This window comes from Pseudoalteromonas sp. MBR-15, from assembly GCF_053628915.1.
On record NZ_JBRJHH010000001.1, the window covers coordinates 173,015 to 288,357 of the forward strand.

Annotated in this window: 97 protein-coding genes (2 of these 97 running past the window's edge); 61 read left to right on the forward strand and 36 right to left on the reverse strand. The window is 41.3% G+C overall.

Annotated elements, in window-relative coordinates:
* The 3 genes from ACSSVW_RS00680 to ACSSVW_RS00690 form a co-directional block, all read right to left on the reverse strand.
* A protein-coding gene (locus ACSSVW_RS00680) for an AMP-binding protein (RefSeq protein WP_454178619.1) crosses the window boundary here: on the reverse strand, nt 1–1,324 show its 5' portion. It extends 212 nt beyond the left edge of the window; the window shows 1,324 of its 1,536 coding nt (coding positions 1–1,324); it begins with the start codon at nt 1,322–1,324; the stop codon falls past the left edge of the window.
* Nucleotides 1,308–2,144: an SDR family NAD(P)-dependent oxidoreductase gene (locus ACSSVW_RS00685; RefSeq protein WP_454178620.1), complete on the reverse strand. Its 837-nt coding sequence runs from the start codon at nt 2,142–2,144 to the stop codon at nt 1,308–1,310. The genes ACSSVW_RS00680 and ACSSVW_RS00685 overlap by 17 nt, the downstream gene beginning before the upstream one ends.
* An 81-nt stretch (nt 2,145–2,225) precedes the next feature.
* Nucleotides 2,226–3,260 (reverse strand): AraC family transcriptional regulator, encoded by a 1,035-nt coding sequence (locus ACSSVW_RS00690; protein WP_304633987.1) that lies wholly within the window; start codon nt 3,258–3,260, stop codon nt 2,226–2,228.
* 150 nt (nt 3,261–3,410) lie between these two features.
* On the opposite strand from ACSSVW_RS00690, the gene ACSSVW_RS00695 reads away from it, so the two are divergent.
* From ACSSVW_RS00695 to ahpF, 4 genes are all read left to right on the forward strand, one after another.
* The gene (locus tag ACSSVW_RS00695) at nt 3,411–4,412 is read left to right on the forward strand and encodes an NAD-dependent epimerase/dehydratase family protein (RefSeq protein ID WP_454178621.1); all 1,002 of its coding nucleotides are present in this window, start codon (nt 3,411–3,413) and stop codon (nt 4,410–4,412) included.
* Between the two features lie 42 nt (nt 4,413–4,454).
* Nucleotides 4,455–4,958, forward strand: a complete 504-nt coding sequence (locus tag ACSSVW_RS00700) for a 2,4'-dihydroxyacetophenone dioxygenase family protein (protein WP_454178622.1) — start codon at nt 4,455–4,457, stop codon at nt 4,956–4,958.
* A 206-nt stretch (nt 4,959–5,164) separates the two neighbouring features.
* Nucleotides 5,165–5,734 carry an alkyl hydroperoxide reductase subunit C gene (gene ahpC / locus ACSSVW_RS00705; protein ID WP_036972239.1) on the forward strand — a complete coding sequence of 190 codons (570 nt, stop codon included), beginning with the start codon at nt 5,165–5,167 and terminating at the stop codon, nt 5,732–5,734.
* 166 nt (nt 5,735–5,900) lie between these two features.
* Nucleotides 5,901–7,481 carry an alkyl hydroperoxide reductase subunit F gene (ahpF, locus tag ACSSVW_RS00710; RefSeq protein WP_454178623.1) on the forward strand — a complete coding sequence of 527 codons (1,581 nt, stop codon included), beginning with the start codon at nt 5,901–5,903 and terminating at the stop codon, nt 7,479–7,481.
* A 95-nt stretch (nt 7,482–7,576) separates the two neighbouring features.
* Here the strand turns inward: ahpF and ACSSVW_RS00715 are convergent, their stop codons facing one another.
* The 10 genes from ACSSVW_RS00715 to ACSSVW_RS00760 form a co-directional block, all read right to left on the reverse strand.
* Nucleotides 7,577–8,047: a DM13 domain-containing protein gene (locus ACSSVW_RS00715; RefSeq protein WP_454178624.1), complete on the reverse strand. Its 471-nt coding sequence runs from the start codon at nt 8,045–8,047 to the stop codon at nt 7,577–7,579.
* Nucleotides 8,044–8,838 (reverse strand): hypothetical protein, encoded by a 795-nt coding sequence (locus ACSSVW_RS00720; RefSeq protein ID WP_454178625.1) that lies wholly within the window; start codon nt 8,836–8,838, stop codon nt 8,044–8,046. Before ACSSVW_RS00720 ends, ACSSVW_RS00715 begins: the two co-directional genes overlap by 4 nt.
* A 54-nt stretch (nt 8,839–8,892) precedes the next feature.
* Nucleotides 8,893–10,518, reverse strand: a complete 1,626-nt coding sequence (locus ACSSVW_RS00725) for a methyl-accepting chemotaxis protein (RefSeq protein ID WP_065978983.1) — start codon at nt 10,516–10,518, stop codon at nt 8,893–8,895.
* Between the two features lie 252 nt (nt 10,519–10,770).
* Complete coding sequence (locus ACSSVW_RS00730) at nt 10,771–12,969, reverse strand: carbohydrate-binding family V/XII (RefSeq protein ID WP_454178626.1); 2,199 nt, start codon at nt 12,967–12,969, stop codon at nt 10,771–10,773.
* Nucleotides 12,970–13,057: 88 nt separating this feature from the next.
* Nucleotides 13,058–13,894: a patatin-like phospholipase family protein gene (locus ACSSVW_RS00735; RefSeq protein WP_454178627.1), complete on the reverse strand. Its 837-nt coding sequence runs from the start codon at nt 13,892–13,894 to the stop codon at nt 13,058–13,060.
* 83 nt (nt 13,895–13,977) lie between these two features.
* The gene (locus ACSSVW_RS00740; protein ID WP_036972229.1) at nt 13,978–14,430 is read right to left on the reverse strand and encodes an NfeD family protein; all 453 of its coding nucleotides are present in this window, start codon (nt 14,428–14,430) and stop codon (nt 13,978–13,980) included.
* A gap of 8 nt (nt 14,431–14,438) precedes the next feature.
* Nucleotides 14,439–15,392, reverse strand: coding sequence for an SPFH domain-containing protein (locus tag ACSSVW_RS00745; RefSeq protein ID WP_065978986.1), 954 nt, complete (start codon nt 15,390–15,392; stop codon nt 14,439–14,441).
* A 137-nt stretch (nt 15,393–15,529) separates the two neighbouring features.
* Nucleotides 15,530–16,417, reverse strand: a complete 888-nt coding sequence (locus tag ACSSVW_RS00750; RefSeq protein ID WP_421420231.1) for a bile acid:sodium symporter family protein — start codon at nt 16,415–16,417, stop codon at nt 15,530–15,532.
* A gap of 9 nt (nt 16,418–16,426) precedes the next feature.
* Nucleotides 16,427–17,182 carry a class II aldolase/adducin family protein gene (locus ACSSVW_RS00755; protein WP_244887014.1) on the reverse strand — a complete coding sequence of 252 codons (756 nt, stop codon included), beginning with the start codon at nt 17,180–17,182 and terminating at the stop codon, nt 16,427–16,429.
* A gap of 3 nt (nt 17,183–17,185) precedes the next feature.
* Nucleotides 17,186–17,506 (reverse strand): Mpo1-like protein, encoded by a 321-nt coding sequence (locus tag ACSSVW_RS00760; RefSeq protein WP_421420235.1) that lies wholly within the window; start codon nt 17,504–17,506, stop codon nt 17,186–17,188.
* Between the two features lie 98 nt (nt 17,507–17,604).
* Here ACSSVW_RS00760 and ACSSVW_RS00765 point away from each other — a divergent pair, with 98 nt between their 5' ends.
* The gene (locus ACSSVW_RS00765; protein WP_143474465.1) at nt 17,605–18,564 is read left to right on the forward strand and encodes an AraC family transcriptional regulator; all 960 of its coding nucleotides are present in this window, start codon (nt 17,605–17,607) and stop codon (nt 18,562–18,564) included.
* A 45-nt stretch (nt 18,565–18,609) separates the two neighbouring features.
* Here ACSSVW_RS00765 and ACSSVW_RS00770 read toward each other — a convergent pair whose 3' ends face one another.
* Nucleotides 18,610–20,055, reverse strand: coding sequence for a diguanylate cyclase domain-containing protein (locus tag ACSSVW_RS00770; RefSeq protein WP_454178628.1), 1,446 nt, complete (start codon nt 20,053–20,055; stop codon nt 18,610–18,612).
* 212 nt (nt 20,056–20,267) lie between these two features.
* On the opposite strand from ACSSVW_RS00770, the gene ACSSVW_RS00775 reads away from it, so the two are divergent.
* Nucleotides 20,268–21,179 carry a cation diffusion facilitator family transporter gene (locus ACSSVW_RS00775; RefSeq protein ID WP_036972213.1) on the forward strand — a complete coding sequence of 304 codons (912 nt, stop codon included), beginning with the start codon at nt 20,268–20,270 and terminating at the stop codon, nt 21,177–21,179.
* 376 nt (nt 21,180–21,555) lie between these two features.
* Here the strand turns inward: ACSSVW_RS00775 and ACSSVW_RS00780 are convergent, their stop codons facing one another.
* A complete protein-coding gene (locus tag ACSSVW_RS00780; RefSeq protein WP_454178629.1) occupies nt 21,556–26,091 on the reverse strand; it encodes an EAL domain-containing protein in 4,536 nt (1,511 codons plus the stop codon).
* A gap of 170 nt (nt 26,092–26,261) precedes the next feature.
* On the opposite strand from ACSSVW_RS00780, the gene ACSSVW_RS00785 reads away from it, so the two are divergent.
* The 5 genes from ACSSVW_RS00785 to ACSSVW_RS00805 all read left to right on the forward strand — a co-directional run bounded on the left by ACSSVW_RS00785 (nt 26,262) and on the right by ACSSVW_RS00805 (nt 29,876).
* Nucleotides 26,262–26,816: a hydrolase gene (locus ACSSVW_RS00785; protein ID WP_454178630.1), complete on the forward strand. Its 555-nt coding sequence runs from the start codon at nt 26,262–26,264 to the stop codon at nt 26,814–26,816.
* Nucleotides 26,817–26,893: 77 nt separating this feature from the next.
* Complete coding sequence (locus ACSSVW_RS00790; RefSeq protein WP_454178631.1) at nt 26,894–28,360, forward strand: methyl-accepting chemotaxis protein; 1,467 nt, start codon at nt 26,894–26,896, stop codon at nt 28,358–28,360.
* Nucleotides 28,344–28,880 (forward strand): DUF6436 domain-containing protein, encoded by a 537-nt coding sequence (locus tag ACSSVW_RS00795; RefSeq protein WP_182396488.1) that lies wholly within the window; start codon nt 28,344–28,346, stop codon nt 28,878–28,880. Before ACSSVW_RS00790 ends, ACSSVW_RS00795 begins: the two co-directional genes overlap by 17 nt.
* A gap of 236 nt (nt 28,881–29,116) precedes the next feature.
* On the forward strand, nt 29,117–29,533 hold the full coding sequence (locus ACSSVW_RS00800) for a DUF6973 domain-containing protein (RefSeq protein WP_454178632.1): 417 nt from the start codon (nt 29,117–29,119) through the stop codon (nt 29,531–29,533).
* Nucleotides 29,534–29,546: 13 nt separating this feature from the next.
* Nucleotides 29,547–29,876, forward strand: a complete 330-nt coding sequence (locus ACSSVW_RS00805; protein ID WP_421420248.1) for a hypothetical protein — start codon at nt 29,547–29,549, stop codon at nt 29,874–29,876.
* Nucleotides 29,877–30,486: 610 nt separating this feature from the next.
* On the opposite strand, the gene ACSSVW_RS00810 is transcribed toward ACSSVW_RS00805, so the two are convergent.
* On the reverse strand, nt 30,487–32,763 hold the full coding sequence (locus tag ACSSVW_RS00810; RefSeq protein ID WP_454178633.1) for a CHRD domain-containing protein: 2,277 nt from the start codon (nt 32,761–32,763) through the stop codon (nt 30,487–30,489).
* A 459-nt stretch (nt 32,764–33,222) separates the two neighbouring features.
* On the opposite strand from ACSSVW_RS00810, the gene ACSSVW_RS00815 reads away from it, so the two are divergent.
* The 6 genes from ACSSVW_RS00815 to ACSSVW_RS00840 all read left to right on the forward strand — a co-directional run bounded on the left by ACSSVW_RS00815 (nt 33,223) and on the right by ACSSVW_RS00840 (nt 41,418).
* Entirely contained in the window at nt 33,223–33,417 is a 195-nt protein-coding gene (locus tag ACSSVW_RS00815; protein ID WP_036972167.1) for a (2Fe-2S)-binding protein, read from the forward strand.
* A gap of 322 nt (nt 33,418–33,739) precedes the next feature.
* On the forward strand, nt 33,740–35,281 hold the full coding sequence (locus ACSSVW_RS00820; RefSeq protein ID WP_180311678.1) for a phospholipase D family protein: 1,542 nt from the start codon (nt 33,740–33,742) through the stop codon (nt 35,279–35,281).
* 242 nt (nt 35,282–35,523) lie between these two features.
* On the forward strand, nt 35,524–37,779 hold the full coding sequence (locus ACSSVW_RS00825; RefSeq protein WP_036972165.1) for an acyl-CoA dehydrogenase: 2,256 nt from the start codon (nt 35,524–35,526) through the stop codon (nt 37,777–37,779).
* A gap of 402 nt (nt 37,780–38,181) precedes the next feature.
* On the forward strand, nt 38,182–39,693 hold the full coding sequence (locus ACSSVW_RS00830; protein WP_454178634.1) for a Fic family protein: 1,512 nt from the start codon (nt 38,182–38,184) through the stop codon (nt 39,691–39,693).
* A gap of 266 nt (nt 39,694–39,959) precedes the next feature.
* Complete coding sequence (locus tag ACSSVW_RS00835; protein ID WP_454178635.1) at nt 39,960–40,715, forward strand: hypothetical protein; 756 nt, start codon at nt 39,960–39,962, stop codon at nt 40,713–40,715.
* A gap of 55 nt (nt 40,716–40,770) precedes the next feature.
* Nucleotides 40,771–41,418: a hypothetical protein gene (locus ACSSVW_RS00840; RefSeq protein ID WP_454178636.1), complete on the forward strand. Its 648-nt coding sequence runs from the start codon at nt 40,771–40,773 to the stop codon at nt 41,416–41,418.
* Nucleotides 41,419–41,592: 174 nt separating this feature from the next.
* Here ACSSVW_RS00840 and ACSSVW_RS00845 read toward each other — a convergent pair whose 3' ends face one another.
* A complete protein-coding gene (locus tag ACSSVW_RS00845; RefSeq protein ID WP_454178637.1) occupies nt 41,593–41,871 on the reverse strand; it encodes a hypothetical protein in 279 nt (92 codons plus the stop codon).
* A gap of 258 nt (nt 41,872–42,129) precedes the next feature.
* Between ACSSVW_RS00845 and ACSSVW_RS00850 the strand changes: the two genes are divergently transcribed.
* Together ACSSVW_RS00850 and ACSSVW_RS00855 are read left to right on the forward strand one after the other, a co-directional pair.
* Nucleotides 42,130–43,080: a phosphotransferase gene (locus tag ACSSVW_RS00850; protein ID WP_454178638.1), complete on the forward strand. Its 951-nt coding sequence runs from the start codon at nt 42,130–42,132 to the stop codon at nt 43,078–43,080.
* Nucleotides 43,080–44,051: a Gfo/Idh/MocA family protein gene (locus ACSSVW_RS00855; protein WP_454178639.1), complete on the forward strand. Its 972-nt coding sequence runs from the start codon at nt 43,080–43,082 to the stop codon at nt 44,049–44,051. Before ACSSVW_RS00850 ends, ACSSVW_RS00855 begins: the two co-directional genes overlap by 1 nt.
* Here ACSSVW_RS00855 and ACSSVW_RS00860 read toward each other — a convergent pair.
* Entirely contained in the window at nt 44,048–44,863 is an 816-nt protein-coding gene (locus ACSSVW_RS00860; RefSeq protein WP_454178640.1) for a hypothetical protein, read from the reverse strand. The genes ACSSVW_RS00855 and ACSSVW_RS00860 overlap by 4 nt on opposite strands.
* Nucleotides 44,864–45,062: 199 nt before the next feature.
* Here ACSSVW_RS00860 and upp point away from each other — a divergent pair, with 199 nt between their 5' ends.
* The 5 genes from upp to ACSSVW_RS00885 all read left to right on the forward strand — a co-directional run bounded on the left by upp (nt 45,063) and on the right by ACSSVW_RS00885 (nt 51,816).
* Nucleotides 45,063–45,692: a uracil phosphoribosyltransferase gene (upp, locus tag ACSSVW_RS00865; RefSeq protein WP_036972148.1), complete on the forward strand. Its 630-nt coding sequence runs from the start codon at nt 45,063–45,065 to the stop codon at nt 45,690–45,692.
* 9 nt (nt 45,693–45,701) lie between these two features.
* A complete protein-coding gene (locus ACSSVW_RS00870) occupies nt 45,702–46,940 on the forward strand; it encodes a uracil-xanthine permease family protein (protein WP_118844835.1) in 1,239 nt (412 codons plus the stop codon).
* A gap of 138 nt (nt 46,941–47,078) precedes the next feature.
* On the forward strand, nt 47,079–48,821 hold the full coding sequence (locus ACSSVW_RS00875) for an HAD-IIB family hydrolase (protein WP_454178641.1): 1,743 nt from the start codon (nt 47,079–47,081) through the stop codon (nt 48,819–48,821).
* Complete coding sequence (locus ACSSVW_RS00880) at nt 48,814–50,034, forward strand: glycosyltransferase family protein (RefSeq protein WP_036972141.1); 1,221 nt, start codon at nt 48,814–48,816, stop codon at nt 50,032–50,034. The genes ACSSVW_RS00875 and ACSSVW_RS00880 overlap by 8 nt, the downstream gene beginning before the upstream one ends.
* Before the next feature lie 12 nt (nt 50,035–50,046).
* Entirely contained in the window at nt 50,047–51,816 is a 1,770-nt protein-coding gene (locus ACSSVW_RS00885; protein WP_454178642.1) for an alpha-amylase family glycosyl hydrolase, read from the forward strand.
* Between the two features lie 27 nt (nt 51,817–51,843).
* Here the strand turns inward: ACSSVW_RS00885 and ACSSVW_RS00890 are convergent, their stop codons facing one another.
* Both ACSSVW_RS00890 and ACSSVW_RS00895 read right to left on the reverse strand, forming a co-directional pair.
* Nucleotides 51,844–52,887 (reverse strand): ABC transporter substrate-binding protein, encoded by a 1,044-nt coding sequence (locus ACSSVW_RS00890; RefSeq protein WP_454178643.1) that lies wholly within the window; start codon nt 52,885–52,887, stop codon nt 51,844–51,846.
* A gap of 162 nt (nt 52,888–53,049) precedes the next feature.
* Entirely contained in the window at nt 53,050–55,896 is a 2,847-nt protein-coding gene (locus ACSSVW_RS00895; RefSeq protein WP_180311673.1) for a TonB-dependent receptor plug domain-containing protein, read from the reverse strand.
* Between the two features lie 304 nt (nt 55,897–56,200).
* Between ACSSVW_RS00895 and ACSSVW_RS00900 the strand changes: the two genes are divergently transcribed.
* A complete protein-coding gene (locus tag ACSSVW_RS00900; RefSeq protein WP_454178644.1) occupies nt 56,201–56,587 on the forward strand; it encodes a cytochrome b562 in 387 nt (128 codons plus the stop codon).
* 21 nt (nt 56,588–56,608) lie between these two features.
* On the opposite strand, the gene ykgO is transcribed toward ACSSVW_RS00900, so the two are convergent.
* A complete protein-coding gene (ykgO, locus tag ACSSVW_RS00905) occupies nt 56,609–56,743 on the reverse strand; it encodes a type B 50S ribosomal protein L36 (protein WP_065979009.1) in 135 nt (44 codons plus the stop codon).
* 20 nt (nt 56,744–56,763) lie between these two features.
* Nucleotides 56,764–57,015, reverse strand: a complete 252-nt coding sequence (locus tag ACSSVW_RS00910; RefSeq protein ID WP_036972134.1) for a type B 50S ribosomal protein L31 — start codon at nt 57,013–57,015, stop codon at nt 56,764–56,766.
* Nucleotides 57,016–57,273: 258 nt separating this feature from the next.
* Between ACSSVW_RS00910 and ACSSVW_RS00915 the strand changes: the two genes are divergently transcribed.
* Together ACSSVW_RS00915 and dkgB are read left to right on the forward strand one after the other, a co-directional pair.
* The gene (locus tag ACSSVW_RS00915; protein WP_206770714.1) at nt 57,274–57,498 is read left to right on the forward strand and encodes a hypothetical protein; all 225 of its coding nucleotides are present in this window, start codon (nt 57,274–57,276) and stop codon (nt 57,496–57,498) included.
* A 325-nt stretch (nt 57,499–57,823) separates the two neighbouring features.
* The gene (gene dkgB, locus ACSSVW_RS00920) at nt 57,824–58,639 is read left to right on the forward strand and encodes a 2,5-didehydrogluconate reductase DkgB (protein ID WP_421420284.1); all 816 of its coding nucleotides are present in this window, start codon (nt 57,824–57,826) and stop codon (nt 58,637–58,639) included.
* A gap of 45 nt (nt 58,640–58,684) precedes the next feature.
* Here dkgB and ACSSVW_RS00925 read toward each other — a convergent pair whose 3' ends face one another.
* Both ACSSVW_RS00925 and ACSSVW_RS00930 read right to left on the reverse strand, forming a co-directional pair.
* Nucleotides 58,685–62,464 carry a S8 family serine peptidase gene (locus ACSSVW_RS00925; protein WP_454178645.1) on the reverse strand — a complete coding sequence of 1,260 codons (3,780 nt, stop codon included), beginning with the start codon at nt 62,462–62,464 and terminating at the stop codon, nt 58,685–58,687.
* A 244-nt stretch (nt 62,465–62,708) separates the two neighbouring features.
* Complete coding sequence (locus tag ACSSVW_RS00930; RefSeq protein ID WP_036972129.1) at nt 62,709–63,362, reverse strand: DUF6058 family natural product biosynthesis protein; 654 nt, start codon at nt 63,360–63,362, stop codon at nt 62,709–62,711.
* Between the two features lie 159 nt (nt 63,363–63,521).
* Here ACSSVW_RS00930 and dapA point away from each other — a divergent pair, with 159 nt between their 5' ends.
* From dapA to ACSSVW_RS01050, 24 genes are all read left to right on the forward strand, one after another.
* A complete protein-coding gene (dapA, locus tag ACSSVW_RS00935) occupies nt 63,522–64,436 on the forward strand; it encodes a 4-hydroxy-tetrahydrodipicolinate synthase (protein WP_074988758.1) in 915 nt (304 codons plus the stop codon).
* 106 nt (nt 64,437–64,542) lie between these two features.
* Nucleotides 64,543–65,256: a beta-ketoacyl synthase chain length factor gene (locus tag ACSSVW_RS00940; protein WP_074988759.1), complete on the forward strand. Its 714-nt coding sequence runs from the start codon at nt 64,543–64,545 to the stop codon at nt 65,254–65,256.
* Nucleotides 65,246–66,031: a lysophospholipid acyltransferase family protein gene (locus tag ACSSVW_RS00945; protein WP_036972125.1), complete on the forward strand. Its 786-nt coding sequence runs from the start codon at nt 65,246–65,248 to the stop codon at nt 66,029–66,031. Before ACSSVW_RS00940 ends, ACSSVW_RS00945 begins: the two co-directional genes overlap by 11 nt.
* Entirely contained in the window at nt 66,028–66,285 is a 258-nt protein-coding gene (locus ACSSVW_RS00950; protein ID WP_036972123.1) for a phosphopantetheine-binding protein, read from the forward strand. Before ACSSVW_RS00945 ends, ACSSVW_RS00950 begins: the two co-directional genes overlap by 4 nt.
* Before the next feature lie 25 nt (nt 66,286–66,310).
* The gene (locus ACSSVW_RS00955; RefSeq protein ID WP_454178646.1) at nt 66,311–66,556 is read left to right on the forward strand and encodes an acyl carrier protein; all 246 of its coding nucleotides are present in this window, start codon (nt 66,311–66,313) and stop codon (nt 66,554–66,556) included.
* A 17-nt stretch (nt 66,557–66,573) separates the two neighbouring features.
* Nucleotides 66,574–67,140: a hypothetical protein gene (locus tag ACSSVW_RS00960; RefSeq protein ID WP_454178647.1), complete on the forward strand. Its 567-nt coding sequence runs from the start codon at nt 66,574–66,576 to the stop codon at nt 67,138–67,140.
* Nucleotides 67,127–68,485, forward strand: a complete 1,359-nt coding sequence (locus tag ACSSVW_RS00965; protein ID WP_454178648.1) for an AMP-binding protein — start codon at nt 67,127–67,129, stop codon at nt 68,483–68,485. The genes ACSSVW_RS00960 and ACSSVW_RS00965 overlap by 14 nt, the downstream gene beginning before the upstream one ends.
* On the forward strand, nt 68,469–68,822 hold the full coding sequence (locus ACSSVW_RS00970) for an ApeI family dehydratase (protein WP_051501863.1): 354 nt from the start codon (nt 68,469–68,471) through the stop codon (nt 68,820–68,822). The genes ACSSVW_RS00965 and ACSSVW_RS00970 overlap by 17 nt, the downstream gene beginning before the upstream one ends.
* Nucleotides 68,823–68,825: 3 nt before the next feature.
* On the forward strand, nt 68,826–69,563 hold the full coding sequence (locus ACSSVW_RS00975) for a glycosyltransferase family 2 protein (protein ID WP_454178649.1): 738 nt from the start codon (nt 68,826–68,828) through the stop codon (nt 69,561–69,563).
* A complete protein-coding gene (locus tag ACSSVW_RS00980; protein WP_454178806.1) occupies nt 69,563–70,531 on the forward strand; it encodes an acyltransferase in 969 nt (322 codons plus the stop codon). The genes ACSSVW_RS00975 and ACSSVW_RS00980 overlap by 1 nt, the downstream gene beginning before the upstream one ends.
* A gap of 1 nt (nt 70,532) precedes the next feature.
* Nucleotides 70,533–72,077, forward strand: a complete 1,545-nt coding sequence (locus ACSSVW_RS00985) for an HAL/PAL/TAL family ammonia-lyase (protein WP_036972108.1) — start codon at nt 70,533–70,535, stop codon at nt 72,075–72,077.
* A complete protein-coding gene (locus ACSSVW_RS00990) occupies nt 72,070–72,495 on the forward strand; it encodes an acyl-CoA thioesterase (RefSeq protein ID WP_036972107.1) in 426 nt (141 codons plus the stop codon). Before ACSSVW_RS00985 ends, ACSSVW_RS00990 begins: the two co-directional genes overlap by 8 nt.
* Complete coding sequence (locus ACSSVW_RS00995; RefSeq protein WP_074988763.1) at nt 72,495–73,016, forward strand: outer membrane lipoprotein carrier protein LolA; 522 nt, start codon at nt 72,495–72,497, stop codon at nt 73,014–73,016. The genes ACSSVW_RS00990 and ACSSVW_RS00995 overlap by 1 nt, the downstream gene beginning before the upstream one ends.
* Complete coding sequence (locus tag ACSSVW_RS01000) at nt 73,013–75,232, forward strand: transporter (RefSeq protein ID WP_454178650.1); 2,220 nt, start codon at nt 73,013–73,015, stop codon at nt 75,230–75,232. The genes ACSSVW_RS00995 and ACSSVW_RS01000 overlap by 4 nt, the downstream gene beginning before the upstream one ends.
* A 3-nt stretch (nt 75,233–75,235) precedes the next feature.
* Nucleotides 75,236–76,477 carry an NAD(P)/FAD-dependent oxidoreductase gene (locus ACSSVW_RS01005; RefSeq protein ID WP_454178651.1) on the forward strand — a complete coding sequence of 414 codons (1,242 nt, stop codon included), beginning with the start codon at nt 75,236–75,238 and terminating at the stop codon, nt 76,475–76,477.
* Nucleotides 76,465–77,016, forward strand: a complete 552-nt coding sequence (locus tag ACSSVW_RS01010) for a DUF3261 domain-containing protein (protein ID WP_454178652.1) — start codon at nt 76,465–76,467, stop codon at nt 77,014–77,016. The genes ACSSVW_RS01005 and ACSSVW_RS01010 overlap by 13 nt, the downstream gene beginning before the upstream one ends.
* A 2-nt stretch (nt 77,017–77,018) precedes the next feature.
* Nucleotides 77,019–78,176: a beta-ketoacyl-ACP synthase gene (locus tag ACSSVW_RS01015; protein ID WP_454178653.1), complete on the forward strand. Its 1,158-nt coding sequence runs from the start codon at nt 77,019–77,021 to the stop codon at nt 78,174–78,176.
* On the forward strand, nt 78,169–78,624 hold the full coding sequence (locus ACSSVW_RS01020) for an ApeP family dehydratase (RefSeq protein ID WP_230236596.1): 456 nt from the start codon (nt 78,169–78,171) through the stop codon (nt 78,622–78,624). Before ACSSVW_RS01015 ends, ACSSVW_RS01020 begins: the two co-directional genes overlap by 8 nt.
* Nucleotides 78,621–79,346, forward strand: coding sequence for a 3-oxoacyl-ACP reductase FabG (gene fabG, locus ACSSVW_RS01025; protein ID WP_065979018.1), 726 nt, complete (start codon nt 78,621–78,623; stop codon nt 79,344–79,346). Before ACSSVW_RS01020 ends, fabG begins: the two co-directional genes overlap by 4 nt.
* Complete coding sequence (locus ACSSVW_RS01030) at nt 79,346–80,572, forward strand: beta-ketoacyl-ACP synthase (RefSeq protein ID WP_065979019.1); 1,227 nt, start codon at nt 79,346–79,348, stop codon at nt 80,570–80,572. The genes fabG and ACSSVW_RS01030 overlap by 1 nt, the downstream gene beginning before the upstream one ends.
* A complete protein-coding gene (locus tag ACSSVW_RS01035; RefSeq protein ID WP_454178654.1) occupies nt 80,569–81,375 on the forward strand; it encodes a MipA/OmpV family protein in 807 nt (268 codons plus the stop codon). Before ACSSVW_RS01030 ends, ACSSVW_RS01035 begins: the two co-directional genes overlap by 4 nt.
* 138 nt (nt 81,376–81,513) lie before the next feature.
* Nucleotides 81,514–82,815 (forward strand): DEAD/DEAH box helicase, encoded by a 1,302-nt coding sequence (locus ACSSVW_RS01040; RefSeq protein WP_036972099.1) that lies wholly within the window; start codon nt 81,514–81,516, stop codon nt 82,813–82,815.
* 196 nt (nt 82,816–83,011) lie between these two features.
* Nucleotides 83,012–85,264, forward strand: coding sequence for a DUF5916 domain-containing protein (locus ACSSVW_RS01045; RefSeq protein WP_454178807.1), 2,253 nt, complete (start codon nt 83,012–83,014; stop codon nt 85,262–85,264).
* A 24-nt stretch (nt 85,265–85,288) separates the two neighbouring features.
* A complete protein-coding gene (locus tag ACSSVW_RS01050; protein WP_036972093.1) occupies nt 85,289–85,795 on the forward strand; it encodes an Sbal_3080 family lipoprotein in 507 nt (168 codons plus the stop codon).
* Nucleotides 85,796–85,809: 14 nt separating this feature from the next.
* Here the strand turns inward: ACSSVW_RS01050 and ACSSVW_RS01055 are convergent, their stop codons facing one another.
* From ACSSVW_RS01055 to ACSSVW_RS01075, 5 genes are all read right to left on the reverse strand, one after another.
* The gene (locus ACSSVW_RS01055; RefSeq protein ID WP_036972091.1) at nt 85,810–86,328 is read right to left on the reverse strand and encodes a protein tyrosine phosphatase family protein; all 519 of its coding nucleotides are present in this window, start codon (nt 86,326–86,328) and stop codon (nt 85,810–85,812) included.
* Nucleotides 86,329–86,564: 236 nt separating this feature from the next.
* Complete coding sequence (locus ACSSVW_RS01060; protein ID WP_083422876.1) at nt 86,565–87,530, reverse strand: Solitary outer membrane autotransporter beta-barrel domain; 966 nt, start codon at nt 87,528–87,530, stop codon at nt 86,565–86,567.
* Nucleotides 87,531–87,643: 113 nt separating this feature from the next.
* Complete coding sequence (locus tag ACSSVW_RS01065) at nt 87,644–89,239, reverse strand: AbgT family transporter (protein ID WP_036972087.1); 1,596 nt, start codon at nt 89,237–89,239, stop codon at nt 87,644–87,646.
* 81 nt (nt 89,240–89,320) lie between these two features.
* Nucleotides 89,321–89,617, reverse strand: a complete 297-nt coding sequence (locus tag ACSSVW_RS01070; protein WP_421420294.1) for a hypothetical protein — start codon at nt 89,615–89,617, stop codon at nt 89,321–89,323.
* Between the two features lie 7 nt (nt 89,618–89,624).
* Nucleotides 89,625–89,885: a DUF3081 domain-containing protein gene (locus ACSSVW_RS01075; protein WP_036972083.1), complete on the reverse strand. Its 261-nt coding sequence runs from the start codon at nt 89,883–89,885 to the stop codon at nt 89,625–89,627.
* A gap of 193 nt (nt 89,886–90,078) precedes the next feature.
* Here ACSSVW_RS01075 and ACSSVW_RS01080 point away from each other — a divergent pair, with 193 nt between their 5' ends.
* The 3 genes from ACSSVW_RS01080 to ACSSVW_RS01090 all read left to right on the forward strand — a co-directional run bounded on the left by ACSSVW_RS01080 (nt 90,079) and on the right by ACSSVW_RS01090 (nt 95,555).
* A complete protein-coding gene (locus ACSSVW_RS01080; RefSeq protein ID WP_304634015.1) occupies nt 90,079–90,939 on the forward strand; it encodes a redoxin domain-containing protein in 861 nt (286 codons plus the stop codon).
* Between the two features lie 78 nt (nt 90,940–91,017).
* On the forward strand, nt 91,018–92,298 hold the full coding sequence (locus ACSSVW_RS01085) for a flavohemoglobin expression-modulating QEGLA motif protein (RefSeq protein WP_036972081.1): 1,281 nt from the start codon (nt 91,018–91,020) through the stop codon (nt 92,296–92,298).
* Between the two features lie 275 nt (nt 92,299–92,573).
* On the forward strand, nt 92,574–95,555 hold the full coding sequence (locus ACSSVW_RS01090) for a TonB-dependent receptor (RefSeq protein ID WP_036972078.1): 2,982 nt from the start codon (nt 92,574–92,576) through the stop codon (nt 95,553–95,555).
* Between the two features lie 139 nt (nt 95,556–95,694).
* Here the strand turns inward: ACSSVW_RS01090 and ACSSVW_RS01095 are convergent, their stop codons facing one another.
* The 5 genes from ACSSVW_RS01095 to ACSSVW_RS01115 form a co-directional block, all read right to left on the reverse strand.
* Nucleotides 95,695–96,918: a type III PLP-dependent enzyme gene (locus ACSSVW_RS01095; protein ID WP_036972076.1), complete on the reverse strand. Its 1,224-nt coding sequence runs from the start codon at nt 96,916–96,918 to the stop codon at nt 95,695–95,697.
* Nucleotides 96,919–97,297: 379 nt separating this feature from the next.
* Nucleotides 97,298–98,101, reverse strand: a complete 804-nt coding sequence (locus tag ACSSVW_RS01100; RefSeq protein ID WP_118844849.1) for a DUF1338 domain-containing protein — start codon at nt 98,099–98,101, stop codon at nt 97,298–97,300.
* Between the two features lie 40 nt (nt 98,102–98,141).
* Entirely contained in the window at nt 98,142–99,614 is a 1,473-nt protein-coding gene (gene astD, locus ACSSVW_RS01105; protein ID WP_454178808.1) for a succinylglutamate-semialdehyde dehydrogenase, read from the reverse strand.
* A gap of 27 nt (nt 99,615–99,641) precedes the next feature.
* Complete coding sequence (gene astA / locus ACSSVW_RS01110) at nt 99,642–100,676, reverse strand: arginine N-succinyltransferase (protein ID WP_454178655.1); 1,035 nt, start codon at nt 100,674–100,676, stop codon at nt 99,642–99,644.
* Nucleotides 100,677–100,723: 47 nt separating this feature from the next.
* Nucleotides 100,724–101,929, reverse strand: a complete 1,206-nt coding sequence (locus tag ACSSVW_RS01115; protein ID WP_065979022.1) for an aspartate aminotransferase family protein — start codon at nt 101,927–101,929, stop codon at nt 100,724–100,726.
* A 204-nt stretch (nt 101,930–102,133) separates the two neighbouring features.
* On the opposite strand from ACSSVW_RS01115, the gene ACSSVW_RS01120 reads away from it, so the two are divergent.
* Nucleotides 102,134–102,562 carry an Lrp/AsnC family transcriptional regulator gene (locus ACSSVW_RS01120; protein WP_036972068.1) on the forward strand — a complete coding sequence of 143 codons (429 nt, stop codon included), beginning with the start codon at nt 102,134–102,136 and terminating at the stop codon, nt 102,560–102,562.
* A 27-nt stretch (nt 102,563–102,589) separates the two neighbouring features.
* Here ACSSVW_RS01120 and ACSSVW_RS01125 read toward each other — a convergent pair whose 3' ends face one another.
* Nucleotides 102,590–103,504, reverse strand: a complete 915-nt coding sequence (locus ACSSVW_RS01125; protein WP_036972067.1) for a hypothetical protein — start codon at nt 103,502–103,504, stop codon at nt 102,590–102,592.
* A 49-nt stretch (nt 103,505–103,553) separates the two neighbouring features.
* On the reverse strand, nt 103,554–105,467 hold the full coding sequence (locus ACSSVW_RS01130; RefSeq protein WP_065979024.1) for a putative bifunctional diguanylate cyclase/phosphodiesterase: 1,914 nt from the start codon (nt 105,465–105,467) through the stop codon (nt 103,554–103,556).
* A 533-nt stretch (nt 105,468–106,000) separates the two neighbouring features.
* Here ACSSVW_RS01130 and ACSSVW_RS01135 point away from each other — a divergent pair.
* The 6 genes in view from ACSSVW_RS01135 to glgC are tightly spaced (at most 18 nt apart) and all read left to right on the forward strand, a layout consistent with a single transcriptional unit that may run on beyond the window.
* Nucleotides 106,001–106,300, forward strand: a complete 300-nt coding sequence (locus ACSSVW_RS01135; protein ID WP_036972063.1) for an isoamylase early set domain-containing protein — start codon at nt 106,001–106,003, stop codon at nt 106,298–106,300.
* An 8-nt stretch (nt 106,301–106,308) separates the two neighbouring features.
* On the forward strand, nt 106,309–108,285 hold the full coding sequence (malQ, locus tag ACSSVW_RS01140) for a 4-alpha-glucanotransferase (protein WP_454178656.1): 1,977 nt from the start codon (nt 106,309–106,311) through the stop codon (nt 108,283–108,285).
* Nucleotides 108,286–110,523: a 1,4-alpha-glucan branching protein GlgB gene (glgB, locus tag ACSSVW_RS01145; protein ID WP_454178657.1), complete on the forward strand. Its 2,238-nt coding sequence runs from the start codon at nt 108,286–108,288 to the stop codon at nt 110,521–110,523.
* Entirely contained in the window at nt 110,513–112,570 is a 2,058-nt protein-coding gene (glgX, locus tag ACSSVW_RS01150) for a glycogen debranching protein GlgX (protein ID WP_065979027.1), read from the forward strand. The genes glgB and glgX overlap by 11 nt, the downstream gene beginning before the upstream one ends.
* Nucleotides 112,563–115,085, forward strand: coding sequence for a glycogen/starch/alpha-glucan phosphorylase (locus ACSSVW_RS01155; RefSeq protein ID WP_454178658.1), 2,523 nt, complete (start codon nt 112,563–112,565; stop codon nt 115,083–115,085). Before glgX ends, ACSSVW_RS01155 begins: the two co-directional genes overlap by 8 nt.
* 18 nt (nt 115,086–115,103) lie before the next feature.
* Nucleotides 115,104–115,343: the start of a glucose-1-phosphate adenylyltransferase gene (gene glgC / locus ACSSVW_RS01160; RefSeq protein WP_036972054.1), read on the forward strand. Its footprint extends 1,062 nt past the window's final position; 240 of the gene's 1,302 nt are visible here — the first part of the coding sequence; its start codon is at nt 115,104–115,106; its stop codon lies off the right edge, out of view.

A 115,343-nucleotide genomic window follows, 5' to 3' on the forward strand; every position in this document is an offset into this window, starting at 1 on the left:
AAATGGCTGGATGCTGACAAAGTACGTTTTCAACCTCGTTAGGGTAGACATTAAATCCAGAGACAATAATCATGTCTTTCAAACGGTCGACTATTTTGTAATTACCACTTGGCAGTTGTAATCCCACGTCACCGGTTTTGAAAAAACCACGTTTCATACACTTATCTGTTTCATCTTGGCGTTGCCAATAGCCCATCATAACTTGTGGGCCTTTCACAACAATTTCACCTGATTGACCTTCAGCCACAGGCTGATCGTTTTCATCCCAAATCTCTACAACGGTATTAGACAATGGACGGCCGATACTGCCGATTTCTTCTTTCTTGAAGTCATTTAAGGTCGCAACGGGTGATGTTTCTGACAGTCCATACCCTTCGGTAATTGTGCAGCCAGTGACCTTCATCCATGCATCTGCAGCAGCATGGGTCAGCGCAGCTCCTCCGGAAACGGTCATTTTTAATTGTGAAAAATCAAGCGCTTTAAAGCCTGGATGCATACATAAACCAATAAATAGCGTATTAATTCCTGAAAAGTAATTAATGGTGTAAGGCTCAACTTGTTTAACTAAAGCATCTAAATCACGAGGGTTCGGGATCAGTACGTTAAACTGACCCATCGCGAATAAGCCAATCATATTTACGGTGAATGCGTAGATATGATAGAGCGGCAACGGGCAAATTCCCGTTTCTTGGCCTGGCTGCATGATCTCAGCAAAACGCTCATTCATTTGTTCAGCGTTGGCTAAAATATTACCGTGACTAAGCATGGCTGCTTTGGCAACCCCAGTGGTTCCACCTGTGTATTGAAGTACCGCTATATCATCGCGGTTTGCGTTGTGTACTTTAAGGGGTGCTAGTTGTTCACCTTGCTCAATAAGCTCAGGGAGAGAGAGTTGTGTGCCTTTGACTGCTGGTAAGCCAACCGCTGCGGTCACTATGACGGTATTAATGGATGTTTGGTCAATGATAGTCGTGAGTTTATCTGCTAAGCCGTCGAGGATCACAATCGCTTTAACGCCCGCATCATTGAATTGGTGCAGCATTTCTCTTGCTGTGTAAAGTGGGTTAGTGTTTACAACAATTAAACCAGCGCGAAGAGCTGCATAGGTAACGACAGGGTAGTCGACAATATTGGGTAACTGAATCGCAATACGGTCACCTACTTGCAGGCCGCTGTGTTGTTGAAACCATTGTGCCAAATAGCGAGATTGCTGCTCTACATCACTAAAAGTTAATGTTTTACCTGCACTGTTGTAGGCCGGTAAGTCAGCATAAGTTTGACAGGTATGGTCAATTAGCTGTGTGAGATTATCGTGTGTGTTCATTCGGACTCCTTAGCATATTGTTCTTATTAGAGTGTTTGATGATGCGCTTCATTACAGGGGCCATCATCCAAGAAGGTAAATAACGGCTTAAGCTATAAGATAGTCTAGATTGAAAGCCGAGTATCACCATAAATTTTTGCTTATCTAATCCACGCATCAGTCTGGTGACGCGACGGTCTTGTGTTAAGTAACGACTTACTTTATTGATGATTTGAGTGTTTGTGTGTGCACAGTTGTGTTGGTCACATTCACTTAAATAGGGGGTCTCTGGTGCATAAATTACACTGACTTTAATGCCATCCGGTTTTAATTCTTGACGTTGTGTTTTGGCAAAGTTCAAGATTACATCGTCAGCAATACGTTGATCTTGCACGTATTCAAAAGGGGTCATGGGGGCATGTGAAGTGATAAGTGCAAGGTGGCTATTCATGGTGAGGTACTGACGAATTACGGCGCTAAAGTTAAGAATGCGAATGATATTAGCTTGTAGGCTACAATGATTGTTAGTGTCAGAGTGCTTTGCTAAAGACTCGATATTCCTAGTGCTGGTAGTACTGGGGCAGTATATCGCAACCTCAGGCTCACCGATGGCCACGACCGCATTGTTAACTTGAACAGCCAACGTTTGCGTATCGGCCATATCAACAGCAAAAAATTCAATGTATTGAGAATCATCGCTCAGTTTTCTAAGCGCATGTTTACTTTGCTGGCTAAAGCGTATATCAAATAATGCGACATCATCACCACGCTTTATGTATTGTTTAGCAAGTTCAAAGCCTAAACCACTATTTGCACCCGTAATAAACACCCTTCTTATCATAGCACGACCGCTTATCAGTGAAGTTAGCGAATCAATATATATAAATTGTTAACGCAATAATTAGCTTTTAGCGACCTATTTTTAACTTTTTACGCCATTATGCAGTAATGACTTACGGTAGTCTTTCGGAGGTACGCCATACCAACGCTTAAATGCGCGGGTAAATTCACTGTAGTTTGAAAAGCTTAAAATATCTGAAATATTCGACAAGCTTAAACTTGATTCTGTTAAGTACTGGTGCGCAAGATTACAGCGTATGTCATCAACAAGCTCACGAAAGGTTGTCCCTTGCTGAGTTAAGTGCCTTTGCAGGCTGCGGGAACTCATAGACAGTTTTTCAGCAATTAAGTTAACGCCAAATTGTTCGTGTAATAAATACTGTTTTATTAACACTTCAACGTGATCAGAAATATTTTCTCTTTTTGAGTCATTAAGATGACCAAGTTGTTGGCTCAAAATTGAAAATAGTTGTTTATCAGAGTTCTTGATGGGCAGCTTTAGGTATTTTCTGTCAAAGATTAGCGCGGTGTGCGGGCAATTGAACACAGGCACTTGCCCGAGTGCTTGACGATAAACACTGGTATTCGTATTGGCGCTGTGAGGGAGCTCGAGGCGGTGTAACTTTATCTGATCATCCGTAAGCTGTTTAAGTAAGTTAACGCCAACACTTAATGCTAAATCGGCTCCATGATACACACTGACCTTCAGTTTGCTGCGTACTAAAAACGACAGTTTCACGTAATCTTGGCCGATTTCGAGCAAAAGATCGGCGCTATTTTGATGGACATGATAATACTTAGTTAAGTTTTTTAGTGCCATTTCTAAGCTGTCACAGTTACCCATTAAATATCCAACCGAGCCGAGTATGTTCAAACTCTGCCAGCGACCAAGTTCTAACCCAAAATAAGGAAGCTCGAGCTCTTTTGCTGTGATTTCTAGCAGTTCGATTAATTGCTGATACTGAATGAAGTTGTTGGGCTCTTGTAATTGTTTTCTGTCTAACCCAACGCGCGATAATAGTGCATCAGGGTTAATGAGCTTGCTTTCAATTATTTCGATGTATCCATGTAGAGCCGATACTCTAATTAGGTCAGGTGTGTGCGGTGAACGGGGCATAATGTGCTCTTTTTTAGTGCGCTGGCGTAAAAAGTAAAAAAAATTGCGTGAAAAGTAAAGTAAATACAGCGATTAAAGTTTAACAATGTATTAACGATGATGGTCTACTATTTAAAATTAGGCTATTAACAGTGCTTATAGGAATACGCAATGAATTACACAAAAGTCTTTATAAGTGGCGGTAATGGTTTTATTGGCCGCAAACTTGCGCAGTATTTTAAAGATAGAGGCGTACAAGTATGCGGTGTTGACTTGATGCCGTGTGATGAATTTAACATTGTGTCGGGTAATTTAAGTGAGCCAGCGAGCTTTAGTCACTTGATTAAAGACTGCGATTTAGTCATTCACACTGCGGCCATTGTGTCTAATGCATTGAGTTACAAGCAAACATGGCAAGCAAACGTCGGCTGGACAAAAAATTTACTTGATGCCGCAGTACATGCTGGCACGGTGATGCGCTTTATTCATATTTCTTCAACGGCCGTGTACGGCAGCGATTGGCAAACAGCGATAAGCGAAGATGCACCATTACTCCCTGATGGGCGTGCTTATAACGATTCTAAAATGATGAGTGAACACTTATCTTTAAGTTATCACGCTAGTAAAAAGTTGAATGTAACAATTATTCGACCTGGCGATGTCTATGGTCCAGGGTCAAAACCATGGATAGCTTACCCCTTGCAAGAAATTGCAAAAGGAACCTTTATGGTGCCACAGGGTATGTTTGGGCCAGTTTATATTGATGACCTCGTTAAAGGAATTTATTTAAGTGCGATGAGTGAGCAGGCTAGCGGCGAAATTTTTAATTTGTCAGGGCATGAACAAGTAACAAATCAAACATATTTTAACTATTTAGCGCAGGCACAGGGTCAACAGCACGTGAAAGTTGTTAATTTAAAGCTGGCATTGAAACTGACCGGCTTCATTGAGTGGTGTTATCACTTAGTTGGTAAAACGACAGATATTAACCCGTCGACAATGCGCATGCTTAGCCGTAAAAGTGCCGCTTATAGTAATGAAAAAGCAGAACGTTTATTAGGGTATAAACCTGAATTTAGTTTGCAGCATGGTATGCAGAGCTCACTGCATTGGGCATTTGAGCAAGGACTTTGCAAAGCGGCTCCAGAACAGCCTGCTGTCAAAGTTAACTGAACAATTAACAACATTTAAAGCAAGTGAAAAGAGGACACACACATGGCATTACCAGATATTATCAATCATCAAGACTTTCTATTAACGATTCATACCAATGATGAAAAACTTATAAAAAATGCATTACCGGGTGTTCATATTTACCCATTGATGCTTGATTCTGAAAACGGGGTATGGGTATTACGCGTTTTATTTGAACCCGGTACAGTATTACCAAAGCATTTTCACACTGGTGTTGTACATTTATATACTTTGTCTGGTAGCTGGCATTACACAGAGTACCCAGATGATGTGCAAAAAGCGGGTAGCTATTTATTTGAACCAGGTGGTTCTATTCACCAATTCCAAGTGCCTGAAGAAAACACCGAAGTTACTGATACGTTCATGGTGGTTATGGGCTCAAACATTAATTTTGATCCCGATGGTAACTACATGAACATTATGGATGCAGGCTGGATTGAACAAGTCATGTTAGCGGCTGCAAAAGAACAAGGTTTTGAACCTAAATATATTAAACCAAAGAATTTGTACGGTTTTAATAAGTAATTTCGTTCCCACGAAAAGAAGCCCTCATTCATGTAAGTGATTGAGGGCTTTATTCTTTTTAAAGAATTTAGGTTTGCAATCTAAAAAATCAATCAATTTAATCTAAACAATCAATTTTATTTTGATTGCTCAGACCTCTATTGTATTAATCAAGCAGACGCAAGGCTGCGTTAATTAAACTTTTAAATACATCAATGAGGAAAACTATGAGCACTTCATTAATCAACACAAAATTACAACCATTCAATGCAACAGCTTACCACAACGGTGAGTTTGTAGAGCTAACAGAAAAAGATGTGCTAGGTAAATGGTCTATCTTCTTCTTCTACCCAGCAGATTTTACGTTTGTATGCCCAACAGAGTTAGGTGACGTTGCAGACTACTACGCACAACTTCAAGAAATGGGCGTAGAGGTTTACTCAGTATCAACAGACACTCACTTTACTCACAAAGCATGGCACGATACATCTGACACGATTAGTAAAATCAAATTCCCAATGATCGGTGACCCAACAGGTCGCATTACACGCAATTTCGGTGTGATGATCGAAGATGAAGGTCTTGCTCTTCGCGGTACATTTGTAATGAACCCTGAAGGTGAAATCAAAGTGATCGAAACTCATGACTTAGGTATCGGCCGCAGTGCAAAAGAGTTAGTACGTAAAGTACAAGCTGCACAATACATCGCGAACCACGACGGTGAAGTGTGCCCTGCATCATGGCAGCCAGGTGAAGAAACATTGGCTCCTTCACTAGACTTAGTTGGCAAAATCTAAATTGCGACTGCACGTAAGTGCTTAAGCGAAGCCACGCTTCGCTTAAGCGAGCAATACGAATTTAATTGCCCATCACAACTCACACACATTAAGCACATTAGCGGGTGGTGGGCAGTTAATCCTGTCATTTTTCGAGATTATTTATTCTGAACTCAAGGGCTAAGCCATGTTAGATACAAATATCAAAAACCAATTAGCAAGCCACTTTGCTTCTATTACCAGCCCTGTTGAGCTGCTTATCGCCTTGGATGACAGCAATAAATCAACAGAACTTAAAAACTTAGCGACAGATTTAGCATCGTTAAGCGACAAATTTTCGGTGCGAGACAACCCAGACCAAGGCGTACGTCGTCCTTCAATGGTGGTGTCTTCACCTGTAAACAATACGCAAATCATTTTTGCCGGTGTGCCAATGGGCCACGAATTTACTAGCTTGGTTCTTGCATTACTGCACTCAGGTGGCCACCCAAGCAAAGCGTCAGACGCTGAAATTGAACAAATTAAATCATTAACTGGCCCGCTTAATTTCGAAGTATATATTTCATTAAGCTGTCAGACGTGTCCGCAAGTAGTACAAGCACTTAACTTAATGGCGGCGCACAATCAGAACATAACAGCCACAATGATTGATGGTGCTTTGTTCCAAGATGAAGTGAACGAGCGCAATATTCTGGCGGTACCGGCTGTTTATTTAAATGGTGAATTGTTCAGCCAAGGTGCTGTGAACTTAACCGACATTTTAAATAAAGTAGACACCAAAGCTGCAGCACGACAGGCTGATGCGCTGAACGACAAAGCGTTATTCGATGTATTAGTTGTAGGGGGCGGCCCAGCGGGGGCTTCTGCGGCTATTTACTCAGCGCGTAAAGGTTTAAACACCGGAGTGGTCGCAGAGCGATTTGGTGGTCAGGTTGCAGACACATTAGCCATTGAGAACTTTATCTCTGTAAAAGCAACTGAAGGCCCTAAGTTAGTTGCGCAACTTGAAGAACACGTTAAAGAATACGGTGTTGATGTGATGCAAAACCAACGTGCTGCTTCATTAACTAAACAGGATAACTATCAAATTACCTTAGAAAATGGTGCGGTATTAAATGCCAAATCGGTTGTATTGGCAACGGGTGCCCGCTGGCGTGAAATGAATGTGCCGGGCGAGAAAGAGTATCGAGGCCATGGTGTTGCATACTGCCCGCATTGCGACGGCCCGTTATTTAAAGGCAAAGCAGTCGCAGTGATCGGGGGGGGTAACTCAGGCATTGAAGCAGCTATTGACCTTGCTAACATCGTTGAGCATGTCACCGTGCTTGAATTTGCTGACACTTTACGCGCCGATGAGGTACTTATTCGTAAAGCGAAAAGCTTAAGTAACATCACAATCATTAAAAACGCGCAAACAACCGAAGTTGTCGGCGATGGCAAGCGTGTAACAGGTTTAAGCTACATTGATCGTGTCTCTGGCGATGAAAAGTCACTTTCACTGGCTGGCATTTTCGTTCAAATCGGTTTAGTACCAAACACTGAGTGGTTAAAAGACTCAGATGTGTCATTGACTCGCTTTGGTGAAATTGAAATCGACAGTAAAGGGGCGACTTCTTTACCTGGTGTGTATGCTGCGGGTGATGCCACGACAACACCGTTTAAACAAATCATTATTGCCATGGGCAGTGGTGCAACGGCAAGTCTAGGTGCATTTGATTATTTAATCCGCCACAGTGATGAGGCTCAACACACTGAAAATGCAGCTTAAATGGATAAATAAAGACTCTTGATTAGGCAGCTCAACACCCATAGCTGCCGCTTTAAAGCCGCCCTCTCCAAAGGCGGCTTTGTTTTGCATACTATTTATTGATAGCGCGCTGCGGTAATGAACTCATTAAAGCTTTCGCACCAAATAATGACGGTGTTGTATTCGCTAATATTTACGCCTTGCGGAACACGTATTTTAAAGCCATTAAATGAGCGTACTTCGGCTATTCGTTGCATTGTGCCTTTATAGGAAAGGAAGTCTTTTTCGTTATCAATAAATTGGTGAGATAAATACAGTTGATAATCAGGCCCAGGGGTAAGTTTACCTTGCATAGAGATTGCGTCATTACTTAAATACACCATCCCATCACCATAATGCAGGCTGTCAGAGCCTTTTAGATCAGTTTTAAACTCACCCTTAAACAAAGCACGATTAGCATGCTGTTGTAATGTGGTGATAGCGGGGGCTGGTGTCGCCGTAAGAATAGGTAAGGTATAAATACCCACCATAAAGCCTGCAATAAACACCGCAATAAAACTAAGCAAGAGAATGAGCTTTTTAATCATTGTAGTGCCGTTTTTTCAAGTGTAATGGTAAGGCGTTGTTTGAGTTTAAGCCTTTTTTCGACGTCGCCAAAATAGTGCAAATAAATACGCTCTAATTCACCTGAACGCTGAAGTTTTTGCATTCCTTGCTCGAGTAAATCCGCGATATGTTGGTTTTCTTTACTTAAATAAAAGTAGTAATTGCTGGGATATTGCAGCATGAGAGAGGGTTCAATGATCAAATGAAATTGCTTTAGTTTGATAAGTTCAGATTCTATAGCCAACACCGAACGCGGGAAGTAATCGCCCAAACCTGTTTCTAGCGCCTTGATCATGCCTAAATAGTCCAGATCCCCATTAACAGTTAAGCCGTTGTTTTTCATAACAGTGTAATCGTACCAACTCTGTTGTTGTAATCCGATTAACTGTTTTAGAGTGCCTAGGTTATTCACTTTGTGAAAAGTCGCTTCATCGCCTTCACGAATAATTAGCAGACGCTTTCCATGCAAGCCTTTGTACAAGGGAATAGTTGTTCTAACCAAAGAGTCAGGTATTTCGCCAGGGAGCGATAGCCACGCTAATGTAACGGCTTTATTATGAGTCAACTGCTCTACTATTCGTTTATCATTCATAGGCTTAACGTTGTAAAGTAGGGTGGCATCTACTTTCATTACTGCAAAGCTCTTTTCTAGAACATCATGAATATACTCATTTTTTTGAACTAAAGGGTAATCGGGCCGAGCAAGTTTTATAACAAGCTGCTCATCTGCATAATTTGCAAAACTAACCATGACACATAGTATAAAAGACACACGCCTTAGGGTATTCATCTGTGTATTTCTCTATTAAGTGCACTGTGTTTACGTTTACACTTTAAAAACATGTACCTGCTGTTGTAATCGAGAAGCAAGCGATGCAAGCTCTTGGCTCGCTTGAGCATTTTGTTGTGAGCTTTCGCTGACCAGTGAAATACTGCTACTAAATTCATTAATATTACAACTGAGTTCATTAGCAACGGTCGTTTGTTCATCCGTTGCAGTAGATACTTGATTGTTCATATCGGCGATTTGTGCCATTTCTTGTGTTATTTCAATTAGCAACTGCGATGACCGTTCAGCAAATTCAACACTTTGCTTGGCGCTTTCATCGGCATTGCCCATTGCTGTAACTGCTTGCTGTGCCATTGATTGCAGTTTACTAATCATTTCATTAATACTGGCTGTCGCTTTTTGTGTATTGTGCGCCAGTTGCCTCACTTCATCGGCAACGACCGCAAAGCCACGCCCTGATTCGCCAGCGCGTGCCGCCTCAATTGCTGCATTTAATGCCAGTAAGTTTGTTTGTTCAGCAACACCTTGGATCATCATCACCACTTGGTTTATGTCGGTCGATTGGGTATTAAGTTCATTGATTAGCTGCGTATTTGCATTAACGATATGTGACAAACGATTGATTGAATCAATGTTTTCTTGAACTGATTGCTGCCCCATTTTTGCTGTTTTGTCGGTGTGTGAGGCTTTTTCTGAAGTAGCAAGTGCGTTAGCTGCTACTTGCTCAATCGCACTACTCATTTGCGTAATTGCTGTTGCTATCATTGCAGATTGGTGCTCTTGTTCCGTGGCTGTACTGGCGACTTGATCACTAATTGAATTCATCTCTTCGGCCGCCGAAGACAGAGTGAGTGTTGCACTTGTTACGTCATTCACTAGCGTATGAATACGTTCCATCATGGCATTAAAATGGCTGGCTGCTTGGGCTATTTCATCGTTACCATGGGTTTTCGCTCTGAGCGTTAAATCTGCATTTTTAGAAATTGAGCCAATGGTTCCACTCAATGAAAGTAATGGATTATGAATCGAGCGATAAATCATAAAAGCGACAATTAGCAAAATAATGATGAGAATGATGACGGAGGCCGTCATGGCAATGCTGACTTTTTCAAAGCTTTTGTCTGCCGTGTTTTTAAACTTATAAGCCTCTGATAGTTGTAATTCAATTAACCCTTGATAACTCTCGCTAAGGGGATCGAATACAGCGTAGAGTCTTTTCACAAACTGATCGTCTGGAATTGACTTCAATTGATTATTTTTAACCGCAGTGAGAAGCGTATCGAGTTCTGATTTAACATTGTCTAAGTTCTTTTCAACATTGTTGACTAAGCGTTGCTCTTCGCTGGTGAGTTTAGTGCTTAAGTAGCTCTGCCATTTACTGTCTGCTAAGGATTCGGCTTCGTTTACAGACTGAAGAAATGCTGTTTTAGAAATTTGTTCTGCTCGGTATTTATGAAATAAATCGACAATACTTACGGCGTAATTGTCCGATACTGTTTTTATTTGTTCTAGCGGCACAACGCGATCGTCATACAAGCTGTCGATACCTTTTACCATGCTATGCATCATGGATATGGTAAAAATAGACGTGATCACAAAAATCGACACGGGTAACAGCGCTAACACAGCGAGTCGAGAACGAACAGAGTAGTTATTTAACATGATAAAATGAACTTTTATAGTGGCTTAGTACTAAAGCTAATAAGAGAAACGTATTTAAGCAAGTTTTTGCAATAGTTTATAGTTATCTTTTGCTTGAATTTGTGCAAATAGTTGATTTACATCATTGTGTGTAACGTTACACACAAACGCTTGAGTCTATAACAGTTAATTTCTCTGTGAGTGTAATTATTAAGTTTTAAATAATAATGAAGCCCGAATATTAAATCAGGCTTCATTTTAAAGAGGGTATTATTAGTGACCTCGGTTGGGCATTTGTCGTGGCATTTGTTTAGGTAAATTACGACGCATTTGTTGCCTTTGCATGCCAAGTTGGCGAGCACGGTTAGCTTGATTTAGCTGTTGCATGCGATTTGTTTGCTGAGTATGTGATTGCTGGCGCTGCTGTAAAGTGTGTTTAGCTTTACTCTTATCAATGGTTTGCAATTTATTCTGCACATGTTGTCGGTCAGTATTTTGTATGCGGTCTTTAATCTGCTGTTGTTTATCGCTAGGTACATCTTGCCACTTATCTGAAACACGTTGTTGCCACTTTCCGTCGTCATGTTTTAGTACATTCCCATTTCGATCGGCAAATATATTGTTCGCTTTATCGCGCTGGCTGATGGCTGTTTTTAAATCGCGCTTTACCTGCGTTTTTGAGGCTAGGCGTGTTTTTATTTGACTGCGTTTATAAATATTATGAAGCGGACGTTTGTTGTTAAGGTTATTTAATTTATTGCCAATATTAACGCTATTGCCAATGTTTATATCACCAGTATTAATAACTACGGGGCCTCGGTAGCCGCCGCCATACCAACCATTACAGCAGTGATAAGGACGGTAATGTGTGGGCCAACCTAAATCCCAATTCATTCCTAAGCTTAAAAAGCCATTGCTCCAACTTACGCCGAACGACCAGCCAGTCCAGTTGTTATAGCCAATATTAAAGCCCCATGTTGACGGCCTAGGGTAATAGTAACCACCTCCCCAATATGGTGGGTAATACCACCCAGTGCCATAAACAGGCGCGCCGTAATAAGGATAAGACCATACATAACCCGGGTAGTAACCTGTGTAAACAACGTCTGGGGTTGATTCATAAATCTCGACATAGGTAAGGTTATAAACGGGTGAACTGGGTGGGATTTTGGCGATTTCATTTTTTGGAATGCTGTCAGCCACTAACCACGGACCTTGCGCTGAATCAGCTTTAAACCATACTGCGTTATCGACAGCATAATATTTTCCTTTTATTTGTAGCACTTGTGCATCGGTATTGATGGCGTACGACACGTTAGTTCCTGGAATGCGCTCAAATTTAGGCTTACCATCATAGTACACGGTCAAACGCGCGTCTTTACGACTGATCGCTGCTGTTTGTGGCACTTTTGCATCAAGCACCGCTTCATTTGCCTCTTCGGTGCCCGCGACAGAGTCACGTAAGCCACCAAGGTCTGATTCTGGTGGGATATTTGCGAAGCTTTGAGGCAGCTCGTCTGCTCGTACAAATGTCCAAGGGCCAGTGTGTTGTTTCGCCCTAAACCAACGTCCAGAAAGCAATACATACATGTTATTGGTTTGCATTTCTCTTAGCCACGGAGTTTCTGTATTAAACACGTACATTAATTCTCCACCACTTAGGCTCTTCCATTTGGCTTCGCCATCGGTTACTACAAGCTCAGTGGGCTTGGTAGCAACAACAATCTCAGGTGGGGATGAAAGTGATGATGTACTTGTGTTTTTGGGGAGCATGTTTGCTAAATCAGCAGGCACAGATTGGGTATGTTTATAAGGGCCTTTTGCTTGTTTTGCCTGATACCAAAAGTGCCCATCGGTTAGGTAAAGCGATTTGTTTTTTGTATCTTTAATAACGGTCATCGCTGTATTTAATGCACGTTCATAGTGTGTGTCTTTGATAGCACTAAATTTAGGTTCACCGTCAAAGCTTAATAACACCGCAATTTTGTCTTTAAAAATAATGATCGGAGGGTCTGTTTTTAATTGCGCTAAGCTTTGCTCTGTAACTTCTGCGTTTTCTAAACTGGCAGTCAGTTGCGACAGTGAAGTATTAAATTGACTGGTTTTAATCGCTTGGTTTACGACGGTGGTAAAGGTTTGTTCTCCCGCATCTTCAGATTCTGGCCAACGCACATCAATGACGATCATATCGCGTACGGTGACGCTATCGTTTTCTCTGTCGGTATCAATTTTTGCGGTAAACCAAAAAACACCAAATATGGGCTCTTTGTTTTGTGTAAATGACATGGCTGCTCTGGCAGTAAGCGCATTGCCGATTAACTTTTCTGGTTGCGGCTGATAAACAATCAAAGTGCCCTCAGTCGTATGCACTTTTTGAGGCCACTCAATCGCATTGCTAGGAAAGCAGTATATTACACTGCTAAATAAGATGAATAATTTGAAAAAACGATAAAAAGGCGCGTCATGTTTCATGTTCAATCCTTGTCGAATACACGTCAAATAAGTGTAGCTCAACAAGAAAAAACTGCGTTAAATTTGTTCCGTTTATCGCACAATTATATCAACAATGTTGAGCTACAAATTGCGCCCCCGCATCGACCCCCATGTCATAGCCCGCTGATAATTTTGCAAATGACTTTGTTGTTCGCCCAACAGCGAACTGTGGAGGTGGGGCAATGATATTTATGTTGCAGTCATTAGGTGGGTTCATAATAAAATCAATGCTTTGATTATAGTTATTTGCTCGGCGCAACGTTGCTTCAGCAAGGGCAGGCGTGTCTTTGTATAACCGCTTAACGAGCCAAGGGGCTTTTGCAGGTTTCTTTTTATAACCCAGCGGTTGCGATAAAACGACCGTGATATCTTTATTACCCATTTCATATGCTTTTTGCACGGGGATTGAGTCTGCAACACCGCCGTCGGTCAGTTGAATATCATTAATAACGGGATAGTGCCGATAGGCAATGGGTAAAGCGCATGACGCTTTAAGTTGCTCTTCCATTAATTGAGCATTTGCTTTTAAATACTCTGCGTGACCGGTTTTGATATTGGTTGCGACAATGTAAAACTCACTCGCTTGATTATTGAATGTATCTAAATCGAGGCGTATATCCCGAATAGTTTCTTGCCACAACCAATCTAAATCAAACAGATGGCCGCCTTTAGCAAAACGGATAAAATTTATAAATTCGGGGCGACATGAATAATCGGTGATTACGGCATGGTTTCGTTTATATTGTGAGCATAAATACGCGGCGATATTGGTAGCGCCAGCAGACACGCCATAACACTGTAGAAACGGCTGATAACTGGCTTTTAAAAAAGCATCTAGTACGCCTGTGGCAAAAATACCACGCATTGCGCCGCCTTCTACAACCAGCGCTTTGTTCTGTGTCATTGTATTCCATTTCCCTTGTAATCGTGTTTACTAAACCATAGCAAACACGATTACAAAACAAAATAGAGTTTTGGCTCTAAGTGTTAAATTGCTTCAACCCAGAGCACGCCTACTTGCTTTTCTGTTACTTTAACAGTACTACCTGCTGCAATAGGGGTATGGCTTTTGAGCTGCCATTGGATACCAGAGTATGGATGTGTCGTTAAACCTCTGTCATCAACATCTGAATTAATAACAAAGGTGATGTCGGCAAAGTCATTGTGCAATGGTTTAGTGTCTGTTTTATCTTGCAAACGTTTGAGTGGTTGCCAAAGCACCACGGCAAAACCAAGGGTAAACACAATATTGCTCCACAGTGCAGTAGTGTAGTTGCTATCAAGCAAGCCAATATTCATCAGTAGACCACTGGCAAATAAAGACAAACCTAAAAAAAGTAACACATAGGTGCTCATTCCAAGCACTGCAACTTCAATAATTAGCGCAAGCACACCTAAAATCATCAGTGTTTCGGCTAAATAAGTATCTAAAAATGCCATAGGGAAACCTAACTTTTTTGTTTTTGGTTCAAAGAGTTAATAATAGACATGCCTTGTGCTACTAATGAACTGGCATCGGTGCCGCTATCAGGGAGTAATACCACTGATGATTCACGCGCAATAGCTTCTTTTGCCGCAATGGCTTTGGTTGCAAGATCAAGCTGAATCGCTTTTTGACCTTGCTCGGTATCGGCTGCTTCACCAACCTTGCGCAATGCATCTGCTTGGGCTTCTGCTACTGCAATAATGGCTTTTGCTTCACCTTCGGCTCGTAATATTTGCTCTGCTTTATCGGCTTCTGCGGCGAGAACTTGCGCTTGTTTTTTACCTTCTGCAACGTTGATATTTGCTTGTCTATCACCTTCAGACTCTAATATTTGTGCACGCTTTACACGTTCAGCTTTCATTTGAGCTTCCATTGCTTCCATAACGGATTGAGGAGGAACAATATCTTTAATTTCGTAGCGTAAAACCTGAATACCCCAAGGTTCAGCAGCTTGGTTAATGGCTGATACGATATTGGTGTTTAATAGGTCGCGCTCTTCAAATGTTTTATCAAGCTCCATTTTACCAAGCTCAGAACGCATTGTTGTTTGTGAAAGCTGAGTTACTGCGAACACATAATCATCTACGCCATAGGTTGCTTTGTAGGGGTCTAACACTCGGAAATACAATACGCCATCAACAATCAATGAAATATTATCCTTCGTGATAGCTGACTGTGAAGGCACATCTTGTGCTTGTTCTTTTAAACTACGATCAGCGGCTATGCGGTCAATAAATGGCACAATAAAGTTAAGGCCGGCTTCTTTTGTTGATTGGTATTTACCAAACCGTTCTATTAACCAAGCACGGTTTTGAGGCACGAATTTAACGCTACTTTTCAAGAGCACTAAAATGAAAATTAGAATAAAAACTTCGACATTCAATAGTAAATCGAAAATTTGCGATAGGGGATCCATGTACTTTCCTTAGAGACTGTTAATGTTATTTTTTTCCAATAACTACATTATCACTGGGAAGCATGTCGCGCCATAAATTTGTTAAATGAACAGCCAGCACCACACTCAGTTGTGAGTGGCTGGCTGTTGAGGGAGTATTAAATGTTTTTTATGAGCCGTGCTTGTTTATTGCTATGGGCGCTAAATAGGTAACAAAAAATATACCCTGTTAGAAACATAAATAAGCTGTATGTCGCACCGGGTATGGCCATCGTGGGATTATTTATGAGGGTGCTAGCAATTAAAATAGCAAGCGTTCCATTTTGCAATCCAACTTCGATTGCAATACTCATTTGCTGCGGCTGCGATAATCCGGATATTTTGGCAAAGAACAGCCCTAGCATCAGTGTGGTTAGGTTTAAGGTAAGTGTAGCAAGGCCGCTGGTGGCAAAAAAACTAAACATTAGATCAGCATTTTTATGAATAATTGCCACGACAATAATGACTAAAAATACGCTCGAAAGTCGGCGAATTAATGGTTCAATTTTACTGCTAAGGTGGGGTTTAAGGTTGTTGAATAGCATACCAATAGTGACAGGCAATAAGGTAATAGCCAGCATTTGTATAATCGTTTTTACTATTGGTAACGTGAATTCATTCCCCGGCACACTAAATGATGACATAGCAAAGTGCACAATAAACGGCAAAGTAAAGGGGGATATAAAGGTTGCTAAAGTGGTTAAACTAATCGATAGGGCCAGGTCACCTTTAAATAGATAAGTATATAAATTAGATGTTACGCCGCCTGGACAACATGCGACTAAAATTAAGCCAATCGCAAGTTCAGAAGGAAGCTTTAAACCCATGGCAAGTAAAAAAGCCACCATAGGGAGTAATAACATTTGGCATGTTAGGCCTAAAATCAGTGCTTTGGGGCTTAAGAATAAAGCCCCAAAATCCTTCTTTTTGAGTCCTAAGCCCATACCAAACATAATGATAAACAGTGCTAATGGCAGCACTACTTTAGTCAAAATATCTATTTGCATGGTATGCCCTTATTGGTCGTAGCCTGGACTTTTAGAATCTAATAAGCGCAGCAGAGCAGGCCAAGCAATTGCACCGCCAAGTCCTTTAGTTGCGATTTCTGTTTGTCCTTTTATGCCATCAACAATGGCTTTAGGAACCTGTACTAAGTGTTCTGTATTTTGGGTCGTACGGGTTTGAACAGCACAGGCCGCTTCAAATATATACATAAACAAAAAGGCGTCGGCAACGGTGCTGCCCACGGTTAACAAGCCGTGATTACGCAACATTAAAAAGTGATTGTTACCTAAATCATTGACCAAGCGACTTTGCTCCGCGGGATTAAGTGCTATTCCTTCATAATCGTGATAACTGAGACCTGAGTGAACAACCACAGCTTGCTGTGATATGGGCAGTAAGCCGTCTTTATTTGCAGACACTGCTGTGCCATTTAATGAGTGAGTGTGAATAACGCAATGAGCATCTTCACGTGCCATATGTATACAACTGTGAATATTAAAGCCAGCAGGGTTAACGGGGTATTCACTGTCGTGCAGCTTATTACATTGTTGATCAACTTTTATTAAGCTTGATGCTGTGATTTCGTGAAACATCATGCCATAGGGGTTTATTAAAAACTCGTTTTCAGTACCTGGTACGCGCATTGATATATGCGTAAAAATTAGGTCATCCCAACCATATAAAGCAACGAGGCGGTAGGCAGCTGCAAGTTCTACACGTGCATGCCACTCTTGTTCTGAGACTGAATGTTTCATGGTCATGATGATTTCCTAAAATGGCACTTTACGAACGATAATGTCTTTAAACATAACCCAGTCACCAATAAAGCTATAAAAAGGATGGGTAAAAGTGGCAGGGCGGTTTTTTTCAAAAAAGAAATGACCAATCCAAGCAAACCCATATCCAACAACAGGGCATAACAGCAACCAACTATAGTGCTGTTGGTATAAAGCAGCGAACAAAATAGCTAACACTAACCAGCTACCAACGAAGTGTAAGCGTCGGCAGACTTTATTTTTATGCTCTTGAAGATAATAGGGATAAAACTCTTTGAAGCTTGCGAATTCACGTTTACTGGCTACAGTGCCCATAATACTTTCTCCATTGTTAATTACAGGTTAACAATAGGCTTTTATTTTTTAAATTACTTGATAATATGGGTCATTGAATTGTTTTTTGAGGACAGTGTGTGCGTACTCTTTCAAGCTGGTGGTTACGGGCTATGGCCGAGTCTTTTAAATGGCAAGGCTTACCGATTAACGAGTTATTTGAAAACGCGAATATTCGACTCACTGATCTGAGCAGTCAAAGTGCTCGGTATCCGCAAGCTCATGTCAGTTTGCTTTGGAAGCAAGCGCAAGCCATGTTGCCAAACACACACTTAGGCGTATATGTCGGTAGCAATATGAACGTACGCGCTATCCCTGTTGTGGGAATGGCTATTATTCAATCAACACAGTTACTCAGTGCGTTTAGACTTATATTGCGTTATCAAAAACTGATGGGAGATACTCATAATGTGTCGTTAATTGATCATGGTGATGAGTATGAGCTGCGCTTTAACTTTAGTGACGGCGAGCGCGATATGTCATTATTAAGTTACGAAGCCCCCATGGCTTTTTGTTTAAAAATAGCCCGTACAGTGAAGGGTAAAGACTGGTGTCCAACGCGTATTTGTTTACAGCGTAAAGAGCCTAACGCTGAAATTGACGAACACTTTAATTGCCCGATTGAATACGCTGCGAAAACACATAGTTTGTTTTTTAGCGAGCAAGTACAAAGCCAGGTACTTTTATCGAGTAATATAAAGTTAGCATCACAAAGTACAGTAACTCAGATTTTGCGTATTCTGTTGGAAGAGCATTTAATTCAAGGTCAGTTTAGTTGTGCTGTGCTCGCTAAAGCATTGAATATGAGTGAAAAAACATTACAACGTCGGCTAGCTAAGGAAGGCACTAATTTTAGCAAAGAATTGGCGTTACTCAGAAAGCAAAAAAGTGTGTCTTTACTGACAGAAACGGATTTATCACTGACTGAAATAGCTTTTTTATGTGGTTATTCTGAGCTAAGTGCATTTCATCATGCTTTTAACCGTTGGTATGGTGTGTCGCCTAAAGTGTACCGAGAGCAAATGATAGCCCTTGCTTAATAATAAGTGAGAGAGCGCTCGTCATTTTGCTAAAAGCGGGCAAGGTTATTCATCAATAACCTCTATTCGGTTTCGGCCATTTTGCTTGGCTTTGTACAGTGCTTTATCGGTGATATCGAGCACGGAATCTGCTGTTGTCTGTTTATCGGGTGTGCATGTATAAATGCCAAAACTCATGGTTAACAAAGGATCTATGTTCGAGCTTGGGTGTGCAATAGCGGCCTTCTTTATTGCTTTTTGCAGTTTTTGGCAAAATGTCAGGGCATGCTGGCTATTGGTTGCAGATAAAACGATGGCAAATTCTTCACCCCCGTACCGTGCGGCTAAATCACCTTCACGTTGGCACTGTTTTGCTAAAATACTTGCAACGTCTTTTAATGCTAAATCACCTTGTTGATGACCAAGTGAGTCGTTATAAAGCTTAAACGCATCAATATCACAAAGGATTAAACTCAGTGGTAAATCGCTTCGAGCACAACGATTGAGCTCTTGTTGGAGTACAAGGTCGAGCTGTCGGCGGTTTGCGATGTTTGTTAAGCTATCAATGTGAGCTTGTTGATGCAGCTCTTTATTAGCAGCAATCAGCAATTGCTGAGTGTGCTCAAGTTTATGTTTGTATTGCCAGCTTTTTAACGCGTTGGCGATCATGTCGCCCACTAATTTGATCCGCAATAAGTCTGTTTGCGACCACTGGCGTGCTTGTTTTACGCAATCACAGCCTATAAAGCCAAACAGTGTTTGCTCACTTACTAAGCCAATACATAATACTGATTGAATGCCTTCATTGGTAAACTCGGCTTTTTCGGCCGCAGCTTCATCGGGCAGCTCAGCGGTATTAGATGCATTAAATACATGACGAGTTTGCATTTGCTGAAAAAAGTAAGGCAGGGAGTCGCGTGGAATATTTTGCAAGTGCTCCTTAAAAGGAACAATGTCCGTATTTACCCACTCGTAAGTGTTACTCATTGATAAGCCATCATCACTAAACTCAAATATATAGGTGCGATCAGCTTGGCAATTTAAGCCAATGGTTTTTAGCGCTTTTCCTATTTGCTTATCCATACTTTCGTTTTGAATATCGATAAGTTCTGTGGAAATTTGTGAAATTAGCTCATCAAAGTCTTGCCTTTGATCGTGGCTTTTAAATGTCCGAGGTTCACAAATAGTAATAAATAAAGACTGACTGAGTGAAGCAAATTTGAAATCAAGTAACTTAAGCGTATTGTTTTTACTGTTTGCCAGCGTAATACTCAGTGGTTTGCTTTTTTGTGCGCAAGGTAAAAAATCATCGTAGGATAACAGACGGCTTGAGTGTGTATCGCTTAGGCTTAAGTGATCGACATTTAAATCGTGTAAATTAGCGTATTCTTCAACTGAGAATAACGATTGCGCAAGTGAATTAAAATAAAAGCGATTCTGCTCTTCATTAAACATGATTATTGCAAGCGGCAGAGCCGATAACGTTTGCCATGTTTGCTCACTTGAACTCATCGTACACTTTACCCTATATAAACGAACAGCATAAGTTTACATATTTTAACAAATAATTGATATAAAATTTTCCTTTCAGGTCCTCTGAAAGCCATAAATTAGTTTAATAGGTAGGATGAATTAAGTTTTTAGTGCGTTTAAAGGCGTCACGTATTACAATTGAGACTGTATATCATTACTTTTTATCCAGCGAATAGGTTACTCTCTTCTTCATGACAGATATTACAACACACCAAGCATCAAGACGCCGTTTATTGATCGCGCTAGCCATAACCTGCTCGTTTATGGTTATTCAGATCATTGGCGCCTATTATTCAAATTCGCTTGCTGTTCTTGCTGATGCTGGGCATCTGTTTGTTCATAACAGTTCATTATTTATAGCTTTGATAGCTTCAAGCATGGCAATTTATTTTGCAAAAAACTTTAATGATGGCTATCAACGAGCTGAACTAACAGGTGGGTTGATCAATGGTATTTTATATTTAAGTATCAGTTTGGTGATTCTATACGAAGGTGGAGAGCGATACTTTCATCACAGTGATGGCCATGAGTTACACATCAATAGTTACCTAATGTCTGTTATATCGGCGATAGGCTTTCTGTTTCATGGTGCAGCAGCATGGGTACTGTATAAAGGCCGAAAAGCCAGTATTAATGTGTATGCAGTATTTTTGCATTCATTTTTTGATTTAATTTCAACCGTTTCTACGTTCTTTGCGGGTATTCTGATTTATTTAACAGGGTGGGCAGAGGTCGACATTATTTCGAGCATGTTGATTGCCATGTTTGTATTATTCACGGGTGTCAAAGTTATTAGTCGGTGTTTAAAAGGTCTATTTGAAAACAGCGGAAAGCTCCCAGACGTAAATGAAATAGAGCAAAGTATTGCGTCAGTTGAACATGTTGAAAATGTTCATAATGTGACCGTGGTTCGCCAAGACAAAGAGTTAGTTGTAGGGGCTCACGTGGTTTTAAAGCAACATTGCACTGTTGAAAAGCATGATGAAGCTTGCCGCTTAAAGGTCGAAAAGCTATTACTGTCTCGTTTTAAAGTCGCAAAAAGCGTGCTACAAATTGAAAGCCATGAATGCCACCATGATATACCATTCCGCAAAAATACTTAATCATTTTGAGTGATTAAACCAGTCGCTACCTGCGTTAAAAATTTCTGATTTAGAACAACTAAATAACTAAATTTTTGCCTTGTTATCAACGCGGTTTTATTGCCTCAAAATAGATCACTAAATTAAGCGGAATGGTATTAATTAAGGTGGCTGACCTATCTGTATAATACGAATTCGCAATGATACATAATCATTTTGAGGGATTTAAGCTGTCGCTAGCTGCGTTAACATTTCTGATCTACGACTGCATGGATGCATGGCAATGCAGGGCAATGCAAGAGCAATTGCCGAGAGCCACTAAATAACGAAAATGTGCCTTGTTATCAACGCGGTTTTTTCAGCTCTAAAGAGCCCACTTAATCAAGCAAATTGGGTATTACAGTTTGTTTAGGCGCTCGACAATACTTTGAATAGTCTGCTGTGCAATCAGTTCATCGGCTAACATGGGTTTAGCAAAATAATAACCTTGCAGGTCATTACAGCCCATATTTCTTAAAAAGTTTATTTGGTCGAGAGTCTCCACCCCTTCAGCAATACAATATAAACCAAGGTTTGATGAGAGTGCATGAATAGTACGAATGATTGATTCGTTGCTTTTATCTAAGCCAATGTTGCGTACGAAGCTCTGATCTATCTTAATCACATCAATAGGGAACTGGCTTAAGTAAGTCAGTGATGAGTAACCCGTACCAAAATCATCTAAAAGAAGTTTAAACCCTGCATTTTTTAGCATTTTTAATTGTTTTGATGCTTTTTCTTTATCTTCGAGTAGCGTGCTTTCTGTTATTTCAAGTCGTAACTGAACAGGTTTAATTAAATGATTGCTCAGAATCATGAGTAATCGCTCAGTTAAGTTAGACTTTAAAATGTGCATTGGCGATAAGTTCAACGACAAGTAAAAGTGCGGGTTTGCGCGAAGTAGTGGCAATAACTCAGTCAGAGCGCGATCGAGCGCTTGTTCAGTTAATAAATCTATTAAACCAATTTCTTCTGCAATGGGAATAAATTCAGCAGGCGAAACAAATCCTTGTTCGTTTCTCCATCTCATTAATAATTCAGCCCCATGTATTTCCTTCGTTTTCGCATTAACGATAGGCTGATAATTGTTAAATAACTCATCATCTTTAAAGGCATCTTTTAACGCATTTTCGAGCAACAGTTTTTTTGTCAGCTGATTATTCATTTGCTCGGTAAAGTACTTAAAGTTATTTCTGCCAGATTGTTTCGCATGCATCATTGCTATATCAGAATTACGAATTAAGTCGTCTGCCGTTTTGGCATCAAATGGGTAGAGTGCAACCCCGATACTGGCTGAAATATTAATAGAAAAGTCATCGATAATTACTTTGCTCGCGAGCTCTTCGGTTAGCTTTTTAACCAGTTCACTCAGACTTTGAGGAGAATGTAGATCTTTGACCAACACTAAGAATTCGTCACCACTTTGGCGGCCAATAACAGCGTTTTCAGGCAAAATTAAGCTTACGCGTTGAGTAATATTACACAGTAATTGGTCACCCACAGCGTGACCAAATGAATCATTAACCGGTTTAAACTTATCAAGGTCAATAAACAACAGTGCTGCTAACTTGTTACGTTTTTTAGAGCTATTGATACAACTATTAATTTTAGAGTGCATTAATGTGCGATTAGGAAGCCCTGTTAAAGGATCGTAATTTGCTAAGTAGCGAAGTTCATCTTCAGCTCGTTTTTGCTCTGTTAAATCTGAAATAACAATAACATAATAGTTAATGCTTTGGCTGTCTTTGGCCACCGCAGTGACACTGATGTGGACTGGATGAGCAGGGCTTTTTAGTGTGCGAATATAGGCTTCTGTTTTCCAGTTTTGTTTAGGTTTAAGTGTTTTTAGTACATTTAAGTATTCGAGATAATGAGATTTGCCAATCGCACCGATAAAGTCTTTAACTGTTAACTCGGTAATATTTTTAGGTGTTGAAAAGGCTTCGCTAAAGCTCGTATTTGCTGAAAACGGTTTAAGTTGGCTATCTAAAATAAGTAACCAATCGTTAATTTGACTAAAGGCCTCACCTAGCACAGCTGCTTGTTGAGCATTGGCTCTTTGCTCTGTGATATTGGTGTAAATACCTGAAATTTTTAACGGCTTATTATCATCATCTGTTTCAACAACTCGGCCAACATCTTGGTACCAAAGCCACTCTCCATTTTTGTGCTTTAATCGGTATGTTACATTCCATTGTTCATTATTTAATTGTTTAGAAAATGATTCCCATTGGCTGATAACTAATCGGCGGTCAAGAGGGTGAATAAGTTGTATGAAATCTGCAATGGGCAGACTGTCTTTAAATTCACTGTAGCCAAGCTCCACTGCACAGCGACTATTAAAAAGGGTTCGCTCGGCTAAGTTAGCCTCCCATACGCCACTTTTATTACTGCTTAAAGCTAATTCAGTTTGTTGTTGAGATTTTAATACTTCATCGTGCGCTTTACGAATCGCTTTTTGACGGGCTTGATATTGCCAGAAAATAAAAAACAAAATGGCCAGAGTTATCATCGTATAACAGGTATAAGCAAGGGGGGATGACCACGTTGCATAGGCAACTTTAAAGCGTAATTGCCTACTTTCAGAAATAATATTATTAAGGTCAGACGCTGAAGAAACAGATAACGTATAATCGCCCGGGGGTAATTTTGTGAAAAATACTTTGTTTGTTGTTAGTCTGTCGTAATGAAGTGATGTAGGGCCTTCAAGCGTAACTTTGTACACCGTTTTGTCTTTATTTATAGTGTCAAAGTTAGAAAAATTGACCTCTAATCCCATATCATCAGCGGTCAGTTGTAGCGGATCATCAACGTATTTATAGGGATGATAATTTAATTCTCGAGAAAGCAAAGACACATTAGTAATTTCTGTTTTTACATTACCAGGCTCTACAGGTGACGATAAGAAATCTTCAGGAGACGCAAGCAGTACACCACGCGTAGATCCAAAAGCCAACTGGCCATTATGTAATGTTGCATCAGCATCGTAATTAAATTCATTAACGGCAAGGCCATCACGAATAAAGTAGCGGTCGAGTTCTAACGAACTTAAGTCTAAACGGTATAAGCCATTTTGAGAGCTCATCCATAAAAAGCCAAAGCGATCAATTTGCAAGCCAAAAATTGATTTAGCTTTTAAACCTGATTGCGTATTTATGCGGTATTTTACTTCATAGTTTTCGGCATCAATACCTATCAGTCCTTCATCTGAAGAAGCTAGCCACAGTGTGTTGTTGTAATCAATAATCCAATCAGTGGTAACAAAGAAGGCCGATGGGTTATAGTTTTCGACTTGATATAGTAATGTCAGCTTTTGTGTTTCTTCGTTATAGCGATAAAGCTTGCCCGACATACTCAATAAGTACTCATTAGGGTGGGTTGGCAATGGCTTTAGAAAACCATTTGCATTGATAATTTCAACTTGTTCTTTTAGGCCTTCTATAATGCGTAGTTCACCCGTTTTACCATCGTATCTATAAAAATCATTATCGGTAATAAATGCGAACTGATCGGGCCCAATCACGTGAAACCCCCAACTTGTATAAGTTGTTAGAATACGTACTGTTTCTTCATCACCTTTTAAGGGAACCAGTTTGCCTGTGAGCTTATCGAAAAGGGCTAACCCCATGTATCTCATAACCCACAAATAACGTTTTGTATCTTCGATTTCTGCTTCTGCAATGCCAAAAATACCATACTCACCGTGGAATGCTTTTTCGTCGGCACTTGTTAAATATGCTTGAGCTCGTTTGGTTAGTTGGTTGTATTTCATTAGACCATTATCGGTCCCGATCCAAATGGTGTGGTCTTTATCTTGTACAACAGACCATACATTATTGTTAAAATTATTGGTGTCGTTTTTTAACTCTATATGCTTAAACCGTCTCGCTAGGGTGGACCATGTGAATACCCCTTGTGAGCGAGATGCTAGCCAGAGTAACCCTGTTTTATCAACCATCATGTCAGGGATGGTGTTGTCGGTCATGTTGAATTTACTTTGATCAAAGCGAAGAATATATTCAACTGACAAAGTTTGACGGTTGAATTCATATAACCCTTTTTCTGTAACTATATACTCACCAAAAGAGCTTGCCGAGTAGTCCCAAATATTTAGCTCAGGAATTAATAACTTAACGCTACCAAATGCGAACAAACGTTTGTTATCAAAGGGGATGGCATACATGCCCTCAACAGTGCCAACAAGTAACCCTAGTTGGGGATCTACACGCAATAATTTTACGTTTTTGTTGTCATCCGTGACTTTTTGTTTTTCTGTTAATGGAATATTTGAAATATGGTCATCGGCTAAGTTTTTAGAAAACAAGCCATTAGATGTACCCATATACAAAAAGTTATCATGTATGATGAGGGCTCGTACAATATGCTCTTCTTTGTTTATAGAAAACTCATGTAAGAACTTTTTTGATTGCTTGTGGTAAGAGTAAACGTGCTGAGCAATAGCAAAATAAAAATAACTATCGTCTTCTGTTAAAGCGAGTATAGGTGAGAAAAACGCGTCTTCTGGGTCGAGCTTTCCAGCGTAAATTTTTTCTACCTTGAGTGTTTTAGGATCGATAAAAAAAGCGCCCGAAAACTCGGTACTTACAAATATTCTTCCGTCGCGAGTTTTGGCTAACGTATTTATCTGGCGCTGATCGAGAATGTGTTCTCCTGCAAACGCCGCCATTTGGTAGCCATCATAACGGTTTAAGCCTTGGTAAGTACCAATCCAAATAAAGCCTAAATCATCTTGAATTACTTTCGTTACACTGCCTTGTGTGAGTCCTTCATCTGTTGAAATACGTTGCATTTGCAGTGCATAGTTTTGTGCATACGCGTTAGGAATAAGCGCTAAAAAAAGATAAATGAAAACAAAATGGAAATGTTTAGGCACTGACTGATTAACCCTAAATTATTATTTGCGCAAAACTTTTAACAAAATATAGCACAATTATGGATGTAATTGAGGCTCCTGAAAAGATAATTTAGTAAATAGTCACACGCGAAACATAAAATGAGTGTATGTGCTATAAATACCTTAGTTAAAGTACGTTAAGGAATGAAATGCGCCATTCGTTTATTTGCCAAAAAAAGCAGGCCATTCTATTAGTTATTGATGAACAAGCAGGGCTTGCTCCTGTCATTACTGACTTTGCCGTTGTTGTTGAAAATACATCAAAGTTATTAAAGACAGCGTCATTATTGGATATACCATTTATATTTACTGAACAAAATCCAATCAAACTAGGGAGAACGAGTCCTGAGTTAAAGTCCTTTATCCGTAGCACGAATATGTATGAAAAAATGCATTTTAGTGCCTGTGTAGAGCCTGGGTTTATTCATATGCTCGCTGAGTATCAAAGACCGCAAATTGTTGTGACTGGGACTGAATCACATGTCTGTGTGTTACAAACAAGTCTTGATTTAATCGCGGCCGGTTATCAGGTGTTTGTTGTTGAAGATGCAATAGCATCGCGTAATAAACAGCATAAAGCATTAGCCATTAAACAATTGAGTGCAGCGGGTGCAATTATTACCTGTGCTGAAAGCGTGTTATTTCAGTGGTTAGAAAAAGCGGGAACAACGCAGTTTAGAACTGTTTTACAGTTAATTAAGTGAACTATGTTGCAGGTTTCTTCGTAAGACGGAGTCTGCGTTTTATTTAGTGAATTAGTTTAATTTTTAAGGCTTTAGTTATGACCAGTGTTAGTCGCCTTTTTACCTATTTGTTCATCCTATTATTTTTAGAGTCATTAATTTTAGGGGTTGTGTTTTCTACTTTGCTATCTGGTGTGCTCACTGGCCTTATCTTGCTTTCACTGCCTTTATGGATGTTACACAAACACCCCGACAGCGCATTAACAGCGCACATAGTGGCTGCGGGTTGTATGATGTTTTCATTTTTACATATTCAACAAAGCTTTGGTCTCATAGAAGTTCATTTTGAAATTTTTATATTGATGGCTGTTCTTATCATGTTTGTTGAGTGGCGCGTGTTTATAACCGCTTTAGCGTTTGTAGCTGTTCATCATTTGAGCTTTTATTATTTGCAAATAAATGATGCGGGCGTTTATGTATTCGACCCAGACAGGCTGTTTTTTAGCACCGTACTTATCCACGCAGCCTACGCTATTGTTGAAGCAATTGTAGCGGGTTACATAGCCAAAACGTTACAACTAGAACGCAGCGCTGGCTTATCGTTAAGTAACACAACCGAACAAATCATGGCGAACGAAAATAGCATTAACATCGGCTTAAGAGCGGATGAAAGGCACAGTGAAGCTGTGGCAGGTTTTAATAGACTCTTAGGGTTTCTTTCACGTGTTGTTGGCGATGTTAAAAGCCAAAGTAGTGTATTAAAAGATCAATCTAATCAACTTGTAAAAGTACATGATGAGTTGCATGAGCTTGCAACAAAGCGTGAGCGACTCTCTTTAGATATTGCTGAGTCTGGCGAGCGAGTAGCAGAGGGGTTTTCACAGGTTGAACATGAAAGTACAGAACTGCAAACACAGTTTAAACACTTACATTTAAGTGCAAAAGAAGCGTTAAATGAAGTTGCTAATACCGACAGTAAAACTGCTGAGCTCGCAAATAATTTGCACCAAGCCGATAAAAATATTTCTCAATTAGTCAGTGCTTGTAGCCATATATCTGACTTATTAAATGAAATTTCATCAATAGCAGAGCAGACAAATTTACTGGCACTTAATGCCGCAATTGAAGCTGCGCGGGCAGGTGAACAAGGAAGAGGCTTTGCCGTTGTTGCAGATGAAGTCAGAAATCTTGCCACACGGAGTAAAAATACCACAGATAAAATAACTCAAACTCTAGAAAGCCTGTTGCAAAACAGTGCCTCTTCTACGGATTCAATGCAAGGCAGTGTTGCACTTATAGAACAATTGACCGCAATTAGTTCGCAAATGAAACAACAGATTAGTGTTATGACAGAGCAAGTAAGCTTAGCTGCTACGAGCTCAGAATCAGTTGCTCATGTAGTACAAAGCCAAGCGGCAAACACGCGTGCAATTGCAGAAAACTCTCAAACATTGATTGAAAACCAAGCCAATGACAATGAAATGATTGAAAAATTAACTGAGCGCGTACAGTTAATTGACGTGAGTATCGATGTATTGGAGCAAGGTATTGCCAAATTTAAATAATGCCAAGTTAGGGATTGTAATTGCAGCGATAGGCTGGGTATTCGCGGTGGTATTCGCTTTGTACCTTGCTTATCAACAACAAGCACAGGTTTTTGATCCTGATAACAAAATGGCTCAAACTGATTGGTTGCAATCTTTTCACGCTACGATGGGTATAAAATCAAAGGGTATCGAGTTAACCCATGCCGATACACTCTATATTGTTGATGAGAACAGCTGTGTATGTTCAACCCGTTCGCAGCCTCATATTCAGAGCTTGTCAGAATATGCTCTAAATAATGACATTCATGTTGTTAAATTAACGCCTACCCCAGCCCTTGCCAGACTCTTACCAGCACAACCTGCAGCTATCCTAGTATCAAAAGAGCAACAGCTTGTTTACGCCGGCCCATTATCAAAAGGTTTAGCATGCTCAAGCCAAAACGGCTTTGTGGAGCTAGTAATTGCAAACTTACGCGCAGGATTTAATAGTCGTTTTATTAACTCTGATGCCAAAGGCTGTTATTGCCAGATTAGTTGAGATAATGTCCTATAGTGAGTAATGCTTAGACAGTATTGAGCTAATTTATATGCAGGCACGATACTATGCTCAGTTATGGGCGTTTTTATTCGAATGATCCCGTGGATGCGACTGCGTTCCTAAGTCAAGGTAATATTCACGGTTTCAATCGTTATACATATGCAAACAATAATCCTTATTGATACATTGATCCAAATGGAGAAAGCCCTCTTGAACCTTTATTAAGGGATCTAGCGATGCAAACATATATTGAAGTGAAAAAAGCAGAAATTATTGGGAAAGATGTTTTGGCAAATAAGAGAGGCCATAATGATTTAGGTGATGCCATTAGGCACTCAACTTGGCATTATAGAATGATGGAAGAAACAAAGCTTCCTAGTTTTGCTGTCAGGGGAATCGGTATAGCCCATGAAATAAAAGGCTATCTAAAAAACGATCAGCCTATGGAAGAGTTTTGGATGGATTTGAACAATAATGCTGAAGGAATAAATGCTTCCATGGAAGGACGGCAGGTTAATCAAGGTAACTTGATAACAACTGCAAATGAGGGGGACAACAATTATGAACAATATTCTGGCGGAAAAGTTACAGGGGTTGTTCGAGTGTCGGGAAGAATAGAAAGCCAAAAGCTAAAAGAGCTTGACGAAAAATAGTATAGGTAAATTTATGAAAATAGTTATTAAGACATCTTTGATGTTGTTTCTTATTTTGCTTGGTTTTTTTCTAGGTAGTTCAAGCTTTTTCAAAGAAGATAAACTACATGTTATTTCTTTAATTCCGCCGGAGAAAGCCGATAACTGGACAGTTGAATTTTGTGGTGAAAACTATGAAATACTTAAACAGGTATTCAGCTCTGCTTTCCAATGTGAAGGGAATTTAATTATTAGCAGGAATGACCAAAGAGTTGATGAAATGTACTTAACTGCCGGAGCTGAGTATTACATTTTGATTGATAGCACTAACCTGAAAAACGAAATTACTATCAAAGTTCTTTAATATTATATTGAAGATTTTTCTAATTGAATCCAAAGCCTCGCACTAGGTTTTAACTTCATTCTAATTGGTGGACTTTTTTATCAAAATCTATTTTATTCAATGAGCTTTTTATTTGCATTATTATTAATTGTTCGCACTTTCAACTATGTATGCCCTAATTGTAAGAGAAGTCAGGTAATGAGGTCATTCTTTAGCCATAGGCTGCCAAGCAAAAATTGTTACTCATGCGGACATGACTTAGAAAGCAAAAAACACTAGGTAAATCAAGTGAGATTACTGTTGTAATTTAATCCAAAGCCCCGCGAGTGAAGTGACCCTCAATAATTATACAAGCCAATTACTGGGGTCTTTTTATGTTTAGATCTAGTACAGAATTAAAATTTTAGTATTTAATAAAATTTGGGCTCGATTGAACCCACCTTAACCATCTTGCACCTCTGGCCTATGCTGAGTGGCAAAGCATTAAATCTGGAGGAGTTCCACAAGATTCTGCACTTAGCGGTAGTGACTCTTCTCTGATTAGAATCCTTTCTCTAAATTCCTTACCACTTTCTAAAAGAAAGGCCAAGCTATGCTTGGCCTTAATAGTAAGGAATGTAAAGGTAAAGCCTTATTGAATTTGACCTCTTAACTCACCGCTTGGGTTTGCGGGAGTATGCACATTTACATAGTGTCCACCCATGGCGAGTACTGAGAAAATATCAGCATTTATCATCGTGCCAGTGCTGGTCATCCAACGGTTCATATCGTTTTCATCTTGCTCTAGGGCAACAAGAACAGGGCCATTTTCACCTGCAACCCCTGTATGGATATGCGCGGCTGAGGCATCGCTCACACCGGAGGTTAAAACTTGCAGTTCAACGCTGTAATCAGTGGTGTTTATTAATGCATAGCCATCACCAAATGCGTCAGTCGTGACCGCTGGGACTTCTTGGGCTCCACTTAATGGGAAGGTAACAAATACATAGTTATCCGTTAAAATTTGACCACGTAGTTCACCGCTTGGGTGTGCTGGGGTATGAATATTAACGTAATGGCCGCCCGACGCGAGAATTGCGAATATATCTGCATTAATCATGGTGTTTTCAGGTGTTTCCCACAGGTTAACGTTATCTGCAGATTGCGCCAGTGCTGCAAGCACCTCACCATTCATGCCAATACGGCCTGTATGAATATGGGCTGCTGTGGCATCGCTCACGCCTTGGGTGATTGCTCTTAATTCAAGGTGATAGTTATCCATATTGACAAGAGCATAACCGCTGCCCGATGCTGTAGTATCAACAGCTGGCACTTCTTGCATACCGCTTAAAGGAAAGGTCACAAGTTGGTAATTATCGGTTAGGATTTGTCCTCTAATTTCGCCACTTGCATTTGCTGGTGTATGAACATTGACATAGTGACCACCAGACGCAAGCACTGCGAATATATCTGCGTTAATCTGGGTGTTTTCAGGTGTCATCCATTTACTTGAATCGGTTGGTGATTGTTCAAGTGCAACAAGTACTTCGCCGTTTGTTCCAATTCGGCCTGTGTGAATGTGAGCACCAGTCGCGTCATCAACACCGGTCGTGTTAACACGCAGCTCTAGATTATAATCATTCATGTTGACGAGTGCATACGCTTCGCCGCTGGCATCGCTGTCAACCGCTGGTACTTCTTGAGCACCATTTAATTTAAAGCTGGTAAATGCATAGTTACTAGTAAGAATTTGACCACGCAATTCGCCACCTGTGTTTGTCGGTGTGTGAACATTCACATAATGGCCGCCTGATGCTAGTACGGTGAAAATATCAGCGTTGATCATGGTGTTGCTGGGTGTCATCCATACATTTGGATCATCCATTGATTGTTCTAACGCGACTAACACATCGCCATTTTCACCAATTCGACCGGTGTGAATGTGCGCTGCGCTTGCGTCATCTAAACCAGAAGTTACCACTGTGAGTTCCACACTGTAGTCAGTGGTGTCGACGAGGGCATAGCCATCACCTTCTGCTGTGGTGGTCACCATAGGGACTTCTTGAGAGCCACTTAAATCAAAGGTAGCAACAGCGTAGTTATCTGTTAGTATTTGACCTCGAATTTCACCGCCTGCAAATTCAGGTGTGTGTACATTGACATAATGCCCACCATCAAGCAGGACTGCTAACGTGTCACTGTCGATAGTTGTACCTTCAGGTACAACCCAATCAGTCATCACTTCATCGTCTTGTTCTAATGTGACAAACACATCACCATTAGAGCCTAACTTACCAGTGTGAATATGAGCTGCTGTGGCGTCGTCTACACCCATGGTGACTGCTCGCAAGCGTAACTCTGTGCTCGCACTGTCGTACGAGGCGTATCCGTATCCCATGGCATCAGTGTCATTCATAGGTACTTGTTGGCTGCCGTTTAAGGCGAAAGTAATGATACTTGTTGTATCAGGAACGATTTGGGCGCGTAACTCGCCATTTGCAAATTCTTCGGTGTGAACATTGATATACCAATCACCATCCATTAAATCGGCTATTAAAGCTTCGTCAAGATCAGTAATAGCAACCTCGTACATGCCCTCACTTGTGGATTCAAAAGTGAATGCAACGTCGCCATTAGCACCTAAATCACCGTCATGAATATGAGCAGCGCTAAACCCTTCGACTGCACTCGCATCAAGAGTTGCGCGGAACTGCATTAAGCTTTCATCTAGCTCTACGGTTGCTGTTGCTGTCTGCATAGAGGTATTCATAGGAACTTCTTGTTTACCGCTCAGCGTCACGGAATACGTTTTACTGGGGCTAAATTCCTGAACAGGAGGGGGAGTGATAATTTCTACGTTGTTGTCGTCGTCATCATCGCTGCATGCGCTGATGAACAATATACTGCTTAATAAGAGTAAATATCTCATCGTTGTTCCTTATATATTTTTTTATGTTCGGACGTTACGACGTGTCCATTTCAATTAGGAATACGGCGAGTAAATATAGAAGGATCAAAATAGTACAATAAAGTAAAAATAATAATGCTTTTTACTTAATTTTCATCAATGTCACACACTCACTTTATGAACGACATGCTGGCTTATCTCGGCGGATATAAAATTGTTTGCGTTAATGAACATATTGCAGGCATTGGCTGATGAGCGGTACATAAATAATCATCGCCACAACGAACAAAAAAGATAAAAATTTTCACTGTTCAAAGTTGCAGCTAACCTAGTAAAACATAAAGGGAAAATGGCAGCTGCATTTATTTCAATGTGGCTATGGCTAAAATTACAGCAAATATTGCTCATAATACTATTGCGAACTATTACCGTTTATATTAATATGCGTTTATTAAATGTAATTGAGAGTGGTTTGCATTCATGTATATTTGTTTATGCCATGGTGTAACGGATAAAAAAATCGAACAAACGATTGATAACGGCGCAATGACAATGCGTGAGCTATCAAAAGAGTTGCAGGTAGGTAGCCAGTGCGGCAAGTGCTGTGGTTGCTGTAAAAAAATCCTTAATCGTAAACTTATCGAAATCGCTGACATTACAGAGCAAGTCGCTTAATGTACTTGCTCTTCATTTAATTACTTCTTTTCTTTGCCCCTTACCCCTTGATTCCAGTTTTTATTTGCTTTTAAGCCTTTCATTTATTACGTTATATCTAAGTGTTATGTGTGTATCGTACGTGTTATTTGCTCGGTTTGGCGGGTAAACCTGATGCGTGCAGCGTTAAAAGTTTCTGCTTGTAGCTGTACGGGCATATGTAATTGCACAATCTGACTAAATAACGAAACGTGTGCTTTGTTACAAACAAGGCTTTTTTGTCTCAAAACACATCATGTAATGTAGCGAACTGGTATCACCTGGTCATCATTGGTAGGGAACCATGATAATAAACTCTTTTAAAGCAACTTTTTGTGCAGTACTTATCTTTACTATAACGGGCTGTGCGCAGCTGCCTTCAAGGGAATCTATTCAACCAAGTTACGCTATTTCTGCTGATACACCGAGTACAATAGGAGAGGCTGTGGGTAGTAATCATCCTGGTTTGTCAGGGTTTTATCCTTTGGTAGATGGTGTCGATGCCTTCGTCGCAAGGCTTGCACTGATTGATTCTGCAGAGCACACCATTGATGTGCAGTATTATTTATACCATAGACAACAAACCACCATTTTATTTACCGCGTTTTTGCTGAAAGCGGCAGAAAGAGGAGTGAGGGTTCGCTTACTGCTTGATGACTTATCGCAAGCCGACAGTGAGCTTGATTTAGCAGCACTGGCTGTTCATCCAAATGTTGAGGTTAGGCTGTTTAACCCGTTCCCAAATCGACGGTTTAGGGCTCTGGGATTTATAACTAACTACAGCCAACTTTCTAGACGCATGCATAACAAGAGCTTTATCGTCGATAACCGTATTTTTATTACGGGGGGGCGTAATATTGGTAATGCTTACTTTTCAGCAGAAGATCATTCTGAATTTATCGATTTAGATGTCATGAGCGTGGGTGATATTGTGCCAGAAGCCTCAGATGCATTTGATTTATATTGGAATCACACACTTTCATACCCTGTTCAAGATTTACATGGTGAGCGTGATGAACAATCACTTATCGAGATAACCAAGACACTAGAAAATTATGTAGCAGACAATCAGCAAAGCAATTATGTTGAACAATTACGTGAAAGTGCCTTTGTAAATCGTTTGCTTAACGATGAAATAGAGTTTGACTGGCAGGAGTCGACCTTATTTTACGATCACCCAGATAAAGTAATGAATGATGTCGATGAAAAGTCGGCAAATATGTCGCCTTCATTGTTTAAAAAGATGGGAGAGCCAAAGCGCAAGGCTATTATTGTATCGCCGTATTTTATTCCTCGCGAGCAAGGTACGCAGTTATTAACCAGCTGGGTTAAAAAGGGCGTTGATGTTACTGTGCTGACTAATTCGCTGGCTGCTACGGATGTGTCTGCTGTGCATGCGGGCTATAAAAAATACCGTGCTGATTTAGTGCGTGGCGGTGTTAAATTGTGGGAGCTAAAACCAAGTGACCTAGTGGCAATTAAACGAAAAGCAGGCAGAAAGGTTACCGGATCATCACAGGCAAGTCTGCACGCAAAAACGATGACATTTGATGATGAAAAAATATTCGTTGGTACCATGAATCTTGACCCGCGATCACTTGATTTAAATACCGAAATGGGCGTACTAATAGACAGTGAAAAGTTGAGCGGTTTTTTAGCCCACTGGGTTGATAAAAAGATGCCTGAGTATGCGTGGAAAGTTGAGTTAAAAAGCCCAGATGATGACGAACTAATTTGGCTTGATACCATAAGTAATCAGCAATTTGATGAAGAGCCACAAACCTCGTCTTGGCGGCGTTTTCAAGTATGGTTTATCTCTTTATTTCCTATCGAAGACGAGCTTTAACGTTATTTATTCTTAAGCCCAACTTTTTAGTTGGGCTTTTTATTTTAATCCTTTAGGTTTGATTATTTTGATATAAAAAATCGAAATTGAGCGTACACGTGTAAGTTCAATATATTCAAGTGCTTAGCGTGCAAGGAAAAAATAAATATAAAAAAATGTTAAAAAAACTGGTTGGACCAATTGATCTATTGTGCAATTTATGACGTAATGTAGGTATTACTGTCTGGTCGGATGAGTTTATTATGAGCTTACGTACAAAATTAAAAAAAGTATTACCTAGTATTTCAATTACAGAACAAGAAGCGTTAGATGCAGGTGATGTTTGGTTAGAAGGTTCAATCTACCAAGGTAAACCTGACTTCGATGCACTTCGTGATGTACCCGCTGCAAAGCTGAGCGCCGAAGAGCAAGCGTTTTTAGATGGCCCTGTTAAAGAATTATTATCGATGATTGATGATTCTGAAATCCAAAATGGCGTTCATCTTCCTGATTACATTCTTGATTTCTTGAAAAAAGAGCGTTTTTTCTCGCTTATTATTCCTAAGTCATTCGGTGGTTTAGAGTTCAGCCCTTATGCAAACTCAACAATTGTTGGCACGATTGCAACGAAGAGTTCTGCGGTCGCGGTAACGGTTATGGTGCCTAATTCATTAGGCCCAGGTGAGCTATTACTGCACTTTGGTACTAAAGAGCAACAAGATCATTACTTACCTCGCCTTGCGAATGGTCGTGACATTCCATGCTTTGCGTTAACGAGCCCTGAAGCGGGTTCTGATGCCGGTGGCATTCCAGATATTGGTGTTGTTAAACGTGGTCAATTTAATGGTGAAGAAGTTTTAGGCTTAGAGATCACATGGGACAAACGTTACATTACGCTTGCACCCATTGCGACTGTATTAGGCTTAGCGTTTAAAGTTGTTGACCCTGATGGTTTACTAGGTGGCAAAGAAAACCTAGGTATTACCTGTGCGCTTATTCCTAAAGATCACCCAGGTGTTGAACTTGGTAATCGTCATGACCCAATGGGCATCCGTTTTTATAACGGGACTACTCGTGGCGAAAAAGTATTCGTGCCAATGGATTTCATCATTGGTGGTCAAAAGAATATTGGTCGTGGTTGGCAGATGCTGGTGAGCTGTTTAGGTGCTGGCCGTGGTATTTCGCTTCCAGCGCTAGGTGTTAGCTCGTCACAAGTGGCATTTAAAGGGGCTTCTGAATACGCTGCTGTTCGTGAACAGTTTGGTTTAGCGATTGGTCAATTTGAAGGTATCCAAGAGAAACTAGCTGATATTGCAGGTAAAACATACCTACAAGAAGCTATGCGCGTACTAACAACAGAAGGTTTAGGCATGGGCTTAAAACCATCGGTTGTGACTGCAATTGCAAAGTACCACATGACTGAAATTGGCCGTGATGTGCTCGATTCAGCAATGGATATTCAAGCTGGTAAAGCGATTCAAAATGGTCCGCAAAATACTTTAGCCAGTGGCTATGTTGCTCAACCGATTGCTATTACGGTTGAAGGTGCGAACATTCTTACTCGTAACCTAATGATTTTTGGACAAGGTGTAATGCGTTGTCACCCATATCTGCAATCTATGGTTGAGTCTATTCATAGTGAAGACAAAAACGCAGATAAAGAATTTAACCGTATTTTACGTAAAACAGTGGGCTACAGTGTCGCGAACAGCTTACGTGCATTCCGCTTAGGTGTATTACCATTTACAGCAGGTGCTAAGTCGTCGTTACCAGAAGTTCGCGATTACGAAAAAGCGGCACAAAAGCTGTCGGCTAAGTTAGCTGTTTATGCTGATTTCTCGTTACTTGTGTTAGGTGGCAAGCTTAAACAAGCAGAAATGCTATCTGCACGCTTAGGTGATGTAATGAGCTTCTTATACGCTGCCATGGCATCAATTAAGTACTACGAGCAAAAAGTAGCAAGCAGTGAACGCGAGCAAGCTGCGCCGTATTTCCACTATGCAACACGCTTTGCACTGCAAAGTGCTGAAGAAGCACTGCACAAGTTCTTAGATAACTTCCCTGCAAGTGGTACGCGTAAGTTCATGCGTTTCATCACCATGAATTACTCGATGAAAATGCCGAAAATTAGCGATGATCTAATTCGTGAGCTAGCAACACAAGCACAAATGGATACTGCGTTTAAGGCACAAATCACGCACTTAGTAACGCCAATTGAAGGTGATGGTCATTACATTAACGAGCAGGCTTACAAAGCGAAAATGGCGTGTCTTGAACTACTTGCAAAAGTGAAGAAAGCATTGCGTGCTAAAACAATTAAACCGGGCGTTCGTTTTGCAGAAACACTTGATAACGCACTTGTTGCTAACGTGATTAATGAGCAAGAATATGCGCAATTAATCGATTACAACAAGAAACGCGAAAAAGCTATTCGCGTTGACGAGTTCGATTTTGATATGAACTTGCTAGACGATAATGCAAAGCCAGTTAACCCACTTAAAAGTGTGGTAAACGAGTAAGTCATTCAACAATGCAAGTCCTCAGCAGTTTTAGGACTTTATCTTTAAAAACCCGTGTTTAACACGGGTTTTTTATTGCCTAAAAATAGACCGCTTAATTAAGCGAATGGAATAACTCAACATAGCCATGGTACAAAATGTACAACAGACCTGCATTATGAACCCCAAGCAGATATACTTTGAATTCGATGAATATTTTCAGTTGCATCACTCTTAAGTAAGTACGATTGTGGAAAAAGACCTCAACCCGTGATGTGTTGTGTTTATCTTCATTACTAGCTTTACCTAGAAACATTAAAACCTATAAATGATATGACATTAAAACCTATAAATGATATAACTCTAAAACCTAGCGGTGAAGTTAATAACGGGTAAGTATCGTAAGTAATGGTTGGAGCGAACATGAATGACATATCACACAAACTGGCAGCTTCGCTTGAGCAATTACAACAGCTTCAGGAGTCAGGAGTTGTAGCCATTCAGTCAAAGCAACTTAGTCGAGTGCATCGAGAGCGGCTCTTGAAGCATGGGTTTATTCGTGAAGTTATTCGAGGCTGGTACATACAGGCTATGCCAGATGAAAAGCCGGGCGACAGTACATCTTGGTATACTTCTTTCTGGGATTTTTGCGGTGCATATTTGTCACAGCGGTTCTCCAAATCATGGTGTCTTTCACCTGAGCAATCACTTAGTCTGCATATCGGCGATAGAACCGTGCCTCAGCAATTGCTTGTTCGCTCCCCCAAAGGCAACAATAAACCCACCGCTTTTTTACACAATACCTCTATTTTCGATGTTAGGTTAAATTTACCTGATGTTGAGTATATTAAAAACGTAGCAGGACTAAATGTATACAGCTTGGCTTCAGCACTGGTTTATTGCTCGGCTAACCAATTTAAAAATGCGCCCATCTTAATGCGTACAGCCTTATCAATGGTGACAGATGCATCAGACGTATTGTCTGTTTTACTTGCCGGTAATCACAGCGTGATTGCAGGCAGATTAGTGGGGGCTTTTAGAAATATTGGCCGCGACCTAATTGCTGACAATATCTTAAAAGGTATGCAGGCAGCCGATTTGAAAGTGCAAGAAGAAGACCCATTCGCCGAGAATTTACAGGTGAGTTTTGGTCGTCGTGATGTATCGCCCTATGTTAATCGCATGCGGTTAATGTGGGCGCAAATGCGTGAAAGTGTTATTGCGCACTTCCCTGAACAACCACACCAAACCATCGACATCGAAACCTACATGGCAGAAGTAGAAGACAAGTACGTTACCGACGCCTACCACTCACTGTCTATTGAAGGCTATCGAGTGACTCGTGAACTAATTGAACTTGTTCGTTCAGGTAACTGGCAAATTGATGGTTCAGACGAGAGTAAAAAGCACCTAGATACCATGGCTGCTAAAGGTTACTGGGATGCGTTCCAAGAAGTTAAAAAAGCCGTTTTAGCAGTATTAGAAGGTAAGAACTCTGGTGACGTATTGGAGCAGACGCACAGTGATTGTTACCTTGCCTTATTTGGCCCAAGTGTTGCGGCTGGTATTATTAAACAATCGGACTTAGCTGGTTACCGATCAGGGCCTGTTTATATTCGCCAGTCTATGCATACTCCACCAAGCAGAGATGCGGTACGCGATATGATGCCGACATTCTTCGATTTACTCGCAGAGGAGGGTAATGCAGCTGTCAGAGTGGTACTGGGTCACTTCATTTTCGTTTACATCCACCCTTACTTTGATGGTAACGGCAGAATGGGCAGGTTCATTATGAATTTAATGATGGCCTCTGGCGGTTACCCATGGACTGTTGTACCTATGGAGCGACGAGACGAGTATATGCAAGTATTAGAAGCTGCTAGCGTTGGTGAAGATATTGTACCATTTACAAAATTTTTAGCCTCGTTACTATAAATCTCTTACGTTCATTAAAGGTCAGATGTTTTCCACTCTTAAAGGTTCTTAAAGGTTCTTAAAGCTGCACTATCCATATGAACGGTCGGGTGTACGATCCAACGTTGGGTCGATTTGTTTAGGCTGATCCGTTTATACAATTTCCAGCTAACTCACGATCATATAATCGTTATTCTTATGTATTAAATAATCCATTAAGTTATACCGAACCATCAGGGTACTTTGTTAAGTGGCTTGGTAAAAAGATCAAGAAATACAGGCTAGTGGTGGTCGCGGCTGTTGTTGCTTACGTAACATACGGGTATGCATCGGAATGGGCTGCTAGTTGGGCTTATGCAGGAACTGCTGCTAATACCGTTGGAAACGCAGTAGCTGCTGGAGCAATGGCTGGTGCTGTCGGAGGAGCTTCGGCTGGATATTTAAATACTGGCAGTTTAACTGGGGCTCTTAGGGGAGTATTTACAGGTACAATTGCTGGTGGTTATGCAAACTTTGGTAGTGTTAGTGGCTGGGGAGACGCTGCTAGAAGAGTTGGTATTGCAGCATTAGGTGGCTGTGGTGCTGGTAAAGCCTCAGGAGGTTCGTGCGGCAAAGGTGCTAGAATGGCAGCAATGATGCAGGCTCTTTCTGTTGGCATGGAAATGGTTTCGAAAAGTAAACCTACATGGGATACTGCCGAAGGTGTTGGTGTAGAAAACCCAAGTGTGTCCAATGTAGGTAAGCCTATTGAAGTCATCAAAGGGAAAGGAGCAGATCACTTAGTAGGAAGATCTTTAAGCAGTTTAACTGCCGAAGAAGCTCAACTATTGCTATCCAATAATCCATTTAATCAAGGAAAGATAATGCTTGATGGTGAACATGTTAACTTCTCATGGGATAGTGAAGGCAGTAGTGCATTCACCAGAGTAGCTAATACAACACCGGGAATGAACTCAATGGTTGTGTTCCATGATGTTTGGATGGCTAAATGGAACGTAAATAGTGCTTTCGTTTTAGGAGCAACAATTGTTCGTGCTGTTTAAATGAACTACGAAGCATTAGGTTTTAGTTATTAGAAGTATTTGAGTGGTGAACTTGATGGCTAATAAAATATTAATATTCTCGGTAATGTTCATGGGGTTGGTGGGTTGTACCACTAGTCAGCATCTAAATATTGTTAATACATATTCATCTTCGCCTATTTCATATCAAAAGGTAGGCTATAAAGATGAATGGAAAGACCTATGGCCGATTGTTGGCTTTCAAAACGGAGTGTTGGTTAAGATACACTCGGATTCATGGGAATCATTAACTTTTGGAACAAAAAGTTGCTCAACTAATCAGAGTAAATTTTTCATACAGTTCTGGTCCAATACAGATACTCTTATTGACTTTGAAAAATCATATTTCGTTACTGAGCAAGAAGATAAAGTTGCTATAAAGTCTGTCTTTTCACCAGATCAAAAAGAGACTTATTTTAGTAGAAATAACCACTCGCTTTTGACCAAATTAAGAAGAACAAAATTAGCTAAAAATGAAATTTTAGCTTTGTGGGAGAGCAACAATTATCAAGAGCTAAAGGAAAACTCAGGGGCTTTAAGTTTAGCTTTAGAAACAGAACGGTTTGTTGGTTGCCCTAGAGATAAATTTAAATTATTTATTAGCTTTAAGCATGAAGGTTCAGATGCTCAGTATGGTTACTGGCTCTATTTTGCTCCAGTAGAGTTTAAAGCCTTTAGTAGATAAGCAATCTGCCGCTTCAGTGGCTTGGGAGCAACCTAAGCCAAGCCATCGAAAGCCAGCGTGAGCTGGTTTTCTTTTATCTGGCGTTTAATTTTCGAGCTTGGTGCTTCACTTCCTTTGGGTTGGTACCAAGTGAGCGAAGATTTTAAATTGCTGAATACCCGCTTGGTACCAAAGCTAATGTGCTAAAAGAGGCGGTGAAGTGTTTAACGCTCTAATTTGCTCTGGCGAAAATCCGTGGCGAAGCATTTCGAAATCGTCTAAATCGATAACAGCTCGTTTTCCGCGTCCCTTGAGAACGTAGCAAGAGTTGCTTGCTGTTATTACCTGCTGAGCCTTAACATCCATCGACACAAGCTGTGATATTGTCACGTAGTCCTCTTCAAAAAAACGAAAAGTTTGATCGTCTGCCACCATACCGTGCAACACATCACCGGCCAATTGCTCACCATCCATAACAGTAACAATGTACTAATTTTCTGCGGTGGTATTCATAGGCCGACTCTCGCTTTTCGCTTGATGACTTATGGTAGAAAAACATGGATTAAAAACATATCAAATGCGTGGATCTAATCCTGAGTTTTTCAGGTCAAATACGCTTATTTTTTTAATGAGTGTGATCAGTGTAAAAAGTTCAGCTTAGGGATGTAATATTGTGCCCGAAAGGGATATCACCTACCATTGCCCATAGATTTTTCGTTAAAACATGACTGTATGAACGTAAGGCAATTTGTTAAAAAGCACTTTCCTGATATTAAAGACATAGAGCACGCAGCCTCTGTATGGAGTGATTGCGGCGAAATTATTCGCTGTAAACTTAACGGTGAGGCATGTGTCATAAAAGCCATAGAAGTCCCTAAGCAAATTAATCATAGTCGGATCACGCAAAGTGAGTTTGCATTAGCAAGAAAGCGGCAATCATATTTAGTCGAATTTAATTGGTATCAGCAGTTTAGTGGGCAGTTACCGCTTGAGGCTGCAGCTATTCCCTGCTTAAACGCGGTACAAGAAAATAACCAGCAAGCACTCTTATTTGCTGATTTTACCGCGTGTGGTTATCAACAAGCCCAAGCAAGCTCTGCTCATATTGATGCGATTCTTAGATGGTTAGCACATTTTCATGCTGTTAATTTAAGTAGCACTGCTGAGGGGCTTTGGCCGCAAGGTAGCTATTGGCACTTAGCGACTCGTCCAGATGAGTATGCGCGAATGACACATTCAAGCCTAAAAGTTGAAGCAGAAAATATCGATACAGCACTTAAGCAGTGTGTATATCAAACGCTAATACATGGCGATGCGAAACTTGCTAATTTTGCCATAAAGCCACACACTAATTGTGTATATGGCTATGACTTTCAATACGTTGGAAAGGGTGTCGGTATTATTGATGTTATGTACTTTTTAGGTAGTTGCTTAAGTGATAAGGCGCTCCATGCTGATGCCAGTGCATATTTAGACCAGTATTACGATGAACTTGCCTTAGCTCTAAAATGTTATAAACCGAATATCAGTGCGGCAGATGTGATTGCTAGCTGGGATGAACTCTGGGCATATGCTTGGGCTGATTTTTACCGCTTTTTAGCTGGGTGGAGTCCCGAGCATTTAAAAATTAATCGCTATATGCAAAGTCAGTTTAACTATTATCTCACTAAAAAAGGAATGTAATGAATAAGCCAATTCGTTTTGCCATAATTGGGTGTGGCGCAGTAACCGAAGTTAAAAGTGGTCCCGCGTATCAACAAACCGATGGCATTGAGCTGGTGGGCGTGACGCGTCGAGATTTAAACAAAGCTCGCGACTATGCACGGCGTCATCATGTGCCCAAGGTGTTTGCAAGCCCCAGTGAGTTAATAAACGATGCACAGGTTGATGCCGTATACATTGCTACGCCGCCCGACAGCCATAAAACGTTTGCACTTGAAGTGGCGGCGGCTGGCAAACCCTGTTGTATTGAAAAACCCTTAGCGCCTAGCTATGAAGACAGTTTAGCCATTGTTGAAGCATTCAAAGAGGCAAAACAGCCTTTATTTGTTGCTTATTATCGTCGTTCGTTGCCACGTTTTAATAAAGTGAAATCGCTTATTGAAAGTGGCGCAATTGGTAAAGTGCGTCATGTAAGTTGGCATTTGAGCAAACCAGCAAGTGCTTTGGACTTATCTAGAGAATATAACTGGCGAACTGATAAACAGATTGCACGTGGCGGTTACTTTGATGACTTAGCAAGCCATGGTCTTGATTTATTAGCGTATTTATTAGGTGATTTTGAAAAAGTACACGGTTTTTGTGCTAATCAACAAGGGCTTTATTCCGCTTTTGATGCTATTACTGCGCACTGGCATCATAAATCGGGTATTACGGGCTGTGGCAGTTGGAACTTTGCGTGTGCGAACCGCTTTGACGACGTTATTATTTATGGCAGTGAGGGTGAAATATGTTTTAGTGTGTTTGACGAAAAACCTATCGAGCTCAACAACACACTGGGTATACGCCAACTATCTATTGAAAACCCAACTCATATACAGCAATTTCATGTAGAAAATATGGCTCAATTTTTTGATTTCGGCGCGCCTCATCCCTCAACCGGTGTAACCGCTTTACACACCAGCTGGGTAATGGAACAAATTTTAATGTCTTAATTTTTATAGGCGGCATTAAAAGCATCAACAATCAACGCATTGTCGGGGGCAGGAAATAATTCCATGAGCCTTGTACTAATGAGAGTCTTTATTTTCTCTGTTTGCAATGCGTGTTCAAATAATGCAATGGCCTGTTTACCTTGCGGCGAGGGCGAACAGGCTATGTAACCAAATGCAGCAGGCTCAGAGGGTTCAATCGTTAAGTAACGGATTTTATCAATACCATGTGCGCGTTGATAACGGTTAATGAACATTGATTTATATTCAAAAATAGCGTCAATTTTATTTTCAAAAAGCATGTAGCCAAGCTGAATTGCATTGGCAGCCCCATCTACTTTAAAAAAATGTTCTTCGTGTCGTTTTATAAAATCATCGATTTTAGCAGAGTAAGACCGCCGACTCGTCACGCCAATGGTGAGGTCATAATAATTTACGGCGTCGGTTAATGAAATCGAGTTGGGTAAGGTTGGTTTGTTAAATACAATCAGTTTGTTTTCGGGAAAGGCCATCAGAGGATAGCGAGTAAAAATAGCACTCGCTTCTCGTTCAGGTGTTTTAAGCTTGTTGAGTAAACAGACATCGGGAAGTTGACTAAGTTGTTTCCAGTCCTGTAATTGGCTGCCAGGTACAAACTGTAAGCTGATTTTATTGCCCAACTCAGTGGCCGCAGCTAACACGAATTCAGTTGCCTCATTCTCGGGACTGCCGTCTGCTTGCGGAATAAAGTCAGTCATTATTTTTACATGCAATGGCTCAGAATTAACCGGCACAGCATAAATACATAATAAAAGAATCGTTGCGTATAGTTTCATGCCATTCTGATGCCCAATTTTATTAAATGAATTGTTAAGCGGAAGTAGCCGATGTTGTTGCAAAGCGCTTAATAGACCCTGCCTACTGTTTAATATTAGACCAGTTAAAGAAATTAATGCAATGAAGGGGGATTTTTTGCAGTCGAGTTGTCTATTATGCGCTAAAATAGGCGTAATTTATTTCTTTTAGGTTCTACTTATGTCTATCCATGTAATTACTCACCCGTTAGTTCAACACAAACTTGGCCTTATGCGCGCAGAAGGTATTAGTACTAAAAGTTTTCGTGAATTAGCGTCTGAAGTGGGGACCCTGCTTACCTACGAAGCGACTAAAAATTTACCACTAGAAAATGTGCAAATCACGGGGTGGGATGGCTCTCCCTTAGAAGTTGAGCATATCAAAGGTAAAAAAATTACAGTTGTGCCTATTTTGCGTGCTGGGCTTGGTATGATGGATGGTGTTATGCAGTTATTACCTGCTGCAAAAGTGAGTGTTGTTGGCTTGCAACGCAACGAAGAAACCTTAGAACCCGTTCCATACTTTGAAAAATTAGTTGGCAAGATTGATGAACGTTTAAGTCTCGTAATTGATCCAATGCTTGCGACAGGTGGTTCAATGATTGCCACTATCGATATGCTTAAAAAAGCAGGTTGTAAAGATATTAAAGTCATTGTTCTCGTTGCAGCACCCGAAGGTGTTGAGAAAACATTGGCAGCTCACCCAGATGTTGAAATCTTTACGGCTTCATTAGACAGTCACTTAAATGAAAAAGGATATATCATTCCAGGCTTAGGAGATGCCGGCGACAAAATTTTTGGCACAGTTTAGGTAAATAGCGTGGAAAATCATCAAACATTTTCGTTAAAAACTATTTTAACGGGGGCGCAAATGCTATTTGTCGCATTTGGCGCGTTGGTACTTGTCCCTTTACTGACGGGGCTTGACCCTAATGTTGCACTATTCACCGCAGGCTTAGGCACTTTGTTATTCCATTTTGTGACTAAAGGCCAAGTTCCCATTTTTTTAGCTTCGTCATTTGCGTTTATTGCTCCTATTATCGCTTCAGTGCAAATGTGGGGTATTCCAGCCACAATGGGTGGCTTGATGGTAGCAGGGTTCTGCTATTTAATTTTAAGCTTAGTTGTTAAGTTTAAAGGTGTTAGCGCCTTAGAAAAAGTGTTGCCGCCAGTGGTGGTTGGTCCTGTCATTATGGTGATAGGGTTAGCACTTGCGCCTGTGGCTGTAAACATGGCCATGGGCAAGGCTGGTGATGGCAGTGCGCAGTTAGTGCCTTACGAGCAAGCTATTTGGGTGTCGGGTTTATCTTTGCTCGTCACACTTATTTTTGCTGTGTGGGGCAAAGGTGTTTTTAAGCTTATTCCTATTCTGGCTGGGGTTGTTGCTGGTTATGTTGCGTCTTTATACATTGGTATTGTGCAGTTTAATGCAGTAACCGAAGCCAATTGGTTTGCTGTGCCTGCGTTCACGTATCCAGAGTTTAAATGGCAAGCTATTTTGTTTATGGTGCCAGTTGCTATTGCGCCTGCAATAGAACACATTGGCGACATGATGGCTATTAGCCAAGTAACGGGAAAAGATTACTTAAAAAAACCGGGGTTACACCGCACCTTATTAGGTGATGGTTTGGCAACGTCTGCGGCATCCATTTTCGGTGGACCACCGAATACCACTTACTCTGAAGTGACAGGGGCAGTGATGCTGACACGAAACTTTAATCCGCGTGTGATGTTGTGGACAGCGATTATTGCTATTGTGCTGGCCTTTGTAGCAAAAATGGGCGCGGGTTTGCAGACCATTCCTGTGCCAGTGATGGGCGGTATTATGATCTTGCTGTTTGGCTCTATTGCGGTAGTTGGTTTGAATACTTTGGTTAAATCGGGAGAAGATCTGACAGCCCCACGCAACCTAACGATTATCGCACTTATATTAGTGTTTGGTATTGGTGGTATGCATATTGGTGGTAATGAGTTTAGCCTACAAGGTGTAAGCTTATGTGCCATTCTTGGTATTATTTTAAATGCCGTGCTCCCCAAAGCAGTGCAGACTGAGCAATAGCATGTAAAAAATGATGTGAATTTGCACCAAAAAAGCGCATTTAATATGCGCTTTTTTTGTAACCTCATAAAAAGTAAGGAATTATAAAACTGGTCTACTAACTGCATTTATCTCTATGTCATACTGGTAGGAGCGATTATGCAAGAGGCAAATGTTGTGGATATAACCCCGTTTTTAGCGAAACATCAGTTACCACTTAAATATCAATATTTAAGTGAACAATTCTTTATACCCCTCGCGCACGATGTGTTAAGCGCAAAAATGGCTGGACAGCCGATGCTGGTGGCGATTAATGGCTGTCAGGGCTCTGGTAAAACAACCCTTGCTGATTTTCTTGTGACGTGGGTCAACAGCAATACAGAGTTTAATAGTGTTTCCTTGTCTATTGATGACTTTTATCTTAGTCATGCAGCACGAGCCGAGTTGGCCGAAGACGTACACCCACTCTTTGCAACGAGAGGGGTCCCCGGTACTCACGATATAAAGTTAATGGAACAAACCTTATCGGCGTTAATGGCTGGCAAAAAGAATGTGCCTTTACCACAATTCGACAAGTTCACGGATGACCCTGTCGCAAAAGAACACTGGCCAACTAACCAAAAGCCGGTCGATATCATATTTTTTGAAGGATGGTGCGTTGCCAGTACTGCGCAGCAGCCATATCAGCTGCAAACACCTATCAATGACTTAGAACAACACGAGGATGCTGATGGCGTTTGGCGGCGTTGTGTGAACAGCTGTTTAGCGAATGAATATCAGAATGTATTTGCTATGGCTGATTACACCATTATGTTAAAAGCACCATCGTTTGAAGATGTGTATGCATGGCGTTTAGAGCAAGAACACAAGTTAATTGCTAAAAATGGATTAGGTAAAGGCACATTTGATGAAATAACACTGAGGCGCTTTATATCTCATTTTGAACGAATCACCCGTGAAAACTTAGCGACGCTCGCACATGATGTTGATGCCTTATTATTACTTGATAGCCAACGCGATATTACAAAAATGCAGTTGTTGGCAGATAAAATTTCACAACCACTTATTTTTACCGATTTAGACGGCACTTTGCTTGATCACGATAGTTACGAATGTGACGTTATAAAACCTTTTTTAGCTGAGCTGAACGACACGGGTATTAACGTTATTTTTAATACGAGTAAAACATTTGCTGAGGTTATAGATATTCAAGCGGGCCTTGAACATCACCAGCCCTTTATTGTTGAGAATGGGGCGGCAGTGTATATTCCCAAAAACTACTTTGCAGTAAAACCAATTGGTTGTGACGAATATCACGGGTTTTGGCGGTATGCTCTCACACAAAGCTGCGATAAATTACACGATGACCTTAATCAGCATGCAAGCCAGTTTAGTCATTGTGTGCGTTTATTTAGTCAGTTTTCAGCCCAAGAAATTGCTGAACTTACTGGTTTACCCCTCGATAAAAGCGAACTGGCTTTACAGCGTCAATATTCAGATCCTATTTGTTTTTCAGGCAGTGATACACAGCGACAACAATTTATAGACATTATGTCGTCACTCGATTACGAGGTGTTGGTTGGCGGTCGTTTTATTCATATTACGAAAGGGACAAATAAGGGATTAGCGCAAAAGTGGTTATTAAATCAATTTAAAAAAGCATATCGCAACCCCTTTACCGTTATTGCTTTGGGCGACAGTCAAAATGATGTTGCCATGCTAAAAGCGGCAGATACCGCCGTTCTTATCAAGAACCCGGGCAGTCAAGTGCAAGCACACATATTACAAAAAGCGTGGCAGCTCAGTGATAAACCCGCCCCTGAGGGCTGGGTTCAAGAAGTCTCGGCATTAAGCATTATTAAAGCGCATTTAGCAGCAAAAAAGGAGCAATCTCATGGCTGATTTTTATCAAAATGGCATCATAACTACGCTACACAATATTGCTGATCGACCAGTAGAAGAACTAGAAAAAGAGTTAATTAGCTTTTCAAAGCAACGGCCTATGGGGCTTATTTTACCCTCGTTATACAGTGAGCTTGAAGGACCTGCGCTGCAAAACATCATTGCTGAACTAAAGCATGTACCTTACCTTTCACAAATCACCATTGGTTTAGACCGTGCCGATGAAAGCCAATATCGCCATGCTTTACAATTTTTTGCTGAGCTTGACCAACACCACAAGGTGCTTTGGAACGATGGTCCGCGTTTACAAGCGCTCGATAAAGAGTTGCAAAAATTGGGCGTCGCGCCAAGAGAACTCGGTAAAGGTCGCAATGTTTGGTACTGCATGGGATATAAACTTGCAACGGCAAAAGTTGAATCTATCGCGTTACACGACTGTGATATTTTAACTTACGACAGAGCATTACTGGCTCGACTTATTTACCCCGTTGCACACCCGCGCTTTAACTATGAGTTCTGTAAAGGATTTTATCCGCGCACTGCTGAGGGGAAAATAAACGGCCGAGTGTCACGATTATTGGTCACGCCACTGCTGCGCTCGTTTAAAACTATTTTAGGTAGCAGTGACTATCTTGAATACATGGACTCGTTTCGTTACCCACTTGCTGGTGAATTCTCGTTTCGCCGTGATGTACTGAACGACATTCGTATTCCAAGTGATTGGGGTCTTGAAATTGGTGTGTTATCAGAAATGTATCGTAACTACTCACATAATCGGTTATGTCAGGTTGATATTGCAGATAATTACGACCATAAACACCAAGATTTATCGTTGGGTAATCAAGCTGCTGGCTTGTCAAAAATGTCGATTGATATCACCAAAGCTTTGTTTAGAAAGCTAGCAACGCAAGGTGTAACGTTTACCTCTGAGACTATCCGCTCGCTAAAAGCGACCTATTATCGCATTGCGCTTGATTTTATCGAAACGTATCACAACGATGCGCTAATGAATGGCCTAACGCTTGATATTCACCAAGAAGAAAAAGCTGTTGAGATGTTTGCGCAAAATATAATGAATGCGGGACAACACTTCTTAGAAAATCCAATGGAAGCCCCCTTTGTGCCAAGTTGGAACCGAGTTGCATCGGCGATGCCCGATGTATTTGCGCGCTTAGAAGAAGCCGTAGAGCTTGATAATAAAGACTATATTTAACGGAGAAGACACGTGACATTAGAGCTACTCCAACAACGAGTTATACAGCATTTAACGTGTATCTACGGCGAAGTTGAGCTTAATACAACCCTTGAACAACTCGCTGATAGGTTGATTAACACCATGCAATGCGATGATCCTGTTCGAGACCCAACGCCACACAAAAACCGTTGGGACGAACAAGATATGATTTTAATTGCGTACGGTGATTCGATTATTCGCCATGCAAACACGAAGGAAGCAGTGGCAAAACCAGAAGAGCCGCCATTGCATACGTTACATCGCTTTGTTAAAAATCAATGCTTACCAGAACTTAACGCATTGCATATTCTGCCATTTTACCCTTACAGCTCCGATGAAGGGTTTGCGGTGATGAACTACGTGCAAGTGAATGAAGCGCTCGGTAACTGGCAGCATATCCGCGATATTTCAGCCGATGTCAGGCTGATGGCTGATTTAGTCATTAACCACTGTTCTAGTCGTAGCGTGTGGTTTGAAAACTTTATTCAAGGCAAAGAGCCGGGCAGGGGGTATTTTAAAACAGCTAATCCCACCGATGAGTTAATTCAAGTTGTTCGTCCGCGAACATCGCCACTTTTACAAGCAGTAGAAACGAAAGATGGTTTGCAGCATGTGTGGTGTACGTTTAGCCACGATCAAGTTGACTTTGATTTTGCTAATCCCGATGTTTTAAATGAATTTGTCGCTATAATTCGCCATTATTTAGATAATGGTGTGCGTATATTCCGCCTTGATGCGGTGGCTTTTTTATGGAAAAAACTCAATACCCGCTGTATTAATTTACCTGAAACGCATGAAGTGATCAGGTTACTTCGTACCCTTATAGAGCATGTTGAACCTAATGTGATTATTATCACCGAAACCAACATTCCTAACCGCGAAAATCTGTCGTACTTTGGTAATGCCAACGAAGCACATTGTATTTATAACTTTTCATTGCCACCTTTGCTATTGCACACATTACTCAGTGGTAATAGCACCGCATTAAAACACTGGATGATGAGTATGCCACCGGCGCAGCAAGGCACGGCTTATTTTAATTTTATTGCGTCACACGATGGCATAGGGCTGCGGCCTGTCGAAGGTTTGCTCGATCAAACCCAAATAGCTGAAATGGTCAGTACAACAGCAAAATACGGTGGCAAGGTGTCTTTGCGAACGGCTCCAGATGGTACAAATACGCCATATGAGTTAAATATTGCGTTGTTTGATGCTTTGCAAGGAACGCATCGAGGGCCAGATAAATGGGGCATTGCACGGTTTTTATGTGCTCACGCAATTATGTTCGCTCTTGAAGGCATACCAGGGCTTTATATTCATAGCTTACTCGGGACAACCAATGACTATGAACGCTTTGAAAACAGCCAACATAATAGAGCTATTAATCGTCATCGCTGGCAAGAGTCAGACCTATTAGCAAAATTGAGCAATGAAAATGCCCATCATCGTACTGTGTTTAAAGCGATGAAAAACTTAATGGCAATTCGTAAATCTCAGCCTGCATTTCATCCAAATGCCACCCAATACACGTTACATTTAAGTGAAGGGCTATTCGGTTTTTGGCGTCAAAGTATCAATCGCTCGCAAAGCATGTTTTGTGTTTACAACATAAGTGATGAGCCACAAACGTTAACACTAGCTGACTTAAATTTAATTGGCACAGAGCAGTGGAAAGACTTAATAAGTGAAGAACTTATTACTGAAGAAACCCAAACAATGCTGCTATCGCCTTACCAAGCTATTTGGTTAAGCAATAAGTAATGTTTAATTGTGCGCTGTAAACGCCCTTTACAGCGCGTTTTTACTGGCTTCATCTAGTAATGATTCAATGCTGAATACCCGTGGTGTCTTTTGCGCTTTACTAAACACTTTAAAGTTAATTGTCAGTGTATTGCTATGAATTTGCTCAACGAACTTTAGTGTTTCTTCTGTATGAGGCCTAAAAATCGCCATCTTTTGGTGCAAAACATCGTGCTTAGGATTTTCTAAAATAGCATGGATATTAATGATTGCGAGTGCGCCTAAGGTAACATGCCCCCCAATGCACACATCGATTTTTTCAGCTGCGGCTCTGAGTGGCCAGTTTATTGCGCCAACGAGCACATCGGTGCGTCGTTTTTTTTCATTTAATGCGCGAATGGCTCCTAATGCCATCGCATCATTAGCGCTCCAAATAACCTGAATATCTGGATGATGAGTTAATAGACCTAAGCTTTGTCGGTATGCTTGTGGCGATGACCAATTAGCAACACCTTGTGCTGCAATGTTTACTTGTGCATGTTGAGCAGTAAACGCTTCAAGCCCTGTTTTACGATCCAGAGCGGCAGGGGTCGTGTGATCACCATTAATAGCATAAATGCTGGCAGGGAGTTGGGCTTTAGATATGAGCTGTTTTGCCAGTAAGTGTCCCGCTTGAACGTTGTCTGGCACGACACTGCCTGCAATGTTAATCCCTTTGTTTTTAAGAGCGCGTAGTTCGTTACCTGTTGGGCGATTTAATAAAAAGTAAACGGGCGTATTGAAGGTCGGCAAATTTAAAAGCTGTTGGGAGAGTACACTTTTTTCATCCACGAGTATCAGCATATCCGGTGATTGTTTTACTGCATCAGCCACTAATTCTTTCATTAGTATATGATTTCTATTTGCATAATGAATGGTTAAGTTCAGATCAAAATCTTCGGCTGCATCGCGCATTAACTGTGAAACTTCATACCAAAACGGACCGGTAACATTGGTGTTTGCATGCCCCGGATTGATAAATATAACGTTGTATTGTGCAAAGGTGCTCGGTAAGAAAGTCAGCAAAGCAATAAATAGCAAGGTTTTTAACATAGCATAATAATTGAGTAATAAAATTGTTGAAATTGTAACCTAGTTGGGGGGCTGTGGGGATCAACTATTTGTTTATAAATTAGCACATAAGTTAATGACAAAGAAAAGGGCTGTGCACATGCACAGCCCCCAGGGATCAATGTTAAATGTTATAAGTATCGATTAAAAATCGTAAGACAAGCGCACATAACCAAAACGACCGATATTGTCGTAGCTTGCGCTGCCAGAACCTGTTCCTAATGTACCGAATGGAAGTTTACGGTTGAATAAGTTATCAATACCTAGTTTCATACCAAAACCATTTTCAAAAGTATACCCAACGGTTGCATCAGAAATAATGTAAGTTCCAAACTTCATTAGACTGTTTGGATTAGGGTTATCTGCAAGTTCTTGCTTAGTATAAAGGTCAACTTCATCTAGGTAACGCGTATCAAACGTTGTAAAAAATCCATCACGCTTGTATGCAATTGATAAGTTAGCTTGCCACTTTGCCTCACCAGTTGTACCTGCATATTCATAAAACTCTGCAGGTTGATCTTGGAAGGGGTAATCTTTACGTTCAATTAAATAAGTACCTATCAAACGTGTTGTAAAGCTACCTTCAAGTGCATCAAAGTCATAACCTAATTCAAAGTCAACACCAGACGCTTCTTGGCCAGATACGTTTAGCACTGAGTTTTGAATTAATGTGATTTCATGTGACTCACTATCACGTGTAATGAGGTTACAATATTGGTTATTTATGCCACTAGCGTTATCAACACAACGATCTAGGATATCTTGAGAACCAATTGTTGAAATAGCGTCTTCAAGTTCAATCTTCCAATAATCGACAGTAATTACTGAGTTTTCAAGGAAAGAAGGTTGATAAACGAAGCCTAGAGTTGTACTTGTTGATTCCTCACCTTGTACATCTTTATTACCACTTACTTGGCCTTCAAGCGTTTGAGAGTCATATTCAGATGCAAAATCGGCTGGAACACCTAGTGCAGCACAGTTTGCACGACGAACTTCAGAGTTTTGTAAATCATTTAGATTCTCTGCTTTACATGGGTCGTCTACTCGGTAAAAAGTTTGGCTCGCAGCACCAAAAATTTCACCAATGTTCGGTGCACGAAGCGCCTCAGACTGTGTTGCTCGTATACGAAGTTGACTGTTCACTGTCCAGTCCAAACCTACTTTCCAGCTAGTAGCGTCACCGATGGTGCTATAGTCTGCGTAACGAGCCGCAGTATCAAGCACTAGGTCTTGCACAAATGGTAAATCAGCAAGAAGAGGAATTGATGCTTCGAAGTAGATTTCGTTTACATCGAACTCACCCTTGTCTTCACCGAGTGCATTGAAGAAGGTACCTACAGCATTATCAGGTTCTTCAGTTTCACTTTCTTCTTTTCTGTATTCAACACCCGCTGCAAAACCAACATAACCAGCTGGTAACTCGTAAATTGCTGAGTTTGCTAGTGACGCTGACACCACCGTTTGAGTAATTTTTGAAGTACCAGTTGAAACGGTATTTATGTAATCAATTGCTTCTTGGCTAGGCGAACCAAAACCCATAATATTGACAGGCACACAACCATCTGCTCGCGCTGCTTCACTTCGACATACGATGTTGCCATCTTCGTCTTCGAATGCGTCAAGTGCATTGTAGTAGTTTGCCATAATCATATTGGCGCCATTTACACGCTCTAAGTCTGTTTGACCATAAACAACAGATGCATCAAGTTCCCAATCAGTGAATACTGTGCCTTTTAAACCTGTTACAAAGCGCGTTGTTTCACGTGTATTATTTTCGATTCGACGGCCTAAATCAGTCATCATACGAAGAATATTGATTGAGTCGACACCTTCGTCTTCCATCATTTGTTTGATTTCTGGATCAAGGTACGGGTTATCAATTTTAATATTATTGTTTGGATTACCGAAGAAAAAAGCGGGTTGACCAATACTTTGACCTTCACTATTTACGTATTTCGCTTCAAAGTAAGCATTTAGATCTTCAGTGACATCATAATTAACTTTAAAGTTTACATTGTAACGCTCAAACTCAGGTTGAATTTCGTTAAACTGGGCTAGGTTAAATGAGTCACAGTTAGCACATGAAAGGCCATCTACTTGATCACCAATGTATAGTTCACGGTAGCTTCCATCGGGGTTAAATGAATTTACGTAGCCATTGCTTAATGCGAAAACACCTGCATTGTTGATTGCGTAATAGCCCGCATTTTCTGTGTAGATGAAATCAGGAAAGTTAGGGTCATCTTTATTCTCTGCTGTTTGCAGAGGGTTACGCATATTACGATAAGAGCCATCAGTCCATGGGTGATCAAGGGCATTCAGTGTATCTTGCGCAGAGTATTCAACTGCAAATGCGACGTTACCTCGATCTTCAGCAAAGTTAGTACCATAAGAGAAGGTTGCTTTTTCATTATTATAATCGCTTAATTCTGATGCACCCTTAGTGACACTAACACTTAGACCTTCGATGTTCTTTTTAAGAATAAAGTTAACTACACCTGTTACAGCGTCTGCACCATATACCGCTGATGCACCACCAGTAATTATCTCAACACGTTCAACCCACGTACTAGGAATGGTATTTGTATCAACTGACTGAGAACCTGCTGAGCTTGAAACGTGGCGTTTACCATTAACAAGAACTAGGGTACGGTCTGTACCCATGTTTCTTAAATCAAGAATGTTAAGGCCTGCCGTGCCAATAAATCGACCTGAGTTTGAAAGTGAAAATGTATTGCCTAATGCTGGCAATTTATTTAATGCTTCGCCAATATTTACAGCACCTGTATTTACTAAGTCATCACCGCTGATCACCGTTACTGGTGCTGGAGCAATAGCGCCTTCACGGAGAATACGAGAACCAGTTACTTCGATACGATCAATGGTTTCAGCATTATTTTGATCAGCCGCAATTACTTGACTAGAAATTGAAAAGATTGATGAACACAGCGCCAGTTTAATACTTGCACTTAAAAGACTATTATTTCTCATTAATAACACCTGTTGCTTTTATTTTATCACAGGGGGTGATTGTTAAATTCTTGTTTGTTTGGGTTAACATTTTAAAATCTAGCATTAGCTAAATCTTATTTATACAAACTTAATGTAGCAAACTGTACCAATTAAAAATCATTTATAAACAGCGGGTTATGTGTTTTGGTTTTTTTCGGTGATTGAGATGAATTACATTTTAAAGAAACTTTTTTGATAAAGTTAGAATCATGTTTGTTTAATTAGGTCTGAATTGAGTTTCATCTTATAATGCATACATTGTTATTTTTTAATTGAGGTTTTAATGAAAAATATTTTAGTTTTTTTATTAATCTTATTTTCAACAGCGAGCTTCTCGAATGAACTGGATCTTGAAGCTAATATGAAAAATATGGGGCTGGCTTATAAAAACTCAGTGCGCGCTACTGACCTAGACTCTTTTAATACAGCCATCGATGAGTTTATTCATCTACTAGAGAAAGCAAAAAAGGCTGATTTTAAACAGCATGAAAGTGAATCTTTAGAGGGACTTGATAAAGTTATTCTGCAAGCAAAATCCGCGAAGCAGCTTGCAGAAGTACAGGGGTTAGAAGCTGCAAAAGCCCCCCTTAAGTCAATTGATCAATTACGAAAAAAATACCATGAACTTCATGAGCCACCAGGTTTTTGGGAGTTATTATTTGGTAAATAAAAAGGTGCTTAAGCACCTTTTTTAACGTTTCTTTTTACCCTGAACGGCTTTAAAACGCGGGTTTTCTTTATTGATCACATAAAGACGCCCTTTGCGTTTTACTATTTGACATCCAGAACGAGTTTTAGCGCTTTTTAAAGAACTCAGTACTTTCATTTTTGCTCCGTATTAGGCGGTTATTTGCTTGCTAGGTTTTTGAAGCGACGGTTAAATGCGGCGACACGACCATCACTTGCCACCGCTTTTTGTTTACCGGTGTAAAATGGGTGCGAGTCACTTGATACATCAATTGGTACATAAGGATATGTTTTACCTTCTAGCGCGATTGTCCGCGATGTTTTAATTGTTGAACCAATTATAAAGTAGCTGTCTGCGGCAGTATCGTGAAAAGCCACTTGTTGGTAATCCGGGTGAATGTTAGGTTTCATCTCTTTAACTTATGTTATGTGATAATGTATCAATTATAGTAAAGTAAATATAGGGAATGTTCAAGATAAAAATAATTCTTATTTATGCATGCTAAATAGCATTAAAAATAAGCAGTGTGAGCAATCCTTAAGCAGTTGAATTCAAAAAACTGGCTATTGTCTTGAAGGCTGTTATAACTAGGTATACGCGCTTATACAAAGAGAAGGAGTAAGGCAGTGAACGATGAAATTCAAACTGAGCAGTTAGACCAAAATGTAATGAATACGCTTCGTGATAAGGATCATTCTACACTTGCACACCGCGTCGATACGTTATTATTTAGCCATAACGATATCATTGAACTGTTAGCGCAGTATCTTGCTTTGAGTGAACAAGAAGACGATGAACGTTTTGATACTTGGTTTGATAACTTAACGAAAGAACAGCATACGGTAGTGAAAACCTTTGAAGTGTATCGTGGTCAATATGAGCACCTAGATTAGACTTTTAATCACATTTTAATGTATGACTTAAAATATAAAATGCATTGCTAGCCCAGCTTAAAAACTGTTTGTTTTCCTCACTTTCATGGTGATAGGCATGTTTAGTAATGCTTAGTTACTACTCATTATCTCGCCCAAAAAGTTGACTAATTTTAAAACCCACCTTGAAACTTTATATTTTGGCCTCAGTGAAGTAAGTAAGCTCATCATACCAATTTGCAGTAATACTTAATCATTTTGAGCTGCTAAATCTGAGATTAGTTGCGTAAAAATAGCGCTCTTAATTAAGCAAATTGGTATAACCAATACTTCAAAAGGAGAGGTTATGTCACACCATGTTATTGAAATGCCTGATTTAGGTATCGGTACGTTTCGCCTAGAAGGAAAAACAGCTTACAACTCAGTGAAAATGGCACTCGATATCGGTTTTAGACACATCGACACGGCGCAAATTTATGGTAATGAGGAGCACGTCGGTAAAGCGATAAAAGACAGCTCTGTGCCTCGTAGTGAGATTTTTATTACAACCAAGGTTTGGAATGACAAACTTAACAGCGCTCAGTTTATTGAGAGCGTAAAGCAGAGTTTAGAAAAGCTTCAACTCGATTATGTTGATTTATTACTTATTCACTGGCCTTCTGCGTCTAACGGAGAAAAAATGAGTGAATACTTAACTGAGCTCAAAAAAGTAAAAGAGCTTGGTTTAGCAAAACACATTGGTGTTTCAAACTTCACAATTGCTAATCTAAAAGAGGCCATGCAGACCCTTGACGCGAGGGAAATATTTACTAATCAAATTGAAGTACACCCTTATCTGACGAACACGAAGTTACGCGCTTTTTGTCAGCAACAGGGTATTCATGTTACGGCTTATATGCCATTTGCCGTGGGTGAAGTGCTAAAAGACGACGTGATTGTTGATATAGCTAAAAAGCATGATGCGAGCCCTGCTCAAGTTGTCCTTGCGTGGATAAATGCACATAAGATGACGACGATTCCATCATCAACGAAGCGAGAAAATTTAGCGGACAATTTTGATGATTCCGTAAAACTTGATCAAGAGGATTTAGACAGAATTGATGCGCTTGACAAACATAAGCGCCTAGCCAATCCTGATTTTGCACCTGATTGGGATTATTAAAGTAAAAAAGCCGCCTTAATGGCGGCTTTACTCTTCTAGCGTTTACTATTTCAACATGTAGGCACGCATGGTAATTTGCTCTGCTGAGCTTGAACCATAGTCTGAGATCACTGTTCGAATGTGAACAAACTCACCTGTATTCCCTGTATTTGGAATTGTGGCTGTCCATTCACCATCCACTTGTTCTACTTTCGCATCTTGCCAGTTCTCTGTTGAGAATTTTTCTGACACAGGGCAGTAGATGTAAGCAGGCACCGATTCAATGGTACATTCTTTACCGTATGCATATTGGAATTGCACATTCGCTAATGCAACGTCGCCGACGCCATCAAGTAGCCCTGTGAGCTTCACTTTTGCTTCTTCACCTACTGACATTGTGTTGTTGATGTCAACAGGTAAATCAATCATAGGTACAAGTACGGGTTGCACACCTTGTTGGTACTCGTTAGCAGTAAAGGTGTAATAACCTAGGTACAGTGAACCAAGGCTATCATTCACAGGTGAACGCTCGCCAACACCACGTACATATGAACGCATTCCTAGAGTAATTTGATGATCGCCCGGCTCAAGTGTTAATGCCCCTTGGGTAGGAGATGCAGGCTCACCATTTAAAGTTAAGCCATACGCTGAGCTGCCAATATAACCAAAAATACCATCGTGATTAGCTGCATCGCCAAACGAAGCAAGGTTAAAGTGAAGCACGTTGGTATCACGCGTGATAATAGGCGCGCCACTGCTACCTAAAGTACCACCACGTGGACCTTTGAACCATGAGGTCGTCTCTTGTGCACCTTCAGTCATTGCTCTTGGCCCATCAAAATAAGCCCCAGCGCTTTGAATTTTATGGTTAGGCATGACAATATTTGTCCAGCCATTTTTGGCTGTCGCGGTGTAATACTCGTCACGTACTTGTGGAAGCATGATCAATTGTGTGCTGCCCGTTGAGTAAAACTCTCCCGTACTGTTGGTCATTGCCATGACATCGGTCCATGCTGGACGCTCATCATTTTGTGAGTGATACGTCGCCGTAATCTTATGCATTTTGTGTTCGGCAATATTAATTTGGCCAGACTGAATATGGCCATCAGTAATGTGGTTGATTGAATAAGCATAAGGTGAACGCTCAGCAGCAACACCTGACCAAGTAATAATATTATTACCCGCTTCAATCTCGGCCATTAGCGCTTCGCCTTCTTCAGAGCTAATACCAATAACAGGCACTTTTGGTGTGCCAGTCACGGTGCCTTTGTATCGGCCTTCACGCCCCGGACGATAAAAAATAACCCCCGTAGCGCCATGCTTCATTGCATTCGCGACCATGTAATTGGTTAGGTAATTAGGGTTTGCGATTAAAGCAATTTTGCCATCAAGATCAAATTGGCTCCAGTCGGTACTATAACCGGCATCACCAACAGGTAATACTTCTGCTGAACCTTCACCATGGAACGATAATGCAAGGCCTTGTTTGATGTAATCAAACTCGACACCATTTTGCATTTTTACAGTGGTTTCTGGTGCAACAGCACGGGTTGTAATAAATGAGCGAAAACGACTGTCATGACCTTGTGACCAAGCATACATATCATTTACATAGTCAGGCGCCATCTCGATAGCCGCTAACTTGGCTGATTTTTCATCATCAAGTGCGTATGTAAAACCGAATGAGTAACCTTGTGGATCAAGGGGTTGTTCTGCTTTAAAGGTCACTTGTTGTGCATTACGCGCATCAAAGTTAATTTCAGTCGCGCCATCTACTTTTTTGTTAAGCACTGCCATTTGTGCCGCTGACTCAACAAGTCCTGAGTTAGAGTCAGGGTTATCAAACGTCATGATATTTGCGATTAAAGTATAATAACCCGCAGGTACATTGATATCGGCTTTACCGTTATTTAATCTAACGATACTGCCCCAATCATCTTCTTCATTAATTAAATAAAGTTTTGATGGTGACGTTGCATTGTGCCCCCAGCGGTCTGTTAGGTTAACGGTTAAATTAACCTGAGGCTGGTCAATCCAGAATGATACAGGCACAGTAACTTGTTGGTCTAAATTACTGACCGTTGTACCAGTGATACGGCCTGTAATGGCACCGTAAGCACCGTTATTAAGTGCAACACTTGGGTCAATCCACATAGGTACGTGTGCTTCGCCATTCGCTGGAACAGTCACTGATTTTGCATCTAAGCCAGCAAGTGTTGCTGGAAGTTGCGTTTTACCGTCTTCGCCAAGTAGGTCTAATTTTAGTTTCAGCGTAATGTCGGTATCAGACGTGTTTGTTAAGGTTACGTGTGTATGCGTAAGCTCATCATTGATAGCGTTTTGGAAAAAGCCAAGCTCTCTATTTGCGGGTGCTACAATAGCTTGTGAAATTGCGCGGTCAACGTTCATTGCGCCGGCACCTTGCTCAAGCACGTGCGAATCACCGCTAAATACGGATGATGTAAGCACGTCTTTTAACTCTTTTGGTGTTAAGTCACCGCGCGCCTGCATAACCAGAGCTGCACCGCCGGCAACATGTGGTGCAGCCATAGAGGTACCCGAATAAACACGATAGGCTGTTTCGCCTAATCCACCTGATGCTGCAGCAACAACAGATACGCCTTGCGAAGCGATATCAGGCTTTGCTGAATGACCATCAGGCGACGGGCCGCGTGATGAAAACGACGCTGTATTGCCTTCACGGTCTATTGCACCAACAGTCAGTGCGCTTGGGGCACAACCGGGTGAACCGATCGTTTCGCGCGTAAAGCTGTTACCAGCAGAAATAACAAATAATGCTTTGTCGCTAAGTGCCTCAACCATGTCTACAAGTGGGCCACTACACGTTGTAGCTGTACCACCTAAAGACATATTAACGATGTCGGCATTTTCAGAAAGCACAGCCCACTGCATACCACTTAATATACCGTATGTTGAACCAGAACCAACATTACTAAGTACTTTGCCTATGATGAGATCCGAAGCGGGTGCAACACCCACCCATTTACCATCTGATTCATGACCATTCCCCGCAACCGTTGAAGCAGTGTGAGTTCCGTGACCATTAATATCATCAACGCCATTGCTTGAATAAGTATAATCGCGAGATGCAATTACGCGACCTTGTAGGTCTGGGTGTTCAATGTCGTAACCCGTATCAAGCACTGCGACTTTAATGCCAGCACCATTATAATTAATAGCTGATTGACCGTAAGCGCCCGTTAATGGCACCGTTGGGGTCAGTGTATTGGCGCTGCTTACTTTGTGAGCATGAACAACGGCATCTAGCCAAATACCTTCAACATTTGCTTCAGCAATAAGAGACTGCCATGTTTTAGCGGCGTTTTCTTTTGTGATAGCAAAGGCTGCACTGTCGATTAGTTCAATTTCACCTGTTAATGACATGCCAGACAATGCTTTCGGCACGGCGCTGCCGGCTAACGTCCCGTCTCGGTATTCAACAATAACGGGTAAAGCATTAGTAGACGCATCGTCGTAACCCGATTCATACAATTTGTTGATGTTGAAAAGTTCTAAATCAATTGCCTGTGAATCAACAAATGCTTGCGCATGGGCAGGGACTACATACGTATTATTTCCCCGTTTAAAAATACTGGTGAAGGCATCAGAGCCATCAGCATTTAGCAGACGAATACCGCCTAATTGGCCATCTTTATTAACAATGGCAGACACTTTATCGCCTGTTATTAACGTAAATGTTAGGGCATCAGCGGATGTTTTATTAGTAAAAGCAGTGTTTTGTGCCGCTACTGGTTGCGCTAAGCTCAAACCGAGCATAGCCAAGTAGGTCGCTTTTAATCGACCCAGCCTTGGAAAAGGTTTCATCTATTTATCCTTTATTATGATGTGATTAGTTTGAATAGAGGAGTTATTACAAGGGTGTCAAAACTGCAAAAATGACAAAAGAAATAACTCAACTACATCAATCTAACGACTAAAAAGATGAAAACCTACAAAACAAATGTACCAAAGTGTATTAACAAAAATGTAACAATGTATACATTGTTGCAACCTTGTTCAGGTGTTCAGTTACCCTTCATTTTCAGAAGAGGAAAGGGAGTGTTTGTCTCTATTTTACCGATAAATCGTATTTAGCAACCACGCTATCAATGTAACGATAGCGAAGCGTATTTTTACCTTCGTTGCCTGTACCATGACTCAATGCGCGGTTCATTAGCTTTAATGCTTTATGAAGAGCTTGGCGTTCATCAGCAGATAAGCCCGTTTTAGTGCGTAGTTCGGTGATATCATCAATCAGTAATTTGGCGACATCAAGCTGAACAGCTTCCTCTACTAAGCCATTTTGGGTCAAGACACCATATTTACTGCACAAGAATTGTTGCCACACTTGTTGTAAATGCTCGTCAATTTCAGCGCCAAATAATTCTTCATCTATTGCAAAGCCTTGCTCAGTGAGCTTACTTAATTGTGCCGAATAATGTTGGGCAAAATAATTAAAAGCTTGGCATGATGAGTTAATATCATGTTTGATGATTAGCTGACCCCAACTTGCGGCACCGCGAGGGTAGTAGTCTTGGTATTCTTCGCATTGGTAAATGCCAGAATAAGAGCTGCACTCTAATTGGCTTTGCAAGCAATAACTCGGCTTTGGAAATAGACTACTTTGCTGCCATGCTCCCAGTGTATCTTCATCAATCGAGAGGGTTTGACACAGCTCTTCTGTGGTATAAAAGTAGGTTGCCAAGAATTTAGAAAGTTGCATTATCAGTCACTCACAATAAATACTGTTTATTTGTACAGTATTTAATTTTGTCTTAACTTTGTCCATTTCACAAGTTTTTTATTTATTACGTTACATTACTCGGAAATTGCCTGTGTTTATGATACAACTAGCGCAAATTTTCCAAACATTAAAATAGTTATGCGTAGCCTAGAAACAATTAAACAAGCAAGCTTGATCACTGCAATTAAAACGCCTTACCTAAGCAATGGTGAAATTGATCTTGCCTGCTATGATGACCTTGTTGAACAACAAATCGCAGCGGGTGTTGACGGTATTATCGTAGGTGGTACAACCGGCGAAGGCCAACTAATGAATTGGGAAGAGCACTTGATGCTTATTGCACACAGTGTCAGTAAATTCTCATCTCGTTTACTTATTGTGGGTAACACAGGTAGCAATAACACGCGCGAAGCTATCAAAGCGACAGAATATGGTTTTGCAACGGGAATGGACGCAGCATTGCAAATTAACCCGTATTATGGACGTACTTCATTGGCTGGAGTAAAAGAGCACTTTAAGCGTTTACTTGATATTGGCCCAGCATTTATTTACAACGTAGCAGGGCGCACAGGGCAAGATTTAACCCCTGATATTATTGAACCGTTAGCGCAGCACGAAAACTTTATTGGTGTTAAAGAGTGTGGTGGCAATGAGCGTATTGCACATTACGAAAAACAAGGTATTGCATGCTGGTCAGGTAATGATGATGAAAGCCATGATGCGCGTCATATTTATAACGCACACGGTGTTATTTCAGTGACATCTAACTTGATCCCAGGTTTGTTTCGTCAATTAATGGACGAAAAAAATGATGCATTAAACACCAAGCTACAGCCATTAATGAACTGGTTGTTTTGTGAGCCAAACCCAATCGCAATCAATACAGCATTAATGATGACGGGAGCCGTTAATCCGGTATTCCGCTTACCCTACGTACCATTAGCACCTGCACAACAAGAAGTGGGTTTAGGCTATATTAATGAACTAAATGTTGCTGACATTGTGGGAGATAAAGCTCAACTTTTAGCCGAAAAGGATGTTATTTTACGCTAAAAATGAATTGGCGCTTAATTTTGGATACATTTAAGCGCCAACGTTTTACTTTTTTGTTGCTAATGGGTAAAATTAGCAATCGTTTGGCGTTATAAGAATAAAAGTTGTGAAATTTGTTGTTAATAATTTGTGTTTATGGGTTGCACCCGAGCAGCAAATAGCAGAACTAGGCCAACATACATACTGCGACCTCGACCTCAGTTGGGTTGCACCTATGCAACGGCGAAGACTCAGCCCTTTTATGAAAATGGCCTTGCATACTTTGCAACAAGCACAAGCTGAACATTCACACATTGCTATCAATTTTTCTTCTCGTCATGGTGATCTGCCAAAGACGGCCCATTTGTTACATGCGCTTGTTGAAGAAGAGCCGCTGTCACCTACAGCGTTTGGGCTCAGTGTGCATAATGCTGCGACCGGTATTTTTTCAATTATTAAAAATAACACCGCGCCTATGAATGCGATTGCCGGTGGTCAAGACAGTGTAATAAGCAATCTGATCGATGGGTACGCCCGTATTCAATCTGGTATCGAAAATTGTATTTTAGTAGCGCACACTGAAAGTGTGCTGCCTGAAGAGTATTTACCTTTTGCAGATGAGAAGCAAATCGATCACAGTGTGGCTTTTGTATTATCTCCTTACGTTGAAGGCGAATCTTATTTTGAGTTAACTAAATTATCGGGCAGCACTGATGCCGGTAATACTGACTCAGTTTTACCTTTGAGCATCCAATTAGCACAGGCTTTATCAAGCAAGGAATCCAGTGCACTACTTTCACATCAACAATCAGCTTGGATGCTTCAACATTATGGTGGCTAAACTTTTTCAGCGACTCAATCAAATTTGGCGCATTATCGCAACAGGGTTTTGTTTTGCTGTGTTTGGTGTCGGTGGTGTCGTTTTAACGTTGTTGGTGTTGCCACTTCAGCGAGTGCTTGAACCGTGTAAGCACAAGCAAAAACAAAAAGCGCGTATCACCGTACATTATAGTTTTAAATTTTTTGTTGCTCTGATGCACTACATGGGCGTTATCCATTTTTCTGTTGAAGATAAACAGCGCTTTAGTCAGTTAAAAGGCCAGCTAGTATTGGCAAATCACCCCTCTTTAATTGATGTTGTTGTGCTTATTTCGGTGATTAAACATGCCGATTGTGTGGTGAAGGCGCATTTATTTAAAAACCCATTTATGCGCGGTGTTATAAAAGGGACTGGGTACATTAGCAACGAAGATCCTCAGGAGTTATTAAATGAGTGCGAAGCATCATTGGCTGCGGGCAATAACCTGATAATATTTCCAGAAGGCACGCGAACAACGCCAGGTGATCCCCTTAAGTTTAAACGAGGAGCGGCAAACATAGCTGCGCGCTGCAAAGCACCGATTACATCTGTCATGATCAATATGAAACCAAGTACGTTAACGAAAGACACACCTTGGTATCGTGTTGCTCCTACAAAAGCTCATTTTACTATGCGCTTTGCAAAGCACGCCTTTACAGGCGATAAATTTTATAATAACGAACAACCTGCAATGCAAGCACGCCAACTAACCCGTGATTTACAGCATTACTTTTCAGAGGAACTCAGGCACCTATGACTGAACTAAAGAACCAAATAAAACAACTAATCATTAGCAGCTTAGATCTTGAAGATATTACCGTGGATGATATTGAAAATGATCAACCTCTTTTTGTTGATGGTTTAGGCTTAGACAGCATTGATGCTCTTGAACTTGGTCTTGCAATTAAGAAAGAGTTCAACGTAAAAATTGATGCCAACTCAGAACAAACAAAAGCACATTTTGCATCTGTTGATGCACTCGCTAATTTTATAAACCAACACACATCATAATACAGACTTAGAAGTAGGAAAAAGCATGAAAACCGCTGCTGATATTTACAACGTTTTACAGGGCATTTTAGTTGATGAATTTGAAATTGACGCTGATGACATCAGTTTAAATGCACACCTTTATCAAGATTTAGATCTTGATAGTATTGATGCCGTTGATTTAGTAGTGAAATTGCGTGAAATCACGGGCAAGAAAATTGAACCTGATGCGTTTAAGCAAGTGCGTACAGTTCAAGATGTTGTAAATGAAGTAGAAAAGCTCGTTTCTTAAGCTATTAAGTACAGCTTATGCTTAAAGCAATCGCCACAACATTGGTCTTAGTGTGCTTATCGTTATACCCATTTATTGTGTATTTTGGATTACAGCATGTTTCGATCAAGCAGGTAAGCTTAATTTTAATCGCATTACTTGCGATAAGGTTAATGTTGAGCCAAAAATTGACAAGCACAATGCCTTGGCTCAAACCTGCGTCATTTTTGGCAATTGTGGCGCTTGCGACTACGCCGTTTTTTAATAGCGAATTAGGCTTAAGATTATACCCTGTGATCATTAACACCGTGATGGCGATTACATTTATCTACTCATTGCTACAGGGGCCAACAGTGATTGAAAGTTTCGCCCGATTAAAAGAGCCTGATCTAGATAGTAAGGGAGTAAGGTACACGCGCCAAGTGACCAAAATTTGGAGCGTTTTCTTTATTTTAAACGGCACGGTTGCGCTCTACACCAGTCTATTTGCGTCGTTATCAATGTGGACACTTTACAATGGCTTGGTTGCCTATCTCTTGATAGCTATTTTGATGCTAGTGGAATGGCTAGTTAGACAAAAGGTAAAAAATAATGGTGGCGAGTAACCTACAGTTTCACCCAAATTCAGCGTTTGTTGTTGCAGAAAAACACATAACCCGTGAGCAGTTTTTTGCTGATATCAGTGCGTTTCAACATAAATTAGCGGGATTAAAACCTACCAGCCATGTGGTGTTGTTTCACCCAGATACGTATCAATTTGCTGTGCGTCTATTTGCTCTCGCCTGCAGCGGGCACAATGTTATTTTGCCGCCAAATGGTCAGCCGGAAACGTTGCGCCTCCTGTTAGCGCAGTCGCCTATTTTTGCGGGTGATGCACGTGAATTAAACACCGGCATTGTGTTTAATAATCTTGAGTTAAGCCAACAGCATACTCACAGCCGTTTGCCACGCTTACAGTGGCCAACGAAAACCGCCGTTATTTTTTATACTTCGGGCTCTTCAGGGCAATCTAAGCCGGTAGTGAAGCCATGGCGGGTACTCAACCGTGAGTTATCTGTTCTGTCTATGGCGTTTGATTTGCCAAGCCAGTTTACATTTTTGGCGACAGTTTCTCATCAGCATATTTATGGTCTGTTATTTCGTTTACTCTGGCCACTTGTAAAAGGGCAGGTTATTGACAGTGAACAAATTCAATATCCAGAACACATAGCGCAAAAGTTGCAGCATATTCAGCATGCTGTGCTTGTATCAAGCCCCGCGCAGTTAGGCAGATTGTGCATGGATAATGTACTGATACCAGAGCGCGCAAGGTTGACATGGTTATTTTCATCGGGTGGTCCTTTAAATAACGAACAAGCCGAAATGTTGTGTGAGCAACTTGCACGACCGGTAACTCAAGTGTTTGGCAGCACTGAAACGGGGGGAATTGCTTATCGGCAAGTCACTCAAGCCGCTGTCGATGTACCTTGGCAGCCTTTTAATGGTAACCATTTGTCAGTTAACCATGAAGGACGCTTAATGCTTGACTCATCTATATTAGAACATGCGAATTACCCATTAGATGACAGAGCCATTGTGCATAGTAATGGGCAATTTAAGCTCCTTGGGCGTATTGATAGAACCATTAAAATAGAAGAAAAACGCTTAAACCTTGATGAGCTAGAATGCTTTTTACTCAGTCACGAGTGGGTGAAAGAGGCTAAGCTGGTGGTTCTGCCAAGCAAACGAGTTCAAATTGGGGCTGTCGTTGTGCTCACGGATAAGGCCAGTCATGAACTTGAAGAACATGGTAAATTAGTCATAAATCGTACCCTGCAAGCGTATTTGTCAAACCGATTTGAGCGTGTTTGTTTACCTCGCAAGTGGCGCTATATCGATGCATTACCTTTTAACAGTCAAGCAAAGTTGAGTTTAAAAACACTGGAGCAGTATTTTGCCAAGCCTGAATAAAGTCACCCCACAGGTGGCGGTTTTATCGCAAACAGAGCATCGCGTTAGTCTAGCGTTAACGATTACGGCTGATTTAGATTATTTTCGAGGGCACTTCCCTGATGCTCCCATTTTAGCTGGGGTTGTGCAGTTAGATTGGGCTGTGAAATATGCGCAGCAGTACCTTGGGTTTGGTCCACAGGTGCAAGATCTAGAAGTGTTAAAGTTTCAGGTCGTCACCACGCCAAATATGACCGTAAATTTAACCCTTGAGCGCAACGCTAAAGGCAAATGTGTATTTAGTTATCAATCAGATAAAGGCCAGCATGCGTCTGGTCGAATTGTGTTTTGCGAATAAACAATGAATCAATTTTGTATTGTCATTCCTAATTATAACCACACCCATGCTATCGCAAGCGTGATTTTAGAACTCAATGCATTAAAACTACCGATTATTATGGTGGATGATGGGAGTTGCGATGATGCAAAGCAAGTGTTTGCGTCTTTACAGCAACAATATGACGATTTAACGGTACTTACACACGCAGAAAATCAGGGCAAAGGCGGCGCTGTACAAACTGGGTTGTTATATGCGCATGAACACGGCTTTAGTCATGCAATTCAGGTGGATGCTGATGGTCAGCATTCACTAGACGATATTGCTAAACTCATTGAGTTAAGTAATAACGAGCCAAACAATGTAATCAGTGGTTGTCCAATATATGACAGCTCAGTACCAAAACATCGTTACTTGAGTCGATACATCACTCACTTTTGGGTGTGGGTTGAAACATTGAGCTTTGATATTGTCGATTCAATGTGTGGTTTTAGGGTGTACCCACTCACCGCAGTAAAGCAATTAATGGCAAAGCAAGCGCTTGGCAAACGCATGGACTTTGATATTGAAATATTGGTCAGACTTTACTGGCAAGGTGTCAAGGTTACCTTCTTACCCACTCAAGTTATTTACCCCGAAAACGGCGTTTCTCACTTTCGCGCTTTACATGATAATTTGGGTATTTCATGGCTTCACACGCGTTTGTTCTTTGGCATGCTGTTACGTTCGCCCCTACTTATTTGGCGAAAGGTGGTGGGTTAATGGCTGCAAAGCACTGGTCAAAAATGCAAGAGCGCGGCAATCGACTGGGTATGCAAATATTGTTATTTAGCTATCGCATATTGGGTCGAAAAGGGCTCTGGATTATCCTTTTTCCTGTGGTGTTTTATTTATTTTTAACAGGTAAAACCGCGCGCCGCGCATCCTATGCCTTTTTAACGCAAGTACGCAAAGTTAATGGTAATGACAAAGTAGTGACGTGGCGAGACAGCTTTCGACACTTTCGTTGTTTTGCGGACAGCGCCTTTGACAAAATCGATGCGTGGCTTGCGCGTATACCCCAAAGTAATATTTCTTATACCAATGAGGCGTTGTTCATAGAGCTTGATGAACACGCGCAAGGTGCCATTTTTATTGGTTCACACTTGGGTAATTTAGAGGTGTGCCGCGCTTTAAGTCAGCACCGCTCAAGTAAAGTGATTAATGTATTGGTATTTACGCATCATGCCGTGGAATTTAATAAACTTTTAAAAAGTATCAATCCAGATGTCGCAATTAACCTAATTCAAGTGACAGACTTAGGCCCTGATATGGCAATAATGCTTAAAGATAAAGTTGAGCAAGGCGAAATAGTTGTTATTGTGGGCGATAGAACCAGTACGACAACAGCGGGGCGTGTCATCGAGGCCGATTTTTTAGAAAAACCAGCTCCTTTTTCTCAAGGTCCATTTATTCTAGCTGCGTTATTAGATTGCCCTGTTTTTCATTTGTTTTGTTTAAAAGATAAGACGGCCGATGGCAAAGTATTTTATCGTGTTATTTTTGAAAAATACACGGATAAACTTGTTCTACCGCGTAAAACAAGGCAACAGACATTACACAAGATTGTCAGCGATTATGCTCAAAGGCTAAGCTATTACGCTGCCGCATACCCATATCAATGGTTTAATTTTTATGACTTTTGGCAAAATGACGAGCACGTGTCTCGCGACCAAAACAAGGAGAACTAAGGTGCCAGAGCACTCTACTACAACATTTGGCAAGCAACGTTTATCTATCGAAGATATTGTTCATATTGCGTTAGAGCAAGGAGCTGTCGCGTTAACTTCAGACAATCAATTTGCCAAGAAAATCGACAGTGCTGTAGCATTTTTAGACAAGCTTTTGGAAGATGATGGCGTTATATATGGCGTAACTACGGGCTACGGCGATTCTGTGACCGTTAAAGTGCCGCTTGATTTGGTGAATGAATTACCTCTTCATCTTACTCGTTTTCATGGTTGCGGTATGGGAAGTATGTTTACCCCTGAGCAAGGACGTGCCATTTTAGCCACGCGATTAGCGTCACTTTCACAAGGGTATTCAGGTGTTAGCTGGGACATGCTTAACCTGCTAAAAGACTTTTTAAATCACAATATCGTACCGGTTATTCCACAAGAAGGCTCAGTGGGAGCAAGTGGCGATTTAACGCCATTGTCATACGTTGCTGGTGCGATGGTCGGTGAGCGCGACGTATACTATCAAGGCGAAATTAAAAACAGCTTAGAAGTGATGAAATCATTGGGTTTAACCCCATTGAAACTGCGCCCTAAAGAAGGGTTGGCAGTGATGAATGGCACTGCAGTTATGACTGCGCTGGCGTGTTTAGCCTTCGACAGAGCGGCGTATTTAGCGCAATTAACTAGCCGTATTACGGCACTTGCCAGCCTTGCTTTGAAAGGGAATAGCCACCACTTTGATGACATACTATTTTCTGTAAAACCTCACCCCGGGCAACAGCAGGTTGCAGCGTGGATCAGAGGGGATTTAAATCATGTTGAACACCCTCGAAATGCTGATCGCTTACAAGACCGTTATTCAATTCGCTGTGCGCCTCATGTGATTGGTGTACTGCAAGATAGCCTGCCATGGTTCAGGCAAATGATTGAAAATGAACTTAATTCGGCAAATGATAATCCCATTATCGATGGTGAGGGAGAGCATGTGCTCCATGGCGGTCATTTCTACGGCGGCCATATAGCAATGGTAATGGATACAATGAAAACGGCGGTTGCTAATTTAGCTGATTTAGCCGATCGTCAAATTGCGTCGTTAGTTGATACGCGTTACAACAACGGTTTGCCATCGAACTTATCGGGCAGTAACGACGAACGTCGTTATATTAACCACGGCTTTAAAGCTGTGCAAATTGGTGCCAGTGCTTATACGGCTGAAGCATTAAAGCTGACTATGCCAGCGAGTGTGTTTTCACGCTCAACCGAGTGTCATAACCAAGATAAAGTGAGCATGGGTACGATTGCTGCGCGCGATTGTTTGCGTATTTTACAGCTTACAGAACAAGTGATTGCAAGCACGCTGTTAGCAAGCATTCAGGGTTTACGTTTGCGTATTGCACAAGGCGAGCTTGAATTTACTAGTTTAACGGCCGATGTGCAGGCCATGTATCAAGATATTAGTGAGTTTTTCCCACTGCTTGATGAAGACCGCCCTTTAGAAGCCGTATTACGTTTTACTGTTGATGCGATTCAAACTAAACGATGGAGTTTATATGCATAGTCGTGGCGCATTATTAAGCACCCATGTAGAGATTGAAATTCCTTTTCATGATTGCGATCCAATGAATGTGGTATGGCATGGTAATTACCCGCGTTACTTGGAAGTAGCGCGGTGTGAATTACTGCGTTTATTTGATTATGACTATTTGCAAATGCAGGCGTCGGGTTATGCATGGCCAATCATTGATATGCACATTAAGTATGTGGGCTCAGCATTGTTTACTCAAAAAATTAGGGTTGATGCGTATTTAAAAGAGTACGAAACTCGCTTACGTATTGATTATGTTATTAGCGATGTCGCAACGGGGAAAAAGCTCACCAAAGCAACGACGATTCAGGTGGCGGTTGATATTGAGTCTAAAGACATGCAATTTGTGTCTCCCCCCGTGTTGCATGACAAGCTGCAAAAGGTGATGTAATGCGAAATAGCCTATTAATGTTACTGTGTTTTATGATGGCTTGGCCACTTATGGCAAACCAAGTTGGTCTGAAGCAAGGTACCTTTAGCCAAGAAAAACATTTCAAAGGTTTCACTAAGCCGTTTATATCTGAAGGGCTATTCAAACTTACTGAGCAAGGACTTATTTGGCAAGTAGAGTCACCCATAAAAAGTAAACTAGTCATAAAACAAGGCCAAGTTTATACCTATAATGAGCGTGGTGAAGCGCAATTACAAAAAGGTGCCGAGCCATATGTAGCCCTTTTACAAGCGATTATAAAGCACGATAAAGCGGCGCTGGCTTTACAGTTTGATACCCGTGAACACGCTGACAATGATTGCCAATTATTACTTCCTAACGATGAAACGCTCCAGCAGATTTTTAGCCAGTTTACAGTGTGCGCTGATGAAAAAAACGTTAACAGCGTGCGTTTACAAGAGATAAATGGCAATGTTACGTTACTGCGCTTTTCATACCCACAAGATGGAAGCCCACAGTGAAAGTTTGGGGGGTAACACTGGGTTGGTTAACAGTAATGGCGAGCTTATTGGTTGCTGTATTTGTCATAAAACAGCCCGCCTTAAATAATGATATTTTGGCATTACTTCCCCAGTCAGAACCTAGACTCCAACAGCTCGAAACGCACTTTTTTGCCAGTAACAAACAGCAATTAAGCTTTTCATTTTCGGGTGAAAATAAAGAGCAAGCTTACGATGAAATGGTTGCATGGTTAGCTAAAAAAAATATCACACCGCGCTTTAGCGTCCCCAAGGTCGAACAGCTTGCCACGTTCTATAGTCAATATGCGGGCAACTTGCTGACTCCAAGCTATCAGCATGCATTAACTGATGCGAGTCGTTTTCAGCACTACTATTTTAGTCAATTGAGTAAAGTGGCCGATCCTTTTGTATCGAGTACGATTAATCTGGATCCGAGTTTAAGTACCGCAGAATTTTTAACCTCGGTAATCACACAATTACAGCAATTTGAAATGTCAGATGGCCGCATTAGTATTCGCCATTTAGATAATGACTATTTGATGTTGTTTGTACACGCAGCCGATAATGCATTTTCGATAGACCAAGCAGTGGCATTAAATGATGATGTGCTCGCTCAACTTGCCCAACTACATACGAATTACCCACACACCAGTATACATTATTCAGGTGCTTTATTTCATACCGCAGAAAATGCACAACAAGCAAAATTTGAAATGACCTTGTTCGGGACTTTGAGCTTAATCGCGCTGATTATTATGGTGGTTTGGGTTTTCAGGTCGTTTAACGCATTATGGCTTGCTTCTGTGACGGTTATCAGCGCAGCGCTTGGTGGCAGCATAGCCTTGGCTATCTTTTTTGCTGAGATTCATGTGTTAACGCTTGTTTTTGCGGTGACCTTAATTGGTATTGCAATTGATTACGCATTTCATAGCATGCTGGACTTAACAACGCATAAAAATGGCTTTAGTCGGGGCCTTAAACTTGCTCTTTTGTTGTCTTTAGTGACGACAACATTAGGCTATGCGAGTTTATTTTTCTCGCCTGTGCAGTTATTAACTCAGGTTGGGGTTTTTGTTGTAGCAGGACTGATAACCGCGTGGCTCACTACACGGCTTTTACTCCCTAGTTGGCAAGCAAGACTCACAATCAGTGTTGAGGCAGGAAAATTTGCGGAAAAATTAAGTGCCCTGCTTAAGTCTATTCATCGGCAAAAAGTCGCGATCATCTTGCTACTGCTCGTTAGCCTCAGTGTGTTTTCGCTGTTAAAACCTCCCGTATTAAATGATGATGTGAAGCTGCTCAATGCAAGTCCTCAAGTGCTTATGAACAACGAAGCCTTGCACATGTCTTTATTAGGTAAAGATAATGGGCAAATAATGATCATGTTTGCCGAAAATGCTGAGCAGCTTTTACTTAAACAAGAAGCACTAAAAGTTAAAATTAAGCAGCAAGGTGGTCAGGCATTGATGCTCAGTGACCTTGTGCCGAGTGCAAGTACACAACAAAAAAATAACAATGAGATGCGTGTGCATCACGCATCACTCGATGTTGTCACACAATTGACAGGCAGTCCTTTAGTGTTGTCAGATTCAATCCTTACTCTGGACGCTGCACTAAACTCACCGTTAGGTCCTCTTATTGCTAATCAAGTGATCTTAAACAACGAATTTGCTGCAAGCTGGTTTATGGTTACGGGTATCGATAAAACGCAATTAGCTGAGTGGGCTCGCGCTGAAAGCGAGCTGCTAATGTACGATAAAGTGGCTATGATAACTGCGGGGCTAGAGGATTACTCACACTCGTTATTAGTAACCATTGCAATCGCTATCACGTTTGCCATGTTATTGTTTGCCTTAAAGTTTGGTTTTAAAGTCGCTTACCAGCAAGGGTTAATATTGGGGTTAACATTAGCAGCCGTTTTACTGCTTTGTAGTGCAATTCAAACACAATTATCAATATTTAACTTATTGGGATGCTTGCTTATTTTAGCGCTCGCAATCGACTATTTAGTGTTTTATCAAATCAATAAGTTAACCCCGAGCAATGTATTAGCGATTAGCTTATCTGCCGCCTCTTCTATGTGGGTATTTGGTATGCTAGCGGTATCAAAAACGCCCGCTATTTTTAGTTTTGGTTTAACCGTGTTAGTGGGGCTGATTTGCATTTATTTGTTAGCGCCGCTCTGTGTCGCATTACCTAATAATAAGGAAAAATAATAGGTGAATAATCAGATTCAACAGGCAGATGTCGTCATTATTGGCGCAGGGCCTTCGGGTGCCGTTGCAGCCAGTTTACTGGTGAATAAAGGCTGGCGTGTCGTGGTGCTAGAACAACAAGTATTCCCTCGATTTTCAATTGGTGAAAGCTTACTGCCACAGTGTATGCACTTTCTTGCAGAAGCAAACTTAGCTGAGAGTGTTAAAGAGCAAGCTGACACGTTGGGCTTCCAATTTAAAAATGGTGCTGCATTTCAACGTCGAGGCGAGCATACGGCGATTGACTTTACCGAAAAATTTACTCAAGGCCCTGGTACGACATTTCAAGTAAAACGGGCCGATTTTGATAAGTGTTTAGCAGATGGCGCAATGGAACAAGGGGCTGAAATTCGTTATCAGCACAGCGTCATAGAGTACACAGACCATGGCGATGGTGCTTTACTCACCGTTGTTGATGAAAAAAATCAACGCTACCAAATAAAAGGGCGGTTTGTATTAGACGCCAGTGGTTTTGGCCGCGTATTACCACGTTTACTTGATTTAGAAACGCCATCAAATTTTCCTGTACGCTGGGCGTATTTCAGTCATTTTGAAGACAATATTACTGATGATAAATTTGATCGCGAAAAAATCCTGATCAATGTGCATCCAAAACATAACGATATTTGGTATTGGCTTATTCCATTCAGCGATGGGACTGCCAGTATCGGTGTGGTTGGAAAACCTAGCCAATTTGAAGACACAGCGCCTTTAGCTTGTTTAAATGAGTTTATTGAGCAAGATACGTATTTAAGTGAATTACTTGCACGTAGAGTTGCAATTGGCGAAGCACGAACAATTAAAGGATACTCAGCCAATGTAGTCTCGCTTCATGGGGAACACTTTGCGTTACTGGGCAATGCGGGTGAGTTTTTAGATCCGGTGTTTTCATCGGGAGTCACAATAGCGTTAAAATCGGCATCATTAGTTGCGCCATTAGTCGATGACTACTTACAGGGCAAACAGGTTGATTTTCAAGCACAGTACAGTGAGCCATTGCAGCAGGGTGTAAACTGTTTTCGAACTTATGTGGCTGCTTGGTATGATACTTCGTTTCAAGATGTGATTTTTTACAGTGAACAAAACCAGCAAGTACGAGAAATGATCAGTGCTATTTTGGCAGGGTACGCGTGGGACCTTGATAATCCATTTGTAAAACAAAGCGAGCGACGCTTGAATACCTTGGTTGAGCTATGTCGAGATTAAAAACGTTAGTCATTGCAGCAATGGTGCTGTTATTAGCAAGCTGTGCAAGTGAGTTTGCAGTTAAAACAGGGGTGGATCTTGCTCCCAATGCGGGGATTTATTTAATGGATCCGCCTGCTTCATTTGTTGCAGATAATTGGCAGCAGGTGTTAGAAGTCAGTCACAACGATGAAAGCCACACGTTACTAGCACAGCTCGATATTAACAGTCTTAGTGGAATTAACCTCGTGGTAATGACCGCACAAGGAGTGCCTGTTTTTCAATTGGAAAAAGCGATTTCAGGGCCCGTTAAAAGTAAAAAAATGCTGCCAATTGAGCGTCTTGATCCGCGCTATATTTTGGCCGATATAATGCTTGTGCATTGGCCTGTGGAAGTACTCAGTTCGCAGCTTTATGGTTTAAAAATAGTTGCAAAAGACTCAAAGCGTTTGCTTTATAAAGGTGATGAGTTGATTTGTGAGATCCGTTTTTTAGAAGAAAAAACCGAGCTCGTAAATTATCAGCGAAACTACAAAATAATATTTCAAAGGGTTAATTGATTATGCCATTTTGGCTCAATGATTTAGGAATTGTGAGTGCATTAGGTGTTGGGCAAAAGCACACTATGGCGTGCATCAGTCAAGCGCCAACTCAAACACTTACAAACGTGTCTTCACTTGTTTTTGAACAGCGCCCAACATTTGTGGGGTTAGTGGATGTGTTACCGTTAACAGAATCAATGCGATTCTATAAGCTTATTGACTTAGCCTTGGCAGAACTGACCGACACGCTAGCAAAAGTAACATGTTCACGCGATCGTATTGCAGTGGTTATGGGCACTAGCACGGCTGCTATTCAAGAGGGGGAGAGGGCACGTAAAGTACACGCTAAAGAAGGAAAATGGCCGGCTCAGTTTAATTATTACGACCAAGCTCTCATCGCACCCGCGGCTTACATTGCAAAGACACTTGATGCAACGGGTCCCTGTTACAGCATTTCGACAGCATGCAGCTCAAGTGCCAAGGCAATGATCAGTGCACGTGCCTTGCTCAGTGCAGACTTAGCCGATGTGGTTATTTGTGGTGGAGTTGATAGCTTGTGCCAGCTGACAGTGAACGGTTTTGATTCACTCTCTTCAATTAGCGATGAAATTTGTAAGCCATTTAGTAAGGATAGAAAAGGCATTAATATCGGTGAAGCAGCAGCCGTGTTTGTGATGAGTAAAGAGCAACTCAATGATCACGCAGTGGCATTTTTAGGAGGGGGGGAAAGCTCCGATGCTCACCATATTTCAGCGCCAATTAGTGATGGTTCGGGTGCAATAAGTGCAATGCAAAAAGCACTTAATGATGCCAATCTACTCGCAACAGATATTGACTATATCAATGCTCATGGTACTGCAACAGTGCAAAATGATGCCATGGAGTCACTTGCAATCAGTAAGGTGTTTGGCAACAATACGCCCGTTAGCTCATCAAAACATTTAACCGGTCACACTTTAGGCGCTGCAGGTGCACTAGAAGCAGGCCTATGTTGGTTATATTTAGCTTACCCTGAGTTTACGCGCTTGGTGTTTAATAACGCAGAAGTAGATGAATCCCTGAGTGACATTAACCTAATAACTCAGCCCAGAGACGCATCTGTTAGCTATTGTTTATCGAATTCTTTTGCCTTCGGGGGCAATAATGTCAGTGTAATATTAGGACATCTGCATGAATAACTATAAAATTGAGCACGTCGTCCCTCATAGTGACCCAATGATTTTGCTCAATCGCCTTAACGGTTACACCGATGAATCTGGCTGCTGTGAAGTAGATATCAGCCCTGACAGCCCTTTTTACGATGAGAGTTTGCGCGGCGTTGCCAGCTATATTGGCTGTGAATATATGGCACAAGCCATTGCTGCGTATGCGGGGGCGTTGGCAAAAGACAGAGGCGATGCTGTCCAAATTGGCTTTTTAATCGGGACGCGTAAGTATAAAACGTATGCGCCTGTATTTAATAACGGCAGTACGTTAAAAGTATCCGTTGCAAGGTTATATCAAGAAGAATCCGGGTTGAGTGTGTTTGAGTGTCAAATTCATGATGCTGAAACATTATTAGCAGAAGCAAAAATAAATGTGTTTCAGCCTCAGGACCCCATGCAGTTTATAAGAGAAAATCAATGACAAAACGAATTTTAGTCACAGGTTCGAGCCGTGGAATAGGTAAAGCAATCGCATTACGATTAGCAAAAGATGGCTTTGATATTGCGGTTCATTGTCGAAGTGGTGTGACTGAGGCTGAGCAAACTTGTAAAGAAATCAGGGAGCATGGTTGTCATGCAAGCTTGTTACAGTTTGATGTGTGTGATCGGGCGCTGGCAAAACAACAAATTGAAGCGGATATCGCAGCACATGGGGCATATTACGGCGTGATCTGTAATGCGGGTATTACTAACGATATGGCCTTTCCTGCGATGCAAGGTGATGATTGGGATAAAGTTATTCGCACTGGTCTTGATGGATTCTACAATGTGGTTCATCCCACGGTAATGCCAATGGTTCAAACCCGTAAAGGGGGCCGCATTGTTACTATGGCATCAGTGTCTGGTATTGCGGGTAACCGTGGTCAAGTAAACTACAGTGCCGCAAAAGCGGGGATCATTGGTGCAACCAAAGCATTGTCGCTAGAACTTGCAAAACGCAAAATTACGGTGAACTGTGTTGCCCCTGGACTTATTGAAACAGCAATGACCGATGATTTACCCGTCGATGACATGCTAAAAATGATCCCATTAAAACGTATGGGCTCAGTAAACGAAGTTGCAGGAACCGTTTCATTCCTATGCTCTGAAGATGCGGCTTACATTACGCGTCAGGTTATCTCGGTTAATGGCGGAATGGTGTAATGAAACGTGTTGTTGTTACAGGTATGTCAGCTATTACTGCGCTGGGCGATACTTGGGAGGAATTTAAAGCCGCTTTGCAAAAAGGTGAAAACGCAGTTCAGTACATGACCGACTGGGATAGCGCACCAGAGCTTAACACTCGCTTAGCTGCGCCGGTTACTCATTTTACAAAACCCAGCCATTACAAGCGTAAACAAGTGCGTTCAATGGGGCGAGTTGCCTTAATGTCGACCTGTGCGACCGAGCATGCTTTACAAGATGCGGGACTGTTAGAACACCCAAGTTTAACCGATGGCTCTACAGGGATTGCGTTTGGCTCATCAACAGGCTCAACGCCGCCGTTGCTTGCCTTTGCCAAAATGATGGAAACGGGCGAAATGACCGGGGTGACAGCAACCAGCTATATTCAAATGATGGCACATACGGCCCCTGTCAATGTGGGCGTGTTTTTCAAAATAAAGGGCAGAGTAATCACGACAAGCTCTGCATGTACTTCAGGCTCACAGGGAATCGGTTACGCGTATGAGGCCATTAAGTTTGGGCGTCAAAAAGTGATGGTTGCGGGTGGTGCCGAAGAGTTATGCATTACCGAAGCGGCGGTTTTTGATACGTTATATGCAACCAGCACAAAAAATGATGCAGCAAAACAGACGCCACGTCCGTTTGATCAACATCGAGATGGTCTTGTTATTGGTGAAGGGGCTGGTACGTTAATTTTAGAAGAGTATGAACATGCCGTCGCTCGTGGAGCGACAATTTTTGCAGAGCTGGTAGGTTTTGGCTGTAATTCAGATGGTCAACACGTGACCCAACCTACAGCTGAAACCATGCAAGTTGCTATTGAATTAGCACTGGCAGATGCCCAGTTAAGTGCCGATGATATTGGCTACGTTAATGCTCATGGCACCTCGACTGATAGAGGTGACATTGCTGAATCTCATGCGACCTTTAATGCCTTAGGTAAAAAGCCAATTAGTTCATTAAAAAGTTACTTAGGACATACACTCGGTGCCTGTGGTGCAATTGAAGCATGGGCAAGTATTAATATGATGAATGATAGCTGGTTTGCACCGACTATTAATTTGACCCACGTTGATGCTGAATGTGCTGACCTTGATTACATAACTGGACAAGGCCGCGAAATGCGTACGGACTATATTATGTCTAACAATTTTGCATTTGGTGGTATTAATACATCGTTAATTTTTAAGAAGTGGCAAGCATGATCTGGCGCTGCGTTGTTGTTATTTTAGTTCTGGTTAGCGTAAAGGCGTACAGCGCAGCAAAAATGGAGTTGGGGGCTGGGGTATTTTATGCCGATATACCCCATTACTTAGGGTCAGATGAGAGCGAAAAATATTTACTTCCAGTGCCTTATTTCCGCTATCAAAGTGAGAAAATGGCCATTGACCGTAATAACTTCACCGGTTACCTGTGGCAACATGAAAACCTGCATTTAGATTTATCGGCGGGTGTTGGTTTAGCCGTTGATAGTAAAGATAACAAAGCACGCGAGGGCATGGACGACCTTGATTGGGTGTTTGAATTAGGGCCATCCTTAAATTATTACGTTATAGGTGAACCAAATAGCAAAGAGCACATGTATTTTAGTCTCTTTGTACGTAAAGCCATTGCGACCGATTTTGGTGATGTAGATGATATAGGTTGGCGTTATGGTCCCAGTATTTATTACACCATACCGCTTTTAGAGCAAGCACACTCACAGTTTTCAGTCGCATTTCGTGGTAATGTAAATTTTGCGACAGAGCGTTATTTGGACTATTACTACGCGGTTAACGAAATAGAAAGTAATGCAACACGGCAAATATACGCAAGCCGTTCAGGTTTTTCAGGCGCTGATGTGTCAATTGGGCTCCATTTCGATACACCTAACTACTGGTTAGGTGGCTTTGTTAAATATCATCATCTTGCTAATAGTCAGCAACATGCAAGCCCGCTCGTTAAGCAAGACTATAATGTGTCTATTGGCTTTGGTGTTGCGTGGAAATTCTACCGTAAGCATTTTTAATGAGTGCGGCACATATTAAACGACGATCACCCTCACTTGTTTTATTAAAAGGCACTTTAGTGAAGTAATAACTAACTAAAGTCATTTTTTTTCTGTATAATTTGCGACCCTTGATATGATGGCCGCAGGTTATACAGCATGAACTTTAAATCGTTTAGTTTTTCTTCTGAGCTCTTACAGGCATTAGAAGAACTTAATTTCCATACGCTTACTCCCGTTCAACGCAGTGCAATTCCTGCGGTACGAAAAGGGAAAGATGTACTTGCTAGCGCACAAACAGGCACCGGTAAAACCGCTGCGTTTGCGCTGCCACTTATTCAAAAATTATCTGAATCAACCTTAAGCGATAACAATGCGCCGAGCGCACTTGTGCTTGCTCCGACGCGTGAACTTGCTGAGCAAATCGCCAATAACGTTAAAGCGTTTGCTAAATACACGGCACTAAAAACAGTGTGTTTATTTGGTGGTGTTAATTTAGCCGGACAAGCAAACGATCTTAAAGCGGGTGTTGATATCGTTGTGGCGACACCTGGTCGTTTATTAGATCATCTTCGTTTGGGTAATATCAGCTTAGCAAATGTAAAGCACTTGGTTCTTGATGAAGCAGACCGTATGCTCGATATGGGTTTTATAACTGATATGCAAACGGTTATAAACGGCTGTGATGAAACACGTCAAATTTTACTCTTTTCAGCAACGTACCCCGCGGCGATAAAACAGTTTGCAAGCAAAGTTCTTAAGCAACCTGAAATTATTCGTGTCGATCAAACAAACAGTACCGCAGAAACCGTACAGCACGTTGTTTACCCTGTTGAAGAGCGCCGTAAACAAGAGCTTTTATCAGAACTGATCGGTAAGAAAAATTGGCAGCAAGTGTTAGTGTTCGTCAACATGAAAGAAACAGCCGATGAGCTCGTTAAAGAATTGAACCTTGATGGTATTCCTGCGGCTGTGTGCCATGGTGATAAAACCCAAGGTAACCGACGTCGTGCACTACGTGAATTTAAAGAAGGTAAAGTACGTGTGCTTGTTGCAACTGAAGTCGCAGCTCGTGGTATTGATATTGAAGGCCTTCCACGAGTGATCAATATTGATTTACCTTGGCTTGCTGAAGACTATGTACACCGTATTGGTCGTACAGGACGTGCTGGTAAACCGGGACAGGCAATCTCATTTGTAAGTCGCGAAGAAGAGAATACGTTATTCGATATTGAAAAGTTAATTGGTCAACGCATTAACCGTATAGTGCTGCCGGGTTATGAAGTAAGCAATCGTGAAGTCCTGATCGACAAAATTGGTAAAAAGCCATCTCATTTACGTCGTAGCCGAAGCAATAAGCCATCAGGGCAGGCAACCGGCGAAGCCAGAGCCAAGAACCGCTCGCGTATTGCTAAAGTGAGAAAATCACTTAAAGGCAATAAACTTAGCTTAAAAAAATAGCGTTTATTGGTCGTAATTAGCCCCATCGCCTTTCGGCCATGGGGCTTTTTTGAACCTAAAACTAGTCCAAAAGGAGTGTTTTTGTTAATTTTTATGGTTAAAAGAGTGGTTTGTTATTAACAAGTGTACCTTATTGAATTACAATTGCTTTTTTAATCAATGAAGTCGTGTAATTTGTGCGCACGTGTCTAAATGGATGTTTATGCTGTACTTAAAAAAAATAATAACCCGTGTTGTAAAATCCTGCCTAATTTTCAGTTGCGTCAGTATTTCTTCGCTAGCAACGGCTAGCGACAAAGTGGAGTTTGCTTTAGCGCATATTAAAGAATCAATCAGTGTTGATGGCGTTATGGATGAAGCTCATTGGCAACAAGCAACAAAAGTACCGCTAAAATATCAGAATGAGCCTAATGAAAAGGGCACGCCCCCGGTACACACCGATGCCTACCTGTATGAAGATGGCCAATACTTGTACGTTGGCTTTATTGCTAAAGACCCAGACCCGTCACAAATACGTGCAGCACTTCGTGACAGAGATACACTGTGGCAAGACGATAATGTTGCCCTGATGATCGATACCTTTAACGACGAACGAACGGGTTATGAGTTTTACGTAAACCCACTAGGTGCGCAAGGCGATATGCGCATGACCGATATCGATGATTGGGTGGAAGACCCATCATGGGATGCAATCTGGGATAGTGCGGGTCAAATTACCGATGAGGGTTATGTGGTTGAGATGCGCATTCCCTTTACGGCACTGCGTTTTCCAAAAGGTAAAGAACAACTGACTTGGAGCTTGGCTGTTTGGCGTAATTATCCGCGTGATGTGTTTTATCAAATGTCTAACGTAGGCTTTGACCGTGATGTAAAGTGCAGTTTTTGTCAGTTTGATAAACTAACAGGGTTTGCTGACATGACACAAAGTATGAATATTCAGCTTACCCCGACTTTGACCGCGCTTCGTAATGATACAAAAAATACGCTGCCAGGTGATTGGCAAAATGGAGATGTTGATACAGAAGCGGGCCTTGATTTACGCTGGGGCGTTACACAAGATGCAGTGATTAATGCAACGATTAACCCTGACTTTTCGCAAGTTGAAGCGGACTCACTTGAACTTGATGTTAACACCACTTACTCGATTTATTATGCTGAAAAACGCCCATTCTTTTTAGATGGAGCATCCTATTTTAAAACCAGTCAGTTCGAGTTGTTGTATACACGCACAATAGCCGAGCCTGACGTAGGCGTTAAGTTAACAGGCAAGACCGGTAACCACAGCTATGGGTTTATATATGCAGATGATGACAACACCAGTGTGTTATTACCAACCAACCAAGGCTCATATTTTGCAAATCTAGGCGATAAAACTCATGCCGCTGTGGGGCGCTATCAATTTGATATTGGTCAAAAAGGCACTATCGGGGTTATGAGTACACACCGGGAAAATGATGATTATCATAACTCGGTATTATCACTCGATGGCAGTTATTGGTTTAACCAAACAGACAGCTTGCAATACCAAGTTGCAACAACCGATACAAAAAACTCTGATTTTTTAGTTGATGTTTATGGCTTAGAAGAAACGCAATCAGATCAGGCCTATAAAGTAGAGTTTAGTCGTACCAAACGTGATTATGAACTGTATGCAAGCTATGAAAACATTGGTGAGGAGTATCGCTCTGACTTAGGTTATCAAGCAAAAGTTGACTATAAACAAGCTCAACTCGGAGGCGGTCAAACCTGGTATCGTGATGCCGATGATATTATCACTGAGTACAGCTATAATGCTGAGTGGGATAAAACCTGGGCACAAAATGGTGACCTACTCGAAGAAGAATACGATGGCTTCTTTACCTTTAAAGGTAAAATGCAGTCACAGACTGAAATCGGCTTTATTCACCGCAATGAATTTTACGCAGGGCAGTTCTTTAATCAAAACATCGCTTATATTTATGGCGGTTTTAGGCCCATCCGCGATATCCGCTTTTTACTGTATGCTCAGTATGGCAGCAAAATAGACTACAGCAATGCGCAACTTGGCACGATGGTGCGTGTCGAGCCTGAAATGACTTGGGATATTAATGACCACTGGCAAGTTCAATTAGAGCATAGTTATAGCTACCTTGATAACGAGCAAAATGAACGCGTTTATACTGCAAACCTCACTGATTTACGTGTGTATTATAAATTTAATATGCGCTCAATGCTCAAGCTTGTATTGCAATTTAAAGACATAGATCGTGATAGAGATGCCTATTTTTCTAACGTGAGTGAAATTAACCGTGATTTCGCCAGCCAATTAGTGTATTCATACAAAATAAATTCACAAACCCTGTTCTATTTAGGTTATTCGGATAAAGGCTATCAGGATGACTCTTTAAAAGAGCTAGAACGTGATCAACGAACATTTTTCACAAAACTAAGCTATGCATGGCAGCTTTAGTTATAATTATAAGTAAGGAAAACAATGAAGTTATTAAAGTTATCAGTCGTTACTGCGGTAGCAACAGTGCTTGCTGGGTGTGCAGCAAAACAAGACGTCTCACATTTTGAAGCCGAAGTACCAAAAACAGTGTGTATTGCAGAGCATCAAGCTGTTAAAGAGGGTGTCGTAACGGCGCTAGAATCAGGGTTTGCCAAACATAACGTGAAAACTCGTGTTATCCCAGCAAACTATGTTTTAAAACATCAAGCGTACCAAACGGATATTACATCGGCTAACACGGATGGCTGTGATGCAGTTGCTTTTTATGTCGCTAATTGGCATTGGGATCTCGCCCTGTACATGGCGTATGCTAATATTTGGGTGATGGATCCTGAGCAAAAAGAAACGATTGCTCAAGCAAGCTACCGCACTGGTGGTGGGCTAGATAAGTTTATTGATGCTAATGATAAAATTATCGAACTGGTCGATGCGATGTTTCAGCAAGTTGAAAGCAAAAACAAAAATAAATCAGAAAAAACAGCGATCTAATTAAGTTGGTCAGCCTATGGCTGACCAATCTCTTCTTTAACTTTATTTCTTACCACACTTTCAAGGCTTTTCAGGCCCCATTGTTTACCGGTTTCAATTGCTTCATCTATCGGTTTTTTAAGTGTCACAGCATGATAAAGCGCAACCAAGGCACCGACACGATTACTACTAGCACAGTGCAATAAGGTGGTTTCTTGTTGATGTGTTTGCAGTAAGGCTTGAAGTTTTGTGGCATTCTCAAGCGTAATATCTGCTTTCGAACGAACTGGAATATGGTAGTAATTCATACCGAGTCCACTTACTAACTCTTTCTCCGACCAGCTAGTTTCATTATCGCCGCGTAAGTTAATAACTGTTTGCAGCCCCAAGTCTTTTAACTTAGCAAAGTCTGTTTGGCTGGGTTGACCCGAGGTATAAACAGACTCTGATTGTGCTTTTAAGTTTAAAATATCAAGTTGTGTTACGTCTGTTTGAGCGGCTATCGTTGAAAACGACAGTAAAGCGAATAACGCTAAGTGTATGAGCTTATTCATAATGTCTCTTTTAATTAGGTTAATGTTTGGTATAAACAGTTCGCACGCAAGTATGCCCAGTCTATGATGACTTATTCAGTAAAGGCGTGGTTACTTAGGATGATAAAAATGTGTTTTCATCCCTTTTTACACTGCTTTTATGTATTTACTCTAATCTGTCGGATTAAAAATGTACATCTTAGTTTGAAATTTGATTGTTGTGCTTTAAAAGAGAAATAACTATCAAAATTAAGTAACTAAATTTCATTGAAGTAAAGCACAATGGCGGCTCCCTCTAGACTACTCCCACTATGAATATTGATACCAATACCAAAATTATCGAACCATGAGGTCCAGTGACGGCTGTCCCACAAAAAGCCAAGGCCATATTCATAAAAGTGATCAGTGCCAAACGCAGCTGGGCTATCTCCACCTAAGTCAATGCGTTGCCCTTTAATGTAGAAAGCTTGTTCAAAGGGGCCCACTTTGAACATATTAAATTTAGCTTTTATGCCATTAAGTATCCGTGTTGTTTCAGGCTTTGCACTTTCAATTTCGTTAGGTTGTGATAAAGCCCAGCCGTAATAATAATTAATATTTAACTTATATTCATAATAGCCCCAATGTCGAGGCAATCTATAAACCATAGACAGGCTGGGATTTAACACCAGCGCATTACTGTTTAAATTGGTATAGAGATTGTTGGTTAGCGGTTTTAATACGTCACGGCTTTGCTGAGAGTTATAATCGTAGTCATTGTCGTAATGTAGGTAGTGGCTATTTAAGCCAATAATATAGGACCATTTTGAGCCAAGTGCTTTTTCAGCATTAATACCAAACGTGGCGCTATAGACAGTTTCAGAAATAGAGTCGGATTGGGCTTCGTCAAAGAGTGAAATGAAATCAGCTTGATTCAAATAACTGACCCGGCCGTTTATATGCCACTTATGTTCATAGTAGGGCTGTTTTGCCTCCCATGAGAAAGGAACACTGTATAAGCGCAACTTTTTGCGAAGGGCAATGCTCTCGCCATCTTTATTGGTAAAGTGAGGGTTAAATATTTTTTGAGGATCAAAATCACCAAACCCCAAGGTAATACTGTCGCCATCAGTAAGTACTAAAGACGTTGATAAAGCAGTTTCAAGCTGTTTGGTTGGGTTTGCTTGCAAACTGAAAGTCATTACACAGCATAGTAAAGCACAGACTTTTATCGGTAACGTCATAAAAAATAAAGGATAGGAACAGGAGTAATAATCATAGAAGTATATACACAGCCTCACAACAATCGAAACAAAAAAGCCAAGTATTCTACTTGGCTTTTAAACGTTAATCGTGATTAAGGTTGGTAATAAATAGGTGATTCAGGTCCCACCGGAAGGCCTAATACAAATACCCAAAGATAAAATAGGGCAACCCAACCGACAAAGAAAATCATGCTATAAGGCAACATAGTGGCGACGAGTGTGCCAATACCCATGTCTTTTTTGTATTTAGTGGCAACCGCCAAAATTAAACCAAAGTAGCTCATCATTGGTGTAATTAAGTTTGTCACAGAGTCACCTATACGGTATGCCGCTTGAATGGTTTCGGGTGCGTAGCCAATTAGCATTAACATAGGCACAAAAATAGGTGCTGTTACTGCCCACTGTGCAGAGGATGAGCCTAAACTCAAGTTAACTAGCGCACACATTAAAATAAAGAGTACGAAAACCTCTGGGCCTGTTAGGTTTAAAGCTTGCAGAAGTGCAGCCCCATTGATAGCTAAAATAGTACCTAGATTAGTCCATTTGAAAAAGGCAACAAATTGAGCTGCAAAGAACACCAAGACGATATACATGCCCATAGAGCTCATACTTTTACTCATCGCATCGATGACGTCTTTATCGTTTTTCATCGTGCCGACAACTCGGCCATAGACAAATCCAGGAATACCAAACGTGACAAAAATAAAAACCACGATGCCTTTTAAGAAAGGTGAGTGTGCAACTAAGCCTGTTTCAGGGTTACGCAAAATGCCATCGTCAGGAACAATGGTCCATGCAAGTAACAGCGATACAACCAATAATGAGACACCCGCCCACTTTAATCCTGATTTTTCTTTTGCCGTTAAGCCTGCGATATCGTTTTTAGGTAAGTCATTACTTGCTTCTTCTGGGTTGTATTTACCTAAGCGTGGTTCAACAATCTTTTCGGTAACGAAAGTGCCTAAAATAGCAATTAGGAATACAGAAATCATCATGAAATACCAGTTAGCTTCGGCGCCTACTTGATAATTTGGATCAATCATTTGTGCCGCGGGTGTCGTAATACCCGCTAACAGTGGATCAATCGTACCTAGCAATAGATTCGCACTGTAACCACCGGATACCCCTGCAAATGCTGCAGCAAGACCTGCTAATGGATGACGCCCCAAGCTGTGGAAAATCATTGCGGCTAAAGGAATTAATACAACATAACCAAGCTCAGATGCAGTATTTGATAATATTGCCGCAAAGACCACCATAAACGTGACTAAACGTTTTGATGCACCCATGACCATGCCGCGCATTGCTGCAGAGAGTAGTCCCGAATGTTCAGCAACACTGACACCTAAAAGAGCAACTAATACAGTGCCCAGCGGGGCGAAACTGGTGAAGTTGGTTACAAGACCTGTCACAATACGTTGCAAGCCTTCAGCGCTAAGTAAGCTGACTACTTCAATCACACCATCAGGATCGCGGCCAGCGGCACCTTCGGGGCGCGGGTCTATGGCACTTAATCCAAACCAATCTGCAACACCGCTAAAAACAATAATTGCCACACAAAACATTGCAAAGAGTGTGATTGGGTGGGGGAGCATATTCCCTAAAAATTCGACAGTCGCTAGGAACCTGTTAAACAATCCATTGTTATCACCATCGTTTGTGGTTGGTGAATCTACTGCTTTTGACATATCCAGTTCTCATAATTACAAAATGGCGTTAACCTAGCATTTTTTGACCTCTGGGTCATGTTTTTAGCGATAAGATATGTTTTAAGTGCGGTTGATTACCCCTTTGTACAGCAAAGGGTAACGGCGTAAACGTTTACCGATATAATCATCGGCAAGAATTTGCGCACACACTTCGTCTACACCGTTACTGGCTTCAAAGACCCAATCGAAACGTTCTATTGCTAGCAAGAAACCTCGTTTGAGAAAGCTTTGTTCGCGATAAAAGTCTAGGTTTTTACGAATGATGTCTAACTTACGAGGATCATCCTTCAGTGCGCTAATTACCTGATTTATGTAAGCAACTTGCTGCTTTGATTCAGCTTTTACACGTCGCGACATTGTTAAGTTAGTGCTCCTCGTTAGCAATAAATTGAATTTTCTTTATAAAGTCGTCTTTATTCTTCTCATGTTGGTAATCAAGGTGATAAGTATTATGAAAACCAAAGCGAAGCAAAACACCACTGCCTTTTAAGTAGACGGTGTAGCCATCAATATCAGAGAAAGCGCAAATGCCTTCATAGAGCTTGCCGTCTTCATGGTCTTCACCGTGTTGGATAATTTTTTCGTAAACAGAAAGAATTAATTTACCGTCTAATTCATTTTTCATGATGACTCCTTTTATTCTCAGTACGTTAAATACCTATAAAAAGTTTAGTGCTATTTTGTGTAATGTGAATATTCATACGCCAGTGTTTTGCGTTAGGTCATTAAAAAACAAAAAAAGTGCCGTGGGTGTCGAAAATTTACAATACCTTAGCGACACCTCACCACTAAACTGTTTTCTATTTGCAGGTGACCGTATGAGCCGTTTAGCTATTACAATTTTATTCATGTTACTTATGAGTATAGGAAGTCCGTTGTCAGCGCAACCTCCACTCACTTTACAAACCCACACAGGCGAAGAGGTTAGTCTTAATAGCCTATTTGGACAAAAACCCGTTTACTTAAAATTCTGGGCCACCTGGTGTAAACCTTGTATGCAGCAAATGCCACATTTTCAACGAAGTTATGAACAGTACGGTGATAAAATTCAGTTTATCGCTATCAATATAGACCTTAATGATAACGCGGATGCCGTTGCGAAAGTTGAAAACCAGTTTTCACTCACAATGCCTATGTACACAGACCATACAGCGAAGGTTGCAAAGCATTATGAGTTTTTAGGTACGCCTTTTCATGTCTTAATTGATAATAATCAAAATGTGATTTTTCAAGGGCATGATGCCGATCAGCCGCTCGATAATACGTTACGGTTACTCTCACACAATGGCCGAGTTGATAAAGTAAGGCTGCTTAATGAAAAGCAAAAGAGTGGCACGCAATTAGTGATCCCCAAAGACGCTAAAAAAGCGGTGTTGTTTACAACAACGTGGTGCGATTGGTATTTAGCTGATACCCGTCCACAAATGGCCAAGCAATGTGTACTTGCTCAAAAGTACATTAATGAACTTGCAGTACAGGGAATTGATGTGGAAGTAAAAGTGAGTCAGCTTTGGACAGACCATAATGCGGTCGCTGAGTATGTTAAAAAATTCACCGCCAATATGCCGGTTTCAATTGACTATGGTAATGATTTATTTATTGAATATGGGATAAATTCGGTGCCAAGTTTATTAATCTTTGAGAATGGAAAGCGTGTTGCAAAACGCGAAAAATTTTAGTCAAAACGCTGCGAATTTGCTTTGTAATTCACTGAATTTAGCCTATGCTCAAAGCTCATTTACTTGTGAGCTTAAAGCATGATTGATAAGGCATTATTAACAAAAACTCGCGAATTATCTGACCGATTAATCGCCCTACAAACTCCGATCAGAATTCTTGATGCGATTAATTGGGATAAACAGATCAAAGAAGAGTTTTTTAAACATAAATGTCAAAAAAACCCGACAGTTGACCAAGCCTATTACCAACAGCGTGACCTTGGTTTTGTGCCAAGTGATTTACGCCGAGCATTTTCAGATCTTAACCGCGATATCATCAGTCAACTCGGTCAGTTAAATCCTATTGCACAGTACATGAGTAAAATGTGCACAGAGTATAAAACCGTACTTAGTATGATTGAATATCGTGGAACCCCCGAGTTTCATGACCTGTCGGTGGAGTTATTTGGTCACCCAAAAGATTTATTCCATGCGGGTGAGCCTTCGCTTGCTGAATTGGCTACGATGTTAGAACAACCCCTTAAAAGCATGCTTGATGCAGACATTTTACCCGATGACCCAAAAAATATTGAGGCAGTGGATGCGGTAAAGATTCTGGCTGAGCAAGTGAAGCAGAGTATGCCGGGTATAAACGTAGAAGTTATTTTAAGTGATGGTATTGTCAGTGATGCAGCAGCAGGGGCTGACAATATTAAGCTGAATCAAGATGTGAAATTCTCACAACGAGAACTTGATATTCTTGAAGTGCATGAAGGCTGGATCCACGTTGGCACCACGCAAAATGGTTTAGCTCAACCTTATTTAACCTGTTTAAGTAAGGGCACTCCAAGTTCAACAGTTACCCAAGAAGGCTTAGCTGTTTTGACAGAAATAATTACGCTTAAGTCAACACCAAGGCGGTTAGCTAAATTAGTTAATCGTATTCAAGGTATTACCAAAGTAATTGATGGTGCAGAGTTTGTTGATATTTATCGAGATTATATTGCGCAAGGGCTAAGTAAAGACGACAGCTATACGTTAACGCAACGTGTCTTTAGAGGAAGCACTGCAACGGGTCTGCCATTTACGAAAGACATTGCTTACATTAAAGGCTTTGTGTTGGTGTATAACTTGATCCGTGTTGCAATTCAGTTAGGTCGCATTGATCAATTACATTTATTGTTAGTCGGCAAAATCTCAATTGATGATTTTAGGCTTATCTCACAATTACATGACTTAGGAGTGATTGAAGATCCTAAATTTATTCCTCCACACTTCAAAGATTTAAGAGGTTTAGCTACGTGGCTCAGTTTCGGGCGTTTTATTGGCAACTTGTCATTTGAACAACTTGAGAATGACTATAAACCTTTGTTTATTTGAGAATAAAAAACTCAAAAGTAATGCAATAATTATATAAAGCAAATTCCATCTAAATTTAGCATGTATCGTAAATTTTTGTTTACGATACATGTTTTTGTTTCTTTTTTATAAACAGTCTGGTTTTTCTTACAGCCCCCGTATAACCTCCTTTTCGCCAATTTACATGATGTTAACGTTATGTTTTTATTTTTGTTATTCACCTTACTGTTGTTGTAAACGATATAGTGATAGAAAAGGTATGTTACATTTTGGTAACAATAACGAGAGGTGTCCAAATGGGATTTAATAATTATAAAAAAAGCATAATAGCGTTGACTATTATGGGTGCATTGAGCGCACACAATGTAATGGCTGCAGACAGTGCATCATCGGGCTTTTTAACAGGTGTTGTGGAATCTAGCCAGGGTCAGCAATTGTCAGGGGCTGTGATAGAAATAAAAAATGAAGAAACAGGCCTAACACGTACACTTGTTACATCAGAAAATGGCTCATACCGTTTTCCTCTATTACCAACGGGTTCTTATACCGTGTCTGTAAAAAAAGACGGTTATGTACTGGCTCAAGAGTCTGGTTTAAGAATCAATATGGGTGTTAAAACAAGTTTACCTGTGACGCTATACGCATCAGGAGAAAAACCTGAAGTGATTGAAGTGATGGGTAATCGAATTAGTTCAATTGATGTTTCATCAAGTGAGTCTGTTACTTTTGTTGACCAAGAATTATTGGCACGCGTACCAGTCGCACGTGATGTAACTTCAGTTGCATTATTAGCGCCAGGAACGACACAAGGTGATGCAGGTTTCGGTAATTTAGCATCATTTGGTGGCGCGTCAGTGGGTGAAAATAGTTACTATGTGAATGGCATGAACGTAACTAACTTCAGAAACGGTTTAGGTGGTGCAGATGTACCATTTGAATTTTACGATACATTTGAAGTTAAAACCGGTGGCTACTCTGCAGAATTTGGTCGCTCTACTGGTGGGGTAGTCAACGCGACAACCAAACGTGGTACAAATGAATTTGTATGGGGTGCGAGCACCTATTTCGAGCCAAGCTCAATGGCAGAAGACATTCCACAAACATACCGTACAGAGGAAGGGGTCGATCTTTACGGCACTGAATATTTTAATGGCGACCAAAGTCAGCGTAAAGTTGGTGAAAATGACTATAACTTATGGGCTGGCGGTTCAATTGTTGAAGATAAGTTATTCTTTTTTGGTTTAGTTAATTACAACGAACGTGTCTCTGACTATGCATCAACTTCTAATAAGTATGAACGTGAGTCAGGCGACTTATTTGTAGCACTTAAACTTGATTACTATATTACAGATGATCACATTTTAGAGTTCACGGGTTGGGATAGTTCAAGTGATCTTGATAGTATTAAATACAATTGGGATCCAGAGGCAAGTCAAATTACTAGCCGTCGAGGTGACTATACTTTAAAACGCGGTGGTAAGACTTATTCATTAAAATACACAGGTATTTTATCTGACACTTTAACGGTCAGTGCGATGGGTGGAATTAACGAAGCGAACTACAGTAATGTAAACGCTGGTTCGAGTCCGTTTGGTGAATACCCCATGGTTTACGAGCGCTTTAGCGGTACTGATTTAGGCGAGTGGGCTTTAAGCTCGCCTAGTTTACAAGAAGATAAACGTACTGCTTATCGTCTTGATTTTGACTGGTATGCGACAGATTCTCATACACTACGTTTTGGTCTAGATTATGAAGAGCTTGATTCTACTGAGAATACTCAACGTTCAGGTGGTGTTGCTTATCGTTATCAAGGCTGTGATGATTTAGATGCTGTGAAAGCCGGTGACCCGTCTAGCTGTGGTGTGGTTCGCCAAGAGTTTTATATAAACAACGGTGATTTCACAACGAAAAGCTCTGCATACTATATTACTGATACGTGGACAGTGACCGATAACTTAACCCTATCACTTGGTTTACGTAATGAAACCTTCGAAAACTATAATAAAGAAAATCAAAAATTTGTTGATGTGTCAGATCAATGGGCGCCGCGCTTAGGTGCAAGTTGGGACCCATTCGGTGAAGGCGAGTTTAAAGTATTTGCAAACTACGGTCGTTACTTCTTACCAGTTGCAACAAATACCAACATTCGTCTAGCTGGTGATGAACTGTACACTCGTCAGTTTTTCGAAGTGTTAGGAATTGCAGATGATATTTCGAAGGCGCCTATTCTTGGAGAAGCATTGTCGGCAAAAGATATCCTTGCTGATGGTACGTTAAAAGGCACGGATGAAACAGTTAACGCTGACATTGAGCCAATGTATCAAGATGAGTTTATCTTAGGTTTCCAAACGGTATTAACTGAAGATTGGAGTATGGGTGTAAAAGCGACATACCGTGACTTGAAAAGCTCATTAGAAGATATCGCGATCGATAAAGGCTTTAACGATTATGTTGAGCGAGAGTTTGGTAGTTCATGTACCATGTGTGATGGTTTCCATTATTATGTACTAACAAATCCAGGTGAAGACGTAACAATTACCACTGACCCTGATGGCGATGGTCCACTTGCATACGGAGCCTACACGATTCCAAATTCAGATTTAGGCTATCCTAAAGCTGAGCGTCAGTATGGTGCTGTTGATGTGAACTTCAATAAAGCATGGGCTGATGGCTGGATGTTAGACTTTACCTACACATGGTCACATAGCTGGGGTAATAATGAAGGTTATGTTCGTTCAGATAATGAACAGACCGATGCTGGTTTAACAACTAACTTTGACCAACCAGGCTTAACGGATGGTGCGTCTGGTAACTTACCAAATGACAGACGCCATCAGGTTAAGATGCAGTTTGCTTATGAAATTACAGAAAACCTAACAATGGGTTCTAATTTTTTCTGGCGTACTGGTCGTCCTTATGGAGCATTTGGTCTACACCCAACTGATGCCTTTGCATCTTTATATGGTGCAGAAGCATTCTATAAAGACGGTGAGCTGGTGCCTCGTGGCAGTGCAGGACGCACACCAAACACTTGGAACCTAGATTTAAGTCTGCAATATAACATGAAAATTTCTGAGCATGACTTAACATTTAGAGCGGATGTATTCAATGTATTCAACAATGATGAAATAACGGAATACAATGAAACTGCAGAATTTATTTCAGCATATGATCCGGATTTTGGTGGTTATCGAGGTGCAGCTAACCCAGATTACTTGTTAGCAACTAACTATCAAAAGCCGCGTTATGTTCGTTTAAGCGCAAGCTTTAAGTTTTAAGACAGCACTCTAAGTCGTTTAATAATTAAAGCCTTTTCATTTGAAAAGGCTTTTTTAATAAAAAAACGCAGCTGGAATGAGCAGCTGCGTTTTGTAGAGTTAAAGCATGTTTGCCTTGCATGCTTTGTCGAGGAACTTGTTAACCTGTTAGCGCATCAACGTGTACAACATCGTTTAATACAATGACTTCTGCACGTTTAAAAAAGTTAAAGTCGGTTGCGGTTGCTAATGTATATGCACCCATCATGCGACTGATGATTAAATCACCGTTGTTTAGTTTTGGTAGCATAATTGACTCGCTTACTACGTCAATACTGTCACATGTTGGGCCTGCCAGTACCGATTCTACGCGCTCGCCTGACTGTTTTAATGAGTCAATCGGGTAACTCGCTTCGTCAAAAAGTAAACCACTGAATGAGCCATAGATACCATCATCTAAGTAATACCATGGTTTGCCTTCGCGTACAGCTTGACCCATGACTGATGCAACACTGGTGACGGCACCGGCAACAATAAAGCGGCCGGGTTCAGCAATTACACGAACGGTGTCTGGTAATTGCGCTAACGCGTCGTTTATTGGCGCACAAAACTCATCAATAGGCAGTACATCTTTGTTATAAGGCACAGGGAAACCGCCACCAATATCAAGCGTGCTTAATGCAGGTAATCCCAGCGCTGTCACTTCATTAATTACGTGGTTACATGCTGAAATTGCTGTAACGTACTTGCTTGGGCTTGCTGTCTGCGAACCAACATGGAACGATAAACCTTTAATACGAATACCCAGTTGCTGTGCGTAGGTAATAATGTCAATCGCCATTGCAGGGCTGCAACCAAACTTTTTCGATAAATCAGCAAATGAGTCTGCATTACGAAAGCTTAAGCGAACAAGAAGTTCAACGTCGTCTTTGTATGCAATGAACTTTTCGAGTTCGTTGATGTTATCAACCACAAACACATTGCAACCGTATTCAAGTGCATCACGAATGTCTGCATCGCGTTTTATTGGGTGAGTGTGAATAGTACGCTCACTGGGCACGCCTTGGTTTGCAACTAAATCAATTTCCCCACTGGTTGCTAAGTCAAAGCTTGCACCTTCTTCAAGTAAAGTTCGTACAACAGCAGCATGCGGGAGTGGTTTCAGTGCAAAGTATAAAGTCACACCCGGCAAAGCACGGCTTAAAGCTCGGTACTGTTGGCGAACAGACTCGCAGTCTAAAACCATTAGCGGGGCACCGTGTTGTGCAACTAATTGCTCAATAAGTTGATTTGACGGTTGTGCAAAATGTAATGTTTGGTTTGCAGCAACCGTAGCTGCAGGTACTTTGATTGTTAAGTCTTGTGTAAGTGTTGAAATAGCCATTTTACTCTCCGGCAATTAAGCAACCGCTCGGTAAAAATGGAAGTCCGAGTCAGTTGAGTGTCATTAAAAGCGCACATATTTATAAAGGGTGTGCAATCAAATTCACTCTTGGATAGTTGCTCTATCGCCTTGCTACAAACAGGGTTTGTAATGTACTCGGATTGGCTATCATCAAGAAGCAGCGAGATAATAGATCTGGTTTTTTATTTGTGCAATAAAATTTTTTAGGAAAATAAAAATAATTTTTTATTGTTATTTTTCAAGGGTATAAATCGATTAATAATATTTATTCTATGGATTAATATTGTTTGTTAAACGAAAAAAATCCCCTTTAAAAAGGGGATTTATCAATTCTATAATTGCAGAACCTTGCCGCTAATTAGCGTGCATTGGTACTTTCAAATATTTTATCAGCAGAGGCCGCCACAAAGCCTGTGTAAAGTTCGCCATCGGGTTTTGGATAACGTAGTGCGAACTCGTAAAAACAGCTTGGTACTGCCATTTTACCATCACTAAATTCTACTTCACTGTCATCAGCTAAAGTTGATGATTGTTCAAGAAGTACCTCTGGTGAGCCTTTAATTTCACCGCCAGAGGTATTGAGTGCAAAGCCTGCGTCTTTCAATGCTTGGTTTACGCTCTCAATGTTATCAAACTTGGCAAGTTCGTTAATGCTAACTGTGAAGTGATTGGCACGGTAGCCCCATGCTGACATCCACGCTGCATATTCACTCTCAGCTAATAGTTTTTTGTAAGTGTCTGAGCTTACTTGCCAATGAGTCCCTGAGTATAAAAAGTTATCAGCAGTGACGGCATCGGCATCAATTTTTTCTACCATGTCGTTAACAATGGCTTGTAACTCTGCTGAACATTGCTCTACAAGTAATTCAGAAATAAACACTTTAGGTTGTTTCGGATCTGAATGTTCATAGTGCTTTGCATACAGTTTTTTTGCTTCGAAGTGGTATTCACCACACTCTTTATAGCCCACGGCTAAGAAGTGGGCTGCGAGCTTTTCGAGGCCAATCTTTTCATGGTTAAAAGTACGTAATGCAATGTGGTCGTTTATTACATCATCTTTTTGTGTCGAACCCAGTAACTCATGAACTTTCACTGCCGAAGGCGTAACTGATAAATAGTTATCCCAGAGTTTTTCAAATAGGGCATTTACATCTGTGTGCATTTTAAATTCCTTCATTTAAGGCGGTAAGACCGCCAATCAATTATTCAATAATTAAGCCCGGCGCAAGGGTTTGAGGTAAGTTAACTTTGTCGGCCTCTACAGAAGCAACAGGGTATGCACAGTAGTCTGCTGCATAGTATGCGCTTGCTCTGTGGTTTCCGCTTGCCCCAATACCACCAAACGGTGCGGCGCTAGAAGCCCCTGTTATTGGACGATTCCAGTTAACAATACCAGCACGAATACGTTTTAAGAAGTGATCATAGTCTGCACTTGCATCACTTAATAAACCGGCAGATAAACCAAATGCGGTGTTATTTGCCTCTTCAATCGCGCTATCAAAGTCTGTATAGCGATATACCTTGATGAGTGGTCCAAAGTGCTCTTCATCAGGCATCTCTTTTACATTCGTCACATCAATAATTCCTGGGCTTACAAAGCCTGTGCCCGGTTGTAGATGTGTTAGTTCAACAAGGGGAGTTGCCCCCATTTCAATAAGTTGTTGCTGCGCAGCAACCATGCCAAGCGCTGCTTTTTCGCTGATCATTGCGCCCATAAATGGCTGCTCTTCACTAAAGCTATCTGCGACGACAATGTGCTTAGTTGCTGCCACTAATTTGTCTAAGATAGCATCACCATTTTGTGTATTCTCAATGAATAATCGGCGTGCACAGGTACAGCGTTGACCTGAGGTAATAAAACCTGATTGAATGATATCGTGAACCGCAGCGTTGATATCAGCGACACCTTTTACAATAAGCGGGTTATTACCGCCCATCTCCAACGCTAAAATTTTACCTGGGTTGCCTGCAAATTGTTTATGTAATAGGTGACCTGTGTTTGAGCTGCCGGTAAAGAATAAACCATCAATATCTTTATGGCTGGCAAGGGCAATCCCAGTATCCACTTCACCTTGTACAAGGTTGATGACACCTGCTGGTAAACCGGCTTTTAGCCACAGTTTTAATGTAAACTCTGCAACATGAGGGGTCAGTTCAGAAGGTTTAAACACCACGGTATTACCCGCTAAAATGGCAGGAACAATGTGGCCATTTGGTAAGTGACCAGGGAAATTGTAAGGGCCAAACACTGCGACAACACCGTGTGGTTTGTGTCGAATAAACGCTTTGGCGCCTGGCATTGGGTTTTCGGTTGTGCCAGTACGTTCGTGGTATGCTTTAATTGAAATAGCAATTTTACCGGTCATCGCGCCTACTTCAGTGCGCGTTTCCCATAATGGCTTACCTGTTTCACGGGCAATAATTGTTGCAAACTCTTCGCTATGTTCTTTTAATTGGTCTGCGAAGCGCTCTAATACTGCAATGCGTTCATCAACGGTTTTGTCTGCCCAGTCTAGTTGTGCTTCTCGTGCTGCTTTTATGGCAGCATCCACTTGCTCTGCTGTGGCTGTTTTGCCTTGCCAAACAATATCACCATTGCTTGGGTTAACAGAGTTGAACTCGTGGCCTAGACCATGCTGCCACTGGTTATTTATTAATTGCGTATCTTGAGTTATTTGACTCACCGTAATCTCCTTAAGCGGCTACAGGCGGAAAAATCGCGCTGCATCCCCTTGTTTTAATTTAAGTGCATTGGCCACTTCTTGGCTGACAATAAGCGTGTGTTTTGCGTGGTTATAATGAGCATGCTTTGTGAATGTGGCTCTAAAGTCATTCACACCTTGATTGCAGATTGCCAATGTGTCTGAGCTTTTTTCGTTTATATGCGCCAGTTCAGCAATGGTAATAGGGCATACCTGTGATTCACGAATGCTGCGAATATTGCCAAGTTTTGCTTCTACCGTGGGGCCTGCATCGAATAGGTCAACATAGCCGCGATGCTCAAACCCTTCTTTTTCGAGTAGTTTGAGTGCTGGTTTGGTTTTTTCGTGCACTTTACCAATCACAGCTTGCGCTTTTTTGCTTAAAAGGTTGGCATAAATTGGGTATTTTGGCATGAGTTCGCTAATGAATACTTTATCGCCCAAGCCCACTAAGTGATCTGCTTGTGGGAACTCAATACTAAAAAAGTGTTCTTGTAACCATTGCCAAAAGGGTGAATGTCCTTTTTCATCACTGACACCGCGCATTTCTGCGATAACGGTGTCTGCAAAACGCTCACTGTGCTGCGCCATAAATAAAAAGCGCGAGCGTGATAAAAATCGTCCGGTTAACCCTTTACGGTTTTGCTCACGTAAAAATAAGGTACAAATTTCGGAACAGCCTGTGTAATCATTACACATGCTCAAAATATCAACCGTGTTATACACGTTAAGCGTGCGAGAATGATGGACTGTTTTACCTAAGTGATAATGATAAAGTGGGACCGACATACCTACCGCAGCCTCAATGGCTGTGGTACCAATGACTTGACCGGATTTACTGTCTTCTAAAACAAATAAATAGGTTTCATCATGTGGTTTGTTGATGTCTTTGGCAAAACTGCGTTCAGCGCGGTCAATTTTTTCTAGCAATAAATTGTCATCAACCGGGAGTGAGGTAAAACCATGGCCCGATTCAATGGCAATTTGCTTTAAAGCTGCAAAATCATTTGCAGTAATTGGACGTAATACTTGCATTCATTGCTCTCCGATGGCGTGCTGAATTAACAGCACGCCAACTTGGATTAACCGTTTACAACGTCTGCAACCGCTTTTTCAAAGCGTGCTAAACCTTCTTTGATATCTTCAAGTGGGATCACTAAAGAAGGCGTAAAGCGCACAACATTTGTGCCAGCAACTAGGCTCATTAAACCGTGCTGAGTGCTTGCAACGAGGAAGTCACGAGAACGGCCTTCATATTTACTGTTAAGCACTGCACCTAATAATAGACCCTTACCACGTACTTCACTAAATACGTCGTATTTTTCGTTAATGGCTTTTAAGCCATCACGTAAAAGTTGTTCGCGCTCTTTAACTCCAGCAAGCACGTCTGGTGTGTTAACTGTATCGAATGCCGCTTCAGCTACAGCGCACGCTAATGGATTACCGCCATAAGTAGAGCCATGTGTCCCTACTTTTAGGTGCTCGGCAATATCAGCTTTGGTGATCATGGCACCGATAGGGAAGCCACCACCCAGTGCTTTTGCTGTTGTTAGGATATCAGGTGTTACGTCTAAATCTTGGTAAGCGTATAGAGCGCCTGTGCGGCCAACACCCGTTTGTACTTCATCAAAAATGAGAAGTGCGTTGTGTTTGTCACATAATGCGCGGACCCCTTTAACAAAGTCGCTAGTTGGCGAAATAATACCGCCTTCACCTTGCAAAGGTTCCATCATAACCGCACATGTGTTGTCGCTGATAAGCGCTTCAAATGCAGCAAGGTCATTGTAATCACAATGATCGATGGCAGCTGGTTTTGGACCAAAGCCATCAGAATACGCCGCTTGACCACCTACCGTTACAGTAAAAAATGTACGGCCATGAAAGCCTTTATTAAAGGCAATAATTTGATTCTTTTGTTCACCATGTACATCTAATGCCCAACGACGCGCGAGTTTTAAAGCGGCTTCGTTTGCTTCTGCCCCTGAGTTTGCAAAATAAACCTTATCAGCAAAGGTCGCATCAGTGAGCTTCTTAGCCAAACGCAATGCCGGTTCGTTCGTCATTACATTTGATAAATGCCAAATTTTCTCGCCTTGCTCTTTTAATGCATTAACAAGGGCAGGGTGACAATGACCTAAGCAGTTCACTGCAATACCACCTGCAAAGTCGATAAACTCTTTACCGTTTTGATCCCACACGCGTGAACCCTCGCCACGAACTGGGATAACCTCTGAAGGGTTATAGTTTGGCACCATTACGTCGTTGAATAATTCTCTTGTTACTTGCATGTGTTGCACCTAAATCTGGCTTAATATGAAAAAATTAAAATTGCAAAAACTAGGTTAGTTAAGCCGTTCCTGCCTAGTTACGCACGATGAGATTATTTTTCTTATCAATTATTTATATTATCTGGTTTGCGAACTTAAATTTGCAGTGCTATTTTGTGTAAATTGACTAAAATAAAAAGCATATTGACGAAAGAATTAAACAAAATGATAACTCCTCAAGATGAAAAGTTGCTTGCGATATTAAAAACTAACGCTCGCGCAAGTGTGTCGGATTTAGCAAGGGCCTTAAATTTATCACGCTCTACGGTACAAAGTAGGATGTTAAGGCTGGAAGAGTCGGGTGTGATCAAAGGGTATAGCGTTGATTACGGTGATGCCTATTTAAGCCAAATGGTCTCAGCGCATGTATCAATTAAGGTGAAACAAAAGTTAACCACAAAAACGAATATAGAACTGAAGCAAATTGACGCAATTTCTCAGCTTTATGCGATTAGTGGTGAATTTGATTTGATTGCAGTCGTACAAGCTCAAAACCTCGAAAAATTGAGTCATTTGCTTGATGATATAGGTAATCTAGATGGAGTAGAAAGAACAACTTCGTCGGTAATATTAGAAACAAAGTTTAAGCGCTAATAGGGCCATTTAGCGCTTAATGTTGGCTTAGTTGCTTGCTTTACGAATAACTTTCTTTTCAACTTCATCCAGTTTTATGACGTAGGCATTGCCGCCAATGCCTTTAAATTCTTCATCGGTAAACACGATGGTGTTGTCATCATAAAAGGTGACAGCCTCTTTTTGAGTAACGATACCTAGGTCGATACGTGATACATCACCCGAAAAGAATTTGTCTTCTTTAAAGTTTTCAAATAGCCAGATACTTGTTGAATCGAGAAGAACCAACTTAGTTCTATCGGGGCTTAAAGCCGCGGAGGTGATCCAACATAACTTTTCTAATGTGGTACAGGTCTGAAATGAATCAATCAGCTCAGCGTCAAAATTAGCAGCGTGATCGCCTACTTTATAGACATTCGTTATACCATCAAATGGTTCTGTTCTATTTTTAGTAAATAAGTATAAATGACGACCGAAGGCGACAAAGGCCTCTAGGTCAAAGTTTCGTTTGTCAGGCTCAATAGGGGTGCCATCCATTTCTGGATAGGTGAATTTGATGATTTCGGCTTCAGTTGTGTCCCCTTTGATATCAATGGGGTTTTCGATTTTATAAATTGTTAGCCATTTTCTGTCGTTTTTATTATTGCCGAAATCGCCTAAGAAGAAATGCCCGAAGGTGTTTTGGGTCATGTCCTCCCAGTCAATGTTTTTGGCATTAGTGACAAGGATTTCTTTGGCAATTGAACCATCTTGGTTAAGGCGGTATAACTTGGGCTTATCGCCACTGTCGTTTATTGCCCAAAGCCGTTTGTATTTATCAAATTCAATACCAGAGATTTCTTTGACTTTAGGATCAACAGTTAATCGCTTTTTACTGTAAAGGGTGTAAATAGAAGACCCGACCAGCGCTGCAACAACAGTCACGGCAAGGATAAAAAAGGTGAATACGCTTTTCTTTAACATTAACAAGGAAATGGCTTTGGAAGATGTAAAGTAGTATACCCTACAATCTTTATCTTTGTATATTCCATACCCCAGTTCCTGTCGCGGCCATAAAGTTAATATTGTCTTGCAAGACTTTGTGTCCAACATTCACTGATGATTCTGGGTGGCTGACTAAATAACCTTGTACACTGCGTATCCCCATTGATTTTACGAGTTCAAACTGGGCAAATTCTTCGACACCCTCAGCCACAATTTTTAGTCCTAATTTATGGCCAAGCTCACTGATTGAATGCAGTATTTCATTGTATTTAGGATTGCTATTCGCTTGGGCAATAAACAGACGATCGAGTTTAATGACGTCGATTGGTAAATCAGCCAGTGTGCTTAACGAGCTAAAACCTGTGCCAAAGTCATCAATTGCAATAGTGACGCCACTGGCTCGTAATTTCTCAAGCTGCTGAATAATGTGTTTACTGGCTGTAATAAGTGTTGATTCGGTTATTTCTAACATTAAGGCACTTGCAGGCAAGCCTGTTTTAGCCAATATGTTCATTACCCAATCATACACAGCGCGATGTTTAAGTTGAATGCCTGATATATTCACCGATATTTTAACTTTTTTCATCCCTGCGTTATACCACGCTGACATTTGTCTGCATGATTCGAGTAAAATCCAATCGCCTAGTTCGAGGATCAGGTTCGATTCTTCGGCAATAGGAATAAACTCAGCAGGTGCGATTGCGCCTTCTACCGGATGATCCCAGCGGGTGAGAGCTTCAAAGTAATCGATAGTGCAGTTTTCTACGTGCACAATTGGCTGGAACGATAAATGAAAGTTCTCGCAGGCAATCGCCAAACGCATTTCTTCAAGTAAATAGTGATAACGGCGCATTTTATTGCCCATTTCGGGGGAGTACACCTTAAAGATACCGCGACCATCTGTTTTAGCGCGATACATTGCAACATCGGCCATTTGTAATAATGCATGGGGCGTTGCTGCACTATCGGGATAAACGGCAATACCAATACTGGCACTAATTTTAATCAGTTTATTGCCGAGTACAAAATCGCGTTCGATTTCTTGCAATACATTTTGCGCAATTTCTAGGGCTTTATCTTTGTGGTCGAGCTGACTTATAAAGATTGAAAACTCATCACCGCCTAGACGCGCTAAGTTTTGTTCAAGCCCATTTGTAGCAGACACATTATTAAGTTTATGGTGGCGTACCACACTGGTTAAACGGGCTGCAACTTGAATAAGCACTTCGTCACCAAAGCTGTGCCCGAATGAATCGTTAACTTGTTTAAACCCGTCTAAATCGATGAATAATAACGCGCAATTTAACTTATCGATTTCAGCCAGACTTAATTGCCTTGTTAAATGTTCAATATAGGCATGGCGGTCAATTAACAGCGTTAATTTGTCTTGGCAGATACTGACCTGCGATTCGTGGGTGTAGGTCGTAATGTGTGAGCTTAATGTATGAATGTGTGTTTTTAGCTGGCTTACTATTGGTTGGCTTGTATCGTTATTACGCGCTAAATGTAAGGATTTGAGAAGGTTTGATAGTTGATTATTGAGCTCAGTTAAGGTGTGTGTATCGTTTTCTGTTTGTCTTTTTATATTGATAAGCCAACTAATCGCTAAACCGAGCAATAAAAATATACTGATATTGATGGGCGAGAGGAGCGTTGACCAAAACAGGGATGATGCACTGATAGTAATAAATGAAGTGGGTGTTGATTTGACTACAACATACTGCAGCTCATCTTTGTTAATGAGTTGCTGACCTCTAAACACCATATTATACCACGGTGCAGATTCTAGCTGAGTGTTTACTTTTGGCTGAGATTGTAACTGCGTATTATTATTGAAATGCGCTAAATCATTAACTTGTTTCGTTAATAAAATATTTAAACCATACACAAATGCAATTAAGGTAATAATACAAATAGATAATGTACGAAACGCGTTGGTCATTAGTCGCTACCATCCCGGGTAAAATAGTTTTTAACCCACTTCTGAGTTTTTCCAGTATATTGTTTGTCACTAAAATAGACAAAGTCTTTTTAATGTAATTAATTTGTTAATAGTTTTGCAAGTGAAAAATTTTGCATCTACGTTAGTGTTTTTACTCTATTTTTGACTTAAATTTTATTCACTTTACCCCTGTCTACTTGTTAACTACTTTTATGAGTATGCGCTGATCAAAACAATAAAAGAGCCTGAAAATTAAGTGTATTTTATTTTCAACTTGGTTCGGTTATTGCTCTTATTGAATAAGCAATATGATTTTGAGTACTTTTATTTATTTTGCGCACTGAAATGGTGCGAAAAATAAAAAATTGCACTGTCATAATGCGTAAATATAGATTTGATTTACTAAAGCAAAATGCATGCTTTAGATTGGACGTTGTTTTAAATCATGTAACGCACAGCCTCCGTCTGTTGAGTAGTTGAACACGGCACTGTGGCAAGGATTAATTTACCGATTGGTTGAATTGGAGCCCACTATGTTAAGTAAACGTTTTTTTAAGACTAAAGACGAAACAGAAGTCACTTTTGAATTTCAGCACCCTGATGCTGAAGATGTGCAATTAGTTGCTGAATTTACAGATTGGCAACCTGTGCCAATGAAGTTCAGTAAAAAAGAACAAGTATTCAAGTGTAAGCAACGTCTGCCGTTGGATAAAGAATTTCATTTCCGCTATCTGATCAATGGCCAAGTTTGGGATAACGATCATCAAGCTGATGGGTATATTCCAAACGGTTTTGGTACCGAAAACAGTATTGTTAACACTCAACGCGCTTAGGTGTATTAATGCAGTCACTTGCGCAGTTATTTTATCTGCATGGTATCGGTTACGAATATACAAAGTACACTGGCGAGCACGTCGTTTTTGATGAAAGTACGCGCCGCAGTGCACTCAGTTGTTGTGGTATCGATTGCACTGATACAGACACCATTAACCAGCTCAACTTTGCCCTGGATGCAGGAACGTGGTTAACGTTATTACCTAACGTTAGCCTTGTTGAGTCAGATGAGCCCTTTTTACGAGTGCGAGTTGATGAGCGTCTTTTATCACGCGGCTGTGAGTTACGCCTGCCATCGCTCGATATTGTTGTTAGTCGAGAGAACTTGCACGAATTGAGCGTGACAGGTGATTACCGTTTTAATGATATTCGTTACCTTGAAGTAGCGCTTCCCTTACCCGACATGCCCATAGGCTATCATGATGCTGTGATTACAGTGGCTGATCAAGAAGCACATTCTGAGCTGTGGATCATGCCAAAACAGTGCTTTACAGTGGATGATAAAAAGCGCTTGGGTGTGTCGATACAGCTATATAGCCTATTTAACGCGCACGGTTTAGGTATTGGCGATTTTGCAGATTTAGCGTCGCTAATGCGCGAAGCTGCGGCCAATGGTATGGATTATATTTTATTAAATCCATTGCATTTATTGTTCGAACACAGCCCTGAGCGTGCCAGTCCGTATAGCCCTAATAGTCGTGCGTTATTAAATCCGCTTTATATTGCATTGTCATTATGCGAAGACGCGAAAGATAATTTGGCACTTGAAAAGCTGCTTAATGAAAAACCGCAAGGCACCGATACATACATTGATTACACAAGTGTCAGTGATTTTAAATACCAATTATTTAGCTGTTTGTATCATCACTTTCGTGAGACAGCATCGATTGAGCGTAAAGCACAATTCGAAGCATTTTGCCTAACTCACAAACACAGTTTAGCAACGCTGGTGGTGGGTGATAATGAATACGCAAGCTACTTGCAATGGCAAGCGCATTTACAGCTTAACCTATGCCAGCAAATAGCGAATGAATGTGGTATGGATATTGGTCTCATCAACGATTTAGCGGTGGGGTGTGCGGGTGACGGCAGTGAATACCGTAGCCAAGATGAGCTATTTTCTCATGGTGCAAATGTTGGCGCACCGCCAGACCCATGGGCTGAACAAGGACAAAACTGGGGCTTACCTGCACTCAACCCGCAGAAATTAAGTAAAGATAATTTTGCGTTTTATCGATCGCTTATTCGCGCCAATATGGAAGATGTGGGTGGGTTGCGAATAGACCATGTTATGGCTATTCGCAGGCTCTGGTGGTGTTTTGATAATCAAGGCCAACAGGATGGTTGCTATGTTTATTACCCTTTTGAGCATTTGTTAGCTATTTTAAAAATAGAGTCACACCTTAACCAATGCGTGGTTATAGGCGAAGATTTAGGGGTTGTGCCCACCGAAGTGCGTGATGCATTGAAAAGCAGTGCTATTTATTCCAATGGCTTATTTTACTTTGAAAAAGATCACAATGGTGAGTTTTTAGCCAGTGAACATTTTGCTCCACATAGCTTACTGATGATTGCTAATCATGATGTACCCCCCTTTAATGGCTGGTGGACAGGGCACGATATAACTGTTAAACAACAGTATAGCTTAGTTGATGAAGCGCAAAGCAACGCCTTGCTCGAAGCCAGAAAGATTGAAAAGCAACGTATGCTTAATTTCATCATGCGCGAAACTTCTCAGCAGCTGACCTTAGATACAGAGGCCTCTGTAGTATACCAAGCATTAGCATGTTGCCTTGCGGCAGCACCCGCTCGATTGTTTACCATTCAGATAGATGATTTAGATCAGCAAATTTTACCGGTGAATATTCCCGGAACGGATAAAGAATACCCCAACTGGCGGCGCTTATTGTCGCGCCCGACGCAGCAAATTATGCATTCGCAGCAGTCATTTTTAGCCAGTTTAATTTCTATAAGGAATCAATAAATGCGAAGTCGTGTTCGTCAAGAGCAAAGTGCACAACCACTGATTTATCAGTCGCAAATCGAGGCGTTGTCAGCAGGTTGTTTTAAAGATCCTTTTAGTTTCTTAGGACCGCATAAAATTAATGATAGCCGTTATGAAGTGCGCTGTTTTTTACCGGGTGCCACTATGGTATCTGTTGTTATGGGGTCGCAGCAGATTGCAGCTCAAAGGCAAGGGGAAAGTGATTTATTTGTAGCAACGATTGATTGCACATCAGTCCCTGAGTACCAGTTAGATGTGAGTTACGCCGACAAAGCGAGCCACAGACACTACGATGAATATAGTTTTGCGAGCACGCTCGATGAACAAGCAATGTATTTGTTTAATGAGGGCAGTTTAGAGCATGCTTATCGCCATTTGGGCGCGCATTTTACTACTCAACAAGGTGTAGAGGGCGTGCGCTTTACCGTATGGGCGCCAAATGCTAGCAGCGTATCGGTTATTGGTGAATTTAACTTTTGGCAACGCCAGCGTCACTTTATGCGTTTTCACCCAGCAAGTGGCGTATGGGAGTTATTTATTGCAGGGCTTAAAGAAGATCAGTGTTATAAATTTGCAATAACTACTCTAATGGGTGAAGTGCTCGATAAAGCCGACCCGTTTGCATTTAAAATGCAGCAAGCACCGGGTACAGCATCGGTTTTACACGCTAGCAAAGCAACCGTAAAACTTGATGAGCACGCCCTTAAAAATCGTGCAAAGCGTAATAGTATTGAATCGCCTATTAGTATTTACGAAGTACATGCGGGCTCTTGGCAGCGCAGAGATGATAGTAGCCGGTATCTAACGTGGCGTGAATTAGCTGATAATTTGATTCCCTATACCAAAGCTCTCGGGTTTACTCACTTACAGTTAATGCCAATTAGTGAATACCCGTTTGATGGTTCGTGGGGCTATCAGCCTGTTGGTTTATTTGCTGTGACAAGTCGTTACGGTAGTTTTGACGACTTTGTTTACTTTGTACAACAATGCCATGAGGCTAACTTAGGGATTATTCTTGATTGGGTCCCTGGGCACTTTCCAAGTGATCCCCATGGCTTACATCGCTTTGACGGCTCGCACTTATATGAACACGCCGATATACGGCAAGGATTCCACCCAGACTGGAATACATACATTTATAACTACGACCGTGCTGAAGTGCGCAGCTTTTTAATAGCCAATGCCATGTATTGGTTACACGAGTTTGGCATTGATGGCTTACGGGTTGATGCCGTGGCATCCATGCTTTACCTCGATTATAGCCGTGAAGAAGGGCAGTGGGTTGCGAACCAATATGGTGGGCGCGAAAACCTCGGAGCAATAGAATGTCTAAAGCAAGTTAATTTGCGCTGCTATGCTAATAACCCCGGCATAATGATGGTTGCTGAGGAATCGACAGCATGGCCAGGCGTAACCAGACACGTTGAGCATGATGGCTTAGGATTTGGCTATAAGTGGAACATGGGGTGGATGAACGACAGTTTGCACTACATGCAACGCGATCCTTTGTATCGTGCTCATCATCATCATGAAATGACATTTTCGATGGTGTATGCCTACAGCGAAAATTATGTCTTGCCATTAAGCCATGATGAAGTAGTGCACGGCAAAGGTTCCTTAATTGAAAAAATGCCGGGTGATGACTGGCAGAAATTTGCAAATTTACGCGCTTACTACGCCTTTATGTGGGCTCACCCAGGTAAAAAGTTGTTATTCATGGGGGCTGAGTTTGCCCAGCGTCGAGAATGGAATCATGATCAATCTCTTGACTGGCATTTACTGGAGCACACGAGTCATCGTGGTGTTCAAGAAACAATAAAAGCGCTCAATAAAGTGTATTGCAATACACCCGCACTTTACGAGCAAGATACAAGCCCCGCGGGGTTTGCGTGGCTCGATAGCAACAACTCAGCACAAAGCATTTTTAGCTTTATTCGCTATGCAAAACAAGCTGATGATTTTGTTGTGGTTGTGAGCAACTTAACCCCACAGGTTTACCATGATTACGTTATCGGGGTGCCAAAAGCAGGGCGTTATCAAGTGATCTTGAATACAGACAAACCCGAATTTTTTGGCTCAGGGGTTGAGGTAACAAGCGATCCTGAACAGATTATTTTAACTCAAAATATGCTCAATCATGGATTTACACAGTGCGTGGTCGTGTCATTACCAGGCCTTGCAACTGTGTACCTTAAGAAGGTGAGCGATGAGTCATAGTGTTGCACTTGAAACAGGGGTAACGATGCCGTTAGGCGCCTCGGTGCAGGGGGATGGGGTTAACTTTGCCGTCTATGCACCCCAGGCACACAGCCTATCTTTATGCTTATTTGACAGCAGCGGTCATTCAGAAATTCTCACACTGCCCATGCGAATGAATGAAGGGGGAGTGTGGACATTACGTGTTAGTCCTTTAAAAGCCGGTGCGTTGTATGGCTTTCGAGCTGATGGTGACTATGCACCTCAAAAAGGGTTATTTTTTAATCCTCATAAGTTATTGCTCGACCCTTATGCACGCGACATTTATGGCGAGTTTACGTGGAGCGAGCGCCACTACGGGCAGATGCCGGTTGGCACATTAAGCACTGTGAACAACGCGATAGATATGCCTAAATCACGCGTTAGAGAGCTTGCGCTTTACAAGGGCACTAAGCCACAGCACAGTTGGGGAAAAACCGTCATTTATGAGTGTCATGTAAAAGGCGCGACCTGTCGCCACCCTGATATACCGAAAGCGTTGCAAGGCAAATTTTTAGGCTTAAGCCACCCTCGTTTTATTGAACACTTGCGGACTTTAGGTATCACGTGTTTAGAACTTTTACCTATTCATGCGTTTATTAGTGAGCAATTTTTAACGGCTAAAGGGCTGCAAAATTATTGGGGCTACAACACGCTTAATTTTTTTATCCCACATAAAGACTACTTGGTCGACGATGATATTAGCGAGTTTCAAGAGATGGTCGCTGAGCTGCACAAAGCTGATATCGAAGTCATTCTAGATGTCGTCTATAACCACACCGCAGAGGCTGGCACTGATGGGCCGCTATTATCTCTACGTGGGTTAGATAATCTGGGTTATTACCGAACGGTTGCCGATAAGCCACAGCATTATATAAATGATACGGGCTGCGGAAATACGCTTAATATCGATTCACCACGTGCTTTGCAATTGGTGCTTGATAGCCTGCGTTATTGGGTAGAAGTAATGGGGGTTGATGGTTTTCGTTTTGATCTGGCCACCATACTTGGGCGCAATCCAAATGGTTTTAATCACGCGCATGCTTTTATGCAAGCTGTTAACCAAGACCCTGTTTTAAATAAAGTTAAATTAATAGCAGAGCCTTGGGATATAGGCCCAGGTGGTTATCAGCTCGGGGCATTTCCAGCGCCTTGGCGCGAATGGAACGACAAATACCGCGACACCGTAAGACGTTTTTGGAAGCAAGAACAAGGTGTAATAGGGGAACTTGCTAAGCGTTTACATGGCTCGTTTGATTTGTTTGAACATAACCTGCGTGGACCCCTTAATAGTATTAACTTTATCACCAGCCATGATGGATTTACCTTGGCCGACTTGGTGAGTTATGAACAAAAGCACAATGAAGCGAATGGCGAGCAAAATCGCGATGGACACAGTGCGAATCATTCCTTTAATTGCGGTGTAGAGGGGTATACCAGCGACCAAGCTATAAGCAAATTACGCTTGCAACAGCAAAAAAATATGCTGCTGACTTTGTTACTTTCCAAAGGGGTGCCTATGCTTTCTTTAGGAAGCGAAATGGCGCACTCGCAAGGCGGTAATAATAACGCTTATTGTCAGAATAATCGTACTAGTTGGCTTGCATGGAAAGAATCGCAATTTAACCATCCACTGACCCGATTTATTGATGATGTGCTTAGATTACGCAAGCAATTTAGCGTTTTTCAGCACCCTTTCTTTGTGCATGACGGTGACCCTCGTTATGCCGTTGCGTGGTTTACAGAATCAGGCACCGATATGCAACAAGATGACTGGCATCAGAGCGACCGTCAATTTTTAATGTATAGCCTGACTGATAAGCACACGAAACAAGCTTTACTGATTATTTTAAATGCTGGCTCCTTGCCTATCACTTGCCAATTACCGCGCTTATCAAGCGGTCAATGGTCTTTGGCACTTACCAGTATTCATTCGGTTTCGACAGCGAATGTTGATACCGAACAACAGATTGCTGCGATGAGCAGCTGGGTTTTTACCGCCGATTCAGAGGACTTAAGTCATGACTAAAAAAGGTGAACAAGCATGTGTTGTAAAAGGATGGCAAGATGCGCCTATTATTGATAAAAGCACCTTAGAGGATGACCTATCACGCCATTTTTATTACACCTTAGGGCGTGACAAAGTGGGTAAGTCACAACTGTATTTATACCATGCACTGGCGTTAACTATTCGCGACAGGCTTGTGGCGCGATGCCGTGACACAAAACAGCAAATACATGAACAAAAACGCCGCAAAACTGCTTACTTATCGCTGGAGTTTTTGATGGGGCGTGCATTGGGTAATGCGATTTTAAATCTTGACCTTGATGAGCAGGTAGCAAAGGCATTGCAACAGTATTGTACTGAGCTTGAAAGTGTTGCCGAAGCTGAACATGATGCAGGGCTTGGGAATGGTGGTTTAGGTCGCTTAGCTGCGTGTTTTTTAGATAGTTGTGCCAGCCTTGCGCTACCTGTTATTGGTTATGGCATTCGTTATGAATATGGCATGTTTAATCAAGCGATAGAAAATGGTCACCAAATTGAACAGCCCGATAACTGGTTACGCGAAGGCCACCCATGGGAGTTAAGCGCACCAGAGCAGTCTAAGCGAATCAAATTTTTTGGTCATGTAGAAAGTTACACCGACAAGCAAGGGCGTGTGCATCGTCAATGGCTCGATACCCAAGATGTCTTGGCGGTGCCATATGATGTGCCGATCCCGGGCTACAAAAACGATATTGTAAACACGTTACGGTTATGGAAGTCAGAGGCAACCGATGAGTTTGACTTGAGTGAGTTTAATGCGGGCAGTTACTCAGAAGCGGTGGCGCGTAAAAATCTCGCTGAACAAATCACCATGGTGCTTTACCCCAACGACAGTAGCGAAAATGGCAAAGAGTTGCGTTTACGTCAGCAGTATTTTTTATCGTCTGCCAGTATTCAAGATGTTGTTGATATTTGGGTAAACAAGTCAGGTGAAAACTTTGATGAGTTTGCTGACTACCATGTTTTTCAACTCAATGACACTCACCCCAGTATTGCGGTTGCAGAATTAATGCGCGTGTTAATCGATGACTATGAACTTGATTGGGATAAAGCGTGGCACATTACGACAAAAACCATGGCGTATACCAACCATACCTTGTTACCAGAAGCCTTAGAAAAATGGTCTGTGTCATTATTTTCGCGCTTATTACCGCGCATTTTAGAAATAATTTACGAAATTAATGCCCGTTTCCTCGCCGACGTCGCACAAGCATGGCCGGGAGATGTGGCTAAACAGCGCGCCCTTTCTCTGATTGAAGAGGGCCCAGAGCCACAAATTCGCATGGCGTACCTTGCGATTGTCGGCAGTTATTCTGTCAATGGTGTTGCGGCGCTTCATACTGAACTATTAAAAGCCGGTTTATTTAATGACTTTTATCAATTATGGCCGGAAAAATTCAACAACAAAACCAATGGTGTTACGCCGCGTCGGTGGCTTGCCCACTGTAATCCAGAACTGACTAAGTTACTGAACAGCAAAATTGGCGATGAATGGGTGGCTGACTTTAGCAAAATTGGCCAATTGCGCCGATATTACGACGATACCGAATTTCATACACAGTGGCAGGATGTTAAATATGCCAACAAACAACGTCTTGTTGAGCTTGTAAAAAGCCGATGTGGTGTTGAGTTTGACGCCACGATGATGTTCGACGTGCAAGTTAAACGCATTCATGAGTACAAGCGCCAATTACTTAATGTTTTGCATATTATTCATTTATACGACCGGATTCGTCAGGGCGATACAGAAAACTGTGTGCCACGTTGTGTACTCCTCGGGGGGAAAGCTGCGCCAGGTTATTACATGGCGAAGAAAATTATTAAGTTAATTAATAATGTGGCTGAAGTCATTAATAAAGACCCCCTTGCAAAGCCATATTTACGGGTTGCATTTTTACCTAATTACAACGTCAGCGCGATGGAAACGATTTGTCCTGCAACCGATTTATCTGAGCAAATATCAACAGCCGGTAAAGAAGCATCGGGCACTGGTAACATGAAGTTTATGATGAATGGCGCGTTGACGATAGGGACATTAGATGGTGCAAATATTGAAATCCGTGATGCTGTAGGTGCTGATAATTTCTTCTTGTTTGGCGCACGAGCAGAACAAGTTGACGATATAAAAGCGCACTATAATCCGGAGCAAGTTATTTATCAGACCGAAAGCTTATACAAAGTAATGCAACTCTTAGAAAGCGGTCATTTTAATTTATTTGAACCAAACTTATTCGACGACATTATTGCTGCGATAAAGAGTCCGCACGATCCATGGCTTGTAGCCCATGATTTTGCCAGCTTTGTTCAAGCGCAAGAGCAAGTTGAACAAGCCTATTTAGACAGCGCACACTGGACCAGAATGAGTATCTTGAATACTGCTGCCAGTGGCATGTTTTCAAGCGACAGAACCATTGGTCAATACAGCGATGATATTTGGCATTTGGAACCACTTTTAGACACGAGCGCACAGCAACACACACAGAAAAAAAGCAGCTAACTTAAGACGGAGAGAGTTATGCCAAGTTATGCAAATCGATATATAAGTAGTTTAACAAGAGAAACGTATGCCCTTATTTTAGCAGGGGGGCGAGGTTCACGTTTACACGAATTAACAGATTGGCGAGCTAAACCGGCGGTGTATTTTGGTGGTAAACACCGGATCATCGACTTTCCGCTGTCGAACTGCATTAACTCGGGCATTCGTCGTGTTGGCATTGCTACACAATATAAATCGCATTCACTGATCCGCCACGTT

Bases quoted from the DNA above. Each gene is read 5' to 3' on its own strand.
- ACSSVW_RS00685 (WP_454178620.1), bottom strand. From the start codon at position 2,144: ATGATAAGAAGGGTGTTTATTACGGGTGCAAATAGTGGTTTAGGCTTT.
- ACSSVW_RS00690 (WP_304633987.1), bottom strand. From the start codon at position 3,260: ATGCCCCGTTCACCGCACACACCTGACCTAATTAGAGTATCGGCTCTA.
- ACSSVW_RS00695 (WP_454178621.1), top strand. From the start codon at position 3,411: ATGAATTACACAAAAGTCTTTATAAGTGGCGGTAATGGTTTTATTGGC.
- ACSSVW_RS00700 (WP_454178622.1), top strand. From the start codon at position 4,455: ATGGCATTACCAGATATTATCAATCATCAAGACTTTCTATTAACGATT.
- ahpC (WP_036972239.1), top strand. From the start codon at position 5,165: ATGAGCACTTCATTAATCAACACAAAATTACAACCATTCAATGCAACA.
- ahpF (WP_454178623.1), top strand. From the start codon at position 5,901: ATGTTAGATACAAATATCAAAAACCAATTAGCAAGCCACTTTGCTTCT.
- ACSSVW_RS00715 (WP_454178624.1), bottom strand. From the start codon at position 8,047: ATGATTAAAAAGCTCATTCTCTTGCTTAGTTTTATTGCGGTGTTTATT.
- ACSSVW_RS00725 (WP_065978983.1), bottom strand. From the start codon at position 10,518: ATGTTAAATAACTACTCTGTTCGTTCTCGACTCGCTGTGTTAGCGCTG.
- ACSSVW_RS00730 (WP_454178626.1), bottom strand. From the start codon at position 12,969: ATGAAACATGACGCGCCTTTTTATCGTTTTTTCAAATTATTCATCTTA.
- ACSSVW_RS00735 (WP_454178627.1), bottom strand. From the start codon at position 13,894: ATGACACAGAACAAAGCGCTGGTTGTAGAAGGCGGCGCAATGCGTGGT.
- ACSSVW_RS00740 (WP_036972229.1), bottom strand. From the start codon at position 14,430: ATGGCATTTTTAGATACTTATTTAGCCGAAACACTGATGATTTTAGGT.
- ACSSVW_RS00745 (WP_065978986.1), bottom strand. From the start codon at position 15,392: ATGGATCCCCTATCGCAAATTTTCGATTTACTATTGAATGTCGAAGTT.
- ACSSVW_RS00750 (WP_421420231.1), bottom strand. From the start codon at position 16,417: ATGCAAATAGATATTTTGACTAAAGTAGTGCTGCCATTAGCACTGTTT.
- ACSSVW_RS00760 (WP_421420235.1), bottom strand. From the start codon at position 17,506: ATGGGCACTGTAGCCAGTAAACGTGAATTCGCAAGCTTCAAAGAGTTT.
- ACSSVW_RS00770 (WP_454178628.1), bottom strand. From the start codon at position 20,055: ATGAGTTCAAGTGAGCAAACATGGCAAACGTTATCGGCTCTGCCGCTT.
- ACSSVW_RS00775 (WP_036972213.1), top strand. From the start codon at position 20,268: ATGACAGATATTACAACACACCAAGCATCAAGACGCCGTTTATTGATC.
- ACSSVW_RS00785 (WP_454178630.1), top strand. From the start codon at position 26,262: ATGCGCCATTCGTTTATTTGCCAAAAAAAGCAGGCCATTCTATTAGTT.
- ACSSVW_RS00790 (WP_454178631.1), top strand. From the start codon at position 26,894: ATGACCAGTGTTAGTCGCCTTTTTACCTATTTGTTCATCCTATTATTT.
- ACSSVW_RS00800 (WP_454178632.1), top strand. From the start codon at position 29,117: ATGCAAACATATATTGAAGTGAAAAAAGCAGAAATTATTGGGAAAGAT.
- ACSSVW_RS00805 (WP_421420248.1), top strand. From the start codon at position 29,547: ATGAAAATAGTTATTAAGACATCTTTGATGTTGTTTCTTATTTTGCTT.
- ACSSVW_RS00810 (WP_454178633.1), bottom strand. From the start codon at position 32,763: ATGAGATATTTACTCTTATTAAGCAGTATATTGTTCATCAGCGCATGC.
- ACSSVW_RS00815 (WP_036972167.1), top strand. From the start codon at position 33,223: ATGTATATTTGTTTATGCCATGGTGTAACGGATAAAAAAATCGAACAA.
- ACSSVW_RS00820 (WP_180311678.1), top strand. From the start codon at position 33,740: ATGATAATAAACTCTTTTAAAGCAACTTTTTGTGCAGTACTTATCTTT.
- ACSSVW_RS00825 (WP_036972165.1), top strand. From the start codon at position 35,524: ATGAGCTTACGTACAAAATTAAAAAAAGTATTACCTAGTATTTCAATT.
- ACSSVW_RS00830 (WP_454178634.1), top strand. From the start codon at position 38,182: ATGAATGACATATCACACAAACTGGCAGCTTCGCTTGAGCAATTACAA.
- ACSSVW_RS00840 (WP_454178636.1), top strand. From the start codon at position 40,771: ATGGCTAATAAAATATTAATATTCTCGGTAATGTTCATGGGGTTGGTG.
- ACSSVW_RS00845 (WP_454178637.1), bottom strand. From the start codon at position 41,871: ATGGATGGTGAGCAATTGGCCGGTGATGTGTTGCACGGTATGGTGGCA.
- ACSSVW_RS00850 (WP_454178638.1), top strand. From the start codon at position 42,130: ATGAACGTAAGGCAATTTGTTAAAAAGCACTTTCCTGATATTAAAGAC.
- ACSSVW_RS00855 (WP_454178639.1), top strand. From the start codon at position 43,080: ATGAATAAGCCAATTCGTTTTGCCATAATTGGGTGTGGCGCAGTAACC.
- ACSSVW_RS00860 (WP_454178640.1), bottom strand. From the start codon at position 44,863: ATGAAACTATACGCAACGATTCTTTTATTATGTATTTATGCTGTGCCG.
- upp (WP_036972148.1), top strand. From the start codon at position 45,063: ATGTCTATCCATGTAATTACTCACCCGTTAGTTCAACACAAACTTGGC.
- ACSSVW_RS00875 (WP_454178641.1), top strand. From the start codon at position 47,079: ATGCAAGAGGCAAATGTTGTGGATATAACCCCGTTTTTAGCGAAACAT.
- ACSSVW_RS00880 (WP_036972141.1), top strand. From the start codon at position 48,814: ATGGCTGATTTTTATCAAAATGGCATCATAACTACGCTACACAATATT.
- ACSSVW_RS00890 (WP_454178643.1), bottom strand. From the start codon at position 52,887: ATGTTAAAAACCTTGCTATTTATTGCTTTGCTGACTTTCTTACCGAGC.
- ACSSVW_RS00895 (WP_180311673.1), bottom strand. From the start codon at position 55,896: ATGAGAAATAATAGTCTTTTAAGTGCAAGTATTAAACTGGCGCTGTGT.
- ACSSVW_RS00900 (WP_454178644.1), top strand. From the start codon at position 56,201: ATGAAAAATATTTTAGTTTTTTTATTAATCTTATTTTCAACAGCGAGC.
- ykgO (WP_065979009.1), bottom strand. From the start codon at position 56,743: ATGAAAGTACTGAGTTCTTTAAAAAGCGCTAAAACTCGTTCTGGATGT.
- ACSSVW_RS00910 (WP_036972134.1), bottom strand. From the start codon at position 57,015: ATGAAACCTAACATTCACCCGGATTACCAACAAGTGGCTTTTCACGAT.
- ACSSVW_RS00915 (WP_206770714.1), top strand. From the start codon at position 57,274: ATGAATACGCTTCGTGATAAGGATCATTCTACACTTGCACACCGCGTC.
- dkgB (WP_421420284.1), top strand. From the start codon at position 57,824: ATGTCACACCATGTTATTGAAATGCCTGATTTAGGTATCGGTACGTTT.
- ACSSVW_RS00925 (WP_454178645.1), bottom strand. From the start codon at position 62,464: ATGAAACCTTTTCCAAGGCTGGGTCGATTAAAAGCGACCTACTTGGCT.
- ACSSVW_RS00930 (WP_036972129.1), bottom strand. From the start codon at position 63,362: ATGCAACTTTCTAAATTCTTGGCAACCTACTTTTATACCACAGAAGAG.
- dapA (WP_074988758.1), top strand. From the start codon at position 63,522: ATGCGTAGCCTAGAAACAATTAAACAAGCAAGCTTGATCACTGCAATT.
- ACSSVW_RS00945 (WP_036972125.1), top strand. From the start codon at position 65,246: ATGGTGGCTAAACTTTTTCAGCGACTCAATCAAATTTGGCGCATTATC.
- ACSSVW_RS00950 (WP_036972123.1), top strand. From the start codon at position 66,028: ATGACTGAACTAAAGAACCAAATAAAACAACTAATCATTAGCAGCTTA.
- ACSSVW_RS00955 (WP_454178646.1), top strand. From the start codon at position 66,311: ATGAAAACCGCTGCTGATATTTACAACGTTTTACAGGGCATTTTAGTT.
- ACSSVW_RS00960 (WP_454178647.1), top strand. From the start codon at position 66,574: ATGCTTAAAGCAATCGCCACAACATTGGTCTTAGTGTGCTTATCGTTA.
- ACSSVW_RS00965 (WP_454178648.1), top strand. From the start codon at position 67,127: ATGGTGGCGAGTAACCTACAGTTTCACCCAAATTCAGCGTTTGTTGTT.
- ACSSVW_RS00975 (WP_454178649.1), top strand. From the start codon at position 68,826: ATGAATCAATTTTGTATTGTCATTCCTAATTATAACCACACCCATGCT.
- ACSSVW_RS00980 (WP_454178806.1), top strand. From the start codon at position 69,563: ATGGCTGCAAAGCACTGGTCAAAAATGCAAGAGCGCGGCAATCGACTG.
- ACSSVW_RS00990 (WP_036972107.1), top strand. From the start codon at position 72,070: ATGCATAGTCGTGGCGCATTATTAAGCACCCATGTAGAGATTGAAATT.
- ACSSVW_RS00995 (WP_074988763.1), top strand. From the start codon at position 72,495: ATGCGAAATAGCCTATTAATGTTACTGTGTTTTATGATGGCTTGGCCA.
- ACSSVW_RS01010 (WP_454178652.1), top strand. From the start codon at position 76,465: ATGTCGAGATTAAAAACGTTAGTCATTGCAGCAATGGTGCTGTTATTA.
- ACSSVW_RS01015 (WP_454178653.1), top strand. From the start codon at position 77,019: ATGCCATTTTGGCTCAATGATTTAGGAATTGTGAGTGCATTAGGTGTT.
- ACSSVW_RS01020 (WP_230236596.1), top strand. From the start codon at position 78,169: ATGAATAACTATAAAATTGAGCACGTCGTCCCTCATAGTGACCCAATG.
- fabG (WP_065979018.1), top strand. From the start codon at position 78,621: ATGACAAAACGAATTTTAGTCACAGGTTCGAGCCGTGGAATAGGTAAA.
- ACSSVW_RS01030 (WP_065979019.1), top strand. From the start codon at position 79,346: ATGAAACGTGTTGTTGTTACAGGTATGTCAGCTATTACTGCGCTGGGC.
- ACSSVW_RS01035 (WP_454178654.1), top strand. From the start codon at position 80,569: ATGATCTGGCGCTGCGTTGTTGTTATTTTAGTTCTGGTTAGCGTAAAG.
- ACSSVW_RS01040 (WP_036972099.1), top strand. From the start codon at position 81,514: ATGAACTTTAAATCGTTTAGTTTTTCTTCTGAGCTCTTACAGGCATTA.
- ACSSVW_RS01045 (WP_454178807.1), top strand. From the start codon at position 83,012: ATGTTTATGCTGTACTTAAAAAAAATAATAACCCGTGTTGTAAAATCC.
- ACSSVW_RS01050 (WP_036972093.1), top strand. From the start codon at position 85,289: ATGAAGTTATTAAAGTTATCAGTCGTTACTGCGGTAGCAACAGTGCTT.
- ACSSVW_RS01055 (WP_036972091.1), bottom strand. From the start codon at position 86,328: ATGAATAAGCTCATACACTTAGCGTTATTCGCTTTACTGTCGTTTTCA.
- ACSSVW_RS01060 (WP_083422876.1), bottom strand. From the start codon at position 87,530: ATGACGTTACCGATAAAAGTCTGTGCTTTACTATGCTGTGTAATGACT.
- ACSSVW_RS01065 (WP_036972087.1), bottom strand. From the start codon at position 89,239: ATGTCAAAAGCAGTAGATTCACCAACCACAAACGATGGTGATAACAAT.
- ACSSVW_RS01070 (WP_421420294.1), bottom strand. From the start codon at position 89,617: ATGTCGCGACGTGTAAAAGCTGAATCAAAGCAGCAAGTTGCTTACATA.
- ACSSVW_RS01075 (WP_036972083.1), bottom strand. From the start codon at position 89,885: ATGAAAAATGAATTAGACGGTAAATTAATTCTTTCTGTTTACGAAAAA.
- ACSSVW_RS01080 (WP_304634015.1), top strand. From the start codon at position 90,079: ATGAGCCGTTTAGCTATTACAATTTTATTCATGTTACTTATGAGTATA.
- ACSSVW_RS01085 (WP_036972081.1), top strand. From the start codon at position 91,018: ATGATTGATAAGGCATTATTAACAAAAACTCGCGAATTATCTGACCGA.
- ACSSVW_RS01090 (WP_036972078.1), top strand. From the start codon at position 92,574: ATGGGATTTAATAATTATAAAAAAAGCATAATAGCGTTGACTATTATG.
- ACSSVW_RS01095 (WP_036972076.1), bottom strand. From the start codon at position 96,918: ATGGCTATTTCAACACTTACACAAGACTTAACAATCAAAGTACCTGCA.
- ACSSVW_RS01100 (WP_118844849.1), bottom strand. From the start codon at position 98,101: ATGCACACAGATGTAAATGCCCTATTTGAAAAACTCTGGGATAACTAT.
- astA (WP_454178655.1), bottom strand. From the start codon at position 100,676: ATGCAAGTATTACGTCCAATTACTGCAAATGATTTTGCAGCTTTAAAG.
- ACSSVW_RS01115 (WP_065979022.1), bottom strand. From the start codon at position 101,929: ATGCAAGTAACAAGAGAATTATTCAACGACGTAATGGTGCCAAACTAT.
- ACSSVW_RS01120 (WP_036972068.1), top strand. From the start codon at position 102,134: ATGATAACTCCTCAAGATGAAAAGTTGCTTGCGATATTAAAAACTAAC.
- ACSSVW_RS01125 (WP_036972067.1), bottom strand. From the start codon at position 103,504: ATGTTAAAGAAAAGCGTATTCACCTTTTTTATCCTTGCCGTGACTGTT.
- ACSSVW_RS01130 (WP_065979024.1), bottom strand. From the start codon at position 105,467: ATGACCAACGCGTTTCGTACATTATCTATTTGTATTATTACCTTAATT.
- ACSSVW_RS01135 (WP_036972063.1), top strand. From the start codon at position 106,001: ATGTTAAGTAAACGTTTTTTTAAGACTAAAGACGAAACAGAAGTCACT.
- malQ (WP_454178656.1), top strand. From the start codon at position 106,309: ATGCAGTCACTTGCGCAGTTATTTTATCTGCATGGTATCGGTTACGAA.
- glgB (WP_454178657.1), top strand. From the start codon at position 108,286: ATGCGAAGTCGTGTTCGTCAAGAGCAAAGTGCACAACCACTGATTTAT.
- glgX (WP_065979027.1), top strand. From the start codon at position 110,513: ATGAGTCATAGTGTTGCACTTGAAACAGGGGTAACGATGCCGTTAGGC.
- ACSSVW_RS01155 (WP_454178658.1), top strand. From the start codon at position 112,563: ATGACTAAAAAAGGTGAACAAGCATGTGTTGTAAAAGGATGGCAAGAT.